The 100156-nt window shown below is 70.4% G+C and carries 81 protein-coding genes and 2 pseudogenes (1 of these 83 cut by a window edge); 39 read left to right on the top strand and 44 right to left on the bottom strand.

The window, feature by feature from the left end; all coding sequences use genetic code 11:
• The 8 genes and pseudogenes from ACIRPT_RS06895 to ACIRPT_RS06860 all read left to right on the top strand — a co-directional run.
• Positions 1–415, top strand: a pseudogene (locus tag ACIRPT_RS06895) (urease subunit alpha); the annotation flags it as partial.
• A 341-nt stretch (positions 416–756) separates the two neighbouring features.
• Positions 757–1755, top strand: coding sequence for an agmatine/peptidylarginine deiminase (locus tag ACIRPT_RS06890; RefSeq protein WP_403823333.1), 999 nt, complete (start codon positions 757–759; stop codon positions 1753–1755).
• 104 nt (positions 1756–1859) lie between these two features.
• Entirely contained in the window at positions 1860–3515 is a 1656-nt protein-coding gene (locus ACIRPT_RS06885) for an ABC transporter substrate-binding protein (protein WP_403823330.1), read from the top strand.
• Positions 3512–4471 carry an ABC transporter permease gene (locus ACIRPT_RS06880; protein WP_403823327.1) on the top strand — a complete coding sequence of 320 codons (960 nt, stop codon included), beginning with the start codon at positions 3512–3514 and terminating at the stop codon, positions 4469–4471. The genes ACIRPT_RS06885 and ACIRPT_RS06880 overlap by 4 nt, the downstream gene beginning before the upstream one ends.
• The gene (locus tag ACIRPT_RS06875) at positions 4468–5325 is read left to right on the top strand and encodes an ABC transporter permease (protein ID WP_403823324.1); all 858 of its coding nucleotides are present in this window, start codon (positions 4468–4470) and stop codon (positions 5323–5325) included. The genes ACIRPT_RS06880 and ACIRPT_RS06875 overlap by 4 nt, the downstream gene beginning before the upstream one ends.
• A complete protein-coding gene (locus ACIRPT_RS06870) occupies positions 5325–6320 on the top strand; it encodes an ABC transporter ATP-binding protein (RefSeq protein ID WP_403823321.1) in 996 nt (331 codons plus the stop codon). The genes ACIRPT_RS06875 and ACIRPT_RS06870 overlap by 1 nt, the downstream gene beginning before the upstream one ends.
• Positions 6313–7185: an ABC transporter ATP-binding protein gene (locus ACIRPT_RS06865; RefSeq protein ID WP_403823318.1), complete on the top strand. Its 873-nt coding sequence runs from the start codon at positions 6313–6315 to the stop codon at positions 7183–7185. The genes ACIRPT_RS06870 and ACIRPT_RS06865 overlap by 8 nt, the downstream gene beginning before the upstream one ends.
• A complete protein-coding gene (locus tag ACIRPT_RS06860) occupies positions 7182–8342 on the top strand; it encodes an agmatine/peptidylarginine deiminase (RefSeq protein WP_403823316.1) in 1161 nt (386 codons plus the stop codon). The genes ACIRPT_RS06865 and ACIRPT_RS06860 overlap by 4 nt, the downstream gene beginning before the upstream one ends.
• Positions 8343–8533: 191 nt before the next feature.
• Here the strand turns inward: ACIRPT_RS06860 and ACIRPT_RS06855 are convergent, their stop codons facing one another.
• Positions 8534–10366, bottom strand: coding sequence for a ricin-type beta-trefoil lectin domain protein (locus ACIRPT_RS06855; protein WP_403823313.1), 1833 nt, complete (start codon positions 10364–10366; stop codon positions 8534–8536).
• A 692-nt stretch (positions 10367–11058) separates the two neighbouring features.
• Complete coding sequence (locus tag ACIRPT_RS06850; RefSeq protein ID WP_403823310.1) at positions 11059–14433, bottom strand: pyruvate carboxylase; 3375 nt, start codon at positions 14431–14433, stop codon at positions 11059–11061.
• A 572-nt stretch (positions 14434–15005) separates the two neighbouring features.
• On the opposite strand from ACIRPT_RS06850, the gene ACIRPT_RS06845 reads away from it, so the two are divergent.
• The gene (locus ACIRPT_RS06845; protein WP_403823307.1) at positions 15006–15764 is read left to right on the top strand and encodes a trypsin-like peptidase domain-containing protein; all 759 of its coding nucleotides are present in this window, start codon (positions 15006–15008) and stop codon (positions 15762–15764) included.
• A 315-nt stretch (positions 15765–16079) separates the two neighbouring features.
• Complete coding sequence (locus ACIRPT_RS06840; protein ID WP_403823304.1) at positions 16080–16655, top strand: hypothetical protein; 576 nt, start codon at positions 16080–16082, stop codon at positions 16653–16655.
• Between the two features lie 68 nt (positions 16656–16723).
• On the opposite strand, the gene ACIRPT_RS06835 is transcribed toward ACIRPT_RS06840, so the two are convergent.
• Positions 16724–17875: a Dyp-type peroxidase gene (locus tag ACIRPT_RS06835; protein WP_403823301.1), complete on the bottom strand. Its 1152-nt coding sequence runs from the start codon at positions 17873–17875 to the stop codon at positions 16724–16726.
• 252 nt (positions 17876–18127) lie between these two features.
• Between ACIRPT_RS06835 and ACIRPT_RS06830 the strand changes: the two genes are divergently transcribed.
• Positions 18128–19339 carry a right-handed parallel beta-helix repeat-containing protein gene (locus ACIRPT_RS06830; RefSeq protein ID WP_403823425.1) on the top strand — a complete coding sequence of 404 codons (1212 nt, stop codon included), beginning with the start codon at positions 18128–18130 and terminating at the stop codon, positions 19337–19339.
• A gap of 7 nt (positions 19340–19346) precedes the next feature.
• On the opposite strand, the gene ACIRPT_RS06825 is transcribed toward ACIRPT_RS06830, so the two are convergent.
• The 5 genes from ACIRPT_RS06825 to ACIRPT_RS06805 all read right to left on the bottom strand — a co-directional run bounded on the left by ACIRPT_RS06825 (position 19347) and on the right by ACIRPT_RS06805 (position 27077).
• Entirely contained in the window at positions 19347–20027 is a 681-nt protein-coding gene (locus ACIRPT_RS06825) for a hypothetical protein (protein WP_403823422.1), read from the bottom strand.
• A gap of 310 nt (positions 20028–20337) precedes the next feature.
• Positions 20338–22779 (bottom strand): SdrD B-like domain-containing protein, encoded by a 2442-nt coding sequence (locus ACIRPT_RS06820; protein ID WP_403823419.1) that lies wholly within the window; start codon positions 22777–22779, stop codon positions 20338–20340.
• Between the two features lie 648 nt (positions 22780–23427).
• Entirely contained in the window at positions 23428–24741 is a 1314-nt protein-coding gene (locus ACIRPT_RS06815; protein ID WP_403823298.1) for a cytochrome P450, read from the bottom strand.
• A 234-nt stretch (positions 24742–24975) separates the two neighbouring features.
• Positions 24976–25896, bottom strand: a complete 921-nt coding sequence (locus tag ACIRPT_RS06810; protein WP_403823295.1) for an endo-beta-N-acetylglucosaminidase H — start codon at positions 25894–25896, stop codon at positions 24976–24978.
• A 557-nt stretch (positions 25897–26453) separates the two neighbouring features.
• Positions 26454–27077 (bottom strand): DJ-1/PfpI family protein, encoded by a 624-nt coding sequence (locus ACIRPT_RS06805; protein WP_403823292.1) that lies wholly within the window; start codon positions 27075–27077, stop codon positions 26454–26456.
• Between the two features lie 88 nt (positions 27078–27165).
• Here ACIRPT_RS06805 and ACIRPT_RS06800 point away from each other — a divergent pair, with 88 nt between their 5' ends.
• The 4 genes from ACIRPT_RS06800 (at position 27166) to ACIRPT_RS06785 (ending at position 31981) form a co-directional block, all read left to right on the top strand.
• Positions 27166–28503 carry a PLP-dependent aminotransferase family protein gene (locus ACIRPT_RS06800; RefSeq protein ID WP_403823289.1) on the top strand — a complete coding sequence of 446 codons (1338 nt, stop codon included), beginning with the start codon at positions 27166–27168 and terminating at the stop codon, positions 28501–28503.
• Between the two features lie 186 nt (positions 28504–28689).
• Positions 28690–29028, top strand: coding sequence for a hypothetical protein (locus ACIRPT_RS06795; protein WP_403823286.1), 339 nt, complete (start codon positions 28690–28692; stop codon positions 29026–29028).
• Positions 29021–29902 carry a hypothetical protein gene (locus ACIRPT_RS06790; protein WP_403823283.1) on the top strand — a complete coding sequence of 294 codons (882 nt, stop codon included), beginning with the start codon at positions 29021–29023 and terminating at the stop codon, positions 29900–29902. Before ACIRPT_RS06795 ends, ACIRPT_RS06790 begins: the two co-directional genes overlap by 8 nt.
• 441 nt (positions 29903–30343) lie before the next feature.
• Entirely contained in the window at positions 30344–31981 is a 1638-nt protein-coding gene (locus tag ACIRPT_RS06785; protein ID WP_403823280.1) for an APC family permease, read from the top strand.
• Positions 31982–32060: 79 nt separating this feature from the next.
• Here ACIRPT_RS06785 and ACIRPT_RS06780 read toward each other — a convergent pair.
• A pseudogene (locus ACIRPT_RS06780) lies at positions 32061–32363 on the bottom strand (sugar ABC transporter substrate-binding protein); the annotation flags it as partial.
• A 1006-nt stretch (positions 32364–33369) separates the two neighbouring features.
• Here ACIRPT_RS06780 and ACIRPT_RS06775 point away from each other — a divergent pair.
• Positions 33370–34359 (top strand): pirin family protein, encoded by a 990-nt coding sequence (locus ACIRPT_RS06775; RefSeq protein WP_403823277.1) that lies wholly within the window; start codon positions 33370–33372, stop codon positions 34357–34359.
• 38 nt (positions 34360–34397) lie between these two features.
• Positions 34398–34736 (top strand): GNAT family N-acetyltransferase, encoded by a 339-nt coding sequence (locus tag ACIRPT_RS06770; protein WP_403823274.1) that lies wholly within the window; start codon positions 34398–34400, stop codon positions 34734–34736.
• Positions 34737–35072: 336 nt separating this feature from the next.
• Here the strand turns inward: ACIRPT_RS06770 and ACIRPT_RS06765 are convergent, their stop codons facing one another.
• Entirely contained in the window at positions 35073–35456 is a 384-nt protein-coding gene (locus tag ACIRPT_RS06765) for a hypothetical protein (RefSeq protein ID WP_403823271.1), read from the bottom strand.
• A 226-nt stretch (positions 35457–35682) separates the two neighbouring features.
• Here ACIRPT_RS06765 and ACIRPT_RS06760 point away from each other — a divergent pair, with 226 nt between their 5' ends.
• The 3 genes from ACIRPT_RS06760 to ACIRPT_RS06750 all read left to right on the top strand — a co-directional run bounded on the left by ACIRPT_RS06760 (position 35683) and on the right by ACIRPT_RS06750 (position 40785).
• On the top strand, positions 35683–36567 hold the full coding sequence (locus tag ACIRPT_RS06760) for an SAM-dependent methyltransferase (protein WP_403823268.1): 885 nt from the start codon (positions 35683–35685) through the stop codon (positions 36565–36567).
• A 747-nt stretch (positions 36568–37314) separates the two neighbouring features.
• Positions 37315–38712, top strand: a complete 1398-nt coding sequence (locus tag ACIRPT_RS06755) for an MFS transporter (RefSeq protein ID WP_403823265.1) — start codon at positions 37315–37317, stop codon at positions 38710–38712.
• A 114-nt stretch (positions 38713–38826) separates the two neighbouring features.
• Complete coding sequence (locus tag ACIRPT_RS06750; protein ID WP_403823262.1) at positions 38827–40785, top strand: helix-turn-helix domain-containing protein; 1959 nt, start codon at positions 38827–38829, stop codon at positions 40783–40785.
• A 114-nt stretch (positions 40786–40899) separates the two neighbouring features.
• Here the strand turns inward: ACIRPT_RS06750 and menC are convergent, their stop codons facing one another.
• The 11 genes from menC to ACIRPT_RS06695 all read right to left on the bottom strand — a co-directional run bounded on the left by menC (position 40900) and on the right by ACIRPT_RS06695 (position 53782).
• The gene (menC, locus tag ACIRPT_RS06745) at positions 40900–42009 is read right to left on the bottom strand and encodes an o-succinylbenzoate synthase (RefSeq protein WP_403823259.1); all 1110 of its coding nucleotides are present in this window, start codon (positions 42007–42009) and stop codon (positions 40900–40902) included.
• Positions 42009–42818: a GNAT family N-acetyltransferase gene (locus ACIRPT_RS06740; protein ID WP_403823257.1), complete on the bottom strand. Its 810-nt coding sequence runs from the start codon at positions 42816–42818 to the stop codon at positions 42009–42011. The genes menC and ACIRPT_RS06740 overlap by 1 nt, the downstream gene beginning before the upstream one ends.
• Positions 42815–43897, bottom strand: coding sequence for a M20 family metallopeptidase (locus tag ACIRPT_RS06735; protein ID WP_403823416.1), 1083 nt, complete (start codon positions 43895–43897; stop codon positions 42815–42817). Before ACIRPT_RS06735 ends, ACIRPT_RS06740 begins: the two co-directional genes overlap by 4 nt.
• A 254-nt stretch (positions 43898–44151) precedes the next feature.
• Entirely contained in the window at positions 44152–45174 is a 1023-nt protein-coding gene (locus tag ACIRPT_RS06730) for a dipeptidase (protein ID WP_403823254.1), read from the bottom strand.
• 61 nt (positions 45175–45235) lie between these two features.
• Positions 45236–45931, bottom strand: a complete 696-nt coding sequence (locus tag ACIRPT_RS06725) for an ABC transporter ATP-binding protein (RefSeq protein WP_403823251.1) — start codon at positions 45929–45931, stop codon at positions 45236–45238.
• Positions 45928–47742 (bottom strand): dipeptide/oligopeptide/nickel ABC transporter permease/ATP-binding protein, encoded by a 1815-nt coding sequence (locus ACIRPT_RS06720; protein WP_403823248.1) that lies wholly within the window; start codon positions 47740–47742, stop codon positions 45928–45930. The genes ACIRPT_RS06725 and ACIRPT_RS06720 overlap by 4 nt, the downstream gene beginning before the upstream one ends.
• The gene (locus ACIRPT_RS06715; RefSeq protein WP_403823245.1) at positions 47742–48761 is read right to left on the bottom strand and encodes an ABC transporter permease; all 1020 of its coding nucleotides are present in this window, start codon (positions 48759–48761) and stop codon (positions 47742–47744) included. The genes ACIRPT_RS06720 and ACIRPT_RS06715 overlap by 1 nt, the downstream gene beginning before the upstream one ends.
• Positions 48758–50317, bottom strand: a complete 1560-nt coding sequence (locus tag ACIRPT_RS06710; protein ID WP_403823242.1) for an ABC transporter substrate-binding protein — start codon at positions 50315–50317, stop codon at positions 48758–48760. The genes ACIRPT_RS06715 and ACIRPT_RS06710 overlap by 4 nt, the downstream gene beginning before the upstream one ends.
• A 222-nt stretch (positions 50318–50539) precedes the next feature.
• The gene (locus tag ACIRPT_RS06705; RefSeq protein ID WP_403823240.1) at positions 50540–51451 is read right to left on the bottom strand and encodes a serine hydrolase; all 912 of its coding nucleotides are present in this window, start codon (positions 51449–51451) and stop codon (positions 50540–50542) included.
• The gene (locus ACIRPT_RS06700) at positions 51442–52431 is read right to left on the bottom strand and encodes a serine hydrolase (RefSeq protein ID WP_403823237.1); all 990 of its coding nucleotides are present in this window, start codon (positions 52429–52431) and stop codon (positions 51442–51444) included. The genes ACIRPT_RS06705 and ACIRPT_RS06700 overlap by 10 nt, the downstream gene beginning before the upstream one ends.
• Positions 52432–52456: 25 nt before the next feature.
• Complete coding sequence (locus ACIRPT_RS06695) at positions 52457–53782, bottom strand: serine hydrolase domain-containing protein (protein WP_403823234.1); 1326 nt, start codon at positions 53780–53782, stop codon at positions 52457–52459.
• A 169-nt stretch (positions 53783–53951) separates the two neighbouring features.
• Here ACIRPT_RS06695 and ACIRPT_RS06690 point away from each other — a divergent pair, with 169 nt between their 5' ends.
• Positions 53952–54539, top strand: a complete 588-nt coding sequence (locus ACIRPT_RS06690; protein ID WP_403823231.1) for an isochorismatase family protein — start codon at positions 53952–53954, stop codon at positions 54537–54539.
• A 79-nt stretch (positions 54540–54618) separates the two neighbouring features.
• Here ACIRPT_RS06690 and ACIRPT_RS06685 read toward each other — a convergent pair whose 3' ends face one another.
• From ACIRPT_RS06685 to ACIRPT_RS06670, 4 genes are all read right to left on the bottom strand, one after another.
• Complete coding sequence (locus ACIRPT_RS06685; RefSeq protein ID WP_403823413.1) at positions 54619–56319, bottom strand: PucR family transcriptional regulator; 1701 nt, start codon at positions 56317–56319, stop codon at positions 54619–54621.
• A gap of 21 nt (positions 56320–56340) precedes the next feature.
• Positions 56341–57114 carry an aspartate/glutamate racemase family protein gene (locus ACIRPT_RS06680; protein WP_403823411.1) on the bottom strand — a complete coding sequence of 258 codons (774 nt, stop codon included), beginning with the start codon at positions 57112–57114 and terminating at the stop codon, positions 56341–56343.
• Between the two features lie 543 nt (positions 57115–57657).
• Positions 57658–57852 (bottom strand): hypothetical protein, encoded by a 195-nt coding sequence (locus ACIRPT_RS06675; protein WP_403823229.1) that lies wholly within the window; start codon positions 57850–57852, stop codon positions 57658–57660.
• 462 nt (positions 57853–58314) lie between these two features.
• On the bottom strand, positions 58315–58920 hold the full coding sequence (locus ACIRPT_RS06670; RefSeq protein ID WP_403823226.1) for a TetR/AcrR family transcriptional regulator: 606 nt from the start codon (positions 58918–58920) through the stop codon (positions 58315–58317).
• 268 nt (positions 58921–59188) lie between these two features.
• Between ACIRPT_RS06670 and ACIRPT_RS06665 the strand changes: the two genes are divergently transcribed.
• Complete coding sequence (locus ACIRPT_RS06665) at positions 59189–60358, top strand: FAD-dependent oxidoreductase (RefSeq protein WP_403823223.1); 1170 nt, start codon at positions 59189–59191, stop codon at positions 60356–60358.
• A 170-nt stretch (positions 60359–60528) separates the two neighbouring features.
• On the opposite strand, the gene katG is transcribed toward ACIRPT_RS06665, so the two are convergent.
• From katG to ACIRPT_RS06645, 4 genes are all read right to left on the bottom strand, one after another.
• Positions 60529–62718 (bottom strand): catalase/peroxidase HPI, encoded by a 2190-nt coding sequence (gene katG / locus ACIRPT_RS06660; RefSeq protein WP_403823220.1) that lies wholly within the window; start codon positions 62716–62718, stop codon positions 60529–60531.
• A 641-nt stretch (positions 62719–63359) separates the two neighbouring features.
• A complete protein-coding gene (locus ACIRPT_RS06655) occupies positions 63360–64511 on the bottom strand; it encodes a methyltransferase domain-containing protein (RefSeq protein ID WP_403823217.1) in 1152 nt (383 codons plus the stop codon).
• A gap of 297 nt (positions 64512–64808) precedes the next feature.
• Positions 64809–65936 carry an NADH:flavin oxidoreductase gene (locus ACIRPT_RS06650; protein ID WP_403823214.1) on the bottom strand — a complete coding sequence of 376 codons (1128 nt, stop codon included), beginning with the start codon at positions 65934–65936 and terminating at the stop codon, positions 64809–64811.
• A 96-nt stretch (positions 65937–66032) separates the two neighbouring features.
• Positions 66033–68093 (bottom strand): MFS transporter, encoded by a 2061-nt coding sequence (locus ACIRPT_RS06645; RefSeq protein WP_403823211.1) that lies wholly within the window; start codon positions 68091–68093, stop codon positions 66033–66035.
• Positions 68094–68355: 262 nt separating this feature from the next.
• Here ACIRPT_RS06645 and ACIRPT_RS06640 point away from each other — a divergent pair, with 262 nt between their 5' ends.
• On the top strand, positions 68356–68829 hold the full coding sequence (locus tag ACIRPT_RS06640; protein WP_403823208.1) for a MarR family winged helix-turn-helix transcriptional regulator: 474 nt from the start codon (positions 68356–68358) through the stop codon (positions 68827–68829).
• A 50-nt stretch (positions 68830–68879) separates the two neighbouring features.
• On the opposite strand, the gene ACIRPT_RS06635 is transcribed toward ACIRPT_RS06640, so the two are convergent.
• The 4 genes from ACIRPT_RS06635 to ACIRPT_RS06620 form a co-directional block, all read right to left on the bottom strand.
• Positions 68880–69428, bottom strand: a complete 549-nt coding sequence (locus ACIRPT_RS06635) for an FABP family protein (protein WP_403823204.1) — start codon at positions 69426–69428, stop codon at positions 68880–68882.
• A gap of 161 nt (positions 69429–69589) precedes the next feature.
• Positions 69590–70627: a D-alanine--D-alanine ligase gene (locus ACIRPT_RS06630; protein WP_403823201.1), complete on the bottom strand. Its 1038-nt coding sequence runs from the start codon at positions 70625–70627 to the stop codon at positions 69590–69592.
• A gap of 109 nt (positions 70628–70736) precedes the next feature.
• Positions 70737–71168, bottom strand: a complete 432-nt coding sequence (locus ACIRPT_RS06625; RefSeq protein ID WP_403823198.1) for a GNAT family N-acetyltransferase — start codon at positions 71166–71168, stop codon at positions 70737–70739.
• Positions 71169–71277: 109 nt separating this feature from the next.
• Positions 71278–72414: a substrate-binding domain-containing protein gene (locus tag ACIRPT_RS06620; RefSeq protein WP_403823195.1), complete on the bottom strand. Its 1137-nt coding sequence runs from the start codon at positions 72412–72414 to the stop codon at positions 71278–71280.
• Positions 72415–72916: 502 nt separating this feature from the next.
• Between ACIRPT_RS06620 and ACIRPT_RS06615 the strand changes: the two genes are divergently transcribed.
• Genes ACIRPT_RS06615 through ACIRPT_RS06600 form a run of 4 tightly spaced genes read left to right on the top strand, consistent with a single transcriptional unit; the run spans position 72917 to position 76847 of the window.
• Positions 72917–75310: an ATP-binding protein gene (locus tag ACIRPT_RS06615; protein WP_403823192.1), complete on the top strand. Its 2394-nt coding sequence runs from the start codon at positions 72917–72919 to the stop codon at positions 75308–75310.
• Positions 75291–75767, top strand: a complete 477-nt coding sequence (locus ACIRPT_RS06610) for a roadblock/LC7 domain-containing protein (protein WP_403502857.1) — start codon at positions 75291–75293, stop codon at positions 75765–75767. Before ACIRPT_RS06615 ends, ACIRPT_RS06610 begins: the two co-directional genes overlap by 20 nt.
• 47 nt (positions 75768–75814) lie before the next feature.
• Positions 75815–76285, top strand: coding sequence for a DUF742 domain-containing protein (locus ACIRPT_RS06605; protein ID WP_403823189.1), 471 nt, complete (start codon positions 75815–75817; stop codon positions 76283–76285).
• Positions 76233–76847 carry a GTP-binding protein gene (locus ACIRPT_RS06600; protein WP_403823186.1) on the top strand — a complete coding sequence of 205 codons (615 nt, stop codon included), beginning with the start codon at positions 76233–76235 and terminating at the stop codon, positions 76845–76847. Before ACIRPT_RS06605 ends, ACIRPT_RS06600 begins: the two co-directional genes overlap by 53 nt.
• A 31-nt stretch (positions 76848–76878) precedes the next feature.
• Here the strand turns inward: ACIRPT_RS06600 and ACIRPT_RS06595 are convergent, their stop codons facing one another.
• Positions 76879–77865: an MsnO8 family LLM class oxidoreductase gene (locus tag ACIRPT_RS06595; RefSeq protein ID WP_403823183.1), complete on the bottom strand. Its 987-nt coding sequence runs from the start codon at positions 77863–77865 to the stop codon at positions 76879–76881.
• 139 nt (positions 77866–78004) lie between these two features.
• Here ACIRPT_RS06595 and ACIRPT_RS06590 point away from each other — a divergent pair, with 139 nt between their 5' ends.
• Complete coding sequence (locus ACIRPT_RS06590; protein ID WP_403823180.1) at positions 78005–78925, top strand: SMI1/KNR4 family protein; 921 nt, start codon at positions 78005–78007, stop codon at positions 78923–78925.
• 59 nt (positions 78926–78984) lie between these two features.
• Here ACIRPT_RS06590 and ACIRPT_RS06585 read toward each other — a convergent pair whose 3' ends face one another.
• A complete protein-coding gene (locus ACIRPT_RS06585) occupies positions 78985–79956 on the bottom strand; it encodes a helix-turn-helix transcriptional regulator (RefSeq protein WP_403823178.1) in 972 nt (323 codons plus the stop codon).
• Positions 79957–80048: 92 nt separating this feature from the next.
• Here ACIRPT_RS06585 and ACIRPT_RS06580 point away from each other — a divergent pair, with 92 nt between their 5' ends.
• The 3 genes from ACIRPT_RS06580 to ACIRPT_RS06570 all read left to right on the top strand — a co-directional run bounded on the left by ACIRPT_RS06580 (position 80049) and on the right by ACIRPT_RS06570 (position 82876).
• The gene (locus ACIRPT_RS06580) at positions 80049–80768 is read left to right on the top strand and encodes an NADPH-dependent F420 reductase (protein ID WP_403823175.1); all 720 of its coding nucleotides are present in this window, start codon (positions 80049–80051) and stop codon (positions 80766–80768) included.
• 198 nt (positions 80769–80966) lie between these two features.
• Positions 80967–82190, top strand: coding sequence for a winged helix DNA-binding domain-containing protein (locus tag ACIRPT_RS06575; protein ID WP_403823172.1), 1224 nt, complete (start codon positions 80967–80969; stop codon positions 82188–82190).
• Between the two features lie 164 nt (positions 82191–82354).
• A complete protein-coding gene (locus ACIRPT_RS06570) occupies positions 82355–82876 on the top strand; it encodes a hypothetical protein (RefSeq protein WP_403823408.1) in 522 nt (173 codons plus the stop codon).
• A 35-nt stretch (positions 82877–82911) separates the two neighbouring features.
• Here the strand turns inward: ACIRPT_RS06570 and ACIRPT_RS06565 are convergent, their stop codons facing one another.
• The 4 genes from ACIRPT_RS06565 to ACIRPT_RS06550 form a co-directional block, all read right to left on the bottom strand.
• Positions 82912–84792 (bottom strand): phospholipase C, encoded by a 1881-nt coding sequence (locus ACIRPT_RS06565; protein WP_403823169.1) that lies wholly within the window; start codon positions 84790–84792, stop codon positions 82912–82914.
• A 195-nt stretch (positions 84793–84987) separates the two neighbouring features.
• On the bottom strand, positions 84988–86220 hold the full coding sequence (gene efeB / locus ACIRPT_RS06560) for an iron uptake transporter deferrochelatase/peroxidase subunit (protein WP_403823166.1): 1233 nt from the start codon (positions 86218–86220) through the stop codon (positions 84988–84990).
• Positions 86217–87422: an EfeM/EfeO family lipoprotein gene (locus ACIRPT_RS06555; protein WP_403823405.1), complete on the bottom strand. Its 1206-nt coding sequence runs from the start codon at positions 87420–87422 to the stop codon at positions 86217–86219. Before ACIRPT_RS06555 ends, efeB begins: the two co-directional genes overlap by 4 nt.
• 260 nt (positions 87423–87682) lie before the next feature.
• A complete protein-coding gene (locus ACIRPT_RS06550; RefSeq protein ID WP_403823163.1) occupies positions 87683–88279 on the bottom strand; it encodes a hypothetical protein in 597 nt (198 codons plus the stop codon).
• A 640-nt stretch (positions 88280–88919) separates the two neighbouring features.
• Between ACIRPT_RS06550 and ACIRPT_RS06545 the strand changes: the two genes are divergently transcribed.
• Positions 88920–89900, top strand: coding sequence for an SDR family NAD(P)-dependent oxidoreductase (locus ACIRPT_RS06545; protein ID WP_403823160.1), 981 nt, complete (start codon positions 88920–88922; stop codon positions 89898–89900).
• Positions 89901–89945: 45 nt separating this feature from the next.
• Here the strand turns inward: ACIRPT_RS06545 and ACIRPT_RS06540 are convergent, their stop codons facing one another.
• Both ACIRPT_RS06540 and ACIRPT_RS06535 read right to left on the bottom strand, forming a co-directional pair.
• Positions 89946–90836, bottom strand: a complete 891-nt coding sequence (locus ACIRPT_RS06540; protein WP_403823157.1) for an SDR family oxidoreductase — start codon at positions 90834–90836, stop codon at positions 89946–89948.
• A gap of 18 nt (positions 90837–90854) precedes the next feature.
• Positions 90855–91226 carry a hypothetical protein gene (locus ACIRPT_RS06535; protein ID WP_403823154.1) on the bottom strand — a complete coding sequence of 124 codons (372 nt, stop codon included), beginning with the start codon at positions 91224–91226 and terminating at the stop codon, positions 90855–90857.
• A 595-nt stretch (positions 91227–91821) separates the two neighbouring features.
• Here ACIRPT_RS06535 and ACIRPT_RS06530 point away from each other — a divergent pair.
• A complete protein-coding gene (locus tag ACIRPT_RS06530) occupies positions 91822–93681 on the top strand; it encodes a beta-galactosidase family protein (RefSeq protein ID WP_403823151.1) in 1860 nt (619 codons plus the stop codon).
• Positions 93682–94014: 333 nt separating this feature from the next.
• On the opposite strand, the gene ACIRPT_RS06525 is transcribed toward ACIRPT_RS06530, so the two are convergent.
• The gene (locus tag ACIRPT_RS06525) at positions 94015–94539 is read right to left on the bottom strand and encodes a hypothetical protein (protein WP_403823149.1); all 525 of its coding nucleotides are present in this window, start codon (positions 94537–94539) and stop codon (positions 94015–94017) included.
• Between the two features lie 294 nt (positions 94540–94833).
• On the opposite strand from ACIRPT_RS06525, the gene ACIRPT_RS06520 reads away from it, so the two are divergent.
• A complete protein-coding gene (locus ACIRPT_RS06520) occupies positions 94834–95394 on the top strand; it encodes a hemerythrin domain-containing protein (RefSeq protein WP_403823146.1) in 561 nt (186 codons plus the stop codon).
• A gap of 189 nt (positions 95395–95583) precedes the next feature.
• Here ACIRPT_RS06520 and ACIRPT_RS06515 read toward each other — a convergent pair whose 3' ends face one another.
• The gene (locus ACIRPT_RS06515; RefSeq protein WP_403823143.1) at positions 95584–95910 is read right to left on the bottom strand and encodes a plasmid stabilization protein; all 327 of its coding nucleotides are present in this window, start codon (positions 95908–95910) and stop codon (positions 95584–95586) included.
• 432 nt (positions 95911–96342) lie between these two features.
• On the opposite strand from ACIRPT_RS06515, the gene ACIRPT_RS06510 reads away from it, so the two are divergent.
• Positions 96343–96780, top strand: a complete 438-nt coding sequence (locus tag ACIRPT_RS06510) for a hypothetical protein (RefSeq protein WP_403823140.1) — start codon at positions 96343–96345, stop codon at positions 96778–96780.
• Positions 96781–97022: 242 nt separating this feature from the next.
• Here ACIRPT_RS06510 and ACIRPT_RS06505 read toward each other — a convergent pair whose 3' ends face one another.
• A complete protein-coding gene (locus tag ACIRPT_RS06505) occupies positions 97023–97349 on the bottom strand; it encodes a plasmid stabilization protein (RefSeq protein ID WP_403823138.1) in 327 nt (108 codons plus the stop codon).
• A gap of 451 nt (positions 97350–97800) precedes the next feature.
• Between ACIRPT_RS06505 and ACIRPT_RS06500 the strand changes: the two genes are divergently transcribed.
• From ACIRPT_RS06500 to ACIRPT_RS06485, 4 genes are all read left to right on the top strand, one after another.
• Complete coding sequence (locus ACIRPT_RS06500) at positions 97801–98361, top strand: hypothetical protein (RefSeq protein WP_403823134.1); 561 nt, start codon at positions 97801–97803, stop codon at positions 98359–98361.
• Positions 98362–98380: 19 nt separating this feature from the next.
• The gene (locus ACIRPT_RS06495) at positions 98381–98911 is read left to right on the top strand and encodes a hypothetical protein (RefSeq protein ID WP_403823131.1); all 531 of its coding nucleotides are present in this window, start codon (positions 98381–98383) and stop codon (positions 98909–98911) included.
• A gap of 200 nt (positions 98912–99111) precedes the next feature.
• Positions 99112–99669: a hemerythrin domain-containing protein gene (locus ACIRPT_RS06490; RefSeq protein WP_403823128.1), complete on the top strand. Its 558-nt coding sequence runs from the start codon at positions 99112–99114 to the stop codon at positions 99667–99669.
• A 5-nt stretch (positions 99670–99674) separates the two neighbouring features.
• Positions 99675–100156, top strand: the 5' portion of a protein-coding gene (locus ACIRPT_RS06485; RefSeq protein WP_403823125.1) for a UdgX family uracil-DNA binding protein. The gene runs 235 nt beyond the window's last position; 482 of the gene's 717 nt are visible here — the first part of the coding sequence; the start codon lies at positions 99675–99677; its stop codon lies beyond the right edge, outside the window.

The raw sequence follows: 100156 nt of genomic DNA, 5'->3' as shown, positions 1-100156 counted from the left end.
GCTCTGGTCCCCGCAGTACTTCGGCGCCAAACCACAACTGATCCTCAAGTCCGGCTTCCCCGCCTACGGCGTCACCGGCGACCCCAACGCCGCCAATGACCACTGTGAACCCCTGGTGCTCGGAACGCAGTTCGGCGCCCACGGTGCGACGGCGGCGGATCTGTCGGTGGCGTTCGTCAGCCGGGCCGCCGCCGAGTCGGGTTCGTCCGGCAGGCCCTACGACGCGCTGGCCACCCGACGCCGCAGGGTAGCCGTGCGCGGCACCCGCGGGATCGGTCCCGCCGACCTGGTGAACAACGCGCGCCTGGGCGAGGTGCAGGTCGACGCGGAGAGTGGCCTGGTGACGCTGGACGGGGAGCCGATCCGCTCGGAGCCGGTCGAGGAAATGTCGCTCAGCCGCCTGTACTTCCTGTGAAGGGCCACAGAGTCCACGTGTAGTACTGCGCGGAGCGGATCCCGCGGCACGCCACCCGGTGGCGCCCCGTCGCGCCGATCCGGCGTGCCCGGATTCCCCCGGGCCCCGCCTCCCCCTCTGAATACTCGCGGATTCCTCGCCCCGAACTTCTTGACTGAATTTTCAGTTCGGGGCAGGATTCCCGCACATCGACGGTCCCCCACGCGCTGGACCTCCGAACGGGCCCCAGTTCTACGGCCATCACCTTGCTTCTGCCGTCTCGGCACCCGCCGCGTCTCGCACTCGGCCCCCTCCTCCAGACCCCGGACGAACCGGAGAAGAGAGTTCCTATGAGCTTCCGCATGCCCGCTGAGTGGACCGAGCACGAACGCTGCCTGATGGCCTGGCCCACCCGGGTCGACCTGTGGGGCACCGTCCTGGAGACGGCCAAGCAGGAGTACGCCGAAGTGGCGCGTGCCATCGCCCGGTTCGAGCCGGTGACCATGGTCGCGCCGCCCGGCCACGCCGACGAGGCCCGTGCGGTGTGCGGTGAGGGCATCGGGGTGACCGAACTGCCCATGGACGACTCGTGGTTCCGGGACTCCGCGCCGCTCTTCGTCCTCGACCCCGACGGCCGGCGGGCCGGCGTGGACTTCCGGTTCAACGCCTGGGGTGGCAAGCACCACCCGTTCGATGCCGACGACCGCGTGAGCAGCCTGCTCCTCGGCCTGCTCGGCGACCGGTCCGTGCGCTCTGAGATGGTCCTGGAAGGCGGCGCGATCACCGTGGACGGCGAGGGCACGCTCATCACCACCGAGCAGTGTCTGCTCCACCCGAACCGCAATCCGGGGATGAGCCGGGCGGAGATCGAGTCCGAACTGATGGCCCGGCTCGGTGTCAGCAAAGTCGTCTGGCTCCCGTACGGCGGTCTGCTGGACACCGAGACCGACGGGCACGTGGACGGCGTCTGCGCCTTCGTCGCCCCGGGCAAGGTCGTGGTGCAGATTCCCGATGACCCGGAGCACCCCGACTACGCGCGGATGCGGGCCAACCGCGCGGTGTTGGAAGCCACCACGGACGCCCGCGGGCGCCGCCTGGAGATCGTCGACCTTCCGCAGAGCGCGTTCGTCGAGGTCGCCGGTGCGCCGGTGGAGGTCGGGTACCTCAACTTCTACCTGGCCAACGGGGGTGTCGTCGTCCCGGTCGCCGGTCTGCCGCAGGACGCGGAGGCGCTGGCCGTTATCGCCGCGGCCTGCCCCGGCCGGAAGGTGGTGGGCGTACCCACCCGCGTGATCGCCCACGGCGGAGGCGGGGTCCACTGCATCACCCAGCAAGTGCCCGCCGTGCCCCCTGGGGCCTGAACACCGTCCACCCGCCCCGTCCCCGGGCCGCCCGTCGACCGGTGGCCCCGGGTCGGCCCGCCCGCTCTGCTCCCTCCCACCGTGTACGGAGAGGAATTGCACCGATGCTCATCCCTCCACCCCGACCGGGGAGACGCCGCACCCGTCGGCGGACCCCCGCGGCTGGGGCGCTGTCCGCCCTCCTCCTGTTGTCCGCCTGTGCGGGGCCGCCCGACGCCGGGGCCTCCGGCACGAGAGCGGATTTCCGCCTCTCCGCGAGCACCCCCGCCGCCAAGGGAGAGATCAACTCCTTCAGCTGGGCCCTGTACGCGGAACCCTCCACACTCGACTACATCTCCGCCTTCGACTACCCGCAGAACATGATCCTCTCCAATGTCTGCGAGAGCCTGATGCGGTGGACTCCCCGGCTGACCGTGGCCCCGGGCCTGGCGCGGAAGGCCACCCATCCCGACCCGCTGACCTGGGTCTACGACCTGCGGCCGGGTGTGCGCTTCCACGACGGCGGCGTGCTGAACGCCGACGACGTGATCTTCAGCCTCAACCGGCAGATGAATCCCGCCAATGGGTCGGCGTGGGCATCGGTCTTCAAGAACGTCGGCTCCCTCGCCAAGACCGGCCCGCTCCAAGTGACCGTGAAGCTCAAGCGGCCTGACTCGCAGTTCCCCCAGTACATGGCGACCACGGCCGGAGTGGTGGCGAGCCGGTCCGGCGTCCGGGCAGCCGGCCGGAACTACGGCACCTCAGGCAGCCTGGACTGCACCGGCCCGTTCCGGCTCGGGTCCTGGAGCAAGGGCCAGTCCGTCGAACTCCGGCGCTTCGACGGCTACTGGGGCGCCCGGGCCAAGTCGGCGAAAGTGGTGTTCCGCTTCCTCCCCGACTCCTCCGCACGGACCAAGGCGATGCTCGGTGGTGAGGTGGACGGCGGATACCTCATCCCCACCGAGAGCTATACCGCGCTGCGTTCCAGTGGTGTCGGCACCCTCTCCTTCGGCGAGGGACTGAGCAGCGTCAACGTCAACGTCACCACCATGCGTGGCGCGCTCGGCGACGTCCGGGTCCGCCGCGCGCTGTCCTTGGCCCTGGACCGGCGGGGCTTCGTGAAGACCGGTCTGAGCGGGGCGGGAACCGCCACCAGCTCCCTCACCACCAAGGCCGCGTGGGCCGCCGCCCCCGCAGCCGTCACACATGCCGCCTTCGGCGGACTGCCACCCCTCACGCGAAACCTGGCCGAGGCCAGGAAGCTCATCAAGGAGGCGGGTGCCACCGGCAAGACGGTCACCATCGCCACCAGCTCCATCGGCCAGGACGTGTCACTGCTGGCCACCGCGGTGCAGGCAGCCGGCACCCAGATCGGGCTCCGTGTCCGCCTCAAGACCATCGCCCCCAATGCCTTCAGCGCGCTCTTCACCGACCCCAAGGCGCGCGAGGGGATCGACATGTTCCCGGAGACGTACTACGACTCCATCACCGATCCGCTGGACCTGCTGAGCAACTTCCGGACCGGCGCGTACCAGAACTACGCCGGCTACCACGACCGCGCCTACGACACCCTGGTCGACCGCGCCCGGGCCACCGACGACCCGGCGCGGCGGCTGGCCATCGAGGCCGAGCTCCAGCACAAGGCCGCAGAGCAGGCCCTGTGGATCCCCGTGGCCGAGTGGCCCACCGCCGTGTTCCTCAACAAGCGGATCACCGGCGCCCCCACCACCATCTCCTACCTCTACTCCCCCTGGGCCGCCGACGTCGGGGCCGCGCGATGAACTTCGTGAGATTCGCCCTGCGGCGGCTGGCCGAGATGGCCGCCACGCTGCTCGGTGCCTCGTTCGTGATCTTCGGCGCGATGTATCTGGCACCCGGCAACCCGGCCGGCTTCCTGCTGTCGGGACGGTCGTCCTCCCCCGCGGCCCTCGAAGCCATCAACGCGCAGTACCACCTCAATGACCCGTTCGCCGTACGGTACTTCCGCTGGCTCGGCCAACTGCTGCACGGCAACTTCGGCCGCTCGATCACCTACCGCACCGACGTGTCCCGGCTCCTGGCGGACCGGCTGCCGGCCACCCTGCTCCTGGTCACCATGGCGCTGCTCCTGGTGCTGGTCGTGGGCCTCGCACTGGGCCGGATCGGCGCGGTCCGCGGTGGCGCCGTGGACTCGGCGATCCTGGTCGCCACCACCCTCGCCGTGGGCACTCCGTCCTTCGTCGCCGCGGTCATGCTCCAGGGGCTGTTCGCGCTGCGGCTGCACTGGTTCCCCGCAGGCGGCACCGGAGACGGTCCTGGGCAGATGCTCTGGCACCTGACCCTGCCCGCGGTCGCCCTCGCGCTGTATCTGATCGGCATGCTGGCCCGCGTCAGTCGCAGCGCGATGCTCGACGTACTCGGTCAGGAACACGTCACCGTGGCGCTCAGCCGCGGCGTGCCGAAGCGCAAGGTCGTCGGTCGTCATGTGTTCCGCAACGCACTGGGCACGGTGCTCACCACCGGTGGCCTGATCGTCTCCACCCTGCTGGTGTGCACCGTCCTGGTCGAGTCGGCGTTCGGCGTGGGCGGCATCGGCCAGCTCCTCGAACTGTCCATCACCACAAAGGACTTCCCCACGGTGCAGGCCATCTCCCTGATCATGGTCGGGCTCTTCATGGCGGTGAACCTCGTGGTCGACCTGCTCCATCCGCTGGTCGACCCCCGCGTCACCTTCGCCCCCGGGAGGTCGGCCGGATGACCGCTGTCGTCCCCCTGCGCAGGCCCGGGTTCGCCCGGATCCGCACCGCGGGCGCCCCGCTGTACGCGCTCTGCCTCGGATGCGTCGCCGTGCTGGTTCTGGCGGCACTGGCCGCGCCCTGGATCGTCCCGGCCGACCCCAACGCGGTCGACCTCGGGAACGCGCTCGCCGGACCGTCGCCGGCCCACCCGTTCGGCATCGACGCCTCCGGCCGCGACACCCTCTCCCGCCTGCTCATAGGCGCCCGCACCTCACTACTGGGCCCGCTCGGTGTGGTCGCCTTCTCCACACTGACCGGTGTCGTCATCGGCGCGACCGCGGCGTGGCGGGGCGGCTGGCTGGACTCGGTCCTCTCCCGCAGTACGGAACTGGTCTTCGCCTTCCCCGGGATGCTGCTCGCGATCCTGATCGTCTCCGTGTACGGCGAAGGGCTCGTGGCTCCCGTCCTCGCCCTCGCCGTCGCCTATCTCCCGTACGTCAGCCGGCTCACCCGGTCACTGGTCCTCGCCGAGCGCGAACGCCCCTATGCCAGCGCCTATGTGGTGCAGGGGCACTCGGGCATCCAGATCTGCCTGCGACATGTCCTGCCGAACATCGCCCCCGTCATCCTCGCCCAGTCGACCATCAACTTCGGTTACGCCCTCATCGACCTGGCCGGCCTCTCCTTCCTCGGCCTGGGCGTCCCGGCGCTCACCCCCGACTGGGGCCGGATGGTCTTCGACGGCCAGACCGCCGTCCAACAGGGCTATCCCCTGTCGGCGATCCTGCCCTGCGCGGCGATCGTGCTGACCGTCGTCGCCTTCAACGTCGTCGGCGAACGCTGGGCCGACCGGGTCGCCAGGAGGAACCGCTGATGAGCGCCCCCGACACCCCTCCCGTCCTCAACGTCCGAGGTCTGCGGCTGTGGCTGCCGCGCACCGCCCGGCCGGTACTGGACGGCGTGGACCTCACCGTCGACGCCGGCCGGACCGTCGCCCTGGTCGGCGAGTCCGGCTCCGGCAAGACCCTCACCTCGCGCAGCGTCCTGCGCCTACTGCCTCCCGGCGCCACCGCGGAGGGGCGCATCGAGGTCGCCGGCGCGGACGTCCTCGGCATGACTCCCCAGCAGCTCCGCGCCCTGCGCACCGGCAGCGCGGCGATGATCTTCCAGGACCCCCGGGCCGCCATCAATCCACTGCGCCGCATCGGCGACTTCCTCACCGAGAGCCTGCGCCTGAACACCGGAATGCCCGTGGCCGAGGCGAACGAACGCGCCGGCGAGATGCTCGACGCCGTCGGCCTGTCCCCCGCGATACTGCGCCGCTACCCGAGCCAGGTCTCCGGCGGCATGCTGCAACGCGTCATGATCGCGGCCGCGTTGATGGGCGAACCCGCCCTGCTCCTGGCCGACGAAGCCACCACCGCCCTCGACGTCACCAGTCAGGCCGAGGTCGTCGCCCTCCTCGCGGACCTTCGCGCACGCTTCGGCACCGGGCTGCTCTTCGTCACCCACGACCTCGGCCTCGCGGCGGCCATCAGCGACCGGGTGTGCGTCATGTATGCCGGCCGGATCGTCGAGTCCGGCCCCGCCGAGGCCCTGTTCGCCCGGCCGCGGCACCCGTACACGGCCGCACTGCTCGCCGCGACCCCGCGGCTCGACGCCCCACGAAAACGACTGGCCGCCATCGAAGGTCAACCTCCTGACCTACTGGCGGAGTTGACCGGCTGTCCGTTCGCCCCGCGCTGCGCGTCCGCGACCGATGTCTGCGCCGAACACATACCCGCTGAGCGCCCGGTGCCGGGCGAACCCACCCACCTCGTCGCCTGCCACCACAGTGACCGGCTCGAAGGGAGCGCCGTCCATGACTGAGCCCGCGCTGGAAGTCACCGGCCTGTGCCGCTCGTACGGCACCGTCCGCGCGGTGGACGACGTCTCGTTCGCCCTCCCCACCGGCGGATCACTCGGCATCGTCGGCGCATCCGGCTCGGGCAAGACGACCACGGCCCGGATCGTCGTGGGCCTGGAAGGCGCGGACGCCGGCCGGGTCGTGGTGCACGGCCAGGAGCGCGGCAGCCGGGTCCGTGGACGGGCCGCCCGGCTGGCGCGCGCCCGCGAGGTGCAGATGGTCTTCCAGGACCCCTACCTCTCCCTCGACCCGAGAATCAGCGTCGACGCGGCGCTGCGGGAGACCCTGCGGCTCCACTTCCCCCGGGCCGGCCATTCCCGCCGGCCGGCCGAGCTCCTCGGCCAGGTCGGCCTGGGTGCCCGGGCCGCGGGCGCACTGCCCCGGGAGCTCTCGGGAGGCCAGCGGCAGCGGGTCGCCATCGCCCGGGCCCTGGCGGTGGAACCGGCCGTCCTCGTCCTGGACGAAGCCGTCGCCGCCCTGGACGTCTCGGTACAGGCACAGATCCTCAACCTGCTCGCCGACATCCGCGAACAGACCGGAATCAGCTACCTGTTCATCACCCACGACCTCGGCGTGGTGCGCTGCGTCACGGACGACATCGTCGTCATGCGCCAAGGCCGGATCATCGAATCCGGCAGCACATCTCAGGTGCTCAGCGCTCCCCAACACCCCTACACCCAGCTGCTGTTGGACTCCATTCCCCGTCCGGGCTGGGCCCCGCAGGCCCTCTCCAGTGCCCGACGGAACCGCCACGCCCAGTTCCACCCGAACCGCACCAGAGATCCGTACGCCACTGATCCGCAACGACCGACCGGAGGCCAGAGATGAACGAGCAGGCTGCACCCCACGGCACCTCCCGCCACACCCTTGGCAGACGAAGCTTCCTGGCGGCCACCGGCCTCGCCGCGGCCGGTGCTGCCTGGGCGGCCGCCGGCGCCGACAAGGCCCTGGCGGCCGGCCGGGCACCCGCGTCGGCGTCGGGCTTCGCCGTACCGATCGACACCGTCGCGCACACCCGGACCTGGATGGCCTGGCCCGACAGTACCGACATCTGGGGCCCGAAGCTGCGCGGCGTCCAGGCGAACATCGCCCTCATCGCGAGAACGGTCGCGAAGTACGAACCCGTCACCCTGTGCGCCAATCCCGCCGGCGTCCCCGCAGCCCGGAGCGCCTGCGGACCCTCCGTGACCGTCCTCGACACGATCCCGGTCGACGACTGCTGGATGCGCGACACCGGCCCGGTCTTCCGCACCGACGGCGCAGGCGGCCTGAACGCCATCGGGACGAACTTCAACGGCTGGGGCAACAAACAACCCCACGCCAACGACGCCCTGGTCGCCGAACGCCTCGCTGCCCACCTCGGAGTGCCCTTCACCGCCGCCGGCTTCGTCGGCGAGGGCGGCGCGGTGGAGACCGACGGCAACGGCACGCTCATGGCCACCAGAAGCAGCCTCATCAACTCCAACCGCAACCCGGACCTGTCCCAGGCGGGGATCGAAACCGCCCTGTGCGACGCCTACGGGGCGTCCAAGGTGATCTGGTTCAACGGTGTGACCGGTCGCGACATCACCGACGACCACGTCGACGCCACCTCCAGGTTCCTGGCCACCGCCGCCGGGCTGGTCCAGATGCCGCTCGCCACGGACACCGATGCCTGGTCGCGGGACGCGCGCCGGCAGTACCGGATCCTCTCCACATCCACCGACGCCCAGGGCAAACCGATCGCGGTCACCCGGCTCCAGGGCCCCGACTACAAGCGCATCCGCGCCACCGACCCCGACTTCGTCGCGTCGTACGCCAACTACTACGTGTGCAACGGCGCCGTGGTCTCCGCCCAGTTCGGCGACACCCGTGCCGACGCCGCGGCCAAAGCGACCCTCCAGCGGCTCTTCCCGGACCGGGTCGTCGAACAGCTCGACATCGACGGCCTCGGCGCGGGCGGCGGCGGCATCCACTGCGTCACCCAGCAACAGCCCCGCCCCTGAGCCCACCCGGAGCGGGTGGGGCCGCGCGCCGTACGCCTTGCGCTGGAGCCGGTGTCGGCGTCCGTACGGGCCGGGGAGCCCGGACGTCGGCACCGGCTCTGCCGCCGCTCAGACCGCGCCGCACGGAGTCGAATTCACCGCGCGCTCCGGCCGGTGGCTCCCAGGCTGTAGGTGCCCGGTCCCTGGTGGGTTCAGGGGTTCACCACGCTCCAGCGCTGGGCCGGGATGTCGTTGCACGGGGCGAGGCGGACGCTGCCGCGGTCGGCGTCGGGGGCCAGCAGACAGAGGTGATTGGCTTCGTTGCGGTAGCGGACGGTGCCGTCCGCGTAGGTCTCGGCCAGCCAGCGCTGGCCGGCCGCGTCGACGCCGCGCGCGTCGTCACACGTCCGCAGCATGGCGTCGGTCTGCGAGGTGGCGTGCTCGTCGCGGACACCCAGGCAGTAGTTGCCGCCGAACTCGCTCTCGAAGCGCACCAGGTTGTCGTCCGGGCTGATGCGCTGGATGTTCCAGCCGAAGTCCAGGCGCTCCTGGCGCAGCCAGTAGATCCACCACCACTTGGGCGGTGCGGGCTGGGTGTAGATGGCCGTCCCGGGAAAGGATCCGTTCAGCATACGGCCGCCCAGGAAGGCGGATTCCAGGCGTACGTTGCCGGTGGTCGTCGACCAGTTTTTGGGAAGCGAGGCGGGGTTCTCCCACCACCGCTGGGCTGGGTCCTCCGCGCACGGTGCCACGGTCACCTGCTTGCCGGACGGGGTCAGGCACATCCCGGGGAAGGCCACGTTCTGCCAGCGCTGCGGCCCCCCGCTGTCGTTGTTCCACGCGGGGTCGTCCTCGAGGTGGCTGATCGTCCACTGCGCCCGCGGATCAGCACAGTGGCCGACGACGGCCTGGGAGGACGTATCCCGCCGGGCACGCGTCGGGGCGGCGATGCAGTCTCCCGTGCCGGGGTTTCGCAGGTAGTGGGTGAGGGCGTCGCCGTTGGTGTACATGCGCCAGGTCTGGCTGCTGTCATTGCTGGGGGCGCCGATCCCGACCGAGCGGTCCGGGTTCTCCTGCAGCTGATTGCCGTTGGGCGCGGCCAGCCTGGTGGCGTAGACGTGTGACGGGCCGGTGGGCGCGACGGGCGGTGGTGTCCCCGCGAAGTGCACGGCCACGTGGTCGGATCCGGCACCGTCCGCGCGGTTCGCGGTGAAGCCGCCGGGCAGGCCGCTGGTGACCGCGTAGTCCAGCTCGCTCGGGTGGTCGCCGTTGATGTACGTCGGCTGGCCCGTGCGCAGCAGGCTCTCGCCGGCGCGCAGGTGCAGTGACTGGCGGGCCTGGTCGTTGTTGCGGTTGAGGATGTTCACGTTGTAGTCGCCGGCCAGGACCCAGTTCCGGCCGCGCTGGTCGCGCCCGGCCATGAAGTTGCGGACCTGGTCGAGCAGTCCGGGCCTGTTCACGTCTCCGGTCACGTCCTCGCCGCGGGCATGCGTGTTCCAGTACCAGGTGTTCCCGAACCGCAGGCCGAGCAACGGGCGGGCCCGGTAGCGGTTGTTCGGGGCGTTCGGGTCCGGGTCGTAGTAGTTGTTCTCCAGGACGCGGACCTCAGTGGCCTGGGTGTCGGTGACCGTCGCCAGGTTCATCTGGCCGCCGTCCCACGTGTCCTCATTCGTGTTGCTGATCCTGCGGGGGTCGGTCTGCAGGAAGTACACGTAGCGGTTGGTGCCGCTCGGGCCGCCCGCCCAGGTCGAGAGCGTGTAGGAACTGGGCTGGGGGTTGCGGCTCGGAGCGAGCCGCATCTGCCGGTAATTGGTCCGGTGGTCGTCCGCCGGCTGAGGTGGCCCGCTGCCGGCCTCCTGCAGCATCACCACCGGGTAGTTCGCGACCAGCCGGTTGATCTCTGTAGTCCACCTCGCACCGTTGTCCGAGCCGTGCATGTTGTACGTGGCGAACGGCGAACTGCCGTCCAGGTTCACCGCGTGCGCAGGCGCAGCGGTCAACGGAACGGTCAGCAGGGCCGCCACCGTGCTCAGGACGGCGAGCACGGCGGTGATCCACCGCCGCGATCGTAATCGCGTCCTCGTGGTCCGCAGGGTCCCCAGGGTCTGCGGACGGTTGTCTCTGCTCAACGATCAAGCCTTCCCGTCGGCCACGCGCCCGGTGGCGCGGGGAGACTGCCGGAGCCGCCAACTCCCCGTGGCGGCCCCGTGCTGCCGTACCGGCAGCGGATCGGGACCGAGCTCGCCCCCGATCCGCTGTCGGGCGAGTGGTGCACGGACCGTCGAACGAGCGATCGCCGGCCCGTCGGTCACAAGAGACGGAAGATCGAGCTCACGGGGTTCAGGACCCCATCGATATCCGGCCCCTCCGCCACACCCCGCGTCCCGTGCCGGCCTTCAGGCGACCGGCCAGTGCGAACGGAACCGTAAAGTTCGCACACGCACTCGACATGGCGGCCCGGCGTCACGGCCCCGGATCGTCCCGGGCAGGCGCCCCTGCCTGGCGATACACCGCGTCGGGCGGCACACCGAAGAGCCGAGGCGACATTGTCCTGAATCGGGGTCCGGTGCGGGGAAGGAGGAAAGACGAGCGCCCGTCCGCCAAGTGCCGAACCGGCCGCACAAGCGAACCCGTCCGCCCCGTCAGCCCCGCCCTCGCCGACACGCCGCTCCCGCACACCGCGGCAGGGCGGCGTGCGGGAGCGGCACGCGGGCCGAGGTACGCGGCACGCGGCGGGTCAGGTGATCTCGACCAGGAGGTCGCCCCCCTCGACCTGCTGGACCTGGTTGATGGCCCGCCTGGCCACCTTCCCGGCCTTCGGGGCGGTGATCGCGGCTTCCATCTTCATCGCCTCGATGGTGGCCACGGTGGTGCCGGCCGCCACCTCGTCGCCCTCGCTCACCGCGAGCGTCACCACCCCGGCGAACGGGGCGGCGACATGGCCGGGATTGGCCCGGTCGGCCTTCTCCGTGACCGGCACGTCCGCGGCCGCGGCGGTGTCGCGCACCTGGATCGGCCGCAGCTGGCCGTTCAGGGTGGACACCACGGTGCGCATACCGCGTTCATCGGCCTCGCCGACGGCCTCCAGCTCGATCAGGAGCCGTACGCCCGGTTCGAGGTCGACGGCGTACTCCGCTCCGGAACTCAGCCCGTAGAAGAAGTCCTTGCTGTCCAGCACGCTGGTGTCGCCGTACGCCTCACGGTGCGTCTCGAAATCGCGCGCCGGGCCGGGGAACAGCAGCCGGTTGAGGGTCGTGCGCCGGTCCTTCTCGAGTCCGCTGCGGTCGTCCGCGGTCAGTTCCTGCACCGGCCGGGGTTCGGCGCGGCCCTGCAGCGCCTTGGCGCGGAACGGCTCGGGCCACCCACCGGGCGGATTGCCCAACTCGCCGCGCAGGAAGCCGATGACGGAATCGGGGATGTCGAACTCGTTCGGCGTCGCCTCGAAGTCCTCCGGCGTCACCCCGGCGCCCACCAGGTGCAGGGCGAGGTCCCCGACCACCTTCGACGAAGGGGTCACCTTCACCAGGCGGCCGAGGATCCGGTCGGCGGCGGCGTACATCGCCTCGATCTCCTCGAAACGGTCACCCAGGCCGAGCGCGACCGCCTGCGCACGCAGGTTGGACAGCTGCCCGCCGGGGATCTCGTGGTGGTAGACGCGGCCGGTCGGCGAGGCCAGGCCCGCCTCGAAGGGCGCATAGATCCGGCGGACGCTCTCCCAGTACGGCTCCAGGTCCCCGACCGCCTTCAGATCCAGCCCGGTGGGCCGTTCCGAGTGGTCGGTCGCGGCCACGATCGCCGACAGCGACGGCTGTGAGGTGGTGCCGGCCATGGACGCCACCGCCCCGTCCACCGCGTCCGCACCGGCCCGGATCGCGGCGAGGTAGGTGGCCAGCTGACCGCCCGCGGTGTCATGGGTGTGCAGGTGCACCGGCAGGTCGAACTCGCGGCGCAGCGCCGATACGAGCGTCTCGGCGGCCGGAGCCCGGAGCAGCCCCGCCATGTCCTTGATGGCCAGGACCTGGGCGCCGGCTGCCACGATCTGCTCGGCCAGGCGGAGGTAGTAGTCGAGGGTGTAGAGCCGCTCGGACGGGTCGGACAGGTCGGAGGTGTAGCACAGGGCGACCTCGGCGACGGCCGTTCCGGTCTCCCGTACGGCGTCGATCGCGGGCCGCATCTGGCCGACGTCGTTGAGCGCGTCGAAGATCCGGAAGATGTCGATGCCGGTGGCCGCGGCCTCCTGCACGAAGGCGTCGGTCATCTCGGTCGGATAGGGGGTGTAGCCCACGGTGTTGCGCCCGCGGAGCAGCATCTGCAGGCAGATGTTCGGTACGGCTTCCCGGAGCGCGGCGAGACGCTCCCAGGGGTCCTCGGCCAGGAAGCGGAGTGCGACGTCGTAAGTGGCACCGCCCCAGCACTCCAGGGACAGCAGTTGTGGCATCGTCCGCGCCACCACCGGGGCGACGGCGAGCATGTCCTTGGTGCGGACCCGGGTGGCGAGCAACGACTGGTGGGCGTCCCGGAAGGTGGTGTCGGTGACGCCGATGGCCGGTGACTCCCGCAGCCACCGGGCGAACCCCTCCGGGCCGAGCTCGGCGAGCCGCTGCCGGGAGCCGGCCGGTGGTTCGGTGGCGGGCACGGGCGGCAGTTTGGTGGTGGGATCGCTCAGCTCGGGCCGCGCGCCGTGCGGTTTGTTCACCGTCACGTCCGCGAGGTAGGTGAGCAGCTTCGTACCACGGTCGGCGGAATGGCGTGCGGTGAGCAGATGCGGGCGCTCCTCGATGAACGAGGTGGTGACCCGCCCGGCCCGGAAGTCCGGATCGTCGAGCACGGCCTGCAGGAACGGGATGTTCGTGGCCACGCCGCGGATGCGGAACTCGGCCACGGAGCGCCGGGCCCGGCCGATGGCGGTGTTGAAGTCCCGGCCCCGGCAGGTGAGTTTGACCAGCATCGAGTCGAAGTGCGCGCTGATCTCCGTACCGGCGTGTGTGGTGCCGCCGTCCAGGCGGACCCCGGAGCCGCCCGGCGACCGGTAGGCGCTGATCCTGCCGGTGTCCGGACGGAAGCCGTTCGCCGGGTCCTCGGTGGTGATACGGCACTGCAGTGCGGCGCCGTGCAGGGTGACGGTGTCCTGTGAGAGGCCGAGATCGTCCAGCGTCTCACCTGCGGCGATACGCAGCTGCGCCTGCACGAGGTCGACATCGGTGACCTCCTCGGTCACCGTGTGCTCGACCTGGATGCGCGGGTTCATCTCGATGAAGACGTGGTTTCCGTCGCGGTCGAGCAGGAACTCCACGGTGCCCGCGTTGCGGTAGCCGATCCCCCGGGCGAACGTCACGGCATCGGCGCAGATCCGCTCGCGCAGCGCCGGGTCGAGGTTCGGGGCGGGCGCGAGTTCGATCACCTTCTGGTGCCGGCGCTGCATCGAGCAGTCGCGTTCGAAGAGGTGGATGACGTTGCCGTCTCCGTCGGCGAGGATCTGCACCTCGATGTGGCGGGGGTCGACGACGGCCTTCTCCAGGAAGACGGTGGAGTCGCCGAACGCGGCCGCCGCCTCGCGGGCCGCCGCCTCGATGGACTCGCGCAGTGTGCCGGGGTCCTCGACGCGGCGCATCCCGCGCCCGCCGCCGCCCGCGACGGCCTTGACGAACACCGGGAAGCCGATGTCCTCGGCGGCCCGGACGAGTTCGTCCACGTCCGTGGAGGGCTCGGAAGAGCCGAGCACCGGTACCCCGGCCGCGCGGGCAGCGGCCACCGCGCGCGCCTTGTTCCCGGTCAGTTCGAGCGTGTCCCTGCCCGGCCCGACGAACGTGATGCCCACCTCCTCGCACGCACGCGCCAGGTCGGGGTTCTCGGACAGGAATCCATATCCCGGGTACACCGCGTCCGCTCCGGCCTGCTGCGCGGCGCGGACGATCTCCTCGACGGAGAGGTAGGCACGCACCGGGTGGCCCGGCTCGCCGATCTCATATGCCTCGTCGGCCTTCAGCCGGTGCAGTGAATTGCGGTCCTCGTACGGGAAGACGGCAACGGTTTTCGCGCCCAATTCATAGCCGGCGCGGAAAGCGCGAATCGCGATCTCACCGCGATTCGCGACCAGTACCTTGCGGAACATTCTCGATCCCTTCGGTCTGCCGTTGACGTACAGCACGGTGTCGGCGACGGACAGATCAGACGCCGGACCTGCGTGGACGTATTACCTGCGGGGCCGTCATGTAACGCGGAGGTGGTCAGCATGCCACCTGCCGAACGTGATGAAAGGCGCCGACAACCGCACACACGGCAAATGACGCGACCCCATCTGACCTGCGAAAACACCGACCGGAACAGCGCGGCGACCTGTACTGCGGCCTCCGCGCCGATACCGGCTGGAGCGTCACGAAAGAACTTCACCGCAGGTCAGAGCCCTCTCCGAGGTCAGCACGGCGCCACCTCGCGGCGACCGTGAGCAGTGTCACGCCACAGAAAACCCCACAGGGCGATGCGGCCGCGTCCACCGCGCCGGTTCCGCGTACGGATTCCCTGGGCGGGAGCGTCGCTCACACCCCACCCGGGCGGCGGCCGCTGGGGTGACGCACCTCACATAGTCCAAAGTAGACGATTGCATTTCGCCGGCCCGCGTTCGGCGGTTGGCTGACGCCGTGGTTCTCGTCCTGAACGCCTTACCCACACATGGGAAGTGATCGCTTGTTACGCACCCTGCGCATCCTCGGCCTGGCACTGCTCCTGGCCTGTGCCGGCCTCGCCACCGCCCCGGCGGCGAGCGCGGATACCCGCACGGCCATCGGTGGCGGCACCGGGATCATCTTCCGGCTGACACCGTCCCCGGAGACTCCGACCGGCTACTACGTCTGCACCCTCACCGCGGTCGGCCGCGACTCCGCCGGCAACCTCGTGGGCCTGACCAACGCCCACTGCTTCATCGACGAGCAGGGCAACAAGCTCGTCGGCGAGAAGGTCTACCGGGACACCTCGCCCGCGGGGACGGCCTTCTCCCCCGCTCCGATCGCCGACAGCCGCCCCGACCTGGAAACGGGAGCCATCGGCACGGTGACGTACGTCAGCACCCCGAACAACCTGCTCAGCACCGGCCCCAAGGGGCTGGATTACGCGGTGATCCAGCTGGACGAGTCCAGGGTCGCGCCCACCAGCACCGTCGGCGGAGTGTCCATCACCTCGATCGGCGCCCCGCCCGCCAACGGCACCCGCATGTGCAAGCAAGGCCACCGGACCGGCCTCACCTGTGGCATGAAGCTCGGCACCAACGGCATCTGGTTCACCCACCTCGTCTGGACCGATGGCGGTGACTCCGGCTCTCCCGTCGTCGACGGCCAGACACTGGTCGGGAACGCCTGGGGAGCTCAGCACAGCTCGCCCATCCTGAGCATCATCGACGAGATGAACGCCCACGGCGGAGTCGGCGCGGGCTTCCACCTCGCGGTCTGAAGCGCTCCCGGACGTCATCTCCCGCGCCCCCTTCCCTGCCGGAAGGGGGCGCGGGCAGCGGCTTTCCACCTGGCCCTCCAGAGCGGGGACCGAAAAAGCGGGCCGCCCACGGTGCCGTCGCTCAGGCATACTGGATCAAGGCCGCACTTGCCGCCACGGCGGGAGGGGCGTCCGCGGGTCCGCCGCGGCTTTCGAGCAGCCCGCGGCCACGGACCAGGACGGAAAAATCACATGGCTCCGCCAAGTGGCCAGGGCGTACAAAAAGAGCGGCCCGGCCCCTACACAAAGCTTGCTCACCGCCAGGGGGACGACCACGTGACGAGTTACGCCATTACGGCCCGGACCGTCACTGATGTCCTTCAGCCCCGTAACGTCCTCGTCGTCGGCATGGTCGGCATCGGCCTGGCGGCCGCCGGCGACTGGACCGGCATTCCATGGGGCCTGCTCGGTGCACTGTGCGCCGGGCTCATCCCGGCCGGGTACATCGAGTGGGAGCGCAAGCGGGGCACCTGGGGTGACCGGCACGTCGTAGACCGTGCGAAGCGTGCCCCGATCTTCCTGGTGATCCTGGCATCCATCGGGCTCGGGTCGCTCGTCATGGTCCTCGGCCACGCCCCGACCGGCATCCTCGTCGCCATGCTCGCCCTGTGGGCCATGACCATCGTCCTCCTGACCGTGAACACGGTATGGAAGATCAGCGTGGACTCCGCGGTCGCGTCCGCGGTCCCCGCATTGCTCGCCGTCGTGCACTCGCCCTGGTGGCTGCTCGCCTACCTGCTCACCACCGCGGTGTGTTGGTCCCGGGTGGCACTGACCTACCACACCATCGCCCAGACCGTGGCCGGCGCGTGCCTCGGCGCGGCGACGGCCGCGGCCTTCCTCCCGGCCTGATCCGGCCCGAGGACCTTGGCTGCTGCCACGCAACCCTTCCGTACGCCGAGCATGCCCGCCGGCCCTCTTCAGCGGAACATCTTGGCGCCGAGCGGGTGCTGCTGGTCGAAGCCGGGGAGGATGAGGAATGTTGCGCTGGCGGTGGTGGTGGTGAATCGCAGCAGTGCGTCGGAGTCATCCATACGCGCAAGGGTGTTGGTGAATGTGCGTATGTCGTTCTGGAAGCTGATGAAGAGCAGGCCGGGGGCGGGCTCGTCGGTGCTGTAGGAGCGGCGGAGCATGAGGCCGACGCCGACCACGTTGGGGTTGGCCCGGCGGACGTGGGCGTCGGCCGGGACGAGGTAGCGCCCGTCCGGTGTTTTGGCGCCGAGGTCAGGGTCCCCGGCTGCGGTCCCGCCGGAGAGGGGCGCGCCGGTGGCTCTGCGTCGGCCGAAGACCGCCTCCTGGTCGGCGACGGAGAGCGCGGTGAACCGCGGCAGGTCGAGTTCCATGCGCCGTACTACGGCGATCGTGCCGCCGCCGACGGCAGCCGGCCCGGCCAGCCACAGATGGCGTTGGTGTTCGGCGGCCGTGTGCGGGCCCACTACGCCGTCGATGAAACCGAGCAGGTTTCGTGGCGCGGAGATGTCCTTGTCCACGGGGACGTTCGGACCGCGGCGTCCGGACTGCCGCCAGCGTTCACGTATCCGGTGGCCGGCCTGCTCCAGAAGTGCGGCGGCGACGACCGGTAACAGCAAGGGGTCGCCGGCGCAGATCTGCATCAGCAGGTCCCCGCCGCGTGCTTGCGGGGCGATCCGCTCGCGGGAGAACCGGGGGAGGTCTGCCGCGCCGGGCAGGGAGGGATCGGCCCTGCGCACCAGCCGTGGGCCCACCCCGATCGTCACGGTGAGATCGCCCGGCGGCAGGCCCAGCAGTCGTGGATCGGTCCCCGCGGTGAGCGTGAGAACGGCCTGACCGAGTTCGGCAAGCAGGGGGCCGACGGCCACGGCGTCGCCGAGGTCGGCCACCACCGCCAGGAGATTCGGCTGGGCAGGTTGCGGGAGCGTGATGCCTGCCTGATAGCGGCCGGTTGGCGACACTTTCGCAGGTGACGCGGGGGAAGGGTGCCGACTTGGCTTCGGCGCGGGCGATTCGCACCCGGCGGTGAGCCCGGTGGCCGCCACGGCCCCGGTGGCACCGATGAACGCGCGGCGTGATGGACGGGAGTCAGCTCGGCTCACGGTGTGGAGAATGCCATATCCCTTCTGCCGGAGGGCGAGTTCGTCGAATGCCATATCCGTTGTGACGGAGCCGAGTTGGTTGGCCCCCGTGCAGGGATGACTTCATGCCAGGATGCGGCCATGCCTCGTCTCCGGCTTAGCCTGATGGTCGCGTTACTGAGCACCCTGACATGCGTACTGGCGGGCTGCGGGCCCGGCGATGACGGGTCGAACCACGGCCGGCGACCACCCGGCGCGCACGTGACGATCAGAGTGCCGGCTGATGCCCCGACGATCGCGGATGCGGTGTCGCTCGCTCACCCTGGTGACCTGGTGTTGGTCGCGTCGGGGGTGTACCACGAGTCGGTGAAGGTCTCCACGCCTCGTGTCACCCTTCGTGGTCAGTCCCGGGACAAGGTCGTCATCGACGGGCGGTTGCAGCAACCGAACGGCATCGTCGTCACCGCGCCCGGGGTGGCTGTGGAGAACCTGACCGTGCAGAACAACACGCAGAACGGGGTCCTGGTCACCGGTTCGGCGAAAGCGGCCGCCGGGCTACCGGGGCATGCCGGGGGCTACGATACCGGCCACGAGCCCGTCACCTTCCTGAAGTCGTTCCTGGTCTCCTACGTGACCGCGACCCGCAACGGTCTGTACGGCATCTATGCGTTCTCCGCGCAGAACGGTGTCATCGAGCATTCGTACACCTCGGGCGGGGCCGACTCGGGGATCTACGTCGGACAGTGCAAGCCCTGTCACATTGCGGTGCGGGACAACATCGCCGAACTCAACGCGATCGGTTACGAAGGCACCAACGCCAGTGGCGACATGTACGTGGTCGGCAACCGCCTGGTCGGCAACCGGGTCGGCCTGACCACCAACTCCGACCACCAGGAGAAGCTGCTCCCGCAGCAGGGCGCCGTCATCGCGGGCAACCTGATCGCTGCCAACCAGCAGACGGCCACCCCGGAGCAGGCCGACGGCGGGTGGGGCACCGGCATCGGCATCGACGGCGGCAGCGACAATCAGTTCCTCCGCAACCGCATCGCCGACAACCGCAACGCCGGGCTGGTGATCAGCGCAACCGCCGACATACCTCCGGTCGGCAACCAGATCGTGGACAACACGTTCACCGGCAACGGCATCGACGTCGGCTGGACGTTCCCCAGCGCCACGCGGGGACGGGGCAACTGCCTGCGTGGCAACGATCTGCGCACCACAGTGCCCGCCCGTCTCGCGACCACCGTGCCCTGCCCGCTTCCGGACCGGTCGCCTTCGCCGGCCGGCAGGTGGGCGATGCCGACGGCGCCCGGTGGCATCCCGTTCACCGAGGTCACGGCGCCGGGTCCGCAGCCGCAGTTCCCCCACGCCACCACTACGGGCGCCACCGCTGTCCCGGCCGTTCCGGCGCTGCCGAAGACATCAGACGTCACGCTGCCGTCAGCGTCCCTGCTCGCCGCGAACGCGCGGGTGCAGACGTCCTGAACAGCGGCTACCGGGCCGGGGTGACTCCGGGCACCGGCTCGACCGGCACGTACTTCCGGGTGTCGAACTCGATGACCACCGGCTGCGACTCGGAACCCACGCTGACGCGGACCCGGTACATGGTGCCGTCGGAGCCGATCCAGTAGCGCACGTTGCCCGCCGTACCGGCGCGGTCAGGGGAGGACGGCCCGGCCATGACGTCCACCCGATGCCCGTTCACCTGGTCTCGTCCCCACCAGGCGGCACCGTTCTGCGGCAGCAGTTCGGCGTTGTCCGGCCGGTCGCTGCCGAGCCTGAGCGCGATGGCCAGCGAAGTGTCCAGCGCGCTGCCGGACGACAGCAGCGGACGGTCGTACCAGCCCGAACGGGGCGGCGACGTGGGTGCGTGCGCCGGGGCGTCCGGCAGCGGGCGGACCTGCACCGAGGTGGGCGTCCACTGGATCAGCCCGTCGCTGGACTTGTCGCGCCCGGTGCCGTGCACCACGCCGTAACCGACCTTGCGCCGATAGTCGACGGACCCGGTGACGGTCAGTCCGCCGGCAGCGCCCGGCACGGTGAGCGTCACCGCGCGGCCCTGCGCCTGGTAGTTACGGAATCGCGTGATCGCCAGCCGGCTCGCCTCATCCGTCGTCAGCGGGCGCGGACCGCCGGCGTCGGAGCCGCCGTCGGCGACCAGGAACGCGGCCACCGCGGCCACCGCGACGGCCGCGATGCCGATGACGGCCGCGGCCCGGCGCGGCCGCGGCCATCGGCGCCGGTCACCTGGACGCCCTGGTGGGGCTTGCCGGATTCTCACGCTCCGCAGGCGGTTCGACGCTGACACTCTCCCCTTCATCCTTTCGATCACCACACCGTCCGGCCGCCGCGGGCTCGCGGCGGCACTTGGCAGTCCGGTGGCAGACCACGCCAGGGCCGGCCCTCGTGGACCGGCCGGGACGTGATCTGCCCGTCCGTGCCGTCCGGATCGCGGACGGGCAGATCACCGTTGTGCGGTTCGTTCAGTGTTGCCGGGCGCGACGATTCCGGGTCACGAACGCGATGACCACGCCCGCACCCACCAGCAGACCGACGATGCCGATCATCTCCGCCAGCCCGGGCGTACCGGTGTGCGCCAGCGAACCCGCGCCGCCACCGGACGGGGCCGGGTGGTTGCCAGGCGGCGCGGGCGACGGCGGCGTGGAGGCCGCGGGCGGCGTCGGAGTCGGTGTGGGCGTGGGTGTGGGCGTCGGGGTCGGCGTTTCCTTCGGGACGTATACCCCGGCGTCGATCGTGTGATCGACCCCGCCCGGCTTGTCCGGCGCCGTGACAGGCGCGTAGCCGTTGCACAACGGTCCGGTGGTCGGCGGGGTCACATTGGAGTCGTGCGCACGGTTGGCACCGGCCCGCGGGAGCGTGAACCTCAGCTCGCTCGCCGGGGGCTGCTCGGGCACCTGGCTGGTGTCCGCGGTGCACACGTCGAACTGCACCGTGTACTTCGCGCCCGGCGTGAGCTCGTACGCGGCGCCGACACCACCGAAGTAGTACTCGCCGGCGGCATTGGTCCTGGTCGTGGCGACCTGTTTGCCGTCCGCGTCCAGCAGGTTGATCGTCGCCCCCGGCAGCAGCACGTGCCCCGGGTCCTGGATCCCGTTGTGGTCGCCGTCGAACCACACGACGTTGCCGATCTGGATCGGCGCGTTCGCCGCCGCGTACGCGATGTCACCGAGCCCGCCGGCCTTGCCGAACCCGCCTTGTTCCCGGCTGACGAACTGGTACCCGTTGGCGGACGGGTTGTTGCCCGGGCCCTGACCGGTCGTGATGTTGTGGTACCCGGTACCTGAGGTCGCGACGTTGACGACCGGGTCGAACTCCGTGCTGACGACCCACTGCTGCTGCGGGATATAGGCCACCGACCCCAGCGCGGTCTCCTGGTGCGCGTTGGCATAGAAATCGCCCGGGAAGTATTCGACGACATCGGCTGCCTGGCCGCCATTGTTGGCGGGGGTGGCGTGGTTGGGGCAGCTCCCGGTGCCTTCCCACTGGTATTCACCCGTGGGCGTGGCGCAGACCATGGTGATGTCACCACCGGACATGCCGTTTTCCGCCGTGTCGTTCCCCGGGCGGGGGTCCAGCCCTCCCCAACTGAGCACGTCCATGAACCGGTCGCGGAAGCCCAGGATCATCGAGCCGTCGCGGGCGAAGGCGAGGGAGGCCAGCTCCGGCTGCGGATCGATGAAGACGTTGCCCGCCTTCCGGTCGTCCCACGTGTCCGGGCTGGTGTTCCACGGGTTCCAGTGGGTGGCCTTGTCCCCGGAACCGAAGACACTGCCGCGCTCGCCCGTGAGCGGGTGGCTCAGCACCGTGGTGAACCGCTTGCCGTCGTAGGTGGAGACGAAGGCCTTCAGGTCCGCGCGCTGCTGCGTGCTCTCCGCGCTGCACACGCCGCCGACGTACAGCGTGTTGTTGTGGACCTGGAGACCGAACGGCCGCCAGTCGTCGGGACTCGCGCACCCCGGGTCCGGGATCGGGACCGACGACTCGGTCGCCGCGGCGGTGGCCCCTGTCGCGTCGAAGCTCACCAGGCTGCGGGTCCGCAGGTTCACCGCGTACAGCGTGGAGCCGTCCGCCGACAGGGCCAGGCCACCGATGCTCTCCTTGCCCGGCGCGTCGGTGAACCCGGGATCCTTGATCATGTTGGCGGTGTCGTGCCGCGTCACCGCCGCGTCCGGCACCCGCGCGAAGAGCTCCGGCGCACCCGAGCCGTTGACCGGCACCGTGTAGATCGCGCCCCCGCCCTGCGGCCCGTACGGGGCGTACCGGCGGGCGAACGCGCTCTGGAACAGCCGGGTCCGGTACTTGTCGTACGCCAACCCGAACGTCGTGCCCACCTGGTCCTGCGTGGCCAGCGTGGTCGGGCACGCCACATCGGTGGGACACGTGCCCCGGGTCTTCGTCCCGAACGCCACCAACGCCCGGTTGTCGGTCCCGTTGGCGCCGTTGTGGACCGGCACGAAGTACCGCGAGTCCGGCAGCGCGTAGTCGGCCGGATCCCACACGCCCGTCACCACCGAGGCGTTCTGTCCGTCCGACACATCCACGAACGACGTGAAGCTGTCGAAGTGGTTCCCCGCCGTCGACGCGGGCGCCGCCCGCAGATAGTCGCTGTACGGTGCCGGGATGCTGACGTCGACGCGGTACCGGCCGCCGCTCAGCACGGTCGACGCCGACACCACGACCTTTCCGGTGGCATCGGTGACGCCGGTGACAACGTGCCCGGCGGGGTCGGAGATCTTCACCCTCATGCCCCGCTGCGGCACGTCCATCGTCGCGTTGATCACGCCGGTGCCGAAGAAGTCGCGCAGCACCTCGACCGTCAGCGTGCCGTCGGCGGTCGAAGCGGCGGCCGGTCCAGCCGTCACTCCCACGGCACCGCCTGCCAGCAAAAGAACAGATAACCCCATGCGTGCCAGCGGCCCCACAAGCCTCCAGGCCGACCGGCGAGAGTCTCTGCCGACTCGGTTCATGGCATCACACTCCACACTTCTCTTGTCAGGAAAACGAAGCACCCGCTTCTCGCTGCACGTCAAGTTCGCGGCCCCAGACGCGGACGCCAGTGCGAACACCACGAAAAAGAAAAAGGGCCCACGCTGTTACGTGGACCGCTTTGTGATGATCGCTGGAGGATATTCCGGCGAGTGGTAAGCGTCGCAGGCCAGGAAAGGCGAACGCGCGTTCAGCGCCTCCGGCGAGTCGGCCCCGGATTGCGTGTTCTTCCAGCTCAACCACGGTGCTCTCCCCCCATCGCCGACCTCGCCGACCTCTCGACCGCCATCGCGAGCAGCGCGCGATACTCTATCCGCTGAACTCTCGCCGCCACAGCAGAACCCCGGAATACATCGGGATCCGCGATAGACCCCGAGTATCCAGAGAATGGCGACCGGAAGAATGTGCGACAGCGACGTGATGGCCGCATACCGGTGTCATTGGGGGTGGCTTCGTTCACTTCTGGCCTGCGCCCTAAGGGTGTTGCGGAAGGGTGATCACGATCAGATCCGGCCACCGACAGCAAGGTCACCCAGCCTGTCAGGAAAAGTCGTCTGCAGCGCCCTTTAGAGGTCCCTTGGCCGCACCACCATCCGGATCCCGTCCCGTGCCCACAGCACGAACCGTTCCACCGGCGTCACTTCGTGCCCCGGCGCGGGCCGAAAGCGCAGGCGCTTGAGGAGAACGGCCAGGACGAGCTGGGCCTCGACCGTGGCCAAAGCGGCGCCCTCGCAGCTGCGTGGCCCGATCCCGAAGGGGACGTACGCGAGCCGCGGCCGCTTGGCCACCTCCAGCGGCGTGAACCGTTCGGGGTCGAACCGCTCCGGCTCGGGCCAGTGCTCAGGGTTCAGGTGCACCGCCCAGAACGGATAGAACACCGTCGTCCCGGCCGGGATCTCGTACGGGCCCAGAACCAGGTCCTCGGTCGTCTCGCGTGCGCCGTACGGGCCGGGCGGGAACAGGCGCATCGACTCCTTGAGCACCATGTCCAGGTACCTGAGCCGCCGCAGATCACCGTAATCGGGCGTGGCGCGATCGCCCAGCACCTGGTCCAGTTCGGCGGCGACGCGATCGGCCGCGTCGGGATGGCGGCCCAGCAGGTGCAGCGTCCACGAGACGGCGACGCCGGTGGTGTGGTGGGCGGCGAGCAGCGTCACCATCACGGTGTCCCGGATCCGCGCCGGGCTCTGACCGGCCTCGACGAGCGCCCCGATCAGGTCGCTGCGGTCGGTGCGGCCGCCCGAGCGGTGCGCCGCCACCACGCGGTCGACCGTCGCGCGCAGATATGCAAGGGCCGCCTCGGCCCGCTCCGCCGAGCGCGGGTCGGCCCGCGGCACCTGGTAGAGCCGCCCGAGGTGCTCGGTGAGCACCTCCTCGAACGCGGCGACGACACGGTCGGTGTCGGTTTCCGCGCCGCCGAGCGCGAACCCGCAGATCATACGGAGCGACAGCGCGGTCAACTCCTTTTGCAGCTCGACAGGTTCGCCGTCGGCCTGCCCCGCCCAGCGGTCCGCAAGCTCCCTCGCCAGCTTGCTGAAGCGCGCGAAGTGCCGCTCGTGAGCCGGCCGTCCGGCGAGCACCGAGAGCAGTAGTCGGCGCCAGGGGGTGTGCTCGTCGACGGGCAGCACTTGCAGGTTGCCGGCCTCGCACAGCGGGTCCAGGAACGCGAAAAGCCCCTCGGGCCGCGTGTCGATGTGCGCCGTGGCCTCCAGAAGCACGGGATCGGCGACCGACACGGCCGCGCCCGCGCCCGGCAGTTGGAAGCCCACGACGGGTCCGTGCGCCTCGTGCAGGCGTAACTGGTACCGGTGCAGCCCGCCCGCAGCCACAACGGCGCTCAGCCCGCCGTCCTCCTGGTGCTCGGGCCCGGGGATACGCATAACGGTGCCTCCTGTCTCAAGTCCTGCCCTTGAGTCTGTTCCGAGGGGCCCCTCAACTCGCCCTTGTATCAGCCAGTTCCCCCCTCGCCCCTGCTTCCGTACCTCACAGGCGCGAATGGTCAACCCGCACCGCGCCCCCGACATCGTTGTCGAAGGCGCGGCCTGCACGGATCGCGGCCCTACGGGATGTGGCAAGCCCCGAGGGGGCGCCGCGCGCTGGGGAGTGCGGTCGCCTTACGGCGTGTAGACGGCGTCACTGCCGTACAGCTCCCTGGTGAACGCGGAGACGTCGGCGCTGCGGTCGGCGCCGTCGAGGTTGTACGTCAGATAAACGCCGTACCCCTCGTCGACCGTGCGGCGGGCGAGGGAGGCGGCCGTGCTCTGCGAGGTCCCGCCGATCTCGACGGCCGCCGGCGACAGCTTCGACTTGGGCAGTGCGATGCCGGGGACCTGCCAGGTGCCGTAGTACGGGTTCCAGGCGTAGTCGAACTTGGACGAGACGTCGACGCCGCCGTAGGAGAGGCGCGACGCGGCCGGGCCGATGTTGTAGAGGCTGATGATCTTGCCCGGCATGTTCGCGCGCAGCGCCGTCACCAGGTACACGAACGAGCTGTCGTTGGGCTGGCCGGTGCCGTTGTTGCCGTACTCGGCGTACTCGTCGTCGAAGTCGATGCCGTCGAGGCCGTACTTGGCCACGGTGTCCGACAGTTGTTTCGCGAACGCCGAAGCCGCTCGCTGTGACGGGAAGTTGGCGAAACCCGCGCCCTGGTGGTTGCCGAGCACCGAGAGGACGACCTTGATGCCCTTCTGCTGCAGCGGCCGTATCTCCGTGGCGGCGTTGTCGAGGACGCGCTGCACGTTCTCATTGAAGTACAGATGCGCCGCCTTCGTGCCCGTGTCGTAATTGATGTTCGCCGCGAAGATCACGGCGACGTCGAAGACATTGCCGCCGCCGTTGGCGAGGGTGTACTTGCCGACGTTCAGCATGCTGTTGTTGTTCACCTCGACGTACGCCACCGAAGTCGGCCCCTGTTTCGCGGGTGCGGGGGTCGCTGCTGCGCCGGTCGTGGCGGTCGCGCCTAAGGCAAGGGCCACGACGGCTGAGAGCGCGAGCGCGGCCATCCGCGCTCTGCTCCGTACCAGAGTGAACACCATGGGTCGGTCTCCCATCGCATAGGTCGGCGCCCGACCTGTTCGGGAGCGCCGAGTGAGCCCTCCGAGTTTTCCGCTCCCGTGACCGAATCCCGAGAGTCATGCCCGAACTCTTCACAGCCCCCACGCACGTCGCGCCATAACCCGGCGCCCGGGCAAGGGAGTTGGTGCGTGCGGATTACGGTCGACATGCGCCTCATCAGGCCAGGAATCCGTCAAGAAGTGGCGTGCGAGTGCGAGCTGCGTCGGTGACGGATGCTCTCCGCTGCGGACGCAGCCTTCGTCAGCTTGTGCTTGGCAGAGCGTTTTCCAGGAGGACCTCTGCTGCCGCTCGCGCGTGACGTCTTAGCGCACCGGAGCCGTGAACGTCGCAGGTTGGACGAACAGCCCGAGGATCCGTTCGCGCGCCGGGACGTAGCCCTGCGCCGCGTCTTTCCCCGCAGTGTTCACCGCTTTGAGGCCCCCTGCCCAGGAGCTCGGTAGGTGTTCGGGCCGCGAACGACCAGCCAGGCTGCCGAGGGCATGGCTTCCTGGCCGGTCACTGCTTGCGACTGGTCGTTTCAGACGAGCGCCGGTGCGGGAGCGGGCAGATAGGGGGTGATGTTGCGCCACGCGCGCTCGATGTATTCCGCCTTCTCGCCGACCGGGGCGACGTAGTGCAGTGCGCTTTCGGCGGCGTCGTTGCCCTCGAGGCGGGCGATGATCCAGGCGGCGAGGTAGTGCGAGGCGAGGCAGCCGCCGGCGGTGGCGATGTTGTCCTTGGCGTAGAAGGGCTGGTTGAGCACCTCGACGCCGGCGGCGATGACCCAAGGCTTGGTGGTCAGGTCGGTGCAGGCGGGGATGTCGTTGAGCAGGCCGAGCTTGGCCAACACGAGCGCGCCGGAGCACTGCGCGGCGATGAGTTGGCGCGAGGGGTCCAGGCCGCGCAGGGTGTTCATGATCGCCTGGTCTTCGACGACCTCGCGCGTAGCGATGCCACTGCCGACGATGACTGCGTCAGCGGCACGCGCCTCCTCGAGAGTGGACATCTGCTCGATGACCACCCCGTTCATCGACGTCACCTTGGGGCTGGGGGTGGCGATGGTGACGCGCCAGTCGGCGGTCTTGATGCGGTTGAGCACACCGAGCGCGATCAGGGAGTCGAGCTCGTTGTAGCCCTCGAAGGTGAGGATGGCGATGTGCACGGCGGCTGTCCTTCCGGATGACTGGGTCTTGACGGTAAGGACCCGCGAACAGGACAGTCAAAGAATTGTCATGGATACAATTCGGTGCATGGCAGCCTCGCGGTACAAAATCCTGGTCGACGCGCTCGCATCCGACATCCGGACAGGCCGGCTCGCCGCAGGCGTGCGGCTGCCGACACACCGCGGGCTCGCCGCCCGCGAGGGCATCGCCGTGGTGACCGCGACCCGGGTGTACGCCGAGCTGGAAGCGATGGGCTTGGTAAGCCGGGAACAGGGCCGCGGCACGTTCGTGCGTGACATCGCGGTTCCCGCCGGGCACGGCATCGATCAGCAAGTCGTCGCCACGGATGCGGTCGACCTCAACTTCAACTATCCATCGCTGCCCGGCCAAGCCGATCTCCTCCGGCAGGCTCTGCGGGAGGTGGCCACCTCTGGTGAACTCGACTCGCTGCTGCGCTACCAACCACATCGAGGGCGCCCCCAGGACAGAGCCTCGATCGCACGGCACCTGAGGCGTCGCGGCATCACTCCTGACGCGGATCAGATCCTCATCGTCAACGGTGCGCAGCACGGCCTGGCCATCACCGTCATGTCCGCGCTCAACGCCGGCGACGTCATCGCGGTCGACGCGCTCACCTACCCGGGTTTCAAGGTGCTCGCGCAGGCCTTTCATCTCGACCTGGAGCCCATACCCACAACCGCCGACGGGCCCGATCTCGATGCCTTCGAGAAGCTGTGCGCGACCCGCCCCGTGCGCGCGGTCTACGCCATGCCCACCTTGCACAACCCTCTGGGATGGGTCATGCCGGCAACTGTCCGCACCCGTCTGATCGAGATCGCTCGCCAGCACGGTCTGCTCATCATCGAAGACGCCGCATACGCCTACCTGGTCGAGGACCCTCCACCGCCTCTGGCTGCAAGTGCACCGGACATCACCGTCTACGTATCGGCACTGTCCAAGAGCGTCGCCACCGGTCTCCGGGTCGGCTTCGTCGTCGCCCCGCCGTCCAGGGTGCCGTCGCTCGAACGCGCGATTCGGGCGACCACCTGGAACACCCCGGCCCTCACCACCGCGATCGCCTGCCGCTGGCTCGAGGACGGCACGGTGGACCATTTGGAAGCGCAGAAACGAGACGACGCCAAGGCCCGCCAAGCAGTCGCCGGACAAGAACTGGCAGGCCTGCCACTAACCAGCCACCCTTCGTCCTACTTCACATGGCTCACGCTGCCCGACGACGCACGCGCCGACCGCCTGACCGCCACTCTCGCGCGTCAGCACATCTCGGTAAGCACAGCGGAGCCCTTCACCACCTCGAAGCACACACCACAGGCGCTCCGCCTCGCTCTCGGCTCGACCGATCTGGACAGTCTCCAGTCGACGCTGCGCACACTGCGACGAGTCGTTATCGAGGACGCCTACGCCTGAAACTCCCCTCGACCAGCCGATTCCCGCCCGCACCGGCCTCTGCGGACGAAAGGCCGTCGGCGCTGGAGCGTGGCGGCCGGTCGGCCTGGGACCCGAGCCGCTGGATGCCCCGGCAGACGGTGGCCGGGGAGATCCCGAAGAGTGGGGCATCACCGGCGCGCTGGAGATCCAGCACGATGTATTCCCTTGCCTCGACTGGACCTTCCCCCACCGATCTTGGATAAGTCGGGACCGCCGGCCGACGCAGAGACCCTGTTCACGGGCCCCTCCGTGCAGCCCGGCGCGTTCAGCGGGTATCTGCACATGCCGTTCCGCAAGACGCTCTGCAGCTTCTGCTACTACCGCGTGATCCCCGGGCGTGAGCGGGAGGAGAAGAGCGCCCACACGGACTGCCTGATCCGTGAAATCGCCATGCGCAAGAACGCACTGCAGGGGCAGGTGTCTAAATCCGTCTACCTGGAGGGCGGCAACCCCTACCTATCCGAGCGACCACGAACTCGACTGAATTTTCAGGGCGTTGCATGACGCTTTCGGCATCGCGCCGGACACGGAGATCACCATGGAATCGGCGCCTGACGCAATTCCCGCGGCGAAGCTCTCCGCCTTGCGGCAGCTGGGCGTGAACCGGCTCAGTTTCCGGCCCGAACTGCTCGACGAGCCGGCCGCCTTCGTGCCCGCCGGCCAGTCCGCCGACGGCCGACTGGCCGCCAGTTCCGTGGCGAGCCGCAGCCCCCAAGTGGTCGGATTCTCCGATGCCTTCGCGCTGGACGGCGACCCTGACGCGGCCTGGCCGTTCGTGCTGGACGCAGTGAACCGGCTGTTCCCCACCCTGCTTGTGGTCGGCTACGAGCAGGGCGACGACCTGGCGGCAGCCACCCGCCATGGCTTCGAGCCGGTCGGTCCGCTGCGGATCTGGGGCACGGCCAGTAAGGCGGCGGATCAGCCGGGTAGCGCTCGCCTGGGATCGGTGGGGCCAAGGCCCGCGCAATCTCGCGGATCATACGGCCGAAGAGCTCTATCGCCCGGTTACCGCCGTCGGACCGCCACAGCCAGCACTCCGGGATGTCGCCCGCGATGGTCAGCAACGGCACACCGGCCAGATCCTCAAGTGTCCCGTATTCCGTCCGGCCAAAGGATGGTCGGCCGCGACAGCAAGGACCCTGTCCTCCGCGAGGCGCGTGGGTCCGCGGGGCAGGTCGTCCCCGATACCGCGGTGGTGCGGTTCGAGGTCGTCACGGAGGCAGCCGCCCAGACTGGTGAGGGCCACAAGCCGGCTCGTGCGCGTGAACAGAGGCGCTCCGGACGGCTGCGCCAACGGTCAGAAGGCCGGCTAGGGCAGCGGAAGCCGCCCCTGTGCGGATATGCACCTGGAGTTCCCCCGCAATATTCGATCATGTAACGGGTGGCATCTTATCTTCGCGCGAGGGTTCACTTCGCATTCCCTCGCGCGCCAACCCCCTACCTTCTAAGCTTTGTTGGTGGCATAAACGCCGCTTTCCGCGAGGAGTTCGGGAAGAGGCCCAGCGGCAGTACGCCTGACCGGTAGCCGGAGAAGGGCTCTCTCCGGAATTACAATTCCTCGCTGCGGAAGTTCAAATTTCCCTCAAAATACAGTCGCCGCGACAGTCGAATGAGTGGTCGGACGGTCACCGTCCGCTGCCCCGCCTGCCCTTTTGGCTCGCCGGCTCACATTCGACGGATTGTCCAGAGCGGCGGACCTAATTTTAGGTAATGAATTCTCCAAGGAATAGAAGTATTCAGCTGACAGCTCTTTGCAAGGCCGTCAATGCTCCCTAGCCTGAGGCAAATTTTCAGCCAGTCCTGTCCTGAAAGGCCTCCTATGGCAAGCGTTGACGAGATCGCTCCCCCGAGGACGCGCGAATCCGGTTCTCTCCGCAGGGACGTGGGGCTGATCGGCCTGATGTGGGCCTCGGTCGGCTCCATCATCGGATCCGGTTGGCTGTACGGAGCTCAGAAGGCCGTGGTGGTGGCGGGTCCCGCCGCGGTCATCTCCTGGGGCATCGGCGCGATCGCGATCGTCCTCCTGGCACTGGTGCACGCCGAGCTCGGTGGCCTCTTCCCGGTAGCCGGTGGTACGGCGCGGTATCCGCACTACGCCTTCGGCGGCCTGGCAGGCATGTCATTCGGGTGGTTCTCCTGGCTCCAGGCCGCGACGGTGGCCCCGATCGAGGTCGAGGCCATGATCGGCTACGCCGGTCACTGGTCGTGGGCCCAGGGCTTCCTGCACGCGAACGGAACCCTCACGACGAGCGGCTTCATCGTTGCGGTCGTCCTGATGGCGATCTTCGTCGCGGTGAACTTCCTCGGCGTGAAGGTACTGGCGCACACCAACAGCGCCGCGACCTGGTGGAAGATCGCCGTACCCCTCGGGGCGATCTTCGTCATCGCGGCAACCAACTTCCACCCGCACAACTTCACCTCTCACGGCTTCGCGCCGTTCGGCGCCAAGGGCGTGCTCAGCGCCATCAGCACCAGCGGCATCATTTTCGCGCTGCTCGGCTTCGAACAGGCCATCCAGCTCGCAGGAGAGAGCCGGAACCCCAAGCGCGACCTGCCGCGTGCCACGATCGGGTCGGTCCTGATCGGCGCGGTGATCTACATCCTGCTCCAGGTGGTCTACATCGGCGCACTGCCGCTGGCCTCCTTCGCGCACGGCTGGGCCAAGCTGGACTACGCCGGCATCTCCGGCCCGTGGGCCGGTCTGGCCACGCTGGTGGGCCTGGGCTGGCTTGGCTGGGTCCTGTACGCGGACGCGATCATCTCCCCCGGTGGCACAGGCTTGATCTACACCACCTCGACCTCGCGCATCTCCTACGGTCTGAGCAAGAACGGTTACGCACCCAGACTTTTCGAGAAGACCGACGCTCGCGGCGTGCCGTGGTTCGGCCTGATCATCTCGTTCGTGACCGGCGTGATCTGCTTCCTGCCCTTCCCGAGCTGGCAGGAGCTGGTCTCCTTCATCACGTCGGCGAGCGTCCTGATGTACGCCGGTGCGCCGCTGGCGTTCGGTGTGTTCCGTAACCGACTGCCGCACCACGAGCGCCCGTACCGTCTGCCCGGCGGCAATGTGATCTCGCCGCTGTCCTTCATCGTCGCGAGCCTGATCATCTACTGGGCCGGCTGGGACACCCTTCAGCGGCTCGGCTGGGCGATCATCATCGGGTACGTACTGCTCGGCAGCTACGCCTGGTACGCGACGAAGAAGCAGCTGCCCAATGCTCCGCGACTGGACTGGAAGGCCGCGCGGTGGCTTCCGGTGTACCTGATCGGCATGGGCCTCATCTCCTGGCAGGGCGGCTTCGGCGGCCAGAGCCACCTCCCGCTGTGGTGGGACATGGTGATCGTCACGGCGTTCTCTCTGGCGATCTACTACTGGGCCCGCTCCACCGCCGTTTCGGCCGAATCGATCGAGCAGAACATCGAGGAGGTCGCGGTCGTGGACGAGGGTGGTCACTGACCCCACACCATGACCTGACCACCAGGCAAGCCGTGAGTCCGGCCGGGCATCCGACCGGACTCACGGCTGTCGCTTCCGCCGGGTCCCAGGTCGTGGCTCCTGCTGTGGGCGGCCGTGGCGATGTGCGCCGGGGCGACGTATCCGGCGGCGGGCCTTCCGGAGAAGGCGCGGTTGAGTCCGCCGAGGATCTGCCGGCCCTGCTGCGAGAACGGCTCGGAATCGCTGGCCGCCTGGAACTGCCTGCTGTTGATGCGTGGGAACGCGGGGAAATCGCCGTCACCCGCGCCGATGTTGAAGGGGTGCCGGCGCCCTTCTCGTGCGCTGCGCGCAGGGCCGGGGCGGCGCCGGCGAAGTACACGTCGTTGATGGCGACGGATTGGGTTCGCGAGCCGTTTTCGCTGCTCTCAGAGCGGAGGCGGTGGGACGTGAACCCACGGTGGCATCGCTGCCACGACGGTTTTCAAGATCACGTGCGGGGCACGGACTGTCGACGCAACCCCCACGCCCGGAACCGGCGACTCACGTAGATACCGACGCCGATGGACAGTGCGATCAGCGGAGTCGAAGCCCCGCTGTCCATGGTCACGTGGCGGCCCTGCGCTGCCGACGCACCCAGAAGAGCGACGACCGCAGCGAGAGTCGCGGCTGCCACGGCAAGGCCGATTGCCATTTCAGCCCACCACATCGCCCGTGTCAGTCGAGTCGTCATGGCGTTGTTGTACATCGCGTACCTCGCTGCTGTACAGCCGCGAGGTACAGCGACCATCGAGACCGGAGTCAACCGTCAGCGCTCCCGCATGACCGTCTGACCAGGCGAGCAGACCCCAGCGAGCACTTCAACGAGAGCAACGACGGGCGCGGGCACGCCGCCGGCGACCGCGGCCCAGCCGTCACCGCGCAGCGGCTCACCACCCGGGCGGGCAGTCGCAGCGCGGTCGTCCGCCTCTGGGAGACGAGTTCGCCGTCGCCATACGGATCGGCGCCGGGCGCCGCGAGGGCGGTGGAGTTCCGCTGGTTGAACAAGGTGCCGAACGCCTCGAGGACGATGGACTTGTTCCGGTCTTCGGTGGTGCCCGGGTCGGCGCGGCGGTCGCCCTCGAGCCGGGGCCCGAACGACGGCCGAGGGACTGCCTGAGTACGTCAAGCATCAGGTCGCCGCCCACATGTACCCGCGGAGGGCATGGCTGACGGTCGCACTGCCCGAGGGGCCCACCGGCAAGATCCTTGAAAGGGAGATCGTCCCGCCGGCCGAGCCGGAGAGGCGATGAGACGACCGGGCCGGCACGGATCGAGAACCGCGAGCGCGGCCGGCCGGGTCGGGGTGACTGGCAGCCACCGGACCCTGGTGGTTGAATATGAAACAAATATCGCGCGAGAGGCGGTCCACGGTGAGCAATCTCGAAACGAAACCCATGGAACTGCGCTGCGGCGCCGCGGTGGACAGCGGGTCGCCGGCCGAGGCGACTCGGGTGGAGGTACTGACCGCCCGCGAGGTGCCCCTCGGCGGCCCCCGGGCGATGACCGTGCGGCGGACACTGCCGCAGCGCGCCCGGACGCTGATCGGCGCGTGGTGCTTCGCCGATCACTACGGCCCCGATGACGTCTCGCTGACGGGTGGCATGGATGTGGCCCCGCACCCGCACTCCGGGCTGCAGACGGTGAGCTGGCTGTTCAGCGGGGAGATCGAGCACCGTGACAGCCTGGGCAGCCACGCCTACGTACGGCCGGGCGAGCTCAACCTCATGACCGGCGGTTCCGGCATCTGCCACTCCGAGGTCTCCACCCCGCGGACCACCATCCTGCACGGCGTCCAGCTGTGGGTGGCGCTACCGGAGGAGCACCGCAACGCCGAACGGGACTTCCAGCACTACGCCCCCGAGTCCGTACGGATCGACGGGGCCGAGATCAGGGTCTTCCTGGGCCCCCTCGCAGGCGACGTCTCCCCGGTACGGACCTTCACCCCCCTGGTCGGCGCCGAAATCCTCCTCCAGCCCCGCGCGGCTGTCACGCTCGCCGTGGACCCCGGCTTCGAGCACGGCCTCCTGGTCGACCACGGCGACGTGCGCCTGGGCGACGCCCTGGTCCGTCCCGCGGAAATGGGCTACGCCCATCCGGGCAGCGACGCGCTGACACTGACCAACGCATCGGACGACCTCGCACGGACGGTCCTGCTCGGCGGAACCCCCTTCGAGGAGGAAATCGTCATGTGGTGGAACTTCGTCGGCCGCACTCACGAAGACATCGCGAAGGCCCGAGAGGACTGGCAGAGCGCCTCCGACCGCTTCGGCGCCGTCGAAGGGTACTCAGGCGGCCGCCTTCCCGCCCCCGCCCTGCCGAACGCCATCATCAAGCCGCGCAGGAATCCGACGCGCGACTGACCCGTCCGACGCGTCACCAACCTTTCTGGCAGGCACCGATGAACCAGCCTCGCACCGTGTTGACCGTGGAGCGGATGGACACCGAGAACCGCTACGCCATCCTCGTCGACGGGAGGCGCGCCGGACTCACCGCCTACCGCGACCGCGGCGCACAGCGCGTCTTCCACCACACCGAGATCGACGACGCCTTCGCCGGACAGGGCCTGGCCTCCGAACTGGTCCGGGAAGCGCTCACCGACGCGCGCGAATCCGGGAAACGGATCGTGCCCGTCTGCCCGTACGTGGCCAACTTCCTGGAGAGACACGACGAGTTCGCCGACATCACCGACCCCGTGCGTCCCGACGTGCTGAAGTGGCTGGAGACGGAACTGGACTGACCCCTCACGGACACCGAGGCACGCCGTCGTCGCCGGCGCCACCGGTGGGCCGCCCCGCGAAGAGCGGATCGCCGCATCCGTTCCGCTGGGCCTTGTCCGGTTTGCGGCGGGCACGGAGGACCGTGCCGAGGTTTCCAGGGCCCGCGCCCCAAAGTGGCGTATTGCGCCACCCCTGGCCCACCTGCCAAACCAGGTATTGCCCGCGCAACTGTGCGGGCAGCAGCGACCGGACGAGATCCCCTTCGGCATCGGACAGTTCATGGCGTCGTATCACCAGGCCACGACCCACGAGTCAAGATCACGACCGATCCTGGGACTGCGGGGGCGGTGTGTTCCTCAGGAGGTGGTCGAACCCGAGCGGGGGCGTCCGAGGAGTTCGGTGATGTCGTTCGTGGCGCGGTCGTAGCGGCTTTCGCGGTGGAGCCGGGCCATGGTGGCGATGTGCTCGAAGACGTGAGGCGGCAGTGGCTGCTTCTTCAGGTCGTCTTCCAGCCACTCCTCGTACGGCGCGTCGACATAGGTCACTGGACGGCCCAGGGCGGTGGAGAGTTCGGCCGCGATGGCATCCATGTCGCGCGCGTGGGCGCCGGTCAGTTCGTAGACCCGGCGGGATGGCGGGGTCGGAGCGAGCAGGAGGTGTGCGATCGCCTCCGCCACGTCGGCCGCGACGACCGGAGAGGTGCGCGCGGAACCGAAGGGCGTGCTCCAAACCCTGGCCAAACTCCTCGGCGCCCAATTGGACCCCATTACCCTCTGGCCGCGACCCCGTACATGCACTCGACACCGACTCGCCTCGGCGACGACGTGATGACCTGCTCAGGGCACGAGGAAGCCCATGAAGCTCGCGCATGCAGCGAGGGCCAACTGGCGGGTCGGAGCGCAGGGAGCCTGCCGTTGTCCGGAAACGACGGTTTGTCCCAGCCGTCGGCGGGCCAAGACACTCGACATGGTCGATCAACGTACGGAGACAACGGAGAACGGACCGGGAGCAGCGGCAACGGGGACGGGAGGTACAGGGGCCGCTGCAGCCGCGCGTGCGTACTACGACAGCGGCGACGTGGACGCCTTCTACGACAGCTTCTGGGGTGGCGATATCCACATCGGTATCTACGCACACGAGCGCGAGCAGGTCGGGACGGCTTCCCGCCGCACCGTGGAACGCATCGCGGCCAAGGTCGCCCACCTGCTGGGCCCCGGTCGTACGGTCCTCGACCTGGGTTCCGGCTACGGTGGCGCGGCTCGCTACCTGGCCGAGCGCTTCGGCTGCCGGGTGACCGCGCTCAACATCAGTGAGCAGCAGAACCGGCGCCATCGCACGACCAACGCCGAGCGCGGCCTGGATGGGCTGATCGAGGTGGTCACCGGCTCCTTCGACGACATCCCCTTCCCCGCCGGGCACTTCGACGTTGTCTGGTCCCAGGACGCCCTGTGCCACAGCGGCGACCCGGCCAGAACACTGAGCGAGGCGGCTCGGGTACTCGGGCCGGGGGGCGAGTTCGTCTTCACTGACATCATGGCGTCCGACGACACGCCCGCCGAGGCCATCCGGCCGCTGTTGACACGGCTGGCCGCGCCCTCACTGCCCACACCAGGCCAGTACCAAAAGCTACTACCGCAGCTCGGCCTGGCCCAGGTGGAGTTCGAGGATCTGAGCGAGCAACTCCGTACCCACTACAACCGGCTGACCGAGGAAGCGCAACGGTTCCACGCCGAGCCGGACGGGGCGATCAGCCCCGACTATCTGGCAAAGGTGCGGGAGAACCTCCCGCTGTGGCAGCGGGCCTGCCGTGACGGCCTGCTGGTGTGGGGCATCTACCACTGCCGCCGTTGAGGTGCCGAAACCGGGCCCGAGCCACGCGCCTAGGTGTGAGTAGCTGCCGGCGCCGATCGTCGAGCTTGCATGCGCAATCCGGCAGGTACGGCGAACGTCCGGGAGCCACGTTTCCTCACCAAACGACGGCCAAGAGCACTGCACCACAAGCGTCGAGAATGACCGTGCCCCATCCGTGCCCTCCAGCCGGTCAACACCGGTCAGGAGGGGCACGGTGGGGCACCTTCAGCCCCTGGCATGAAGCATCGTTCCCCCAAGTCAAAGCAGAATGATCGCTCCAAGCCCCGGTGAACCCAAGCTCACGGGTTCGTTTCGCGTCACCCGCTTCAGAGTTGAGCCCCGGGTCAAGCGGCCTGGGGCTTAATTATTGTGTTGAGCTCTCGCGCTCAACGTGCCCACGTGCCACATCCGGAACCGCGGTCATTCGGTGCAGCCGCAGCCCGCGACAGCCTTGGCCACAGTCGGTGTCCGGGCGCTGTCGAGGGCCCCTTATCGGGGGTGGAGCAGGCGGCGGCGCCGCAGCAGATGTCCGGGACGGCGTCGGCGCTCTTAATTGCGCATCCTCAACACCGCGCGCTCCGGCGTCCGTCAGTCCCAGACCCTGACCTCTGACCGCTGACATGGTTTCCGACCACACATACCGCCCCCGAACTATGGCGCCCCGCCACATGGGCCACCGACCTGCGTGTTCCTACCTTGTGCCGATACGCAATCGACGTCCTCGCCAACCGCCTGGAAGTGGTGCACATGGCCCGCGCAGCAACCGCTCCCCCACCGTCCGCGCACCTCCGGCGGATCGTCGCCGCCAGTCTCATCGGCACCACCATCGAGTGGTACGACTTCTTCCTCTACGGCTCGGCCGCCGCCCTGGTGTTCAACACCCTGTTCTTTCCCACCTCCGACCCCCTGGTGGGCACGCTGATCGCCTTCATCACGTACGCCATCGGGTTCGCGGCCCGGCCGCTGGGCGGCATCGTCTTCGGGCACTTCGGCGACCGGGTCGGCCGCAAGAAGCTGCTGGTGGTCAGCCTGCTGATGATGGGCGGTGCGACCTTCGCCATGGGTTTGCTCCCCACGTTCGGCACCATCGGCGTCGCGGCGCCGGTCCTGCTGACCGTGTTGCGTCTGATCCAGGGCTTCGCGCTGGGCGGGGAGTGGGGCGGCGCCGTACTGATCGTCTCCGAGCACGGAGGCGCCAAGCACCGCGGCTTCTGGGCGTCCTGGCCACAGACCGGTGCCCCCGGCGGCAACCTGCTGGCCACCGGCGTCCTGGCCCTGCTGGCCGCCCTCCAGTCGGATGCCGCCTTCGCGTCCTGGGGGTGGCGCGTTCCCTTCCTGCTGTCCGGGGTGCTGGTGGTGATCGGGCTGTGGGTCCGTGTCTCGGTCTCCGAGTCCCCCGTGTTCCTCGCGGCGCGGGCCACGCCTCAGGCCGACGACGCACTGGGCCGCAAGGAGAAGGCACCCGTCGTGCAGGTGTTCCGGCGCAGCTGGCGTGAGGTGCTGTCGGCCATCGGCACCCGGTTCGGCGAGAACATCTCGTACTACGTGCTGACGTCGTTTCTCCTCGTGTATGCCACCGCGCACTTGGGCCTGGCCAAAAGCACCGCACTGAACGCGGTCCTGATCGGCTCCGCCGTCCACTTCGTCACCATCCCGCTATGGGGCGCGCTGTCCGACCGCATCGGCCGCCGGCCTGTCACCCTGGTCGGCTCTGTGGGCATGGCCGCCTGGGCCTTCGTCTTCTTCGCGCTGGTCGACTCCACGTCGTTCCCTGTGATCACCCTGGCCGTGACCGTCGGGCTGCTGCTGCACGGCGCGATGTACGGACCACAAGCGGCGTTCATCTCCGAGCTGTTCGACACCAAGGTCCGCTACTCCGGCGCCTCGATGGGCTCGCAGCTGGCGTCCGTGGTCGCCGGGTCGCTCGCCCCGATCATCGCGGTCGAACTCCTCAAGGACTACGAGTCGTCCCTCCCTGTCAGCCTCTATGTCTGTGTGGCGGCAGTGGTCACCACCGTCACCGTGGCCGTCACCCGGGAGACCCGAGGCCGCGACCTCACCCGCAGCCGGGAGGAGGAGAAGGTGGAAGGGAGGGAGGGAGCGGTGGGCGAAGCGGTCGCCCCCGCCACGCCGAAAGGGGTCTGACACACTCACCGGAAACCGCCGCCCGGTCCCGGCGAGACCGCCGCCCGGCTTTCCGTCGGCGCGCCAGGACCGGGCCACCGCACCGCGGGTGGGCACGCACGGAAGGACACCGTCATGACGGCCACCAGCCCCTCGTCCCACACCGGGGCGCCCGGCCGCGGTGCCGCCGCGCTGCGCCGGCTCCTCGATCTGCTCGCCGCCGACGCCCCCGCTCAGGACCTCGCCGAAGCGGCCGCCCGCGCGCGGGCCGACTGGGCCGACGCCGCCGAAGCGGCCTGGATGGAGGAGACCGTCCGGGCCGCCCTGGCCGTCCGGCGCGAACTGGACCAGCACCGCCGTCGCGAGGCGGAACTGGCGGCGCTGTTCGACACCGCGGGCGATCTGGCCGCGCTGCGGGACCTCGACGCGGTGCTGCGCGCCATCGTCCGCCGGGCCAGGACCCTGCTGGGCGCCGACGTCGCCTACCTCACCCTCAACGATCCGGCGGCCCAGGACACGTTCATGCGGGTCACCGACGGGTCCGTCTCCGCGGCTTTTCAGCAGCTCCGGCTGGGCATGGGAGAGGGCCTGGGCGGCCTGGTCGCGCAGACCGCCCGCCCCTACGCCACCACCGACTACCCCTCCGACCAGCGGTTTCGCCATACCAGCGACATCGACGGCGGGGTCGCGGAAGAGGGGTTGCGCAGCATCCTCGGCGTTCCCCTGCGGCCGGGCAAGGAAGTCATCGGGGTGCTGTTCGCCGCCAACCGCGCCCCGCGCGAATTCACTCCCGACGCCATCGCCCTGCTCACCTCGCTCGCCGACCACGCCGCCGTCGCCATCGACAGCGCCCGCCTGTTGGAGGAGACCCGCAGCACCCTCGCCCGGCTCGAAGCCGCCAACGAAACGGCCCGTGCCCACAGTACGGCGCTGCACCGGGCCTCCGACGCCCACGACCGCCTCACCCAACTCGTGCTGCGTGGCAGCGGCATCGACGACGTGGCGGCGGAGATCGCGGCACTGCTCGGCGGCGGACTGGCCGTCCACGACACCGACGGCAGCGAGCTCGCCCGGGTCCACACACGGCCGGTCACACCGTCCGCCCAGGGCCTGTCCGCCGCACGCGCCGACGGGCGGGCGGTCTTCGCCGACGGCGTGTGGACCTGCGCCATTCTGGCCGGCGCCGAGTTCCTGGGCAGCATCGTCCTGACCGGACGCGCCGATCTGTCCGACGCCGACCGCCGCCTCTTCGAGCGAGCGGTGCTGGTCACCGCGCTCCTGCTCCTGCTGCGCCGGTCCGTGACCGAAGCGGAGGACCGGGTCCGCGGGGAACTGCTCGACGACCTCCTCACGGGTCCCGCCTCATCGGCACGCTGGGACGGCGGAAGCCTGTCCCTGCGGGCCCGGCGCCTCGGCGTCAACCTGGCCGAGCCCCATGCCATCGCCGTCCTCGACTGCGAGCCGCCGCACCGCCCGCGGCTGTCCGCCGAGACCGCCCGCACGGCGCGCGGCCTCGGCGCGCTGGCGGGAACCCGTGGCGGCCGCGCCGTCATCCTGGCCCCCTGCGACCGGCCCGGGACACTCGCCCGCACCCTGGCCCAGGACCTCAGCCGCATCCTCGGCTCCCCGGTAACGGTGGGAGCGGCCGGCCCCGCGCACGGCCCGGACCAACTCCCCGCCCTCCACGCCGAGGCCCTGCGCTGCCTCGATGCCCTGTCGGCCCTCGGCCGCTCCGGGGACGGTGCCGACATCGCCGACCTGGGCTTCCTCGGCGTTCTCCTCGGCGACCGCGCCGACGTGACCGCCTACGTCGAACGCGTCCTCGGCCCCGTCCTCGCCTACGACGCGAAGCGCGGCACCGAGCTGATCCGCACCCTGGGCGCCTACTACGACCACGGAGCCAGCTTCTCCCGCGCCAAGGACGCCCTCCACGTCCACGTCAATACCGTCGTACAACGCCTCGACCGGGTGGCCCAACTGCTCGGCCCCGACTGGAACACCCCGGCCAGGGCCCTGGAAACCCACCTGGCGCTGCGCCTGCACCGGCTCACCCGCAGCGGTCCGGCGGGGCGGGGCGCCGTCCGCCGGCCCTGATCCGGAAGCCGCCGAACCCGCGGCGTCGGAGCTTGCGCCGGCCTGCGCGCCGGGCTCCCCGGACGTACCCTGCGGCCCGGGGAGCCCGGACGTGGATGCCGCCGGGAACGCGGGCTAGAGCGCGATCCACTCGCTGGCGGTGGTGACCTCGTCGAGGACGTCGGCAAGCGGCTCGGTGCCGAGGCCTGGGCCGGTGGGGACCTCGAGGTGGCCGTCGGTGAGGACGAACGGCGGGGTGATGTCGGTGGCGAAGTAGCGGTGGGAGCCGGAGGTGTCGCCGGGGAGGGTGAAGCCGGGGAGGGCGGCGAGGGCGATGTTGGCGGCACGGCCGATGCCGGTTTCGAGCATGCCACCGCACCAGACGGGGATGCCGTGGGCGCGGGCGAGGTCGTGGATGCGGCGGGCTTCGAGGTAGCCGCCGACCCGGGCCGGCTTGACGTTGATGACGGAGCAGGCGCCGAGGGAGATGGCCGCCGCGGCGTGGGCGGCCGACTCGATGGACTCGTCGAGGCAGATCGGGGTGCGCAGGAGCTTGGCGAGCTGGGCGTGCTGGACCATGTCGTCGTTGGCGAGGGGCTGTTCGATCAGCAGCAGGTCGAACGGGTCGAGTTTGGTGAGGTGTTGGGCGTCGACGAGGGTGTAGGCGGCGTTGGCGTCCACTTGCAGGAGCAGGTCGTCGCCGAAGCGTTCGCGGACGGCGCGGACGGGCTCGATGTCCCAGCCGGGTTCGATCTTCAGCTTGATCCGGACGTAGCCCTCGGCGATGTACTCCTCGACGGCGTCGAGGAGCTGGGGGACGGAGTCCATGATGCCGACCGAGACGCCGCAGGGGACGCGGTCGCGGGCGGCGCCGAGGTAGGAGCCGAAGCTCTCCCCCGTGACACGGAGTTGGGCGTCGAGGACCGCGCTTTCCAGTGCGGACTTCGCCATGTGGTGGCCGGTGAAGGGTTCCAGGATCCGGCCCACCGTCGCGGCGTCGACGCCGTCCTTCGGCAGTGCGGGTATGAGGAACTTGCGCAGGATGTCCTGTGCGCCGTCGACGTACTCGGAGCAGTAGCGGGGCTCGGACATGGCCGCGCATTCGGCCCAGCCCTCTCCTTCGGAGGTGACGACGCGGACGAGCAGGACGTCGCGGCTGGTCTCGACGCCGAAGGAGGTGCGGAACGGGGCGACGAGGGGCATGGCGATCCGGCGCAGTTCGATGCCGGAGATCTTCAGCTTCATTACGGGTGGCTCCTGGTGCGTTCTGCCGCGTGGGTGACGGAGGGGGTGGTGCGGTGGACGACGTAGCTGCGGCGGTTGTGGAAGCCGACGACCTGGGCTCCCTCGGCGAGCAGGCCGCCCAGGGTGTGCCGGACGGCCAGCCGCCAGGCCCGGGCGGCGCCGGCGTCCCTGCGGCGGAGGGCTTCGATGTCGTCGGGGAGGTCGATGAGGATGAACTCCTCGCCGGTGGTGCCGAGTTCGGGGTGACCGCCGCGGTCGCGGACGCCGTGCGCGGCAGCCGCCGGCACGTCGAAGTCCGGTGTCCCGGAGGCCGGCGCGGAGGCCGTCAGGTCCCAGGCCGTAAGGACCCGGTCGGATTCGTCGCCGCCGTTGATGGCGTCGTCCATGGCCCCGTAGAAGGACCGCAGGTACTCCTCGGGGCGCGCGCCGAGTTTGACGAGGTTGAAGTGGGCGTTGCGGCGGATGAGCGGGTCGTAGGTCCAGGTGATGCGCTTCAGTCCGCGGGCGAGGGCCCACTGCCGCTGGTGCAGTTTGAGGGCCAGTCCGATGCCCCGTCCCATGGCGGCGCCGGTGATGTGGGAGTGCAGGGTGGTGCCCGCCGGCGTGCCGAAGAAGGCGACGGACGCGCCCACCAGCCGGCCGTCCTCGTACGCTCCGGCCACGTAGTTGCCGGCGTGGGCCAGGGCCCGCATGACCTCGGCGGAGACGGGCGCGCCGGCCGGGCCGGTGCCCCAGATGTCGGCGTAGAGCAGGCTGGCGCTGCCGAACTCCGCCACGCCGTGGAGTTCGCGCAGTTCCAGCCCGCTCATTGCAGCGCTCCGACGAGGTGGGCCAGCAGTCGGGCGCGGACCGGCATGGCGGCGGTGACGACGTGTTCGTGGTCGGCGTGGGCGCCGTCGCCGACGGCGCCGAGGCCGTCGAGGGTGGGGCAGCCGGCTCCGGCGGTGTAGTTGCCGTCGGAGGCTCCGCCGACGGCCGCCTGCCGCGGGGCGTCGAGGCCGAGCCGGGCGGCCGTTTCGGTGGCCAGGGCGAACAGTTCCCGGGAGGCTTCGGGGTCCAGGGGCGGGCGGTTGGGGCCGCCCCCGATTTCCAGGTGGGCGCCGGGGAGCCGCGGCGGGAGGGCCCTGATGAGCGCGTCGACCTCCTGCTGGGCCGCCGCGTTGGGGACGCGGACGTCCACGCTCAGTGCGGCCCGTGCGGGCACGGTGTTGTTCGCGGTGCCGGCCGACATCAGGGTGGGGGTGACCGTGGTGCCGGGCCCGGTGCGTGTGGTGACGGTGTCGGCCAGGTGCTGGAGGGCGAGGATCTGGTGGGCGAGTTCGGTCGCCGCGTTGATGCCCTTCTCGGGTTCCAGTCCGGAGTGGGCGGCGCGGCCGTGGACGGTGATGTCGTAGGCGGATACGCCCTTGCGGCTGGTTTTCAGCGCGCCGCCCGCGGCGGAGGGTTCCAGGACGAACGTGGCCGCGCACCGGCGCGCGGTTTCCTCGATGAGCGGGCGAGAGGTGTCCGAGCCGACCTCTTCGTCGCCCGTGACCAGGACGCAGAGGCCGTCGAGGGAGGGCAGGGAGGCCAGGGCGTGGAACATCTGGACCAGTCCGGCCTTCATGTCGAAGACGCCGGGGCCGCGGGCGATGCCCGCTTTGACGGACCAGGGGTGCGTCGCGAGGGAGCCGATCGGCCAGACGGTGTCGTGGTGCCCCAGGAGCAGGATGCGCGGGGTGCCGAAGCTCCACTGGACGTGGGTGACGCCGTCGATCACCAGCGTCCGGGGCGTCGCGCCGAGCAGTCGCTCGCCCTGTGCGGCGACGACCTGCGCGCTGCGGGCGACGGCCGCATGATCGGCGGAGTACGACTCGCATATGACGAGTTCTTCGAGGTCGGCGAGCATGGCGTCGAGGTCGGGCGGGTGGTGCGCTCGCGCGGAGAGAATTTCGTCGCCAACCGGCATGGGTGAGTCCTCCATCGTGGGGTGACCTGGGATGACCGCCACGCTAGGCACGGCGAACGGGGCCGGGTTGGTGGCTGCGGCACAACGTGAGCGGCCGATTCGTACGGCGGTCCCAAACCGCACGAGCCACAGGTGCCCGGCCCGTCGTACGACCGGCCGGGCACCTGTCCGGGGCGGGTGGGCTCAGCCCGGGTTCAGCCCATGTGCGCGCTCATCAGCCGCCGGATGTTCCCGCCGAGGATCTTGCGGATGTCGTCCTCGGCCAGGCCCCGGCGTACCAGCGCGTCGGTGACCAGTGGCATGCCCGCCGGACCCGCCAACTCGGGGAAGTCGAACATCGGGTCCTCGTCGTCCGGCGATTCGCAGCACGGCGGAGTGACGTCCACCATGACCTCGCGGACGAAGTCCGATCCGAGGCCGACGTGGTCGATTCCGGCGACGGAAGCGATGTGCACGATGTGGTCGACGACCCGGTCGACGCTCACCTTCGCCTGGTCGTCGGTGAGGAAGTCCGGTACGAAGTTGACGCAGACCACCCCGCCGGTCGCGGCGACCCCGCGGATCTGTTCGTCGGTGAGGTTGCGGTGGTGGTCGCGCAGGGCGCGGGCGCAGGAGTGGGTGGCGATCAGCGGGCGGGTGGCGAGTTCGAGGACATGGGCGACGCCGCTCGCCCCCAGGTGGGAGATGTCGAAGAGGATGCCGAGGCGTTCCATCTCGCGCAGCGCCTGGATGCCGGGGGCCGTCAGCCGGCTGCCGGTGGCGTCCTCGCGGCTGCCGTCGGCGAGCGGGGTGCGTCCCCAGTGGGCGATCGACGCGACCCGTACGCCGAGCCGGAACAGGGTGGAGAACAGTTCCACGGACGCGTCGACGCCGGGTGCGCTCTCCAGCGCGAGGACGAGGGCGATGCGGCCTTCGGCGAGGGTCGCGTCGATATCGGATCCGGTCAGGCAGAGGGCGACCTGGTCGGAGTTGGCCTCGGTGAGGACATGGGCGCACTCGATCATCCGCAGGGTCTGCCGGAGAGCGCCCTCGGGGCGGTACTGGTCGTCGATGAACACCGGCAGCACCTGGATGTCGATGCCGCCCTGGCGCAGCTGGGGCAGCCAGCGTTCGCGGAAGAAGCTCGCCCAGCGCTTCGGGGGGCGCGCGGCGACGGCCATGAGGAGGTCGTTGTGTGCGTCGGCGACGACGGCACGGCGGTGGAGGTCGTGGGGCACGACGGGGCCTTTCGCGTGGGTGGACGGTGCGGCCCGGCGGCCGCCGGGCGTGGGGGCAGGCTCAGGTGCGGGCCAGTTTCGGGACCGCGGTCAGCAGCGTGCGGGTGTATTCATGGCGGGGCGCGTCGAGGACGTCCTCGACGGGGCCGGACTCCACGAGCTGCCCGTGGCGCATGACGGCGAGAGCGTCGCAGACGTAGCGGACCACGGCCAGGTTGTGGGAGATGAACAGCATCGTCAGGCCGAGTTCGGCGCGCAGTTCGCGGATGAGGTTGAGGACGGCGCCCTGGACGGACACGTCGAGGGCGGAGGTGATCTCGTCGGCGATGAGCAGGTCCGGCCCGGCGGCCAGGGCGCGGGCGATGGCGACGCGTTGGCGCTGGCCGCCGGAGAGTTCACGGGGGTGTCTGCTCGCGTAGGAGGCCGGGAGCGAGACCAGTTCGAGGAGGCGGGCCACCTCGGCGCCGTGCCGGGCGCGTGGCTTGCGGGACCCTTCGGCGATGGCGTCGCCGATGCGCATCCGCGGGTTGAGCGAGGAGTACGGGTCCTGGAACACCATCTGGATCCGGCCGCGTTCGGCACCGGAGACCGTGCCGCGGTAGGGCGTCAGTCCGGCCACGGCGCGGGCGAGGGTGGACTTGCCGGACCCCGACTCGCCTACGAGGCCGGTGGCGGAGCCCGACGGTATCTCCAGGCTGACGCCGTTCACGGCGGTGAATCCGCCGAATCGCACGGTGAGTTCGCTGATGTGCATCATGCCTCCCAGCAGGCGACCGAGTGCCCGCCGTCGCGGACGGTGAGCGGGGGACGGAGCGAGCACCGCGAGGCGACCGAGGCGCACCGGTCGGCGAACGGGCAGCCGGAGCCGACGTCGGCGGGCGAGGGCTGGCGGCCGGGGATGGTGGTGAGCGGCAGTGAGCGGTCGGTGTCCATGTCGGGCAGCGAGCCGATCAGCGCCTTGGTGTAGGGGTGGCGGGCCCGGCGCAGGGCGTCGGCGGGGAGTTCCTCCACGATGCGGCCGGCGTACATCACGGCGACCCGGTCGCACAGTTCGCTGACGACGGCGATGTCGTGGGAGATGAACAGGGCGCCGGCGCGGGTGTCGTCGACGACTTCGCGCAGGACCCGCAGCACCTCGCGTTGGACGGTGACGTCGAGGGCGGTGGTCGGCTCGTCCGCGACGATCAGGCGGGGTGTGCCCATGAGTCCCATTGCGATGACGGCGCGTTGGCGCATCCCGCCGGACAGCTCGTGCGGGTGCTGTCCGACGACGTGTTCGGGCCGCTTGATGTGGACGCGCCGCAGGCGTTCCACGGCCCGGTCCCGTGCCTGGGCCGGGGTGGCGCCGTCGTGCAGGGTGGCGACCTCGGTGAGCTGGCCGCCGACGCGCAGGGCGGGGTTGAGGGCGGAGGTGGGGTCCTGGAAGACCATGGCCAGGGACGAACCGAGGAGGGTGCGGCGCTCGGCGTCGTTCAGGCCGTCGAGGTCCACGCCGCACAGCCGGGTCCGTGCGCTGCCGGTGAGGCCGGGGTAGGGCACGATCTGCCCGATCGCCGCGGCCGTCATGCTCTTGCCGCTGCCCGACTCCCCCACCAGCCCGACGATCTCGCCCGGCCGCACGGTCAGCGACAGCTTGCGCACCGGGGTGACGCCGCCGGGGAAGGCCACGGTGAGGTCGCGCACTTCGAGGACGGCGTCGGGCACGGGGGCGTCCTGGGCGGGCGGCACCAAGGGGGCGACGGGTGTGCCGGCGGGGTCGCCGGTGCTCGCCGCGGCCTTGGCGAAGGTGTCGCCGAGGAGCATGAAGCCCAGGCCGGCGAGGGCGACCGCGAGAGCGGGTGCGACGACGACGGACGGGGTGACGTAGACGTGCCCGAACGCCTCGTTCAGCAGGCGTCCCCAGTCGTAGGACGGGGCCTGGACGCCCATGCCGAGGAAGGACATCGCGGACAGGCCCAGGAGGGCGGAGCCCATCGCCTGGGCGGTGTTGAGGATGAGCGGTTCGGCGATGTTGGGCAGGATGTGGCGGGTGAGGATACGGCGGCGGGGCACGCCCAGCATGCGGGCGGCCGCGAGGTAGTCGGCTCCGGCTATGGATGCCGTCAGGGTGTGGGTGAGGCGGGCGAAGGTCGGCGCGAGCGCGACTCCGATGCCCAGGACGGCGCCGCGGGCCCCGAGTCCGGTGACGACGGCGGTGAACATCGCCAGCAGCAGGGCCGGGAAGGCGACGAGGATGTCGACCACGGCGATGACGACCCGTCCGGCCCGCCGCGGCAGGAGTGCGGGCAGTGCCCCCAGCAGGATGCCGCCGAGGGTGCCGATCAGGGTGGCCAGGAACGCCAGGCCCAGCGTCAGCCGGGTGGCGACCAGGGTGCGGGCGAGCAGGTCGCGGCCGAGGGCATCGGTGCCGAACGGGTGCGGCAGCCAGGCCCCTTGGTTGATCTGCCCGGGGTGGATCGCGGCGGCGGCATCTCCCCACAGCGGCGGGCCGATGAGGGCGAGCAGCACGAGCACGGCGACGAGTGCGGCGCCCAGCAGGCCGGCGGGGTTTCTCATGAGGCGGCGCATCAGTCCTCCTGGCGGGCGGGGGCGGCGGACAGGGCGGACTTGGGGTCGAGGACACCGAGGAGGAGGTCGACGAGGAAGTTGATGACGAGGACGAGCGCCCCGTAGAGGAGGATCATGGCCTGGGCGACGGGATAGTCCTTCTGCGTGATCGCCTCGACGGTCCGCTGGCCCAGTCCCGGCCAGGCGAAGACGTTCTCGACCAGCACGCTGCCGGTGATCAGCCCGCCGAGCAGCAGACCGCCCATGGTCAGGGTCGCGGTGAGGGTGTTGGGCAGCAGATGCACCGCGTACAGCCGCCAGGGGGGCAGCCGTTTGGCGTGCGCCAGGCGCATGTAGTCGGTGTCGAGTTCGCGCAGCGTCTCCACCCGCGCCAGGCGGGCGATCATCGCCGCGGGGGCGATCGCGAGGGCGGTGACGGGCAGGACGTACGAGGCGGGGCCGGTGAGTCCGGCGGGCGGGAGCAGTCCCAGGCCCAGCGCGAAGACGAGCAGCAGCGTCAGCCCGTAGAGGTATTCGGGGATGGCGACGGCGGCGCCGGTGAGTGCGGTGAAGGCGGTTTCGGTGCCGCGTCGGCGTCCCTTGTGGGTGCGGACGGCGCCCCACATGCCCAGCGGAATCGCCACGGCCAGCGCGATGAGCGTGGCCAGTACGGCGAGGGAGAGGGTGTTGGGCAGGCCCTGGGCGATGATGTCGCTCACCGGCTGGGAGGAGAAGAAGGACGTGCCCAGATCGCCGTGGAGCAGGTGCTGGAGATAGTGGCCGAGCTGGGTGGGCAGGGGGTCGTCCAGGCCGAGTTCGGCGCGGCGAAGGGCGACGAGCTGCTTGGGGGCGGTCGGTCCGAGCATCTGTCGCAGGGGGTCACCGGGGATCAGGTGGATCATCGCGAACGAGGCGACGACGAGCACGGCGAGCGAGACGGCCAGCCGCAGCAGATGCCGCGCGAAGAAGAGCGGGGTGAGCCGCCGGGTGCGCCGCGGGCGTGCGGAGTCGCCGGTGGGCGCTTCTCTCCTGGTGGTCACTTCTTGTCTCCCGTCATCCGGATCGACGTCGGGTCGAACAGCCCGGCGGTGATGCGGAAGGTGGCGTCGTGGGCGGCGGTGACGAGGGTCTTGTCGACGACGGGGACGATGTCGGCGCTGTCGAGCAGCGCGTGTTCCGACCGTGCCCAGGTGGCGCAGCCCGAGGTGCCCGGGAGCTTGGTCGCGGCGGCCGTCAGGGACTCGTACGTGCGGTTGGTGAGGTGGGCGAAGTTCCCGCCATCGGGGGTGAAGCGGCCCGACAGTGAACCGATCAGCTGCGTGGGCAGGGTGACGCCGAGCGGCGCCCAGTCGACGTCCCAGTCCTGGGTGACCGCTTCCACTTCGCCGTAGGCGGCGTCGGACAGGGCCCGGAGCCGGACGTCGACGCCGGCCTTCTTCCACGCCTCGGCCAGGTATTCGGCGGCGGCCGCCATGGTCTCGCCGGCGGAGGTTCCGTAGATCATGCGGATGGTGAGCTTCTTGCCGGCTTTGCGGCGGATGCCGTCACCGGAGCGGTGCCATCCCGCCGCGTCGAGGGCCCTCCCGGCCGCGCGGGTGCGGAAGGCGGGCAGGTGACCGGTGACGGTGTCGCCGGTGCAGGGGCGCGGTTGCATCACCAGGCCGGTGGGGCGGCGTCCGGTGCCGCCGGTGGCGATCGCGCCGAGGTCCTTGAGGTCGACGGCCTTCAGCAGCGCCTTGCGGACGGCGGGATCGTGGCCGGGGTGGCCCTTGCCCTGGTGGAAGAAGAACTCGTGGGTGCCGTTGGGCTCGACCGAGGTCGTCAGGCCGGGGACGTTGGTCACCCGGGCGCGGTCGGGACCGGCGAACTGGGCGGCGTTCAGCTGGTGGGAGAGCAGCAGGTTGGCCGCGGTCGATTCGCTGCCGACCACCTTGAGGACGACCGAGCCGGGCATCGCGCGGCCGGCCGCGGTGGCACCGGTGCGGCGCCGGGTGAAGGTGTAGCTCTGGTTCGGCCGGGCCGCCGTCAGCCGGAAGGGGCCGGAACCGGACGTGCCGCGCTTGAGCAGGGAACGGTCCTTCAGCCCGGCGCCGCAGACGATGAACAGATAGCGGGTGCTCTGCAGGATGAAGGCGGACGGCTTGGGCGTCGACAGGGTCACGGTGCCGGCGCGGTCGTCGGCCTTCGCGGTCAGTCCTTCGGGGACGACGACGCCGTAGGCGGGCGACTTGGTGGCCGGATCGGTGAGGTGGGTGACGTTGTCGGCGACCGTGCGCGCGGTCACCGGGCTGCCGTCGGAGCAGGTGACGCCGTGCCGCAGCCGGAAGGTGACCGAAGAGGGCCGGACCTGCCATGTGTCGGCGAGTCCGGAGGCGATCCGGCCGCCGGGTTCGATGTTCACCAGGGTGTCGTAAGCCAGCGACAGCGCCGTATAGGTGGTGGTGTTCTGCACCTTGGCGGGATCCAGCAGGCCGGGGTCGCTCTTGATCGCGAAGCTGAAGGCGTCGCCGCCGGCCGACCCGGCCTGACCGGTGCCGCATCCGGCCGCCAGCAGCGACGCCGCGAGACAGGCGGCAACCGCTTTGGCTGTTTTCATGGGTGCTCCTTGGGGCGGAAGGGTTGCCCCACACTCGCTACTCCTGGCCGAAAATGATTCGGTCGGGGACACAAAGTCGATGGGCGCGATTCGGATCCGGGCCCCAAGCTGCGTCCCCGGGACCGGCGCGCATCCGGCGCACCGCCCGTCCGGAAACACGAGCGCCCCGGACCGCAGTCGCGGGCCGGGGCGTGGGCCGTGGGCGGGGCCTGGGCACGGGTTTCACTGTCGGGAGCGCAGCTGGTCGACGGCGGCCCTGGCGGCCCGGCCGATCGCGCGGTCCGCCAGGGGCTGTCTGGTGGCCGGGGTGTGGGTGCGCAGGAAGACGCCGACGGCGTAGCGCTTGCCGTCGGGGTACTCCACGACACCCGCCTCGTTGCGGACCGCGACATCGGTGCCGGTCTTGCCGGCGATCCGGGCACCGTCCGGGAACCCGGACACCAGCCGGTGCTGCCAGACCTGTTGGCGCATGATGTCCCGGACCTCTGCGCACGCCCGGGCCGGGCCGGCCTCGTCCCGCCAGATGGCGGCCAGCAGCGCGGTGACCTCGCGGGGAGTGCTGGACGGGCTGCGCTCGGGGTCGTTGGCTCCCAGGGCCAGCAGCGCCTGGGGTGGGACGCCCGCCAGCTGGTCGTCGATGGAGCGGTCCGCTGCCAGGGACAGTTCGCGGCGGACGTCGTCGTCCAGCGCGGCGCAGGAGGCCACGCCGAATTCCTCGAAGCCCAGGCTGTCCAGTGTTTCGCGGACCCGGTCGAGGCCGACGACGTCCAGGAGCAGGTCGGTCGCGGCGTTGTCGCTGATCGTCATCATCATGAAGGCCAGGTCGCGGGCGCTCATCGCGACGTCGTGCAGACATCCGTCGGTGCCGCTGCCGCCGGCGCGGTACGCGGCCGTCACCGTGTGCCGCCGGGCCGGGTCCAGTTGCCCGGCGGCCGCCTGACGGGCGTACTCCAGGGCGATGGGGATCTTGAAGACGGAGGCCAGGACGACGCGGGAGTCGGCGCCGTGGCCGAACTCCGCGCCGGAGTCGATGTCCCGGACGTGGACGAAGCCGTCGGCCCCGGCCTGGGCGAAGGTGGACCGGAGTGTCGTGCGGACGTCGTCGCCGCCGTCTTGATGGGTGGTCAGGGGCATGTTCTCTCCTGGGGTGTGGTGGCGCGCAGCTGATCGACGGCGGCCCTGGCAGCGCGGCCGATGACGGCGTCGGCCGCGGGGTTCCGGCCGGTCAGCGCCGGGGTCCGCAGGAAGACGGCGACCGCGTAGCGTCCGCCGTCGGGGTACTCCACGACGCCGGCTTCGTTGAGGACTCCCCACAGCGCGCCGTTCTTCGCCGCGACCCGGACGTCGTCGTCGAAGCCGGCGATGAGGCGGTGCTGGGACAGCTGATGGCTCATGAGGTCGCGCACCTCGGCGCAGGCTTCGGCCGGACCCGCCCGGTCGCGCCAGATCGCGGTGAGCAGGGACGTGACCTCGCGGGGCGTGCTGGACGCGGAACGGGTGGGGTCGAGCATGGCCAGGCCCCTGATCCGCTCCTCGCTCACCCGGTCGAGCTGGGCGTCGACATCCCCGTACGGGTCGATGCCGAGCTCTTCCCAGACCGGGTTCCACAGGTCGCGATAGCGCCCAACGGGCATGCGCGGGCAGCCGAGTTCGGCGGCGAGACCGCGGACGTGGTCCACGCCCAGGAGCTCCATGAGCTTGTCGGTGGCCGCGTTGTCGCTCATGGAGAGCATGAAGAACGCGAGGTCGCGGGTGCTCATGGTGACGTCGTGCAGGCAGCTGTCGGTGCCGATGCCGCCGCCCTCGCGGTTCGCTGCGGTGATCGTGTGCCGGGTCGCCCGGTCCAGTACCCCGGCCGCCGCCCGGCGGGCGTAGGCGAGCGCGATCGGGATCTTGCGGAGGGAGGCGACGATGACGGGGGAATCGGCGCGGTAGCCGACCTCCCGGTCGCCGTCGATGTCCCGGGCGTGGACGAAGCCGTCGACCCCGGCGTCCTCGAACATCGGCCGGAGGTCGGCGGTCGCCTCGTGGGCCGTCGTCTCGTGGACGGTCGCCTCGTCGGCGGTCGCCTCGTCGGCCGTCGGCTCGTCGGCGCAGGACGGGTGGGCTGTCATGCGGGTGCTCCGATCGTGGCGCGGTTCAGCGGACCTTGGGTGTGGCGCGGCCGCTGTAGTGCAGGTAGGAGGGGCCGTCGGGCCGATTTTCGAAGACCACCGCATCCCACATCGAGTCGTCTTCGTCCCGGCCGACGAAGGTCGCGGCGTCGACGGCGGTCAGCTCCAGGACCCGGGGCCGCGCGAGGCCGACGAGGATGCCGGTGGGCTCGGTGCGCAGGCGCAGCCGCCCGTCGTGGGCGGTCACATGGATCCTGCTGCCGGCGCGCTCGTACACGCCGGTGAACGGTTCGACGTCCACTTCCACCGGGCGGTCGGGCGGCGCGATGGGGGCGGGCACGGTCAACTGATGCAATTCCTGGAGGAGTTCGCGTACGAGACGGTGCTGGAACTCCGCACTGCGCCCGCCGTTGATCAGCAACGCGATGACGGTGCCCAGCTCGGGCAGGGCCCAGAGGACCGCATGCTGGCCGATGGTGTCGCCGCTGTGCGAGATCACCTGGCGACCGTCCCACTCGTCCAGGCTCCAGCCGATGCCCCACTGCCGCCCGCCGGCATGGGGGTTGGACAGGTCGACCTGGGGCTCTCGCATGACCGCAGGATCGGCGAGCAGGGCCCCCGGGGTGAGATGGGCGCGCCCGAAGGCGACGACGTCGGCGGCGGTGGCGCAGATCAGCCCCGCGGGACCGACGGACCGCGGCAGTCCCCATGCGGGCGACGGTGTGCCCGCTTCCCCGTGGCCCATGGCGGCGCCGAACCGCAGCACGTCCTCCGGCAGGGTCCAGGTGCGGGACAGTCCCAGCGGCTCGCAGATCTGGTCGCGCAGGGCTTGGTCCCAGACCTTTCCGGTGAGCCGCTCGATCACCCGGCCGGCGATGATGAAGCCGGAGTTGCAGTAGGAGTGGGAGTCGCCGACCGGGAAGGTCTGCTCAAGATCCGTGCACGCCTCGACGTACCGCCGCAGGCAGCCGTCGCCGCGGCCGGTGTCCAGGAACAGGTCGCCGTCGATGCCCGAGGTGTGGGTGAGCAGATGGCGCAGCGTGATGGCGGTCGTGGCTTGGGCGTCCCCGACCCGGAATTCGGGCAGCACCTCAGCAACGGGGGTGTCCAGCGCGACGCGTCCCCACTCGGCCAGCAGCATGATCTGCGTCGCGGTCCACACCTTGGTGACCGAGCCGATCTGGAACAGCGAATCGGCGCGCACGGGGGCACGGGTCGCGGTGTTGAGGACACCCGCGACGCACTCGTGGACCTCGCCGTCGTACCGGAACGCCAGGCTCGCGCCGGGCACCTCGGAATCGGCGGCCAGCGCCGCGAGGCGGCTCGCCCAGTGCTCGATGTCGACCTTCACGCGCGTCCTCCGGGGAATCGATGAACAGGCCGGAAGCGTAGGCGCGGCGGGCCCGCGGCTGTTGGTCTCCGCGTACGAACAACCTGGTCAGGGCTTGGTCCGGCGGACGACTCCGGGGGGCGGCCGCGTTTCTAGGGTGGCGTCCACCCCGGACCACAAGGAGACGAAGATGCCGCTGATCGACCGTGACGACTGCGCACTGGTGATCATCGATGCCCAGACCCACTTCTACCCGCCGCAGCGGCTCGACGTGGACCGGCAGCGGTTCCACGACATGGTGCACCGGATTTCCTGGATCACGGCGGTGGCTGACCGGCTGGGAATTCCGGTCGTGGTGACCGAGGAGGACCCTCGGGACAACGGCCACACCGAGCCGAGGATCGTCGACGCCCTGCCGGCCAAGGCCGTGACCCTGCCGAAGAACGCCTTCGCCGTATGGGACAACCCGGATATCGCCGCGGCGATCGAGGCCACCGGCCGCACGACGATGGTGCTGGTCGGGATCGAGACCGACATCTGCGTCGCCCACTCGGCGATCCAGCTGCACCACGCCGGCAAACGCGTCGCGGTCGTGGACGACGCCACCTACTCGCCGGGCCAGGCCCACGAACGCGGTCTGCGGCGCCTCGCCGACCGGGGCATCGAGAGGCTGTCCACGAAGGAGCTGTTCTACGACTGGGTGCGCACCATCGAGTACGCCAACGCCTTCCACGACACCCATGCGGATCTGGCCCTTCCGCCGGGTGTACGCCTCTGACCTCCGGGCGCGCGCCGTTGACCGCGGACCACGGATCCGACCGCCCATACGCGGTTCCGACCGCCGGTACCGCGGACCGTCAGCCGGTCGACGCGGCGGTGGGGCCGGTGCCTCCGGAGCGCCGCCCGCCGCCGTCGTACATGCCCATCAGCCGCAGCTGAAGCATCGCGGCGAACCGTGCGGACGGATCCTGTAGGTCGAACTCCCCCACCTCGGCCACCCGGCGAATTCGGTAGCGGAAGGTGTTGGGATGGACGAACACGCTCGCGGAAGCGGTGATGACGTCTCCGAAGGCGTCCAGCCACGCCCGCAGCGTCTCGACGAGGTGGGCGTTGTGCTTGGCGTCGTAGGCCACCAGCCGGGCGAGGGGGCCGGAGAGCTCGTCGCGGTTGGCGACGGCGAGGTCCCGCATTTCGATCACGAGGGCGTCGACATACACATCGGCGATCGAGGCGACGCGCTGCGCCGTCCGGCCGCTGAACAGCACGCGCAGCGCACGGTCCGCGTTGGCCCGGGAACGGGCGAGGGCGGAGGGCTCCTCGGCGACGGAGCCGATCCCGATGACGAGGCCCGCCCGGTCTCCGGTGCGCTGGAGAAAGTTCGACGCGACGTGCAGGGCGCGCTCCCGGGCGTGGGCGGAATCACCTGGCACCGGAAAGAGGGCGTAGGCCACGTCGCCGAGCAGCGCCACCGCGGACCGCGGCTGGACCGCCGTCAGATGCACGGCCAGCGCGCTGGCGAGGCGCTGGCGCTCCGCGGTGAGGTGGGCATAGTCCTCGCCCCGATCGGCCTGCAGCCCCATCGCCACGACCAGGGTGGGTTCGTTCACCAGCCCCAGCCGGCCGAGCGCCTCGACCGCCCCCGCCCCGCCTTCCAGGGCGGTCGTGACGAGGTCGGCGCGCAGCCGGTGCTCGGCGTCGGTGCCCGCCCGGAATCGCAGCATGTGCAGCGCGACGAGCTTCGCCGCCTCCTGGAACGCCCGCTCCCGCTCCGGGGTGAGCGGCTTGCGCAGCGTCGCCCACACCGAACCCAGGATCTCGTCACCGGCACGCACCGCGATCGCCACCCGTGGCAGCGCGACCTCGCCGTCGACGGTGGGCGGCGGGATGTGCACGGGGCCGTCGCTGCGGTACAGCTCGCGGAAGACCCCGTGCTCCTCGTGGATGCGCACATAGCGCTCGGGCACCTGCCGGGCCAGGATGCTCGCCACCCGCGGCGCGTCCGCTTCGTCCTGCCGGCCGGAGAAGGCCAGGATCCGGGAGCGGCGGTCCTCAATGGTGATCGGGGCGTCCATCAGCGTGGCGATCGCGTTGGCCAGCGCGAACAGGTCTCCGGACGGCACCCCGCCCAGGGTCTGCCCACCCGCCTCGCCGATGTCCCCCTCGGCGAGCAGGGTGCGCAACATCGCCGCCAGCTGGGCCCAGGAGGCTCCCCGCGTCAGGGCGAGCAGGGCCACCCCGGTCTCGGCCACGACCGCTTCGAGTCCGTCTTCGAGTTCGCCTTCGAGCGCATCGCCGTCGCCGACGGGACCGCGGACGACGAGGGCGGCGGCGCCGTGGGCGGCGAGATGCCGCAGCAGCCGGGCGATCTCGCCGGCTCCGTGGACACCGACGCCGAGCACGACGGCGTGCGGCGGGTAGTGCTGCTCGTCGTGCGGATCGTGGATGCCGACGCCGCCTATCTCGCCGGCGGCCTCGGGGTCACCGTGGACCAGGTCCAGGAGTGTGGGGCCGAAGTCCTCGAGCACCCGGCTCAAGCTTCTGGCGGGGTGGGCCGACATGTGCCTGATCATCTCCGCAGGTTAGGACTCTCGAAGCCCTGCGAGGTTCGTACGTGTGGACGAGGATAGGCGACCTCCTCCGTTCCCCGGAACGAAGTCTTCCGGGTCCGGCCCCCACAACCGGGACAGCGCCGCATCCACCAGCGCCTCGGTGGAGTCCACAAGCGGCAGCACCCGCGCCGCCGCCCTGCTGACCAGCGGAATCTCCGTACAGGCGGCGATGATCACCTGCGCCCCCCGATCCTTGAGCGCCTCGGCGGCCGAGGCGATCCACTCCTCGGCGGGCTCCCCGCCCGCCCCGCCCTTGACCGCCCGGATCGCGCCGTCCACGTACTCCCGCTGCACGCGCTCGGACACCTGGATCACCTCGACCCCGATCCGGTCACCGGCCCGCTCATACAGTCCCGCCAGCCGCGTCCCCCGCGTCGAGAGAACCCCCACCCGCTCCGCGCCCGCCGCCCGCTCCACCGCAGCCCGGAGCGCCGCCTCGATCATGTCCAGAACCTCGACCCCCGTGGCCCGGGACAACTGCTCCACATACGCATGCGCCGTATTGCACGGGACGGCGAGGCAACTGGCCCCCGCCCGCTGCAGCCACCGCGCCCCCTCGACCAACGCCGGCACCGGAGAAGGCCCATTGCCGAGCAACGCCGCCGTCCGGTCCGGGACGCCCGGATCGGCCCACATCAACACGGGCAGATGCCCTTGGTCGGTATCCGCCGGAGTGCGCTCGACGAGCCTGCGGTAGAAGTCGGCCGTGGCCAACGGCCCCATGCCCCCCAGAATCCCGAGCACCGGACGACGGCGTCCCACCCCTGGTCACCTCACCCGACAGCAGGAGGCGGGGCCGGAAGGTGCTCCGGCACCACCTGTCGACGGATCAGCGAAACCACCCATGGCATGCGGCCTTTCAGGTCGGTCGGTACGGATCACCCGTGATTCTCATCCGCGCGCTCCCGCGAAATGTGGTGCCCCGATCCAAAAGCCCCGGCCGGTATTGGGCGGGGCAACCAGAAACGCCGCATGCACGTCGGACGCACACCGACCCGCCGCCAGAACGGTACGCGGCCCTGTGATGCGCAGCAGACAGCCGAGCGAACTGCACGGATGAGGTGGGTGCCCGGCAGCCGGCCGGGCGCTCACCCTCGTCGGTCAGTTCACGTGCTGCTCGTGGTGGACGACTGCAGCACGGGTTCCCGCTCCCGTGGGCGGGCTGAATCTTGCCGTCGGCGTCCATAAAGATCGCGTATCCGTCAGGATACTGACGCTTGCCCTTCGTCACCGCATGAAGCGACCCCAACACCTCGCGGGTGCTGGGGTCTTCATCGGCCCGTGCTTCTAGTGGTTCTCGATCCACCAGACGATGAGGCCGATTCCGCCGGCTCCGATTCCGTAGGCGATGCCGCGGAGGAGGCTGGTCGCGGCGACGTTGCGACGTCGTTTGACCCACCGGGCCATGCGCTTCCGCCGGGTGGTCTTGACCATTTTCGGCCCGGTGGTTCCGGTGGTGGTGAGGTTGCCCTTATCCTGCATGACGGCTCCAGTCATCGGCTCTGATGGCGCGGGGCAGCGAGGGGAGCCCTTCCGACGTGGCCTAGGAACCTGGTCGGACCTGACGGGCTCCCCTCTTTACGAGGTGGGCAGGCTGCGGTGGCACGGGCCGGGAGCCCGACGCCTTTCCGTCCATCTCGTGAATCCCCATGTTGCCGCGCTGAGGGACCGCAACGTTTGTGCGGTTCGCGCCCATGTAGTGCAGGCGAATTTGTTGTGTATCAACAAAGCGCACCGTCAAATGTGTTGTGGATGTTGCCAGTTGAGATGCGGGGCAGCATCGGCCTAGCGCCCGAAGGGCAGTTCCGGGCCGGCGGAGCACAGCCCGGCAGTCCCCTTCCGTTCGTCTTGTGAAGTCCGGAAGCCGATCGACGGCCAGGTCTCTTCGCGTGCCGAACGCCGGGGCGGGAGGCTTCGCGTACGCGATGCGGCATCCCGCCGCGGTCACCCGTCCTGACCGGTGTGGCCTCCCTGACGCGCCAGAGGGGTGGTGGCCCAGCCGTGTTCCAGCAGGGCGAACAGTTCGCGCAGGGTGCGGGCCGGGTCAGCGCTCGCGCGGGCGATGCCGGGCGCTTCCATGGCGAAGCGCGCCAGGCCGGTGACGGCCAGGTCGTCCGGGGCCAGCCCGGTGGCATCGGCGAGGGTGGCGGCCAGCGCCTTCTCGTGGCGCGACCACATGCGCCGGGCGAAATCCCGTAGCGCGGGAGTGGATTCCACGAGGACGAAAGTGGGGTCGTCGGTCCGCACGGCGGTACGGGTGCCCACGAGGTGGTCGCGCAGGGCGTGCAGCGCGGACTGCCCGGGGGCTCGGTCGCGAACGGCGGCGACCAGGGCGCTCTCCACGTCCGCGTCCAGATCGAAGACGAGGGCTTCCTTGCTGGGGAAGTGCTTGAAGAGCGTGCTCAGCGAGACATCGGCCGCCTCCGCCACCTCGCGCACACCGACGCTGTCGAAGCCGCGCTCGGTGAACAGCCGCACCGCGGCATCCGCCAGAGCCTTCCTGGTCTGGGCCTTCTTGCGCTCGCGGCGCCCTGTCGTCGTATCGGCCATGGCCCCACCTTACCCCCGTGAGGCGATTCGCTCGCAAAGGCGATCGACTAGAAAGTCGAATCAATTGCACTTTTGGAGCTGCTGTGTTTTCGTGGAGGAGTCAGCCCGGTCGGCGCACGGCGCGACCGCGTTCCACCCCTGGATCCGACCGGCGTGGGGCATCGCGTTCCGGTGCGTCGGCACCGCGTCAGCCCCCCACCCCTCCCCCGGAAACAAAGCACCACAAGGCACCCGCATCTCGTCATCCTTGGAACGGAGCATGACCCTGATGTCCACCACCCCACGCATCGCGATCGTCGGTGCCGGCCTCGGCGGCCTCGTCTGCGCGCGCGTCCTGCAGCGGCACGGCGTGCCGGTCACCGTCTTCGAGCGTGAGTCCGACCCCGACTCCCGCTCACAGGGCGGCACCCTCGACATCCACCACGAAACCGGCCAGGTCGCCCTGCGCGCGGCCGGGCTCTTCGACGAGTTCCTCGCCCTGTCCCGGCCCGACGGCCAGGAGTGGCGCCTGTATGACCGTCACGCGACCCTGATACGCCACGATCAGGCCGCCGAGGACGATCTGAGCAGGCCCGAGATCGACCGCGGCCTGTTGCGCGCCCTCCTGCTGGATTCCCTCGCCCCCGGCACGGTCCGCTGGAGCCACTCCGTACAGTCCGTCATCCCGCTGCCCCACGGCACCGCCCGCCTGCAGCACCACGACCGCACCGCCGAGGACTTCGACCTGGTCATCGGCGCCGACGGCGCCTGGTCCCGGGTACGCCCCGCGCTCTCCGACGCCCAACCCTCGTACGCCGGCGTCACGATGGTGGAAGCCCACTTCGATGACGTCGACCACCGTCACCCCGGCATCGCCCAGCTGGTCGGCGCCGGCACCATGTCGGCCAAGGCGGGCCGCCGCAGCCTGGTGATGCAGCGCAACAGCAACGGACACGTGCGCGCCTACCTCACCTTCCGCGGCCCCCGGGACTGGCACGCCGGCCTCGACCTCGCCGACACCGAGGCCGTACGCGCCCGCCTCCTCGCCCAGTACGAGGGCTGGGACGAGAGCTTGCTGGACATCCTGCGCGACACCGAGGGAGGTTTCATCAACCGGCCCATGTTCGTCCTCCCCGTTCCCCACACGTGGCGGCGCGTGCCCGGCATCACGCTCCTCGGCGACGCCGCCCACCTGATGCCGCCCGTCGGCGTCGGCGCCAATCTCGCCCTGCTCGACGGCGCCGAACTCGCCCAGGCCGTCATCGGCCACCCCACCGTCGACGAGGCCCTCGACGCCTATGAAGGCGTCATGCTGGCCCGCGCCCTCGACAACGCGAAGACCGCCCAGCACCTGCTCGCCACCCTCATGCCCGACACCGACTCCGACGACGCCCTCTTCCCCGACGCCGCCTGGCCGGCCGGCCCCCTCCCCGACCCGGGCCCCGCGCACACCACCTGAGCCCGGCTCACGGCGCGCCCGCGGGACTGCGCCCCGCGCCCGTCCAAGGACAGCCCACCGGGTGATGCGCGCAGCGGCCATGGACGTGCGAGCTCACCGTTCGTCACCGCCCTGACCCGATCCCGGACATGTCCCGGTCGGCCACACATCGGCCGACCGGGACATCGGGATCAGGCGAGGTCGAACCGGTCGAGGTTCATCACCTTGTCCCACGCTGCCACGAAGTCACGCACGAACTTCTCTTCCGCGTCCTCGGACGCGTAGACCTCCGAGACGGCGCGGAGCTGGGAGTGCGAACCGAAGATGAGGTCGACGGCGGTGGCCGTCCACTTGGCCTCACCCGTGGCACGATCCCGGCCTTCGAAGACGTTTTCGGCCGAGGTCGACGCCTTCCACTCCGTGCCCATGTCGAGCAGGTTGATGAAGAAGTCGTTGGTCAAGGCCTCCGGCCGGTGCGTGAAGACGCCGTGCGGGGAGCCCTGGAAACCGGTGTTCAGGGCCCGCATGCCGCCGATCAGGACCGTCATCTCCGGGCCGGTCAGCGTCAACAGGTTGGCGCGGTCCAGCAGGAGAGTCTCCGGCGACAGCTTCTCGCCCGCCCGGAGGTAGTTGCGGAAGCCGTCCGCCCTGGGTTCGAGCACGGCGAACGACTCCACGTCGGTCTGCTCCTGCGTGGCGTCCGTGCGCCCCGGTGCGAACGGGACGGTGAGGGCGTGCCCGGCATTCTTCGCGGCTTGTTCGACGGCCGCGCACCCGCCCAAGACGATCAGGTCGGCGAGCGAAACCTTCTTTCCGCCGGTCGCCGAGCCGTTGAAGTCCTGCTGGATCCGCTCGAGGGCGCCCAGCGCCTCGGCCACCTCGGGCAGGTCGTTGATCTCCCAGTCCTTCTGCGGCGCGAGCCGGATCCGCGCACCGTTGGCCCCGCCGCGCTTGTCGGTGCCGCGGAAGCTCGCCGCCGACGCCCAAGCGGTGGTGACCAGCTGGGAGACGGACGGCCCCGAGGAGAGGATCCTGCCCTTGAGGGCGGCGATGTCCGCGTCCCCGATCAGCTCGTGATCGACAGCGGGGACGGGGTCCTGCCACAGCTGCGGCTCGGCAATCCACGGGCCGAGGTAACGCGAGACGGGTCCCATGTCGCGGTGCAGCAGCTTGTACCACGCCTTGGCGAACGCCACCGCGAGCTTGTCCGGGTTCTCGTGGAAGCTCTTCGTGATCGGCGCGTAGATCGGATCCATCTTCAGCGCGAGGTCCGTCGTCAGCATCATGGGAGCGTGGCTCTTCGACGGGTCATGCGCATCGGGCACCGTGCCCTTGGCCGACGCGTCCTTGGGGGTCCACTGCTTCGCGCCGGCGGGGCTTGTGGTCAGTTCCCAGTCGTACCGGTAGAGGTTGTCGAGGTAGCCGTGATCCCACTTCGTCGGCTCGGCGGTCCATGCGCCCTCCAGCCCACTGGTGAGCGCGTCGCCGCCCTTGCCGCTGCCGCACGTGTTCCGCCAGCCGAGGCCTTGCTGCTCGATGGGGCCGGCCTCGGGCTCCGGGCCGATGTACGCGGGGTCGACCGCACCATGACACTTGCCGAACGTGTGGCCGCCGACGATGAGCGCAACCGTCTCCTCGTCGTTCATCGCCATACGCCCGAACGTCTCGCGGATGTCCCTGGCGGCGGCCATCGGGTCCGGGTTGCCGTTGGGCCCCTCCGGATTGACGTAGATGAGTCCCATCTGTACGGCGCCGAAAGGCCCGGTCAGTTCCCGGTCGCCGGTGTAGCGCTCGTCGCCGAGCCAGGTGTCCTCGGGCCCCCAGAAGATTTCCTCGGGTTCCCAGATGTCCTCTCGTCCGAAGCCGAACCCGAACGTCTTGAACCCCATCGACTCCATGGCGCAGTTGCCGGCGAAGACCAGAAGGTCGGCCCAGGAGATCTTCCGGCCGTACTTCTGCTTGACCGGCCAGAGCAGCCGGCGCGCCTTGTCGAGGCTCGCGTTGTCCGGCCAGCTGTTGAGGGGGGCGAAGCGCTGAGCGCCGGCGCCACCGCCGCCCCGGCCGTCGGCGATGCGGTACGTTCCCGCGGCATGCCAGCTCATCCGGATGAAGAGCGGCCCGTAGTGACCGTAGTCGGCAGGCCACCAGTCCTGCGACGTCGTCATCACCTCGAAGACGTCCCGCTTCAGCGCGTCGACGTCGAGGGTCGCGAACTCTTCCGCGTAGGTGAAGTCCTCGTCCATCGGATTGGACCGGGACGAGTGCTGGTGAAGAATCTGAAGGTCCAGCTGATTCGGCCACCAGTCCCGGTTCGTCCTGGGCTGAGTCGGCGTGGGGGCCGGGGAGGAGATTGCTGGGTTCTCGCTTTCGCTGCCGGACACGTCCGTCCTTCTTCCTGTCTCGGTGTTTCCGTCTGCTGGCTGCTTGCTGTTGACGTTGGTTTGCCTTGCTGGTGTCGAGCACCGCGACCCGCGCTCGTAGCGCGCCTTGGCGCCCGCCGGCTGGAAACGCCTGACCAGACCCGCGGCAGTCAACGCGGGCCAGCGGCCGGCGAGAACCTTCCCTCATGCACGACGCCGATCAACGAGCCTGGGTCGGCGTCCGTATGGTCGCGCACCGCGGACCGCACCGCTACGAGAACACGCAGAGCATCCCCGCGTAAGAAGACTCAAAGCCCCAAAAACGACGCGGTCACCCTTCGGTGCCACCGTCTGCGGCGCGCACGGCCTCGGTCGGCGCGCCGAACCGTCCCCGTGGTTGCGCGCGTGGTCCGCGGCACGGGCCGCTTCCTCGTGATCGCCCTGGCCACGCTGGAGTTCGGCTTTACGGTGCGGTCCGTGTCGGGGCTGGGCTTCTTCGGCTCCGGGGCGGAGCCGCCCGCACCGCACCACGTCGGCTGTTGGATGCAGTCCCGGGGCGGCTCCGTTTCGGTGACGGGTCCGGGATGGCGCCCCAACAGGTCCGGGTCCGGGATGGCGCTGTGGCAGATGCGGTACCGGGTCCGGGTCCGGTCCGCGGATCGTCAGCCGCGTGGAACGGCGCGGGCCAGGAAGTGGCCGGAAGCGTCCTCGTACTCGTCCAGGTGCCAGCCCGTGGTTTCCAGGGCGGGGCACAGATTGTTCTCGGCGAGGAGGTCATCGGGGTTGAGGGGGCGGCCGTGGCGGGCGGCGCGTTCGGCGCGGCCGGAGGGGTGGAAGAGCAGGAGGACGCCGTTGGGGGCGGTGACGCGGGCCCATTCCCGGAGGGCGGCGTACGGGTCGGCGAGGTGGTCGAGGAGGCCCGCCGAGAAGATGCCGTGCACGGATGCGCGGGGCAGGGGGAGCCGGGTGCAGTCGGCGGCCAGCAGATGGCCGTGGCGGGTGCGGCCGTGCCGGGCGGCGGCCGTCAGCATGGCCGGGGTGATGTCGCAGCCGAGTACCTGGCCCGCGGGACCGACTTGCGTCCGGAGCGCGGGCATCACCCGTCCGGTGCCGCAGCCGAGATCCACCGCCAGCCCGCCGGGCGTCAGCCGCATGCGTGCGACCGCGGCCTCGTAGACCGGGGTCTGGTAGGCGAACCGCTCCTCCCAGGCGTCGGCCCGGCGGGTGAAGAAGGCCCGGGTGGCGGTGTGCTCGGCGCGGGCGGCGACGAGCGCCGCGAACCGGCCCAGGAGTTCCTCTTCCAAGGGGCCGAGGGCAGGCCCGCTCGGCGACTCCCCTGCCTCGGTGCCCTCCTGCGGCAGGAACCGTACGCCCCATGCGCTGGCGCCGATACGGAACGCCTGCTCCGGATGCCCGTCGCAGGAGGTCGGCCCGTCCGCGACGGCGGGCAGTTCGAGGGGGTCGGCGGCCCTCTGCGTACGGAGAGACGGCCGGGCGGCGCCGGAGTTCGCGGCTGCGCCCGCGCATTCCGCCAGCAATCGCGTGCCGTCGCCCAGGGCCAGCACGGGCACTTCGGCGGCGAGGGCGTCCCGTACGAGAGCCGGGTCGGGGGTGGCTGCAGGTAGGGCACCGTCCGGTGGGGCGGAGCAAGGGCTGCCCAGGATGATCAGGCCATCGACCCCGCTGAGGTCGGCGGGCGCCTCCTCGCCGTCCGGGAGCCGGACCGTTCGAGTCGCCAGTCCCGCCGAGGCGAGCACCTCGCGTACGAGGGGCGGAGTCTCCGCAGAAGGGTCCTGCACGACGACGACCGCCATTCCCTGACTCCTCACATTCGAGTCTGCCCGGCCATTTCAGCTGGCATCTACGCAAGGGTGCGCCCAGGAGGTGCGCATATGCCAGACCGTCTCCGTCTGTGGGATGCCGTCGTGCGGCGACGCGAGCTTCCCAGCGGGCCCGCGATCGGCGTGGTCGGAGCCCGCGGCGACGGCCTGACCCGGAACGGCAGGAGGGCACCGGTAGGAACCGGTGCCCTCCGTCATACGAGGCCGCTACGTCCGCCATCGACGGACGCGTGGTCGACGGACGACCCGTCGACGGGCGAACGCGTACGCCTAGCTCAGGGTCTTCAGCGCCGCCGCGTCGTACGGCTTCAGCTCGTCGTACCGGTCCCCCAGGATCTTCGCCGCCCACTGCGGGTCCTGGAGCAGGGCGCGGCCGACGGCGACCATGTCGAACTCGTCGCGCTCCAGGCGGTCGAGGAGGTTGTCGATGCTGCCGACCTCGGCGCCCTCGCCCGCGAACGCGCGGATGAAGTCGCCGTCGAGGCCGACCGAGCCGACGGTGATGGTGGGCCGGCCGGTGAGCTTCTTGGTCCAGCCCGCCAGGTTCAGGTCCGAGCCCTCGAACTCCGGGAGCCAGTAGCGGCGGGTGGAGGCGTGGAAGGCATCGACGCCGGCCGCGGCGAGCGGGGCCAGGATCGCGTCCAGCTCCTCCGGGGTTTCGGCGAGCCTGGCGTCGTAGGCCTCCTGCTTCCACTGCGAGTAGCGGAAGATCACCGGGAAGTCGGGCGAGACGGTCGCGCGGACCGCGGCCACTATCTCGGCCGCGAACTTCGTCCGGGCCACGGCGTCGCCGCCGTAGGCGTCGGTACGGCGGTTCGTCCCGGCCCACAGGAACTGGTCGAGGAGGTAGCCGTGGGCGCCGTGCAGCTCGACGCCGTCGAAGCCGATGCGCTCGGCGGCCGCGGCGGCCTCGGCGAACGCGCCGATGACGTCGCCCAGATCGCCCCGGGTCATCGCCTTGCCGGTGCCCTCGGTGCCGTCGACGCGGATGCCGGAGGGGCCGACGGCGGGAGCGTCGGCGAAGGGCGGCTCGCCCTGCTTGCGCACCATGCCGATGTGCCACAGCTGGGGCACGATCGTGCCGCCCGCCGCGTGCACGTCCTCGGCGACCTTCGCCCACCCCGCCAGCTGCTCCTCACCGTGGAACCGCGGCACGCGGTCGCTCTGCCCCGCCGACGCGTGGCCGACGTAGGTCCCCTCGGTGACGATCAGGCCCACGCCCGCGGCGGCACGACGGGCGTAGTACGACCGCACGTCCTCACCGGGGACGCCGCCCGGGGAGAACATCCGCGTCATCGGCGCCATCGCGATGCGGTTGGGGACGGTCAGGCCGTTCAGCGCGACGGGCCTGGACAGGATCTCGGCCGCGCGGGAGGCGGAAGATGTGGTGACGGTCATGACGGTTCTCCTTGTGGTTACCGGACGGTAGGTGTGCGGGGGGGTGTGAGTGACGAGTGGTGAGTGGTGGATGACGGTCGTGGCGGACGCCGTCGCCTACTGCGCCGGGGGGTGCGCCAGCTCCATGTCGAAGCCGTCCTTGCCGTGGCTCTCGACGCCCAGCGCGGAGGCGACGGGCGGATAGCCGCTGGCGATGAGCGAGTACTCGCCCGCGGCCAGGTCGGTGAAGGTGTAGGTGCCGTCGCCGTCCGTGAGGGTGGAGCGCACCACGTTCCCGGCGGCGTCCACCAGCGTCAGCCGGGCATCGGGCAGCGGACGGCCGCCGTCCCCGGCGCGTACGGTGCCCCGCACCTGCACGCCCGCCGCTTCCGTGGGACGGGGAAGCCGGACGCCGTACTCGACCGGGGTGGCCGCCGCCGTCACCGTGGCGGCCTGGGGCTGATGACCGTCGGCGGCCGCGATCAGGACGTACGGGCCGGAGGCCGGGGCGTCCAGCGCGTACCGGCCGTCGGAATGGGAGACCGCGCGGCCCACCTGTCGCCCGTCCGGCGAGATGAGGGTGAGGGCGACACCGCCCAGGACCGCGCCGTCTGCGTCCCGCACCAGGCCGTGGAACCCGGCACCGGACGGGAGGGCCCCGACCGGGACGACATCGACGGGGGCGGCCGCGGCCGGCACCTCGGGCTCCGACTCCGTCACCAGGTCCTCAACGGGCAGTTTCACAGCCTGAGTTGACGGACTCGACGAACGCATCCCGCGCCCGGGCAGGAACGCGGCGATCACCAGCGCCACCACGCATGCCGCGCACGCGATGATGAACGAGGTGCGGAATCCGTCCATGGACGGCAGCGGCACCCCGCCCAGCGGCTGGGTCATATGGGAGAGCACAACACCGAGGACCGCGCTGGCGGTTGAGGTGCCGATGGACCGCATGAGGGTGTTGAGGCCGTTGGCCGCGGCCGTCTCCGAGGGCGGTACCGCGCCCATGATCAGGGCGGGCATGGCCGCGTAGGCCAGGGCTATGCCGCCGCCGATGATGGCGGAGACGATCAGTGTCTGCCAGACCGCGTGCACCAAGCCGAGCGCCGACGCATAGCCGATGGCGATGACGACGCTGCCGAGCATCAGGGAGACCTTGGGGCCGCGAGCCGCCGAGATCTTGGCGGAGACCGGGCTGAGGAGGATCATCACCACGCCGCCGGGCACCACGCACAGCCCCGCGACCACCATGGACTGCCCGAGCCCGTACCCGGTGGCCTTGGGCAGCTGAAGGAGCTGTGGGAGCACCAGCGACATCGCGTACATCGCGAAGCCGACGGCGATCGCGGCCAGGTTGGTCAGCAGCACCTGGCGGCGGGCGGTGGTCCGCAGGTCGACCAGCGGCTGCTTCATGCGCAGCTCGACGGCGCCCCAGGCGAGAAGGATCACCACCGAGGCGGCGAACATTCCGAGCGTGGTGCCGCTCCCCCAGCCCCAGTCACTGCCCTTGGAGATCCCGAGCAGCAGACAGACCAGACCCGCGGAGAGCCCGACCGCCCCGATCACGTCGAAGCGCCCCGGTGCGCGGAGTGGCGACTCCGGTACGAACAGCACGACGAGCAGCAGCGCGACCGCGGCCAGCCCGGCCGACCCCATGAACAGCACGTGCCAGTCGGCGTGCTCGGCCACGAAGGCCGCGGCCGGCATGCCCAGCGCGCTGCCGACGCCCAGCGAGGAGCTCATCAGCGCCATGGCCGAGCCCATCCGTTCGGCGGGCACCTCGTCGCGCATGATGCTGATGCCGAGCGGGATCACTCCCATCGCCCCGCCCTGCAGGCTGCGGCCGATCACCATGGGCACCAGATCCGAGGTGAACGCGCAGATCAGCGAGCCGGCTATGAGCAGCGCAAGGCTGAGTGCCAGGATCCGCCGCTTCCCGAACATGTCGCCGAGCCGCCCCATGACGGGGGTGGCGACCGCTCCGGCGAGCAGGGTTGCGGTGATCACCCAGGACGCGTTGGAGGTCGTGGTGTCCAGCAGCCGTGGCAGCTCGACGACGAGCGGCACCACGAGGGTCTGCATCACGGCGACGACGATGCCCGCGAACGCGAGGACCGCGACGATCGGGCCTCCGGTGCGCGACCGCGCGTGGGTGGCCGGGGAATGGGGGGATGACACGCCTACCGCCTAGAGGATCAGGCTCGGGCTCGATTCAGGCCCGGGGCCGCGGGGTACGGCCTGGGGCCGACAGGGAGAGGATACGCACGATGTGCATGATGCATATCGTGTGCACGGTGCACACCGTACACCATGATGTGTATCATGCACATTGCTTGGCGGAGTGGGAAACCCGCACCGTCCCGGGATGCGAGACGGCTTCGGGAAGACTCCGGGAAGCGTTCGGGAAGGCTCCGGAATGTGCCGGGAAGGAGCGGGAGGCATGGTGCTGGAGAGACTGGAGCGGGAGCTGATGCTGCTCTCGCGGCACCAGGTCATGGCTCGCCGCGAACGGGACGCCGAGTGCCTGGAACGTTCGGCCTATCTGCTGCTCAGCCGGATCGACGCCCAAGGCCCCATGTCCATCGGGCAGTTGGCCGAGGCATTCGGGCTCGACACCTCGACCGTGAACCGCCAGACGGCGGCACTGCTGCGCTGCGGCCTGGCCGAACGCGTCGCGGACCCGGAAGGCGGTATGGCCCGCAAGCTGCGGATCACCGAGGAGGGCGGGCGCAGACTCGCCGCCGACCGCGAAGTCAACCGCTCGTGCCTGGCCCGGGTGGTCGCTCACTGGTCAGCGGACGAGGTACAGGAGCTGGAGGACGTCCTGGTCCGGCTCAACCGCAGCGCCGAGGCGCTGGAGGGACGGCACTGGCCGCGCACGGAGGACGACGCGCGCGAGCGCGAGGCGCAGTAACACCGGTGCCGTCGGGGCGTGCCGGCGCACCGGCCCCCATCGGACAGACCCTAGCTTCCGCCCTCGCGTCGAAGCCGCGCCCCGAGATGGTGCTGCAGCGGCTGACCCACCGCCGCGAGGTCGTGGACGAAGTCGAGCGTGTTCTCGTCGGTCAGGGTGTAGCGGCGGCGGGTGGCGTTGACCTCCTTGGCGGCGGGAGTGAGAGCCACCTGATGCGTGGTGAGGTCGACCGAGCCGTCGGCCGCACGGCCGACCGAGATCTCCGCGATGCCGGTGGGCTGGGTGATCAGCGCCTCCACGTGCCCATCGGACTGCAGCCGCCACCAGCCGCTCTCCCGCGCAGCCGGCCGCAGCGGGGCGCCGTCCGCGTCGATCAGCCAGGCGCGGGCCTCGTAACGGAGGAAGGGGCGCCCATCGTGGCTGAAGGTGACCTCTTGCCCGTACGCGAACTCCTCGGGAAGCGTCGGATACTCGCCGCGGCCCCGGCCGACCCAGGTCCCCAGGAACCCGAGCAGCGGTGCGAGCAGGGCGTGCGGCGCAGGCGCTTCGTCCGGTCCGAGGGCATCGGGATACGGGTGCTTCGGGGTGGGGTCGATCATGGTGCACGCTCCTGGGTCGAGGCCGGTGGCGGATGCCGGATGCCGGATGCCGGATGCCGGATGCCGGATGCCGGATGGAAGCCTAGGGCGTGGGTTCGCCGGTGCCGGGCAGCGGAGGGTGCGCTGAGGGATTTCCGCACCCACGCTTCGGGGGTCCACGCTCAGCGGGTCGCGAGGTCCACGATGCGCTGGATGAGGTCGGAGTAGGTCCAGCCGGCCCCGGTCGCCGCGAGCGGTACCAGGCTCGTCGTCGTCAGGCCCGGGAGCGCGTTCAGCTCGAGACACATCGGCTCGCCACTGCCGTCGCAGCGGAAGTCGGTGCGCGAGTAAGCGTCACCGCCGAACCCCAGGGCCTGGTGCGCGCGCAGAGACAACTCCTGTAGCCGGGACGCGAATTCGGCCGGGATACGCGCCGGACACACTTCGTCGACCGCCCCCGCCTGGTACTTGGCCGTGTAGTCGAACAACGGCGTCGTCAGCTCGATCTCCACCACAGGGAGCACCCGATCGCCGACCACCGTCACGGTGAACTCCCGCCCCGAAAGGAACGGCTCCACAAGGAAATCGGCATCCCTGGCATGCGCCTCTTCCGCAACACATGCCAGCTGCGACAGCGAGTCGACCCGGCAGACCGACACGCTCGAACCGTCCGCAACGGGCTTGGCCACCACCGGTCCCGCCGCCACCAGCCGCCGCACATCCTGCGGTATGTCACCCGCCCCGGGCCGCCACAGCGCCCGTTCGGTCACCGGCAGACCCGCCGCACCCAGCACCGCCTGCGCCCGCCCCTTGTGCCACGCCGCCGCACATGCCGCGCTGCCCGCGCCGGTGAACCGTACGCCTGCCATCTCCAGCAGTGCCTGCACATGCCCGTCCTCTCCCCAGCCACCGTGCAGCGCCACGAACACCAACTCCGCGCCGCGCAGCAGCTCCAGAACCGGACCGCCGGTCAGGGCGGCGTGCATGCGCCACCGCAACTGAGGCCGGTCCGAGAGCGACGGCGGCTCCTTCCCCACCGCGAACCCGTCGACCGCATCGCCTGGTTGCAGCGGCCCGGCAAGCACCGGCACCGTAGCGGCCGGGTCGACCAGCACCGCCTCGTGCCCCCGCTCGAGCAACGCCCGGGCCACCGACCACCCCGAGGCCAGCGAGACATCCCGCTCCGGGCTCTCTCCACCGCACAAAATCACCACACGCATACGGGATCCCGCCGCCCTTCTCTGCCTGTCACGCGCCCGCACCGCCGGATCCAACCTGTCGGCCGGGCACGTTTCGTAACGGTTGGTCAGCTCTGTCGTCGCGCCGATTTCATTGCGCCGGACTCAAGATCATCAAGTTCTCGGGGGTCGGGAAGCGCACGAAGCCGGCCTTCGCGTAGACCTCATGAGCATCGAGGGTGGAGAGCAGAATGCGCTTGAGCCCGTAGGGCGCGAGGTGGTCGCGCACGGCTCCGGCCATCCAGGTTCCGAGGCCTTTGCCGCGGTGCGCACGGGCGACGTAGACGTCACACAGCCAGGCGAAGGTTGCCCGGTCGGTGACGACACGCGCGTAGGCGACCTGAGCGCCGGAGGCGTCATGGACGGCGAAGTTGAGGGAGCCGCGCACCGATCGCTCGACCGTTTCCCGGCTGCGGCCCCGCGCCCAGAACGCATCGGTCGAGAGCCAGTGGTGCACCAGGCCGACGTCGAGACGGTCCGGGTCCGTGGAGAGCTCATAGCCGCCTTCCCTGCTTGTGATCATGCAAAGGCAGCCTAGCGGCGGCAGTTGGATTTTCCAAGCGTCAACTTGGGAAAGCCAAGCAATCGCTCGCGCAATGCGACAACTCCATCCCGCGGCGCGGGGGTGCCCGTCAGTCGCCCCAGATCTTGCGGTAGGCCTGGCGGTAGCCCTCGGAGTCCCAGGACAGTGCGCCTCCGCTGTTGGCGGCGGTGGCGATATGGACGGGGGCGACGTACCCGCTGTCCGGGGCGCCGGCGAAGGCGCGGTTGAACTCGTCGACGATCCCCCAGCCCTGTTCGGAGAGGGGCTCGGGCACGGTGGCGGCCTGGAACTCCTTGCCGTTGACGCGCTCGAAGGCGGACGGGTCGCCGTCACCGGCACCGATGTTGAACGGGGTGCCGGCGCCGTCCTTGCCCGCGGCGCGCAGGGCGGGGGCGGCGTGGCGGAAGTACAGGTCATTGATGGCGGCGGAATAGGTCCACTTGCCGCCGAAACGGGACAGCAGGGAGCGGACCTCACCGAGAGAACGGCGGCCGGCCTGGGGAATCGGGATGTTGCTGTAGCTCAGCAGCTCGGTGCCCGAGCAGGTGGCGAGTTCCTTCTTGATCAGGTCGGACTTGTGCTTCGCGAAGGGTATCGAGGCGTCGGTGAACAGGACGACGCCCGCGCGGCCGTTGGACCGGGCGATGATCCAGTCGGCGCTGATCTTCGCGACGTCCTCGACCCGGGAGGTGATGTTGCTGAAGAGGTGCGGATCTTCGCTGGGACCCGGAGCCGCGGTGGCGTGCCAGCCGATCAGCGAAATTCCCGCCTTGTCGGCCTTCTTGGCTTCCGCCGCGGCGATCCCGGGGTCGAAGCCGCTGATGACGATGCCGTCCGGCTTGAGCCTGATGGCCTGCTGGAAGGCGGCCCGGATGCCGGCGGGCGTGCCCTGACCGTTGAGGGTGCGGGCGTGCCATCCGACGATCTTGGCGGCTTCCTGCACCCCTTGGGCGACTCCGGCGACTCCGGGATTCGTCAGGGTCTGTGCGATGTAGACGATGGTCTTGCCGTGGACGGCCTTGGGTCCGGTGGTGGGGCCCTTCCAGGGAGCGTTGACCTCCTCGGCCTTCTTCACGGCTCGCTTGGCTCTGGCGAGGACGGTGGGGCATCCGGGCTTGGCGGAGCCCTTGGGGGATGCGGTGGCGCCGGCGCCGGAATCGCAGCCGGCGGTGGCCATGACCAGGAGTGCGGCGGCTGTCGCGACCGCCTTGCGGGTGGGGTGCACGGGTCTCCTCGCAGGGCGAGATGAGGATACGGGTTGGGGTGGGGGGAGACAGGTTACGGGTGACGACGTTCCGCGGGGCATCCGCCTTCGGGAAGTTCGTCGCACGCGGCCGGGCCGTCGGCCGGCATGGCACACCGCGGCGGGATAACGCACCAAAAGCGATAAAGAGGTGAATAGCGCTTGGGTATTGATCGTTGTGTGTTCCATGCGCGTGCACAAGCGGTAATGTTCGCGGCCGGTTGGGCATGTGGCGCAATCTTTTCGCTCTCCTGGGGCGCAAACTTCGCATGCGTCGCGCTCCCCCGCCGTCGGCGGTCGGCAACAACAACACCTAGGTCACCGCTCAGGAGCACGTCGTAAGGAGGCCTGGGTGTCTGTGGACACAGTGGACCCGCCACATGAACCGGACCCTTCCCGGCGGTCACCGTTGAGGCCGCGGTTCCGTCAGCAGGCGGGCGCTCTCCTGGACCGATGGCCGTTCCGGCGGAAGCTCAACGTTCTGGTGATCGCGCCCATCGCGGTCGTCGGCGTGCTGCTGGGCTTCGGCGTCAACACCCAGATGGACAAGGCCCTGGACGCCGACCGGACCGCGGAGCTGGTGCGCGACAGCGAGCAGGTCACGCGGCTGATCAATGACGTCCAGGCCGAACACCGGCAGGCGCTGCTGCTGTCCGTGGAGCAGGAGTCGGCCAGGCCCGGCGTCGCCCTGCCCTCCACCGCCGCTTACCGTCGCACGCAGCAGGAGACCGACGATCAGGTCTCCGCCGTGCAGTCCGCGTTCGGACCGGGCCTGCCGAAGAAGGAAGCGCAGGCCCTCGAGTACATCCGGGGCCTTGCCGTGCTGCGCGACAAGGTCGAACGGGGCTCGGTTCCGGCCGCCGGCATCGACCCCGCGTACGCCGCCGCGGTCGGCTACCTGATCGACGGCATCGGCCTCGACCGCTTCGTCGGCACGTCGTCGTCCTCGGTCACCAACCTCCTCGACACGGTGCTGCGCGCCGACGCCGCCCACGCCGCCTTCGAGAGCGGGGTGTTCTCCGCCCAGACCCGCGATGCCAACGCGCTCACCGAGTACACCCGCGCGGTCGGTGCCCACAAGCTCTACGAGGAGCAGACGGAACGTTTCGGCCGGATCGCCGACCGGGACCAGGTCCTACGCCTGGGCGGGATCGACCGGGATGCCGAGGAGAACGGCATCGAGGCCCAGTTCGCGGAGCTCCAGATCGATCCGGGCTCCTTGCAGGGCCAGACCCCGCAGCAGCTGCGCAAGGCGATCGCCGCCGGAACCCGGCAGGCCGAGGCCCGGCTCGCCATCACCCGGTCGCTGATCCAGCAGATCGCCGAGCGGGCCGAAGGCCTCTCGCGCAACTCCCTGCACAACGCGCTGACGATGCTCGGCCTCGCCGTGCTCGGTTTCGCCCTGTGGCTGGCCTTCTCCGTCCTGGTCCGGCGCTCGGTCGTACGTCCCCTGGCGGCCCTGACCGGCGCCGCCCAGCAGGTGGTCGACGTGGCCGGCGGGGAACTGGCCAAGGTCGAGGACGACGAGTCGGCGGACGGCGCCCCGCTCCAGCCGCGGCCGATCCCCGTTCCGGTCCGCGACGAGATCGGCCACCTGGCCGAGGCGTTCAACCAGGTGCAGGTCACCGCCGCGGCGCTGCTGGAACGACAGGTGCTCAGCCGCCGCAACGTCGCCGAGATGTTCGGCAACGTCGGACGCCGGGTCAGCAACCTCACCTCGCGCCAGCTCCTGCTGATCGACGCCGTGGAACGCGAGGAGACCGACCCCGACGTCCTGGAGCGGATGTACCGCATCGACCACATCGCCGTACGCCTCCAGCGCAACGCCGACAGCCTGATGCTGCTCGCCGGAATCCGGGACCCCGAGGTGGAGGCCCGGCCGACCGCCCTGGTCAATGTCATACGGGCCGGGCTCGGCCAGATCGAGGGATACCAGCGGGTGTCCCTGCGGTCCGAGACCGAGGTCACCGTCGCGCCGGACATCGTCGACGATCTGACGCTGATGCTCGCCGAACTGCTGGAGAACGCCGTCTCGTTCTCCCCGTCCGACACCCCCGTCGAGGTGGTCGTCCGGCCCGGCACCGACGTCACCTCGGACGGCGGTGCCCTGATCGAGGTCATCGACCACGGCCTGGGCATGAGCGCGGAACGCCTCGCCGAGGAGAACTCCCGGCTGATCCGCCGCGAACGGCTCGACCTCGTACCGACCAAGGTGCTCGGCCTGTTCGTGGTCGGCAACCTCGCCCGGCGCTCGGGCATTCGGGTCACCCTCAGCCGTACGCCGGGCGGCGGGGTCACCGGCTCCGTCTGGCTCCCCTCCGCGCTGCTGCTCGCCGTGAGCCCCGCCGCCACGCCGCTCCCGGCAGCGGGCCTGACGGAGGCCGTGGCCGTGGCCGAGCCCGACGCCGAGGTCGAGTCCGACACCGCTGCCGCGTCCCCGCACCCGGCGACGCCCGCACCCGAACCCGCGTCGGCCTCCGCCACTCCCCTGCCGGTGCGGGCCCCCGCCGCCGCACCCGAACGGCGGCCGGCCGTCCCCTCGCCGCGCGGCGGGCTCCCCCGGCGCCTCCCGCAGCACACGGACGCGGAGCAGTCCGCCCCCGCCGTCGAGCCGCAGCCGGCACCGGCGCCGTCCGGCCGGCCGCTGCGACGCCGGGTACGGGGCGCGACGCTCGAGATGACCACGCCCACGGCCGGCCGGGAGGCCCAGGCCGAGCACCGGCCCGTCGACGCCGACGCGGTCCGTTCGGAACTCGACGAATTCGAGGCCGCCGTACGCAGGGCGGAGCAGGAGAGTGCTCCCGCCCCCACCGATCCAGAGCCCTCGCATCACCAGCAACCCCGGAAGGAGTCGGGCAGTGACCACGCCGACAGGTAAGAGCAGTTCCGAGCGGGCGGAAGCCGCTGATCTGACAGCCGCCGCGGCCGACTTCACCTGGCTGCTCGACCGGTTCGCCACCCAGACCGCCGGCGTCGTCGACGCCATCGCGGTGTCCTCCGACGGCCTGCTGATCGCCGTTTCCCAACTGCGCGAGCAGGCCGACTCCGAGCGGCTCGCGGCGATCGTGTCGGGCGTGACGAGTCTGGCCGCCGGTGCGTCGGGCAACTACGGCCTCGGCGGCCTCAACAAGGTCATCATCGACCTGGAGGGCGGCCATGTGCTGGTGTCGGCCATCGGCTGCGGTGCCGTCCTCGGCGTGGTGACCTCGAAGGAGGCGAAGCTCGGCAACATCGCCTACGAGATGACCCTCTTCGCCAACCGGGCCGGCAGCGCGCTCACCCCCCAGCTGGTGCTGGAGCTCAAGAACAACGCCGGCGCCGCACCGGCCCGCTGACCCGTCCCACACCGCGGAGGCAGGGTGCAGGCATCGAGAAGAGGATCATGACGGCCGCCGGTGAACCAGGACCGAACGAGGGTGGGCGAGGAACCGAGGGCTCGGGGGAGGGCGGCGCCCGGGGTCCGTCGGAGCCGGTCGGCCGCGCTCCCGCGATCCGGCCCTTCCTGCTGACCGCCGGCCGGGTGGCGGGGGGCGGCGCCGGCCCGCCGCTCCCGGTCGAGACCCAGATCGTGGCGACCACGTCCGGGCTCTCCGCCCTGGGTTCGCTCGCCTTCGAACGACACGACCTCGTTGCCGCCTGCCGACGGCCGCAGTCGGTGGCGGAACTGGCCGCGCGGCTGGGCCTCCACCTCAACGTGGTCCGGGTGCTGGCGGAGGACCTGTGCACCGCCGGGCACCTGGCGGTCCACGTCCCGAACACCGGGACAACCCGCGACATCTCCGTACTGCGAAGGGTTATCGATGGTCTCCGTGCCGTCCCCGACTCACGGGACACACTCCGTGACAGCGGTTGAACAGCCGCCGCTGCCGGTCAAGTTGGTCATCGCCGGCGGCTTCGGCGTCGGCAAGACCACGGCCGTGGGCGCGATCTCCGAGATCCGGCCACTGACCACCGAGGCCGCCATCACCGAGGTCGCGGCGGGCGTGGACGATCTTTCCCACACCCCCGGCAAGACCACCACCACGGTCGCCATGGACTTCGGCTGCCTCACCATCGATCCGACGCTGAAGCTCTACCTGTTCGGCACGCCGGGCCAGGACCGGTTCGGGTTCATGTGGGACGACGTGGTCGAGGGCGCCCTCGGCGGTCTGGTCATCGTGGACACCCGCCGCCTGGACGACTGTTACGCCGCAGTGGACTACTTCGAGCACAAGGGCATCCCGTTCGCCGTCGCCGTCAACGCGTTCGACGGCGCGATCCACCACGACCTCGACGAGGTGCGGTGGGCGCTGGACGTCTCCGACCACGTACCGCTGCTCGTCTTCGACGCGCGCGATACGGGCTCGGTCCGGGATGCCCTGCTGGTCGTGCTCGAAGTCGCCCTGTCCCGCGCGGAAAGCACCGCAGCGGACTGACTCCCGGTCCCCGCCCCTTCCGGCGTGGTCCCTACAGTGCTGTCGTGGCCCCGGCGTACTTCTTGATGAGTTCGTAGGAGCGAATGCGGTCGCGGAGGTCGTAGACCGGTGTGGTCAGCATCAGTTCGTCCGCTCCGGTCTCATCGGCCAGTTGCGCAAGCCGGCGTACGACGGTCTCCGGTGTCCCGACGGCTTGCTGGGCACGGAAGGCGGCCAGCGCCCGTCGCTCCTCGGCGGTGAAGGGGTGGGCGGCCGCGTCCTCGGGCGTCGGGAAGGGGATCTCGCTGAGGCCTTTGAGAAGCCCGGCCTTGATGACGTCCATCGGTCCGATGCGCCACGCGGCTTGCTCCTCCGTCTCGGCACACACCGCCTCCACACACACCAGCACCCGTGGTCGCTCGCACCAGCGGGACGGGGTGAACGCCGCCCGGTAACGCTCCAGCGCCGCCAGGGTGTTCTCCGGCCGGATGTGGTGGGCGACGGCGATCGGCAGGCCGAGGCTTGCGGCGAGAGCGGCACCTGCGGTGCTGGAGACCAGCAGCCACGGTTCGGGCAGCGGATCGAGTGCGACTTCATCGACCAGAAAGGACAGGATCGCGGCCACGTCACCGTGGTACTCCGCGTCCGTCGTAGGTCCGGCTCCGCGGCGCAGCGCCCGCGCGGTGCCCTCGTCGAAGGTGCCGGGGCCACGGCCGATACCCAGGTCGATGCGGCCCTGGTGCAGGGCGGCCAGCGTTCCGAACTGCTCCGCCAGCGTGATGGGTGCGTGGTTGGGCGCCAGCACGCCGCCCGAACCGAGACGGATGGCCGCGGTCGAGGCGGCGGAGTGCGCGGTCAGCACGACCGGCGGGAACGCGCCGATGGCGGGCGAGTGATGGTGCTCGGCGTACCAGATCCTGTGGTAGCCCAGCCGTTCCAGTCCCTGCGCGAAGGCGGCGGTCTCGCGCAGGGTCTCCACGGGTCGGGTGCCCGTTTGGACCATCGCCACTTCCAGCGCCGAAAGCGCTATATCGATCATGTCGTCAGCATAGGGATCAAGCGTTGGGTGAGGGTGTGGTGATCTCCCTTTTCGGAGTCCACCGGACGCGTGACGAGGATGAGCACGCCGAAGGGGCGGGCCGGGCCCGGTGTCCGAGGCACATGTTTGACTCGCGGCCATGGACGAACAGCAACTGCTCGCGGCCATCCATTCCCTGGCCTCGCCGGACACGCGGGAGCTGGCGTGCGGAGAGTCAGGGCACCGGGCGGGGCACATATGCCTGGTGGCTCCAGGTGGAGCCGACCTGCCGACGCTCCTCGATGAGTTGGGCAACTGGCACGGAGAGCCGCGCACTCTCGTCACGGGCGGGCACGTCGCACCGGCGGTGACCGAACGGACCGGGCTGCCGCTCCTCGCCCCGTGGGGCGACGGACTCGTCGAGATGCGCGCATGGGCATTCGGCGGCCGGTGGATCGGCTGCGGATCGGTACGGACCGGCGACGGCGTACGCCCCGTGGTACTCATCGCCGAGCGGGCCGCGCCGTCGCTGGAGGAGCTGTCGGAGGACGCTTCCTGGGTGGACCGGGTCGTGGCAGTCACGGGATGGGAGGCGGACCGGAGGCATCCGATCGACTGGGCAGCGGCCGAGGCCCGGCTGGGGACCGCACTGCCCCGCGACTACAAGCGGCTGGCCGAGCTGTTCGGACGCGGTGCCTTCGATGGCTACCTCGACGTCCATCTGCCCGACGGCTCACGCTCCGACCTCGTACGTCACGCCGAGCGCCTTGCCGAGTGGGCCGCGGCGCACGGCAACGGATTGTGGGAGCCCCACCGGCTGTACCCGGCCCCGGGCGGGCTGCTGCAGTGGGCGAGCAGCGAGCAGGCCGACGGGTTCTACTGGCTCACCGAAGGTCCCGACCCCGACAAGTGGCCCATCCTCGCGTCCGAGGACGACTGCACCACCTACCGGTTCGCGGGCTCGACGGCGGAGTTCGTCTACCGCCTGCTCACCGACCCGCAGCAGCCCTTCTCAACGGCCCGTTACTTCAGCGCCCACTGGTTCCAGAGCTACGGAAGCCCGGAGCCGGCGGACGACTGAGCGGCCGGCGGCCTTTCTCCGTGCCGTCTTCTCGCGGCTGCGGGGGCGGTCGGGGCCGGTCAGGGGTGCCGGTCGTTTGCGGCGCGCAGGGTGCGGTGGGCGGTGCTGCGGAGGTGGTCGAGGACGTCGGGGTCGGCGTCGAGGGTGTAGTCGGCGTCGAGGCAGGCGAGGGTCTGGGCGATGCGGGGCAGGGAGTCGTCGGAGGCGTCGACGGTGCAGGTGTGGTCGTCGGTGGGGCGGAGGCGGGTGGCCAGGCCTCGGGTGCGGGCGCGGATGTAGTCGGCGGGGGCGTGGACGGTGGCGACGGCGCGGTAGCGGGTGGGGGCGGCCGAGATCCGTTGGGCGACGAAGGCCGCGGGGTCGTCGCCGGGTACGGGGCGGGATGGGACGCGTCGTCCGGTGGGTGTGGGGTCGGTGATGCGGTCGAGGCGGAAGAGGCGCCAGTCGTCCCTGTCGGTGTCGTGGGCAAGGAGGTACCACAGGTCGCCGGAGGCGACCAGGTGACAGGGCTCGGCCCGGCGTGCGGCGGTGGCGCCGTGGCGGGTGGTGTAGCCGAAGGTGAGGATTTCGTGGTCGCGGCAGGCGACGGCGAGGGTGGCCAGGAGGGCGGGGTCGGCGCGCGGCCCCCGGGCCTCCCAGGTGATGCCGGCGAGGGAGGTCTGGAGGGCGGTGACCTGGCCCCGCAGGCGGCGGGGAAGGACCTGTTCGAGCTTGGCCAGGGCCCGTAGGGCGGTCTCTTCGATGCCGGCCAGGCCGCCGGCGGCGGTGCGCAGCGCGACGGCGATGGCGACGGCCTCATCGTCGTCGAGGAGGAGGGGCGGCAGGTCGGTGCCGGGGGCCAGGCGGTAGCCGCCGGCGTGGCCGCGGGCGCTGTCGACGGGGTAGCCGAGTTCGCGGAGCCGGTCGATGTCGCGGCGGACGGTGCGGACGGTCACCGCGAGCCGTTCGGCCAGGTCCGCGCCGGACCATTCCCGCCGGGTCTGCAGCAGGGACAGCAGCCGCAGCATCCGGGCGGTCATGTCGCTCGTCATGGAATCCACTATGCCCGTCTTAAAGGACACCTCCTGTCCTGAAGTGCTTCTAGGGTGGACCCGTCCGAACGGATCAAATCGGGAGGTTCCCCATGAAAATCGCTGTTCTCGGTACGGGTGGCGGCGGCCGCGCGCACGCCGCCAAGCTCCTCGACCTCGGCCACGAGGTGCACGTCGGCACCCGCGATCCGCAGGCCACGCTGGCCCGCACCGAGCCGGATGTGATGGGCACGCCGCCCTTCGGCCAGTGGCTCGCCGACCACTCCGGCGCCCAGCTGCACACCTTCGGCGAGGCCGCGGCCGCCGCCGACGAGCTCGTCATCAACGGCATCGACGGCCACAACGCCGTCGCCGCCCTCTCCGCCATCGCGAACCAGCTCGCCGGCAAGACGCTCATCGACTACGCCGTGCCCTACATCTACAACCCCCAGGTCGAGCACCCCTGGCCGACCCCGTGGGGGATCATGCCGAAGCTCGACCCGTGCGACACCGACAGCCTCGGCGAGCGGATCCAGCGCGCGCTTCCCCGGACCAAGGTCGTCAAGTCCTTCGTGACCCAGGAGCAGGAGACCGTCGTCAACCCCCGGGCCGTCGGGGACGGCGACCACACCATGTTCGTCGCCGGCGAACACCACGATGCCAAGCAGCAGGCCACCGAGCTGCTGAAGTCCTACGGCTGGACCGACATCCTCGACGTCGGCCCGCTGGTGTGCGCCCGCGGCATGGAGATGTACGCGCATCTGCACTCCGCCATCGGGTTCGGCCTGGGCCAGCAGTTCGGCGGCCATTTCGGCATCAAGGTCGTGCGCTGAACCGGCGACGACCGCCCTGGAGACACGGCCCGTCCGGCCGTAGGTACGGCCCGGACGGGCCGGGATCAACGGCATCGCCCCGCATCATCCACGGCATCCACGGCATCGGGGCAGACGCCCGCGGGCCGGCCCCTCCGCATCCACCGCGCCCACCGACGCCGATACCGACACTGACACCGGCACGCCCGAAAGGCCCGCATGACCGCCCTGCCCCGCATCACCGCAGCCCAGCGCCGTACCCGCCTCGTGCGGCGGCACCTCCTGGCGCCCTCCGTCCGCGCCAAGGCGCCGGAGGCGGTGGCCGACGCCCTGGTCGGCCTGCACGCCACCGACCCCGCGACCGTCTTCCTCACGGCCGCCGCCCGGATGCACGCACCCACCTTCAACGCCATCGACGCGGCCCTCTACGACACCCCCGCCGGCACACCGTCCGATGTCCCCGTGCTGGCGCGCATACGGTGCATGCGCCGGACCATGTTCGTCGTCCCCGCCCACCTCGCGCCGACGGTTCACGCAGCGACCGCCGCGGCGCACACCGACCGTCATCGCCCCCACGCCCTGACACAACTGCACGACGCCCTCGGCTGGACCGAGCACCGTTACGCGACCGCCGAGCAGGCCGTCCTCGAGGTGCTGGCGGCGCGCGGCGCAGCCACGGCCGCCGAACTGGCCGACGCCATCCCCGACCTGCGCGAGGGGATCGTCACCTTCCCCGGCAAGCCGTACCAGTCGCGTCAGCGCGCCAGTACGCCGGTCCTGGGCGTGCTCGCCGCCGAAGGCCGCATCCGGCGCACCCGCCCGGCCGGCTCGTGGACCTCCGCCCAGTTTCGCTGGGCGCCGGCCCGGCCGCTGCCGCGGATGGCCGCCGCCGAGGCGAAGACCGAGCTGGCCCGCCGCTACGTGGCGGCCTTCGGGCCGGTCACCGCGGACGACCTCAAATGGTGGACCGGCTGGACCGTCACCGACACCCGCAAGGCGCTCGCCGCCACGGGAGCCCAGGCCGTCGAACTCGACGAAGGCACCGGCTACCTGCTCCCCGAACACCTCGACATCACCACCGAAGACACCCCGGAACCGGCCGCCGCCCTCCTGCCCGGCCTCGACCCCACGGCCATGGGCTGGCGCCACCGCGACTGGTACCTCGACCCCGACCACACCAAGGCCCTCTTCGACCGCAACGGCAACATCGGCCCCACCATCTGGTGGAACGGCCGCATCGTCGGCGCATGGGCCCAGCAGCCCCAGGGACATATCAACCACCACCTCCTCACCGACCCCGGCAGCCAAGCCCGCACCGCCATCGCCGACGAAATCGGCCGCCTGACAACCTTCCTCACCGACACCCGTGTCACCCCCTGCTACCGCACCCCGCTCGAACGCCGCCTCTCGGCCGCGCCGTCCACCACACGCACCGCAAACTGACCGCCCGGCAGCCCTCGGAGGAGCGGCGAGGTTCGGAACTCCCCTGTCTGTAGCGGTAGTTGAGGTGAACGGGCGGCGGCCTCAGTGGCAGGCGCACACAGCGGGTGTGCGGGAGCAGCGCCCACCGACTGCGGTGAACGCATCCGCTCCGCCGTCCGTGCCTTCTGTCGACCAGGGCGCTGATCCGCGCCGGTGGCGAGGACGTACGGGATACCGGGCCCGCCGGGGAGCTGAGCGTATGGGAGAGCAAGGAGCTGGGTGATGTGCTCACCGACAGCGCCGGCTTCACGCTCTACCGGTTCGACAAGGACACCGCGAGGCCGCCGACGTCTCGCTGCGCGGGCGACTGCGCGAAGACCTGGCCGGTCGTTCCGGCCGCCGGCGCGTCGGCCTCGGCGAAGGTCGGCAAGTCGGCACTGGGCTCGGTCACCCGCGCCGACGGGACCAAGCAACTCACGGTGGGCGGCTGGCCGGTGTACCACTACGTGGGCGACACCAAACCCCAGCAGGCCAACGGACAGGGATCGGGCGGGGTGTGGTTCGCCGCGGCGGCGGACGGCAGCAAGGCGGCCAAGGGCAAGAAGGCCGGTGGCGGGACCGGGATGAAGATCACCGTCCGCATCCCCGAGTACCGCGCGAGGGTCCGCCCCGCCCCGCCTTCGGCCACCCCGGCCCCCGGCTCGTGACCGGGGGCGGGCGCCGTTGCCCGCCCGCCGGCCGTCTACCGCGCGGTGCCGCGGGCCTTGTGCCGGCGGAGAGCCAGCGTCGAACCGGCGGCACCGACCACGAGCACACCCGCCGCGATACCGATCGGCAACGCAGGCGTGGACGTGGACGTTTCCGTTGCGGCCGTCCCCGTTGCGGACAGATCCCCTGCCACCGTGCCCCGGTCGATCGTCGCCGCCATCGGGGCGATGCGCCGGATCTTTCCCACCGTCTTGACCGAGCCGTCCTTGTTGAGCAGGACCTGCTTCCCGTTGGGGTGCCGGAAGTCGAACATCCCGGCCAGGGAGCCGGCCCGGGCGTCGAAGGCGGCGTCGCCGATCCGCCCGGTGCCCCAGTTGTCCTCGATGAACTTGATGATCGAGGTCTGCTCGGTCGGCGTGTGGTCGAGGGCGTTGACCTTGCTGTACGGGGAGATGACCAGCAGCGGCTGACGGGTGCCGGGGCCGCAGCGGTCGGCGTAGCCGCCGGCGGGCGCCGGGCCCGCCTGGCAGCCGGGGCTGTCCGCGGGCTTGTGGTTCGAGCCGGGCGCGGTGTCCTTGGAGCCGTTGCGCGGTGTGGCGTAGGTGTGGTCGTACCAGCCGTCGGAGTCGTCGTAGGCGACCACGATCGCGGTGCTCTTCCACTGCGGCGACTGCTGGATCCTGTTGATCTGCCGGACGAGGAAGTGCTGTTCGTCGGTCGGATCGGAGTAGGCCGCGTGTCCGTCCTGGTACGCCGGTGCCTTGAGGAAGCTGACCGCGGGGAGGCTGCCGGCCTTGAGGGCGGCGTCGAAATCGGTCAGGTCGTAGTTGTGGTTGGCCCGTCCGCTGTGGCCGATCTCCCGCACGCTCCGCGGCGGGAGGTGGTGCGGGTTCGACGTCGACCTGTAGTACTGGAACGGTGCGTGGTGCGGGCTGTAGTCGACGACCGGGGCGCCGCCCACGTTGGTGTGTGTGGTGCCGCCGCACTTGGCGTAGTGGCCCTGCCGGCCGTCCCATGCGGTGCTCGGCCGGAAGCCGCCCTGGAACCAGCCCCAGCTGATGTGCCGGGAGTTGAGCAGGTCACCGATGTTGCGGCCCTTCAGCACGGCGAGTGCGTTCTTGCTCGTGTGGTCGCTGCCGGAGCAGTCGTCATAGGCCGGGTCCGGGTCGTTGACCAGCGTGCCGACGCCCTTCGCGTCGGGCGAGACGACGGCGTAGGGGTCGGGCTTGTCGGTCTGCCGGGGTTGCTCCGTGCTGGAGGCGGGGTCGGTGGAGATGACGCCGTGGGTCTGTCCGGAGACGAGGTTGATGGCACCCGGGGTGGAAGGGCCGTAGGCCGTGCCGAACGACCTGTCGTTGAGTGCGTAGTGCTGGGCGTAGTTCCACAGCGCGGTGACGGTGTTGCCGTCGTAGTAGTCCATGACCAGACCCGGCTCGCCGAAGAGATTGCCCGAGCACTTGCCCGAGTCGGTGTTCTCGACGAACTTGTCGGCCTTGCCGCCGTTGTAGGCGTACTGCTCGGGGCCGTAGGAGTGGTTCTGGTCGCAGGTCATGGCCTGCTGCGGGGTGAGCCGCTTGGGCAGGTACTGGTTCGGGTTCTTCTTCAGCAGCCCGGCGGTGCGCAGGTTGTCGATGTCCCGCGGGGTGTGCGCGGCGGGGTGGAACGGCGTCCCGTCGGTGTTGGCGGCCCGGGGGTAGGTCGCGAAGTAGTGGTCGAAGGAGATGTTCTCGCCGAAGAGGACCACGACGTGCTTGATGGGGGTGGCCGTACCGGTGCCGGCGCGGTGCGGCCCGGCGTGTGGCGCGGCCCAGGCCGGGGCGGCGCCGCCGCACATGGCGAGCGCCGCGGCGGCCGCGAGCGCCCCCGCCCGCCTGCCTGTTCGTGCTCGACTTCGCTGACTTCCGGTGCCGGCCATGCTGCCTCGCCCTCCACCCTCTGTACGTGAATCCGGGGTACGGCTCGGAATGCTTTGCTGGGTGCGCGTCCTTGTGGCGGCTCAACCATGGCACGGGGGTGAACACCGGGTCAGGAAGGCACGGCCAAAGCTTGACCGCACGTTGACCTTCGGGCTCGCCGACGCTCCGCCCGTCGAGGTTTTCGGCCCCGGCCCTCAGCCCGGGAGCAGCAGCGTCCGCCCGAACCAGTCGTCCCGGTCCCGTACGCCCGGCAGCGCGAAGAAGTAGCCGCCGCCGAAGGGAACGATGTAGTCGACGAGCGGCTCGCCGGCCAGGCGCCGCTGTACGGTCTCGAACTGGCGGGCCAGGTCCCGCTGGTAGCAGCAGAACAGCAGCCCCATGTCCAGGTTGCCGTTGCCGTCCATGCCCCGGTCGTAGTTGTACGAACGGCGCAGGATCCGCTGGTCCTCGGTCCCCGGTGTCCGCGGACGGGCCATCCGGATGTGGCTGTCCAGGGGGATCACCTCGCCCTTGGGATCCTTCGGGTAGTCCGGCGCATCGCCCTCGCGATTACCGTCCAGGGGCGCCCCGGTGTCGCGGCTGCGGCCGAACATCCGCTCCTGCTCGGTGAGCGAGACGCGGTCCCAGAACTCCACCAGCATCCGGATCAGCCGCACCGCCTGATAGCTGCCGCCGACCGCCCACGCGGGCTCGCCCGTGCCGCGGCCCACCCATACCAGCCGGTCCATGGCACGGGCGTCGTGTGCGTCAGGGTTGGCCGTGCCGTCCTTGAAGCCCATGAGGTTGCGGGGCGTTCCGGAGGGCCGCGGCGGACCGGCGAAGCCGTCGAGCCGCCAGCGCACCTGCATCCCGCCGCGGGTGTGGCGGGCGATGTCCCGCAGCGCGTGCAGCACCGTGTCCGTACTGTCCGCGCACAGCTGCACGCTCAGATCGCCGTGGCACCAGGCGGCGTCCAGGTCGTCGTCCGGGAAGGGGGCCATGGTGCGCAGTCGGGGCGGCTTGCGGTCGCGCAGGCCGAACCGGTCGTCGAAGAGCGACGCGCCCACGCCCACCGTCACGGTCAGTGCGTCGGCCGGGAGCTGGGGGCCCAGGATCCCGGAGTCCGGAGGAGGCGCGGTGATGCCGGTCGGGGCCGGTGTGCCGCCGCGGGTCAGGAAGCGGGCCCGTTCGGTGAGGGTGCGCAGCAGCTCGGTCAGCTCGCGTCGGTTCTCGGCGGTGACGTCGAAGGCGACGTATGCGGTGCCGCGCCGCGGCGGGGTGAGGATCCCGGCTTGATGGCGGCCGTGGAACGGCGCCGGGGCGGGCGCCTCGGGTCGCCTCTCGGCGTCACGCGCGCCTGCCGCCGCGTCCCCCTCGCCCGCCAGGAAACCGGCACCGGCGATCACCGCGCCGCGCAGCACCCGCCTCCTGCCGACGCCCCCGCTCATACCGTCCTCCGTACGTCGCAGAGCGCGGCGACCGTCGCCAGCCGCTCGACGAGATCACCCACGGCCGCGTTGATCTTCTCTCGGCCGGCGCGACCGAGGCGGTCCAGCGGCAACCGTTCCCCGCCGCGCCGTGCGGCGTCGAGCGTGCGTTGCGTACGGTCCAACTGGGCGTCCAGGCCGTGCAGATCACGGAGGCGGGTGGTGAGCAGCGGCCGCAGGCGGGCCAGTACGGCGCGGGTGCCGTCGAGATTGGCCCGGGCGGTGGCCAGGTTGCTGCCGCTGCCGTAGTCGGTGCGGCCGGTCAGCTCGAACTGCACGGTGTTCTCCAGGATTTCGTGCGCCCGCAGGCCCAGGTCCGCCGGATCCATGCGCGCCTGCGCCCAGTCCTCGCGCAAGGCCCGCACGGCCTTGTCCAGCGCGTGCGCCGGGCCGCGCAGGCGCCCGGTCGGTTCGCCGTGCCAGAGCCCGTACTCCACGCGGTGAAATCCGGTGAAGCCCGTGTCCCGTACGCCGCGGGGCAGCCCGCCGGTCGTCCCGTTGATCGCCTTGTCGGCGTCACCGAAGGCACCGTAGGCGGCCCCCAGCCGCTCGTACTGGAGGTGGGCCGCACGCCAGGCGGTACGGGCGGCACCCCGGTCTCCGCGGTCCACGGCCTCCCGCAGCCCAGCGGTCTTCCGCACCAAATCGGCCAGCTGCCCTCCTACCCACTTCTGATAACTCAACGTCGGCGGGATCAGGTCGTGCTGGGTGACCGGAGCGGCCGCCGGGCCACCGGGGGAACCGCCGCTCACCCGTACCGTGGGACCGGTGACCGCGTTCGCGTCGTCGGGCAGACACATGAAGGCGTACGAGCCCTTGCCCAGCCGCACGCGCAGCGCCCGGGTCGTACCGGGTCCGAGCCCCTCCACCTCCCCGTGCACCGCACCGGTCCGCGCATCCTCGAGATACACCTCGGCCGCGACCCCCGAGGTGTTCCGCAGATCGAAGACCTGCATGCCCGGCCGCGGGCGGTCCCAGCCCCGGCCACAGCCGCTCTGCGACACCTCCACGACGGTGTGCGGCAGCCCGTCGGCTCCCGCGCCGCCCGGCGCCCTCTTGCCCCCATCCTCCAGGCCGCCCGCTGCCGTGAACACTCCGGCCGCCAACGCTCCAACGGCCAGCGGCACCCCCACCCCCATCAGCAGGCGGCGAGGGAGGGCCATCCCGCCGGACCGGGGGCTGCCGACGGCGGGTACGGCCGGGTCGGCCGGGTCGGCCGGGTCGGTCGGGGCCACTCGTACGCCTCCAAAGCGATCTGACCGAAGCAGCTGCGTAGGGCCCCACCCTGCGGCAGACGAACGGCGCTCCGCATCCCTGCGGACCCAAAATTTGCCCGTGGTTCACCCATATCGCACCCACCGCACGAGTTCTGCAGGGCAGCCGACGTCGTTGTATGTCCCGCGCCGAGGTGTGCGGGCTCCCGTCAGAACTTGCCCATGTGCTCCACCGTGCGGTGCCCCAGCTGCCGGCTGAACGTCGCGCGAAAACCGGCGGAGAGTGGCGGCCAGCCCCAGAAGTCGAAGGCGAGGGCGCCCACCGCGAAATTGAGCTCCCACTGCCACTCGGTGACCGGGACCGAGGCACCGCAGGCGGGGCAGGGGGCGCTCCCCTCACCCGTTTCCTTCCAGGTGGCGATGCCGTCCTTGAAGGGCTGCCAGACCGCCTCGTCCGCCTCGAACTCCTCGGGGTAGTTGATGATCACGGTCTTGGTTGCGCACCGCGGGCAGACGGCGTACTCCGCATCGTCCTCTCCCTGACCGCCGACGTGGTAGTCGCGCCCGGCGATGACCGCCACCGGGCCCGGCAGCCAGGTCGGGTCCGATGAATCGGCCACGGCCCGCGCCCAGTGGGGACCCGGTACGTAGCCCTCGTCCACGGTCAGGCTGTACACCCCGTCGCGGGACAGCTCACGCGTGATCAGGCCCTCGGCCACCATCCAGGCGACCATCCGCTCCGCGAGCGGCCCGGCCTCCTCGCCGGTCACCTCGACGTCGACGATCCGCTCAAAGAAGTCACCCATCGTCCTCACCTCCTATCGGTCAGTCCCGGACACTGTGCCACCCCCCTCTGACAACAACCCCGGCACCGGCGAGGGATTCAGGGGGCGGGCGGCCCTCGCACAGCTCCCGACACCGCGACCGGTATGCGTCACCTCACGAGCCGCATTTCGTCGGTAGCACCTGCTGTACCCGAGGTACTTCTCGTCACGGCGTTGCGGTCCGAGCGCGGCATCGGGCCTGGTTGCCGTGGAACGGGGGAAGCCCGGTGAGGGTGACGGCGGCCGCTTCCGGCGATCCTTTCGGCCAACAGGCGCTCGCGGTCGGGCCGTTACCCATCACCCCACGATCACCGGGGCGGGTGCGCCGGTCCGGCGGCGGGCAGCGGGCAGCGGGCAGCGGGCAGCGGGCAGCGGGGTCAATGGTGCCGGGCCGGTCTCCCCCACCCTGCCCTGGCGACCTGACCCGCACCGGTATCCCGTGTGCAGCTGACCACCCTCGGCGACCCCCGGCCACGGGACGCCCCGCACCCTGGGAACGCGAATCATCCCGCAGCACGGAAAAGGATCTTCCCCGCTGGCTTCGGGCTGTGGCCCGGCAACTCCGCGAGTAGCGTCGAAAGAGCGATGTGACAGGAAGATGTGACAGGAAGAAGGAGTCATCATGCAGGTGATTCCAGCCGCCCCCTCGCTCGAGGGGCTCACCGCTCTGGTCACCGGAGGCTCGCGAGGTCTGGGACTGCTCATGGCCCGCCGGCTCATGGACCGAGGCTGTGACGTGGTGCTGTTGGCGAGGGACGAGGCGGAACTCGACCGGGCGGTCACCACACTGGCCCGGTCGAATTGCGGTTCGGTGCGCCGTGTCGTGTGCGACGTACGGGACGTGGCCGCGGTGCACGAGCGACTCGAGGAGGTCGCCGACGACAACGGCGGTCTGGACATCGTCATCGCGAACGCCGGCATCATCCAGGTCGGTCCCGCCGACGCCCTCGGTACCGAGGGGTTCCATGACGCCATGGACTCCATCTTCAACGGGGCGCTCAACACCGCCTTCGCCGCCCTCCCGCACCTGAGGCGCAGCCCCGTGGGTGGCCGGCTGGCCCTCATCGGATCCGTGGGCGGGCTGCTGGCGGTGCCGCACCTCCTCCCCTACTCCTGCGCCAAGTCGGCGGTCGCCGCGCTGGCCGAGGGGCTGCGTGCCGAGGAAGCCGCGCACGGGGTCACCGTGACCGGCGTCCACCCCGGTCTGATGCGCACGGGATCGCATCTGCATGCCCGTTTCGGCGGCGACCGGCGCCGGGAGTACGCATGGTTCCAGGCGCTGGCCGGTGCGCCCCTACTGTCGATGAATGCCGAACGGGCGGCGGAGCGCATTGTGTCCGCGGTGCAGCGGCGCCGGCCCCGGGTCGTCCTCACCCCGGCGGCGAAGCTGGGCGCCTTGGCGCATGGTGTGGCGCCCGTGACCACTGCCCGGCTGGTGTCGCTGGTCGGCCGGGTGTTGCCCCGCGACGGCGGCGCCGGGACGGCGGAGGGGTGCAGAGTCGAGGCGGAGGACCAGCCGCCCGCACGACGGCTGCGAGGCGTGCTCAACGAGCGGGCGGCCGATCGCTTCAATCAGCGGGGCGGGGCCACGGATGCGAGGTGACGTGGCGAAGGCCGTCGTGCATGAATCCACAACGGCTCACGGTGCTCACGGCAGCGGCGTTCCGCCGGTGGCATTGACGATCTCGGCCGTGATGTAACTGGCCTGCGGAGATGCGAGAAAGACGTACGCGGGCGCCATCTCCGCGGGCTGCGCCGGACGCCCGATGGGGGACTGCTTGCCGAAGGTGGTGGTGTCCGGCAGCGTCGCCGGGATCAGCGGCGTCCAGACCGGTCCGGGCGCCACCGCATTGACCCGGATCCCGTCGGCGGCGAGCATCTGCGCCAGGCCCTGGGTGAAAGTGACAATGGCTCCCTTGGTCGTCGCATAGTCGAGCAGGTGCGGGCTGGGCCTGTATGCCTGCACCGAGGCGGAATTGATGATGGATCCGCCCTCGGGGATGTGTGGCAGCGCCATCTTGCACAGCCAGAACATCCCGTACAGGTTGGTGCGCATCACCCGGTCGAACTGCTCGGTGGTGATGGCTTGAATGCCGTCCGGCTGCGACATCTGGTAGGCCGCGTTGTTCACCAGGATGTCGATCCTGCCGAACTCCTTCACCGCGCGCTCGACGAGCAGCCGGCACTGCTCCTCCTCGCGGATGTCACAGGCGACGGGCACGGCGTGGCGCCCCGCATCGGTGACCAGCCGGGCGGTCTGCAGCGCGTCGTCTTCCTCCGCAGGCAGGAAGGTGAACAGCACGTCTGCGCCCTCCCGCGCGAACGCCAGGGCCACGGCCCGGCCGATACCGGAATCGCCGCCGGTCAGCACCGCCTTACGCCCTTCGAGGAGACCGCTGCCGCGGTACGACTCCTCGCCGTGATCGGGCGGCGGGTCCATCGGACCGGTCCAGCCGGGATGTGCCTGATCCTGCTGCGGGAATTCGGGCTGCGGATGTGCGGTGACCGGATTGCTCGGAGCTCGGTCTTCCCCTGCCATCTCGGCCCTCCGTCCCGGTCAGGGATTCTGCGGATCAACGTCGGTGTGGGCCTCGGCGTCCCGTCCGCCGCTGGGCCGTCGCGAGCGGCCCTTCGGCCCCATATCGCGCATGCCCTTCTCGTCGGTCTCGGCGGCGCGCCGTTCGCCGCGGCGGGTTTCGCTCTTGACCTCGCTCGGCGGCGGCACCTTCTCCTTCCCCGCCGACTCCGTACCGCGCTTGTCCTTCTCCTTCTGCGCGTACCGCTCCGGGTGGAACGACCGGTGCGCACTCTCGTTGGTCTGCTGCTCGGTCTGGTCGACGTCCGACGACCAGCCATGCTGCTCGGTTCCCTCGTGCATGCTGGGGCCTTCACCCATCTTCGGGTGTGAGGACTTCCGGTGCTTCGTCACGTCTGATCCCTCACTCGTCACTGACGGGCGGCGCTGACCACGCTCCGTGCAGGGCAGCCCCCCACCTGGGATGGCGGGCGCCGAACGTCGCCTCGGTTTGCCTCCCTCCTTCCAGGCTGCGGGCCGGGCGGAGCATCCGCACCTTCACGCCGCGAAACCGGCCCGGTCGAGGGGTGCAGCTGTACGGCGCACCGATGGCGGGGCGAGCGCATACCCGGTCACTGGGGTTGAGGTCCCCTCCGGAAGGCAGCTCCGGCCTGCGCTCGGCCGCGGCTACCCCTCGTGCGACACCAGTCACCGTCAGCGTGCCCGGCAGTCGCCCGGAAAGATCAGCCGCTGCCTGCCCGGGCGATCAGCCGGCGTCCCCTCCGACGTTCAGCCCCCGTCCCTGCGGCCGACGGGCGCCCCGAAGGTCCGAACCTCGTTGCCCCGCCCGACTGTTCGCGCGCGCGTCGTCCCCACCCGGTTCACCGCGCGCAGCCACGAACCCTTGTGCTCGTTTCTGTTCTGAACGACACTCTCCAGGCACAGAATCGCGCAGTACTGAACATGTTCGAGTCTTGGACGACGACCGGTCGAGTCGAGGAGAGCAGACATGACGCAGTTCAGCCGACGGAGACTTTTGGGCGCGGCCATGGCGGGGGCCGCGTCCGTGGGCGTCGCCCTGGGCGCCGGCCGTATGACCCTCGCGCAGGCCGAAAGCCCGAGGGGACTGACCATCCGCGGGGACGAATTCCTGCTGGACGGCGAGCCGTTCCGGATCCTCTCCGGTGCCTTCCACTACTTCAGGACGCATCCCAAGGACTGGCGCGACCGGTTGATCCGAATGCGGGCCATGGGCCTGAACACCGTGGAAACCTACGTCGCCTGGAATTTCCACCAGCCGTACGAGCACAAGAAGAAAGCCGACTTCACCGGCTGGCGCGACGTCGCCGCCTTCGTACGGACCGCGGACGACGTCGGGCTGAAGGTGATCGTGCGACCGGGACCGTACATCTGCGCAGAATGGGACTTCGGCGGCCTGCCCGCCTGGCTCCTCAAGGACAAGGACGCACCGCTGCGCCGTTCCGACCCCGTGTACGAGCGAGCGGTCGACGCGTGGTTCGCCGAACTGCTGCCCCGGTTCGTCGATCTGCAGGCCACGCGCGGCGGGCCCATCATCGCCATGCAGGTCGAGAACGAGTACGGCAGCTACGGCGACGACCACGCGTACCTGGAACATCTGCGGGACACCATGCGGGCGCAGGGAGTGGACAGCCTGCTGTTCTGCTCCAACGGTGCGACCCGGCAAGCGCTGGAGGCCGGCAGCCTGCCCGATCTCCTGTCCACCGTGAACTTCGACGGGGATCCCACCGGACCCTTCGCGGAGTTGCGCGCGTTCCAGCCGGACAAGCCCTTGTTCTGCACGGAGTTCTGGGACGGCTGGTTCGACCACTGGGGAGAGCGCCACCACACCACCGACCCGGCCGGGACCGCCGCCGACGTCGAGAAGATCCTCGAAGCGGGAGCGTCGATCAACTTCTATATGGCGGTCGGCGGAACGAACTTCGGCTGGTCGGCGGGCGCCAATCTCAGCGGCAGCGGCGCCTACCAGCCCACCGTCACCAGCTACGACTACGACTCCCCGATCAGCGAATCCGGCGAACTCACCGAGAAATTCCACAAGGTGCGTGAGGTGCTCGGCAAATACAGCACGCTTCCGGACACGCCCCTGCCGGCCACACCACGCCGGATGCCGGCCCAAAGGGTCGCCGTCAGCGAGTCCGTGCCGCTGATGGACGCCCTCGACGCACTGAGCACTCCGGTGCGGCGCGACACCCCCGTCCATATGGAGGCGCTCGGACAGCCGCACGGATTGATCCACTACCGCACTCGGGTGCGCGGGCCGCAGGGGACCAAGGGCCTGCGGATCACGGGGCTCGGCGACCGTGCGCTGGTGTTCGGCGACGGCAAGCGCATCGGCACCTTCGACCGCAACCAGCCGGCCCACTCCGTCGACTTCACCGTGGCCGGCACGTCCGGCACGCTCGACCTCCTGGTGGACCCCACCGGGCGGGTCAACTTCGGCCAGGGGCTCAACGACCCGAAGGGAATCAGCGGCCAGGTACTCCTCGACGGCGAGGAACTACGCGGCTGGGAGATCCGCCGGCTGCCCCTGGACGATCTCTCATCGCTGACATTCCACGGCGGGGACACCCCGACCGGCCCCGCGTTCCACCGGGCACGGGTTCATGTCGACACCCCCGCGGACGGCTTCCTCGCCTTTCCCGGCTGGGACAAGGGCATGGTCTGGCTCAACGGGTTCGCGCTCGGCCGGTACTGGTCCCTCGGTCCGCAGGTAACCCTGTACGCGCCGAGCCATCTGTGGCGGAAGGGACGGAACGAGCTCGTCGTGCTGGAGATGGAGCGGACCGGGGACGGGATCGAGATACGGTCCGCGCCCGATATTGGTTAGCGGTCCCCCGTCTCGTCATACGGCCTCGGAGACCTCGGAGACATCGGTGGGTCCGCAACCCGACCGGCGGTCCGCAACCCACCGGTGTACCGGCCGTCCTCATCGCGGCGGCGCTGTGCGGTGCGCCACACCTGGGCCCCTGTCGTCGTCACTCGGTGTCGCGGGTGGTGTCCGTGGGTCGTGGGACGCGTGCCGTGCACAGCCGTATATTCCTGCCACCGCGCGAAAACGTGCTGGTCCGAGGCCTACTTCGCACAGGTTCCCCGCACTGCACCAACCTCCGACGATGAGCGACGCGTACAGGCGATGCCCGGGATCAGGCGATGCCCGGGATCAGACGCGGCCGAGCAGATCACCTTGCAGATGCCGCACCAGCGCGGAACGGTGCAGGTCGGCGACGGGAGCAAGGAGATCCGGGTGCCGCAGCAGCGCCGCTGCCCCGCGATCATGGTCGTCGGGACGGGTCAGCCTGCGGAAGTCGAGGGACAGCCCTGCCGCGTGCTCGCAGCCGCCGAGCGCGGACACCGCGGCATCGGCCAGACCGGGCGAGGTGAGCAGACAGGCGGCCCAGCTCGCCACGACCTCGTCGACCCAGCTCCGCCATGCCTCCTCGTCCTCCCCAACGGCGGAGGCGTCGGCCCCGGTGAGCCAGTCCAGCCGGCCCGAGCCGCCCGGACCGACGAGGGCGACCAGTGCCGCATCGGCCTCCGTGGGGTACCGCAGCCATGCGGCGACCGTGGCCGCCTGCTGGGCCTGGGCCTGCGCCCGTGCCGCGTCCAGGGCCCCACCCGTCACGGGGTATGAGCGCAGCAGCCACTGCGTGGTCGAAGCTATGACCGAGGAGATGTCGGCAGACACGGCACGGCGTCCTTTCGCTGGCGCGCGGTGGCGGCTGCGGGATCCGGTCGTCGGGAGTACCGGCGACCACCCGTGGAGCCCAAGCCTCCGGAAGCCTAGGTGCCAGCCGTTTCGGCGGAAATGACGCAGGTCACGCGGATGCGTGCGGCGCGGGTGAAAGCACCACGCCAACCGGGGCTAACGGCCCGCTCCGGCCGTTAGCCGTCTCCGTGCTCGGGAATCGGTGGATGCGCGCCCGCCATACCGTGCGCGGGCAGCCCGACCGCAGGTCGGGGACCCACTTCAGGAGGAACGATGGGGCACGGCGGCGACGTCATCGAGGAACTGACAACGGACCACCGCGAGGTCGAGGAGATCTTCGAGCAGATCGCGGTGCTCCCCAGCGGTCATAAGGACCGCAAGCGGCTGATGGACCACCTCACCATCGAGTTGGTGCGGCACTCCGTCGTCGAGGAGCAGTACCTCTACCCGATGGTGCGGGAGCGCCTGCCGCAAGGGGGTGTCCTGGCGGACAAGGAGATCGGCGACCACTCGAAGGTGGAGCAGATGCTCAAGAGGCTCGAAGGGTGCTCCGCCGACGACCCCCAGCTCGACCAGCTGATCATGGACTTGAAGGACGCGGTGACCAGCCACGTCGAGGACGAGGAGAACAACCTCTTCCCGCAGCTGCGCCGGGCCTGCTCGCCGGAGGAGCTGACCAAGCTCGGCAACAAGATCCGCATGGCCAAGAAGACCGCGCCCACCCGCCCCCACCCGTCCGCGCCCGCCACCCCTCCGGTCAATAAGCTCCTCGCACCGGGACTCGGGCTCGTTGACCGGGCGCGAGACTACGTCACCGGTCGCGGCAAGTCCTGAGCCGCTGCTCGCCGGCCGGTGCAGGTCCGCCACCCAACCGCGTCCACCCGCCGGGCGGGCTGAGCGGCGGGGCCCGGTAACCGTTGCGGTGGTCGAGGACTTCGGCTGCCGCTGCGGACGGCTGCCTGACGGGGCGACTCGTCTCCGCTTAACGGGGCGACCCGTGTCCGCCGCGGAGGTCGGCGGAGGTCATTTGCCGAGGGCGTCGCGGAGCTGCTGCTTGTCCATGTGGGAGCGGCCTTCGATGTTCTTCTTCTTGGCCTCTTCGTAGAGCTGGTCCTTGGTCGGGCCCTGGGCCCCGCTGTGGGAACGTTCGCCGCCGCGTTGCGGGGCGGACTTCGGGTCCTGCGTGGAGACTTTTCCAGCGGTCTTCGACTCGCCGGCACGGGCGCGTTCCTTGTTCACGGTCCGGGCGGCGATCTCCTTCGCCCGCTTGGTGGACGCGCCGCGTTCTTCAGCGCCTTCCTTGATGTGCTCGTACTGACGCTCGCGCTTCTTGCTCGAACCTGCGGGCATGACGACTCCCGAATCTGGGCCGGTCGGCAGTGTGACGGCACCGGGTTACGCCCATGAGACGCGTCCTCCGGCTACCTCTCCAGTTCACCGCCGATCCCCGCCGCGCGCGAGATGAAGGGGCAGATGGCGCGCGGCGTTCGTCAGTGGGCGGCGGGAGCTGCCAGGAGGTCTCTCACCTGCGGGCGGGCGGTGCCCGGGCGGCGCCGGACAGCGGGATCACGGGCGGTGGGCGATCTCGCCGTCCTTCCAACATGTCGCCGTTCTCGCAGTGTTCGCGCGCGGCGGGATGGAGGTGCCGTTCCTTTGCAGCAATGGCGACCGGATGCGGCACAGGGGATTACCGGCGTGCGCGGGAGGGCCATCGGCATGTTGTTTCGCCGGTGAGGCGAGCCGGACACCCTGAGCCGGGGCGTCGCGCAGTAGAACATTCGGATGTACGACAGCGACGCATCGGCCGCCGCAGAGTCCAGCCCCGGTCTCTGTGACCTGTGCGGTGAACCCATTCCTCCACAATCGCAGCTCTTCAGCCTGGTGCCGGATTCCTCCGTCACCCACCCCAGCGACCCCGGCCAGGACGGCCAGCGCCTCCTCGCCGCCTGCAGCTCCGAGCACCTCGCCGAACTCCAGCAGCAATACCGACAGCGACCCTACGTAAACGAAGAACTCTGGGCCGGCAAAATCGCCCGCGCCCTGCGCGCACACCCCGGAGGCCTCGACGAAGACCAGCTCGCCCAGGCCACCGGCCTGAACTTCGTCCAGATCGAACACACACTGTCCTGGGAAAGCGAATGCTTCCTGCGCCGGCAGACACCACCAGGCGAACACGACGGTCCGGATGACGATGCCGACACCATTGACGGCAACAGCTGACTTCGTCACCGCCGTATGGTCTCCTGGTCCGGCCGCCGAAACAGTCGTTGGAGGCGGTGACGACGCTGCCCTTCTCTTTACACTCCGTCAGGAACTGGCAGAGGAATTCGACACCGCGCCGGTCGCATTCCATGGCGAAAAGTTCGTCGATGCGAACACAAAGGTGTTCTTCGCCCACGTGCGGCCAATATTTCGTCGGAAGCCGGCCTTACCGGCCGATCCGCCGGCCGATCCTTCGCTCTTCAGCGGCCGACGGCCTTGCGCAGCTCGTCCTTGTTCATGGTTGAGCGGCCTTCGATGTTCTTCTTCTTGGCCTCTTCGTAGAGCTGATCCTTGGTCGGCCCCTGGGCCCCGCTGTGGGAGCGTTCACCGCCCCGCTGCGGTGCGGACTTCGGGTCCTTGGTGGAGGTCTTGCCGGCCGTCTTGGCCTCGCCGGCACGGGCGCGTTCCTTGTTCACGGTCCTCGCGGCGATCTCCTCGGCACGCTTCTTGGAGACGCCGTGCTCCAGCGCGTTCTCCTTGATGTTCTCGTACTGCCGCTCACGCTTGTTACTGGCTCCTGCAGGCATGACGTCCTTCTCTGTGATCGTGCTGGGCTCACTGCCGCCCCGCGTGGCGTTGCGACCGGCTTTCAGTACCAGTGCACGCCAGAAGCTCGCCGGATGCCAGGCGAACGGCGTCGACGGTCAGCAGCCGGACGGTTTGTCAGTGGTGAGGGCCCTCCTTCCCGGGAAGAAGCGCGCCGGCCTGTCCTCCAAAGCGCCGCAGCGACCCTCACGAGGACGTCTGCAGCATTGAGGTCCGGCGCCCGCACAAATACGCCGCCGAGGGAACTACCGGAGGAATAGCGCTCTGGTGCCGTGAGCCGTTGTCGCTTCGACTGCCCTTTCCCTCTTGCGTGATTCCGTGCCCTGCCCGTTCACTCGCCCGTTCTCGCCCGTTCTCGCAGCTCAGTTGCCTGGTCAACCATATGCCGGGGTTCTAAGCTGAGAGGTGAGCCTTTGTAAGGAGGTTCGCCCGATGTCAACAGGCACCCTTCTGGCGATCATCATTCCTGTCGTGGCGGTGGTTGCACTGCTTGCCGTCGCGATCACACGATTCATGGGCCGACGGCAGCATCTGCAGGAACGCTTCGGGCCGGAGTACGAACGTACCGTTGAGGACGCCGATAGCCGGCTTGCCGGTGAGCGAGAGCTGAAAGCACGCGAAAAGCGTCATGATTCGCTGGAGATCAAGCCCCTGCCCGGAAGCAAACGTGAGCGTTACAGCCGCGATTGGGCCGGTGTGCAGGAGGAATTCGTCGACCGCCCCGAAGCGGCCGTGCATGACGCGGACCGTCTCGTGACGTCGCTGATGCACGAGCGGGGTTATCCGACCGAAGACTTCGATCAGCAGCTCAGGGACCTTTCCGTCGAGCACGGCCGCACACTGGAGCACTACCGCGCCGCCCACGAGGTCGATGCTCTCGGTACCCAGCACAGGGCCACCACCGAGCAACTGCGGGGCGCCATGGTGCACTACCGCGCCCTGTTCGACGAACTGCTCTCCGACGGCGGCCAGGCGCGCCACGCCCCCGCCTGAAAGCACCACGCAGAGCACTATGCAGAACGCAGAATCCAAGGATGGAGATATGCAACGCGACCGAGCGCCCAGCGCCAACCCCGGCTCCGAACGGCGAGGCCTGACCACCGAAGATCTGGCCCAGCCCGCCGAGCCCCCGATGCCCCCCGAACCCCCTCCGGACGAGGAACTGCAATCACCCGCGGCCGAAGCGCCCACTCTCCCCGGAGAATCCACTCCCGTGCCGGCGGAAACCGCAACGCCGCCTGATCCCAATGGCGCAGGCACGGTCAAGGAGGAGACTCCACAGCTTCTCTCGACAGCCGACGCCGACGGGTTCCGCAGCCGCTGGCAGGAGATCCAAAGCAAGTTCGTGGACGACCCGCGCGACGCCGTACAGGGCGCCGACGCGCTGGTCGCAGAGGTGATGCAGAGCCTTGCCACGACGTTCGCCGAACACAAGAAGGCACTGGAAGAACAGTGGAACCGCGGCGAACAAGTGGACACCGAGGGCCTGCGCATGGCGCTGCGGCATTACCGGTCCTTCTTCCACCGCCTGCTCGCGGAGTAGCCGAGTAGCCGAGTACGTATCCGGTAACCGATTTCCGATGTCCGTTGCCTGGAATCGATACCGGAGGCGATGCCGCAGTCGAGAGGTTCCTCCGGTCGTGGTCATCCGCCTTCCGGCGCGTTAAAGGCACCCGGAGTTCGGGAACGCGTGGTGCGGGCGGCCGGGCCGCCGGTCGCCGCATCACAAGGAGGCGGCAGATCATGGGCCACGGCGGGGACGTCATCGAAGAGCTGACCGCTGACCACAAGGAAGTCCACGACCTCTTCTCACAGTTCGCGGACACGCCACCCGACAGCGAAGACCGCAAGCGGCTCGCGAACGACATCACGATCGAGCTGGTGCGGCACTCGGTCGCCGAGGAACAGCATCTCTACCCAGCCGTGCGCGAACACCTCGAGGGAGGCGACACCCTGGCCGACCGGGAAATCGCCGAACACGGCCGTATCGAACAGCTCCTCAAGGATCTGGAGGGCCGCGGGCCCGGCGACCTCGAATTCGACCGGCTGATGGTGAAGCTGAGCACCGAGGTGACCGCGCACGTCGACGACGAGGAGAAGAACCTGTTCGTCCAGCTCCGCAAGGGCGTGCACCCCTTCGTCCTCGAAAGCCTGGGAACGAAGGTCCGCGACGCGAAGAAGACCGCGCCCACCCGCCCGCACCCCTCGGCGCCGAGCACCCCGCCGGCCAACAAACTGCTGGCTCCGGGACTGGGGCTGGTGGACCGGGCCCGGGATTACGTCACCGGCCGCGGCCGGTGACACCGATGGCCGAGAGCGACAACGGCGCCGACGGGCAGCGGTACGACGCCACCCCTTACCTGCCCCGGCGCGGCGGACTCCCAGCTCATCGGCGCGCCGCGGCGGATTGCCGGGGCTGCCCGCTGTTCCAGGACGCGTCCGGGACGGTATTCGGAGCGGGCACGTCCTCGGCACGTCTCATGCTCGTCGGCGAGCAGCCGGGCGACCAGGAGGACCGCCAAGGAGAACCGTTTGTCGGGCCGGCCGGTGGCCTCTTGCGGAAGGCGATGCGGGAAGCGGGCCTCGACGAGCACGAGTCCTACTTCACCAACGCGGTGAAGCACTTCAAGTTCACCACCGCCGCAAAGGGCAAACGCCGGATCCATAAGCCACCCAGCCTGCGGGAGATGACGGCCTGCCGCCCCTGGCTGACCGCCGAATTGCGCCTCGTCGCCCCGGAGGTGGTGGTGGCGCTCGGCGCGACCGCGGGCAAGGCGCTTCTGGGACC

The sequence above is a fragment of the Streptomyces sp. NPDC101227 genome, from assembly GCF_044767545.1.
GTDB lineage: Bacteria > Actinomycetota > Actinomycetes > Streptomycetales > Streptomycetaceae > Streptomyces.
Note: the sequence above shows the minus strand (reverse complement) of the source record. Positions and strands in the feature narration are given on the sequence as shown.

What these genes read in the sequence shown, in the direction of transcription:
- ACIRPT_RS06890 (WP_403823333.1), top strand. Translation starts at nt 757, where the DNA reads ATGCCCGCTGAGTGGACCGAGCACGAACGCTGCCTGATGGCCTGGCCC.
- ACIRPT_RS06885 (WP_403823330.1), top strand. Translation starts at nt 1,860, where the DNA reads ATGCTCATCCCTCCACCCCGACCGGGGAGACGCCGCACCCGTCGGCGG.
- ACIRPT_RS06880 (WP_403823327.1), top strand. Translation starts at nt 3,512, where the DNA reads ATGAACTTCGTGAGATTCGCCCTGCGGCGGCTGGCCGAGATGGCCGCC.
- ACIRPT_RS06875 (WP_403823324.1), top strand. Translation starts at nt 4,468, where the DNA reads ATGACCGCTGTCGTCCCCCTGCGCAGGCCCGGGTTCGCCCGGATCCGC.
- ACIRPT_RS06870 (WP_403823321.1), top strand. Translation starts at nt 5,325, where the DNA reads ATGAGCGCCCCCGACACCCCTCCCGTCCTCAACGTCCGAGGTCTGCGG.
- ACIRPT_RS06865 (WP_403823318.1), top strand. Translation starts at nt 6,313, where the DNA reads ATGACTGAGCCCGCGCTGGAAGTCACCGGCCTGTGCCGCTCGTACGGC.
- ACIRPT_RS06860 (WP_403823316.1), top strand. Translation starts at nt 7,182, where the DNA reads ATGAACGAGCAGGCTGCACCCCACGGCACCTCCCGCCACACCCTTGGC.
- ACIRPT_RS06850 (WP_403823310.1), bottom strand. Translation starts at nt 14,433, where the DNA reads ATGTTCCGCAAGGTACTGGTCGCGAATCGCGGTGAGATCGCGATTCGC.
- ACIRPT_RS06820 (WP_403823419.1), bottom strand. Translation starts at nt 22,779, where the DNA reads ATGGGGTTATCTGTTCTTTTGCTGGCAGGCGGTGCCGTGGGAGTGACG.
- ACIRPT_RS06815 (WP_403823298.1), bottom strand. Translation starts at nt 24,741, where the DNA reads ATGCGTATCCCCGGGCCCGAGCACCAGGAGGACGGCGGGCTGAGCGCC.
- ACIRPT_RS06810 (WP_403823295.1), bottom strand. Translation starts at nt 25,896, where the DNA reads ATGGTGTTCACTCTGGTACGGAGCAGAGCGCGGATGGCCGCGCTCGCG.
- ACIRPT_RS06800 (WP_403823289.1), top strand. Translation starts at nt 27,166, where the DNA reads ATGGCAGCCTCGCGGTACAAAATCCTGGTCGACGCGCTCGCATCCGAC.
- ACIRPT_RS06785 (WP_403823280.1), top strand. Translation starts at nt 30,344, where the DNA reads ATGGCAAGCGTTGACGAGATCGCTCCCCCGAGGACGCGCGAATCCGGT.
- ACIRPT_RS06770 (WP_403823274.1), top strand. Translation starts at nt 34,398, where the DNA reads ATGAACCAGCCTCGCACCGTGTTGACCGTGGAGCGGATGGACACCGAG.
- ACIRPT_RS06760 (WP_403823268.1), top strand. Translation starts at nt 35,683, where the DNA reads ATGGTCGATCAACGTACGGAGACAACGGAGAACGGACCGGGAGCAGCG.
- ACIRPT_RS06755 (WP_403823265.1), top strand. Translation starts at nt 37,315, where the DNA reads ATGGCCCGCGCAGCAACCGCTCCCCCACCGTCCGCGCACCTCCGGCGG.
- ACIRPT_RS06750 (WP_403823262.1), top strand. Translation starts at nt 38,827, where the DNA reads ATGACGGCCACCAGCCCCTCGTCCCACACCGGGGCGCCCGGCCGCGGT.
- menC (WP_403823259.1), bottom strand. Translation starts at nt 42,009, where the DNA reads ATGAAGCTGAAGATCTCCGGCATCGAACTGCGCCGGATCGCCATGCCC.
- ACIRPT_RS06740 (WP_403823257.1), bottom strand. Translation starts at nt 42,818, where the DNA reads ATGAGCGGGCTGGAACTGCGCGAACTCCACGGCGTGGCGGAGTTCGGC.
- ACIRPT_RS06735 (WP_403823416.1), bottom strand. Translation starts at nt 43,897, where the DNA reads ATGCTCGCCGACCTCGAAGAACTCGTCATATGCGAGTCGTACTCCGCC.
- ACIRPT_RS06725 (WP_403823251.1), bottom strand. Translation starts at nt 45,931, where the DNA reads ATGATGCACATCAGCGAACTCACCGTGCGATTCGGCGGATTCACCGCC.
- ACIRPT_RS06720 (WP_403823248.1), bottom strand. Translation starts at nt 47,742, where the DNA reads ATGCGCCGCCTCATGAGAAACCCCGCCGGCCTGCTGGGCGCCGCACTC.
- ACIRPT_RS06710 (WP_403823242.1), bottom strand. Translation starts at nt 50,317, where the DNA reads ATGAAAACAGCCAAAGCGGTTGCCGCCTGTCTCGCGGCGTCGCTGCTG.
- ACIRPT_RS06705 (WP_403823240.1), bottom strand. Translation starts at nt 51,451, where the DNA reads ATGCCCCTGACCACCCATCAAGACGGCGGCGACGACGTCCGCACGACA.
- ACIRPT_RS06700 (WP_403823237.1), bottom strand. Translation starts at nt 52,431, where the DNA reads ATGACAGCCCACCCGTCCTGCGCCGACGAGCCGACGGCCGACGAGGCG.
- ACIRPT_RS06690 (WP_403823231.1), top strand. Translation starts at nt 53,952, where the DNA reads ATGCCGCTGATCGACCGTGACGACTGCGCACTGGTGATCATCGATGCC.
- ACIRPT_RS06685 (WP_403823413.1), bottom strand. Translation starts at nt 56,319, where the DNA reads ATGTCGGCCCACCCCGCCAGAAGCTTGAGCCGGGTGCTCGAGGACTTC.
- ACIRPT_RS06675 (WP_403823229.1), bottom strand. Translation starts at nt 57,852, where the DNA reads ATGCAGGATAAGGGCAACCTCACCACCACCGGAACCACCGGGCCGAAA.
- ACIRPT_RS06670 (WP_403823226.1), bottom strand. Translation starts at nt 58,920, where the DNA reads ATGGCCGATACGACGACAGGGCGCCGCGAGCGCAAGAAGGCCCAGACC.
- ACIRPT_RS06665 (WP_403823223.1), top strand. Translation starts at nt 59,189, where the DNA reads ATGTCCACCACCCCACGCATCGCGATCGTCGGTGCCGGCCTCGGCGGC.
- ACIRPT_RS06655 (WP_403823217.1), bottom strand. Translation starts at nt 64,511, where the DNA reads ATGGCGGTCGTCGTCGTGCAGGACCCTTCTGCGGAGACTCCGCCCCTC.
- ACIRPT_RS06650 (WP_403823214.1), bottom strand. Translation starts at nt 65,936, where the DNA reads ATGACCGTCACCACATCTTCCGCCTCCCGCGCGGCCGAGATCCTGTCC.
- ACIRPT_RS06640 (WP_403823208.1), top strand. Translation starts at nt 68,356, where the DNA reads ATGGTGCTGGAGAGACTGGAGCGGGAGCTGATGCTGCTCTCGCGGCAC.
- ACIRPT_RS06635 (WP_403823204.1), bottom strand. Translation starts at nt 69,428, where the DNA reads ATGATCGACCCCACCCCGAAGCACCCGTATCCCGATGCCCTCGGACCG.
- ACIRPT_RS06630 (WP_403823201.1), bottom strand. Translation starts at nt 70,627, where the DNA reads ATGCGTGTGGTGATTTTGTGCGGTGGAGAGAGCCCGGAGCGGGATGTC.
- ACIRPT_RS06625 (WP_403823198.1), bottom strand. Translation starts at nt 71,168, where the DNA reads ATGATCACAAGCAGGGAAGGCGGCTATGAGCTCTCCACGGACCCGGAC.
- ACIRPT_RS06605 (WP_403823189.1), top strand. Translation starts at nt 75,815, where the DNA reads ATGACGGCCGCCGGTGAACCAGGACCGAACGAGGGTGGGCGAGGAACC.
- ACIRPT_RS06600 (WP_403823186.1), top strand. Translation starts at nt 76,233, where the DNA reads ATGGTCTCCGTGCCGTCCCCGACTCACGGGACACACTCCGTGACAGCG.
- ACIRPT_RS06595 (WP_403823183.1), bottom strand. Translation starts at nt 77,865, where the DNA reads ATGATCGATATAGCGCTTTCGGCGCTGGAAGTGGCGATGGTCCAAACG.
- ACIRPT_RS06590 (WP_403823180.1), top strand. Translation starts at nt 78,005, where the DNA reads ATGGACGAACAGCAACTGCTCGCGGCCATCCATTCCCTGGCCTCGCCG.
- ACIRPT_RS06585 (WP_403823178.1), bottom strand. Translation starts at nt 79,956, where the DNA reads ATGACGAGCGACATGACCGCCCGGATGCTGCGGCTGCTGTCCCTGCTG.
- ACIRPT_RS06580 (WP_403823175.1), top strand. Translation starts at nt 80,049, where the DNA reads ATGAAAATCGCTGTTCTCGGTACGGGTGGCGGCGGCCGCGCGCACGCC.
- ACIRPT_RS06575 (WP_403823172.1), top strand. Translation starts at nt 80,967, where the DNA reads ATGACCGCCCTGCCCCGCATCACCGCAGCCCAGCGCCGTACCCGCCTC.
- ACIRPT_RS06565 (WP_403823169.1), bottom strand. Translation starts at nt 84,792, where the DNA reads ATGGCCGGCACCGGAAGTCAGCGAAGTCGAGCACGAACAGGCAGGCGG.
- efeB (WP_403823166.1), bottom strand. Translation starts at nt 86,220, where the DNA reads ATGAGCGGGGGCGTCGGCAGGAGGCGGGTGCTGCGCGGCGCGGTGATC.
- ACIRPT_RS06555 (WP_403823405.1), bottom strand. Translation starts at nt 87,422, where the DNA reads ATGGCCCTCCCTCGCCGCCTGCTGATGGGGGTGGGGGTGCCGCTGGCC.
- ACIRPT_RS06550 (WP_403823163.1), bottom strand. Translation starts at nt 88,279, where the DNA reads ATGGGTGACTTCTTTGAGCGGATCGTCGACGTCGAGGTGACCGGCGAG.
- ACIRPT_RS06545 (WP_403823160.1), top strand. Translation starts at nt 88,920, where the DNA reads ATGCAGGTGATTCCAGCCGCCCCCTCGCTCGAGGGGCTCACCGCTCTG.
- ACIRPT_RS06540 (WP_403823157.1), bottom strand. Translation starts at nt 90,836, where the DNA reads ATGGCAGGGGAAGACCGAGCTCCGAGCAATCCGGTCACCGCACATCCG.
- ACIRPT_RS06530 (WP_403823151.1), top strand. Translation starts at nt 91,822, where the DNA reads ATGACGCAGTTCAGCCGACGGAGACTTTTGGGCGCGGCCATGGCGGGG.
- ACIRPT_RS06520 (WP_403823146.1), top strand. Translation starts at nt 94,834, where the DNA reads ATGGGGCACGGCGGCGACGTCATCGAGGAACTGACAACGGACCACCGC.
- ACIRPT_RS06515 (WP_403823143.1), bottom strand. Translation starts at nt 95,910, where the DNA reads ATGCCCGCAGGTTCGAGCAAGAAGCGCGAGCGTCAGTACGAGCACATC.
- ACIRPT_RS06510 (WP_403823140.1), top strand. Translation starts at nt 96,343, where the DNA reads ATGTACGACAGCGACGCATCGGCCGCCGCAGAGTCCAGCCCCGGTCTC.
- ACIRPT_RS06505 (WP_403823138.1), bottom strand. Translation starts at nt 97,349, where the DNA reads ATGCCTGCAGGAGCCAGTAACAAGCGTGAGCGGCAGTACGAGAACATC.
- ACIRPT_RS06500 (WP_403823134.1), top strand. Translation starts at nt 97,801, where the DNA reads ATGTCAACAGGCACCCTTCTGGCGATCATCATTCCTGTCGTGGCGGTG.
- ACIRPT_RS06495 (WP_403823131.1), top strand. Translation starts at nt 98,381, where the DNA reads ATGCAGAACGCAGAATCCAAGGATGGAGATATGCAACGCGACCGAGCG.
- ACIRPT_RS06490 (WP_403823128.1), top strand. Translation starts at nt 99,112, where the DNA reads ATGGGCCACGGCGGGGACGTCATCGAAGAGCTGACCGCTGACCACAAG.